At 60.7% G+C, this 109208-nt stretch carries 127 protein-coding genes, 1 tRNA gene and 1 pseudogene (1 of these 129 only partly in view); 64 read left to right on the top strand and 65 right to left on the bottom strand.

Annotation, left to right across the window (positions count from 1 at the left end):
- The 7 genes from BM364_RS06200 to coaD form a co-directional block, all read right to left on the bottom strand.
- A protein-coding gene (locus BM364_RS06200; RefSeq protein ID WP_175528482.1) for an exopolysaccharide biosynthesis protein crosses the window boundary here: on the bottom strand, positions 1-371 show its 5' portion. Its footprint begins 253 nt before the window's first position; the window shows 371 of its 624 coding nt (coding positions 1-371); it begins with the start codon at positions 369-371; the stop codon falls past the left edge of the window.
- Positions 368-1450, bottom strand: coding sequence for a tRNA preQ1(34) S-adenosylmethionine ribosyltransferase-isomerase QueA (gene queA, locus BM364_RS06195; RefSeq protein WP_092422306.1), 1083 nt, complete (start codon positions 1448-1450; stop codon positions 368-370). The genes BM364_RS06200 and queA overlap by 4 nt, the downstream gene beginning before the upstream one ends.
- Positions 1451-1524: 74 nt before the next feature.
- Positions 1525-1965, bottom strand: coding sequence for a DMT family transporter (locus BM364_RS06190; RefSeq protein ID WP_175528542.1), 441 nt, complete (start codon positions 1963-1965; stop codon positions 1525-1527).
- A gap of 102 nt (positions 1966-2067) precedes the next feature.
- A complete protein-coding gene (locus BM364_RS06185; RefSeq protein WP_092422300.1) occupies positions 2068-2439 on the bottom strand; it encodes a hypothetical protein in 372 nt (123 codons plus the stop codon).
- A gap of 4 nt (positions 2440-2443) precedes the next feature.
- The gene (locus BM364_RS06180; RefSeq protein WP_092422297.1) at positions 2444-2956 is read right to left on the bottom strand and encodes a peptidylprolyl isomerase; all 513 of its coding nucleotides are present in this window, start codon (positions 2954-2956) and stop codon (positions 2444-2446) included.
- Between the two features lie 109 nt (positions 2957-3065).
- Positions 3066-3650, bottom strand: coding sequence for a peptidylprolyl isomerase (locus BM364_RS06175; protein ID WP_092422294.1), 585 nt, complete (start codon positions 3648-3650; stop codon positions 3066-3068).
- Entirely contained in the window at positions 3650-4144 is a 495-nt protein-coding gene (coaD, locus tag BM364_RS06170; protein WP_092422291.1) for a pantetheine-phosphate adenylyltransferase, read from the bottom strand. Before coaD ends, BM364_RS06175 begins: the two co-directional genes overlap by 1 nt.
- Positions 4145-4265: 121 nt before the next feature.
- On the opposite strand from coaD, the gene BM364_RS06165 reads away from it, so the two are divergent.
- Complete coding sequence (locus BM364_RS06165) at positions 4266-4925, top strand: DUF998 domain-containing protein (protein WP_092422288.1); 660 nt, start codon at positions 4266-4268, stop codon at positions 4923-4925.
- Positions 4926-4963: 38 nt separating this feature from the next.
- Here BM364_RS06165 and BM364_RS06160 read toward each other — a convergent pair whose 3' ends face one another.
- The 7 genes from BM364_RS06160 to BM364_RS06130 form a co-directional block, all read right to left on the bottom strand.
- Complete coding sequence (locus BM364_RS06160) at positions 4964-5281, bottom strand: hypothetical protein (RefSeq protein WP_092422285.1); 318 nt, start codon at positions 5279-5281, stop codon at positions 4964-4966.
- 132 nt (positions 5282-5413) lie between these two features.
- On the bottom strand, positions 5414-6898 hold the full coding sequence (gene gatA / locus BM364_RS06155) for an Asp-tRNA(Asn)/Glu-tRNA(Gln) amidotransferase subunit GatA (protein WP_092422282.1): 1485 nt from the start codon (positions 6896-6898) through the stop codon (positions 5414-5416).
- Positions 6891-7358 (bottom strand): PDDEXK family nuclease, encoded by a 468-nt coding sequence (locus BM364_RS06150; RefSeq protein ID WP_139232499.1) that lies wholly within the window; start codon positions 7356-7358, stop codon positions 6891-6893. Before BM364_RS06150 ends, gatA begins: the two co-directional genes overlap by 8 nt.
- Positions 7355-7837 carry a GNAT family N-acetyltransferase gene (locus BM364_RS06145; protein WP_092423939.1) on the bottom strand — a complete coding sequence of 161 codons (483 nt, stop codon included), beginning with the start codon at positions 7835-7837 and terminating at the stop codon, positions 7355-7357. The genes BM364_RS06150 and BM364_RS06145 overlap by 4 nt, the downstream gene beginning before the upstream one ends.
- Positions 7837-8124: an Asp-tRNA(Asn)/Glu-tRNA(Gln) amidotransferase subunit GatC gene (gatC, locus tag BM364_RS06140; protein WP_092422277.1), complete on the bottom strand. Its 288-nt coding sequence runs from the start codon at positions 8122-8124 to the stop codon at positions 7837-7839. The genes BM364_RS06145 and gatC overlap by 1 nt, the downstream gene beginning before the upstream one ends.
- 85 nt (positions 8125-8209) lie before the next feature.
- Positions 8210-8728, bottom strand: a complete 519-nt coding sequence (locus BM364_RS06135) for a hypothetical protein (RefSeq protein WP_092422274.1) — start codon at positions 8726-8728, stop codon at positions 8210-8212.
- A gap of 54 nt (positions 8729-8782) precedes the next feature.
- On the bottom strand, positions 8783-8998 hold the full coding sequence (locus BM364_RS06130) for a hypervirulence associated TUDOR domain-containing protein (RefSeq protein ID WP_175528481.1): 216 nt from the start codon (positions 8996-8998) through the stop codon (positions 8783-8785).
- A gap of 108 nt (positions 8999-9106) precedes the next feature.
- On the opposite strand from BM364_RS06130, the gene ruvX reads away from it, so the two are divergent.
- Positions 9107-9556: a Holliday junction resolvase RuvX gene (gene ruvX, locus BM364_RS06125; RefSeq protein WP_244542787.1), complete on the top strand. Its 450-nt coding sequence runs from the start codon at positions 9107-9109 to the stop codon at positions 9554-9556.
- Here the strand turns inward: ruvX and BM364_RS18165 are convergent.
- Positions 9553-9828: a hypothetical protein gene (locus BM364_RS18165; RefSeq protein ID WP_139232498.1), complete on the bottom strand. Its 276-nt coding sequence runs from the start codon at positions 9826-9828 to the stop codon at positions 9553-9555. The genes ruvX and BM364_RS18165 overlap by 4 nt on opposite strands.
- Before the next feature lie 597 nt (positions 9829-10425).
- Here BM364_RS18165 and BM364_RS06115 point away from each other — a divergent pair.
- The 5 genes from BM364_RS06115 (at position 10426) to BM364_RS06095 (ending at position 16446) form a co-directional block, all read left to right on the top strand.
- Positions 10426-11388 carry an aspartate carbamoyltransferase catalytic subunit gene (locus BM364_RS06115; protein WP_244542786.1) on the top strand — a complete coding sequence of 321 codons (963 nt, stop codon included), beginning with the start codon at positions 10426-10428 and terminating at the stop codon, positions 11386-11388.
- The gene (pyrC, locus tag BM364_RS06110) at positions 11385-12677 is read left to right on the top strand and encodes a dihydroorotase (RefSeq protein WP_092422263.1); all 1293 of its coding nucleotides are present in this window, start codon (positions 11385-11387) and stop codon (positions 12675-12677) included. Before BM364_RS06115 ends, pyrC begins: the two co-directional genes overlap by 4 nt.
- Before the next feature lie 133 nt (positions 12678-12810).
- The gene (plsY, locus tag BM364_RS06105; RefSeq protein WP_092422261.1) at positions 12811-13419 is read left to right on the top strand and encodes a glycerol-3-phosphate 1-O-acyltransferase PlsY; all 609 of its coding nucleotides are present in this window, start codon (positions 12811-12813) and stop codon (positions 13417-13419) included.
- A gap of 15 nt (positions 13420-13434) precedes the next feature.
- Positions 13435-14547, top strand: a complete 1113-nt coding sequence (gene dprA / locus BM364_RS06100) for a DNA-processing protein DprA (RefSeq protein ID WP_244542785.1) — start codon at positions 13435-13437, stop codon at positions 14545-14547.
- Between the two features lie 105 nt (positions 14548-14652).
- The gene (locus BM364_RS06095; RefSeq protein WP_139232497.1) at positions 14653-16446 is read left to right on the top strand and encodes a hypothetical protein; all 1794 of its coding nucleotides are present in this window, start codon (positions 14653-14655) and stop codon (positions 16444-16446) included.
- A gap of 39 nt (positions 16447-16485) precedes the next feature.
- Here BM364_RS06095 and BM364_RS06090 read toward each other — a convergent pair whose 3' ends face one another.
- The 6 genes from BM364_RS06090 to BM364_RS06065 form a co-directional block, all read right to left on the bottom strand.
- Entirely contained in the window at positions 16486-17862 is a 1377-nt protein-coding gene (locus tag BM364_RS06090; protein ID WP_092422252.1) for a phosphohexomutase domain-containing protein, read from the bottom strand.
- 30 nt (positions 17863-17892) lie between these two features.
- Positions 17893-18324: an alternative ribosome rescue aminoacyl-tRNA hydrolase ArfB gene (gene arfB, locus BM364_RS06085; RefSeq protein ID WP_092422249.1), complete on the bottom strand. Its 432-nt coding sequence runs from the start codon at positions 18322-18324 to the stop codon at positions 17893-17895.
- A gap of 108 nt (positions 18325-18432) precedes the next feature.
- The gene (locus BM364_RS06080) at positions 18433-18657 is read right to left on the bottom strand and encodes a hypothetical protein (RefSeq protein ID WP_092422246.1); all 225 of its coding nucleotides are present in this window, start codon (positions 18655-18657) and stop codon (positions 18433-18435) included.
- The gene (gene thrS, locus BM364_RS06075; RefSeq protein ID WP_092422243.1) at positions 18657-20621 is read right to left on the bottom strand and encodes a threonine--tRNA ligase; all 1965 of its coding nucleotides are present in this window, start codon (positions 20619-20621) and stop codon (positions 18657-18659) included. The genes BM364_RS06080 and thrS overlap by 1 nt, the downstream gene beginning before the upstream one ends.
- 116 nt (positions 20622-20737) lie before the next feature.
- Positions 20738-20983: a membrane protein insertion efficiency factor YidD gene (yidD, locus tag BM364_RS06070; protein ID WP_210186416.1), complete on the bottom strand. Its 246-nt coding sequence runs from the start codon at positions 20981-20983 to the stop codon at positions 20738-20740.
- 65 nt (positions 20984-21048) lie between these two features.
- The gene (locus BM364_RS06065) at positions 21049-21501 is read right to left on the bottom strand and encodes an iron-sulfur cluster assembly scaffold protein (protein WP_092422237.1); all 453 of its coding nucleotides are present in this window, start codon (positions 21499-21501) and stop codon (positions 21049-21051) included.
- 145 nt (positions 21502-21646) lie between these two features.
- On the opposite strand from BM364_RS06065, the gene folE reads away from it, so the two are divergent.
- Complete coding sequence (gene folE / locus BM364_RS06060) at positions 21647-22270, top strand: GTP cyclohydrolase I FolE (protein WP_244542784.1); 624 nt, start codon at positions 21647-21649, stop codon at positions 22268-22270.
- Positions 22271-22276: 6 nt separating this feature from the next.
- Complete coding sequence (gene hisI / locus BM364_RS06055; protein ID WP_092422231.1) at positions 22277-22723, top strand: phosphoribosyl-AMP cyclohydrolase; 447 nt, start codon at positions 22277-22279, stop codon at positions 22721-22723.
- On the opposite strand, the gene BM364_RS06050 is transcribed toward hisI, so the two are convergent.
- Entirely contained in the window at positions 22720-23454 is a 735-nt protein-coding gene (locus BM364_RS06050) for a rhomboid family intramembrane serine protease (RefSeq protein WP_092422228.1), read from the bottom strand. The two genes, hisI and BM364_RS06050, sit on opposite strands and share 4 nt — an antisense overlap.
- A gap of 182 nt (positions 23455-23636) precedes the next feature.
- On the opposite strand from BM364_RS06050, the gene BM364_RS06045 reads away from it, so the two are divergent.
- From BM364_RS06045 to BM364_RS06035, 3 genes are all read left to right on the top strand, one after another.
- Positions 23637-24290, top strand: a complete 654-nt coding sequence (locus BM364_RS06045) for a PAS domain-containing protein (protein ID WP_175528480.1) — start codon at positions 23637-23639, stop codon at positions 24288-24290.
- Between the two features lie 70 nt (positions 24291-24360).
- The gene (locus BM364_RS06040) at positions 24361-24990 is read left to right on the top strand and encodes a PilZ domain-containing protein (protein ID WP_244542783.1); all 630 of its coding nucleotides are present in this window, start codon (positions 24361-24363) and stop codon (positions 24988-24990) included.
- Between the two features lie 125 nt (positions 24991-25115).
- Complete coding sequence (locus BM364_RS06035; protein ID WP_092422222.1) at positions 25116-25739, top strand: transglutaminase-like cysteine peptidase; 624 nt, start codon at positions 25116-25118, stop codon at positions 25737-25739.
- Between the two features lie 61 nt (positions 25740-25800).
- Here the strand turns inward: BM364_RS06035 and BM364_RS06030 are convergent, their stop codons facing one another.
- A complete protein-coding gene (locus tag BM364_RS06030) occupies positions 25801-26121 on the bottom strand; it encodes a DUF6949 family protein (protein ID WP_092422219.1) in 321 nt (106 codons plus the stop codon).
- Between the two features lie 102 nt (positions 26122-26223).
- Between BM364_RS06030 and BM364_RS06025 the strand changes: the two genes are divergently transcribed.
- The gene (locus BM364_RS06025; protein ID WP_139232496.1) at positions 26224-26895 is read left to right on the top strand and encodes a hypothetical protein; all 672 of its coding nucleotides are present in this window, start codon (positions 26224-26226) and stop codon (positions 26893-26895) included.
- Between the two features lie 47 nt (positions 26896-26942).
- Here BM364_RS06025 and BM364_RS06020 read toward each other — a convergent pair whose 3' ends face one another.
- The 3 genes from BM364_RS06020 to BM364_RS06010 form a co-directional block, all read right to left on the bottom strand.
- Positions 26943-27161: a DUF3126 family protein gene (locus BM364_RS06020; RefSeq protein ID WP_092422213.1), complete on the bottom strand. Its 219-nt coding sequence runs from the start codon at positions 27159-27161 to the stop codon at positions 26943-26945.
- Between the two features lie 113 nt (positions 27162-27274).
- Complete coding sequence (gene cysE / locus BM364_RS06015) at positions 27275-28099, bottom strand: serine O-acetyltransferase (protein ID WP_092422211.1); 825 nt, start codon at positions 28097-28099, stop codon at positions 27275-27277.
- Positions 28100-28180: 81 nt separating this feature from the next.
- Positions 28181-28951 carry an alpha/beta fold hydrolase gene (locus BM364_RS06010; RefSeq protein WP_092422208.1) on the bottom strand — a complete coding sequence of 257 codons (771 nt, stop codon included), beginning with the start codon at positions 28949-28951 and terminating at the stop codon, positions 28181-28183.
- 159 nt (positions 28952-29110) lie between these two features.
- Here BM364_RS06010 and BM364_RS06005 point away from each other — a divergent pair, with 159 nt between their 5' ends.
- From BM364_RS06005 to BM364_RS05990, 4 genes are all read left to right on the top strand, one after another.
- Positions 29111-29356 carry a zinc-finger domain-containing protein gene (locus BM364_RS06005; protein ID WP_092422206.1) on the top strand — a complete coding sequence of 82 codons (246 nt, stop codon included), beginning with the start codon at positions 29111-29113 and terminating at the stop codon, positions 29354-29356.
- A gap of 8 nt (positions 29357-29364) precedes the next feature.
- Complete coding sequence (locus BM364_RS06000) at positions 29365-30543, top strand: FAD-dependent monooxygenase (protein ID WP_092422203.1); 1179 nt, start codon at positions 29365-29367, stop codon at positions 30541-30543.
- Between the two features lie 82 nt (positions 30544-30625).
- Positions 30626-31957 (top strand): TCR/Tet family MFS transporter, encoded by a 1332-nt coding sequence (locus BM364_RS05995; RefSeq protein ID WP_092422200.1) that lies wholly within the window; start codon positions 30626-30628, stop codon positions 31955-31957.
- A complete protein-coding gene (locus BM364_RS05990) occupies positions 31935-32420 on the top strand; it encodes a GNAT family N-acetyltransferase (RefSeq protein ID WP_092422197.1) in 486 nt (161 codons plus the stop codon). Before BM364_RS05995 ends, BM364_RS05990 begins: the two co-directional genes overlap by 23 nt.
- An 82-nt stretch (positions 32421-32502) precedes the next feature.
- Here the strand turns inward: BM364_RS05990 and gndA are convergent, their stop codons facing one another.
- A complete protein-coding gene (gene gndA, locus BM364_RS05985) occupies positions 32503-33921 on the bottom strand; it encodes an NADP-dependent phosphogluconate dehydrogenase (protein ID WP_092422194.1) in 1419 nt (472 codons plus the stop codon).
- 211 nt (positions 33922-34132) lie between these two features.
- Between gndA and BM364_RS05980 the strand changes: the two genes are divergently transcribed.
- On the top strand, positions 34133-34903 hold the full coding sequence (locus tag BM364_RS05980; protein ID WP_092422191.1) for a glucose 1-dehydrogenase: 771 nt from the start codon (positions 34133-34135) through the stop codon (positions 34901-34903).
- Positions 34872-35438 carry a gluconokinase gene (locus BM364_RS05975; protein WP_092422188.1) on the top strand — a complete coding sequence of 189 codons (567 nt, stop codon included), beginning with the start codon at positions 34872-34874 and terminating at the stop codon, positions 35436-35438. Before BM364_RS05980 ends, BM364_RS05975 begins: the two co-directional genes overlap by 32 nt.
- Before the next feature lie 47 nt (positions 35439-35485).
- Here the strand turns inward: BM364_RS05975 and BM364_RS05970 are convergent, their stop codons facing one another.
- The 3 genes from BM364_RS05970 to BM364_RS05960 all read right to left on the bottom strand — a co-directional run bounded on the left by BM364_RS05970 (position 35486) and on the right by BM364_RS05960 (position 37685).
- Complete coding sequence (locus tag BM364_RS05970) at positions 35486-36241, bottom strand: SDR family NAD(P)-dependent oxidoreductase (protein WP_092422185.1); 756 nt, start codon at positions 36239-36241, stop codon at positions 35486-35488.
- Positions 36242-36327: 86 nt separating this feature from the next.
- Complete coding sequence (locus BM364_RS05965; protein WP_092422182.1) at positions 36328-36801, bottom strand: CYTH domain-containing protein; 474 nt, start codon at positions 36799-36801, stop codon at positions 36328-36330.
- Complete coding sequence (locus tag BM364_RS05960) at positions 36801-37685, bottom strand: CHAD domain-containing protein (RefSeq protein WP_175528479.1); 885 nt, start codon at positions 37683-37685, stop codon at positions 36801-36803. The genes BM364_RS05965 and BM364_RS05960 overlap by 1 nt, the downstream gene beginning before the upstream one ends.
- Positions 37686-37876: 191 nt before the next feature.
- On the opposite strand from BM364_RS05960, the gene BM364_RS05955 reads away from it, so the two are divergent.
- Positions 37877-38548: an RluA family pseudouridine synthase gene (locus tag BM364_RS05955; protein WP_092422176.1), complete on the top strand. Its 672-nt coding sequence runs from the start codon at positions 37877-37879 to the stop codon at positions 38546-38548.
- A 39-nt stretch (positions 38549-38587) separates the two neighbouring features.
- Here the strand turns inward: BM364_RS05955 and BM364_RS05950 are convergent, their stop codons facing one another.
- Positions 38588-38869: an ASCH domain-containing protein gene (locus BM364_RS05950; protein ID WP_092422173.1), complete on the bottom strand. Its 282-nt coding sequence runs from the start codon at positions 38867-38869 to the stop codon at positions 38588-38590.
- Positions 38869-39249 carry a RidA family protein gene (locus BM364_RS05945; RefSeq protein WP_092422170.1) on the bottom strand — a complete coding sequence of 127 codons (381 nt, stop codon included), beginning with the start codon at positions 39247-39249 and terminating at the stop codon, positions 38869-38871. The genes BM364_RS05950 and BM364_RS05945 overlap by 1 nt, the downstream gene beginning before the upstream one ends.
- A 78-nt stretch (positions 39250-39327) precedes the next feature.
- Here BM364_RS05945 and BM364_RS05940 point away from each other — a divergent pair.
- Both BM364_RS05940 and BM364_RS05935 read left to right on the top strand, forming a co-directional pair.
- Positions 39328-39411: transfer RNA gene (locus BM364_RS05940), tRNA-Leu, on the top strand.
- 47 nt (positions 39412-39458) lie between these two features.
- Entirely contained in the window at positions 39459-40136 is a 678-nt protein-coding gene (locus tag BM364_RS05935; protein WP_092422167.1) for a spermidine synthase, read from the top strand.
- Between the two features lie 68 nt (positions 40137-40204).
- Here the strand turns inward: BM364_RS05935 and gpt are convergent, their stop codons facing one another.
- Both gpt and BM364_RS05925 read right to left on the bottom strand, forming a co-directional pair.
- Positions 40205-40711, bottom strand: a complete 507-nt coding sequence (gene gpt, locus BM364_RS05930; RefSeq protein ID WP_092422164.1) for a xanthine phosphoribosyltransferase — start codon at positions 40709-40711, stop codon at positions 40205-40207.
- 74 nt (positions 40712-40785) lie between these two features.
- On the bottom strand, positions 40786-41556 hold the full coding sequence (locus BM364_RS05925) for a competence/damage-inducible protein A (RefSeq protein ID WP_092422161.1): 771 nt from the start codon (positions 41554-41556) through the stop codon (positions 40786-40788).
- Between the two features lie 128 nt (positions 41557-41684).
- On the opposite strand from BM364_RS05925, the gene map reads away from it, so the two are divergent.
- Both map and radC read left to right on the top strand, forming a co-directional pair.
- Complete coding sequence (gene map, locus BM364_RS05920) at positions 41685-42518, top strand: type I methionyl aminopeptidase (protein WP_092423933.1); 834 nt, start codon at positions 41685-41687, stop codon at positions 42516-42518.
- A gap of 44 nt (positions 42519-42562) precedes the next feature.
- A complete protein-coding gene (radC, locus tag BM364_RS05915) occupies positions 42563-43240 on the top strand; it encodes a RadC family protein (RefSeq protein WP_092423931.1) in 678 nt (225 codons plus the stop codon).
- Here radC and BM364_RS05910 read toward each other — a convergent pair.
- The 3 genes from BM364_RS05910 to BM364_RS05900 form a co-directional block, all read right to left on the bottom strand.
- Positions 43232-44473, bottom strand: a complete 1242-nt coding sequence (locus BM364_RS05910) for a GNAT family N-acetyltransferase (RefSeq protein WP_175528478.1) — start codon at positions 44471-44473, stop codon at positions 43232-43234. The two genes, radC and BM364_RS05910, sit on opposite strands and share 9 nt — an antisense overlap.
- Before the next feature lie 121 nt (positions 44474-44594).
- Positions 44595-45317 (bottom strand): cytochrome c biogenesis CcdA family protein, encoded by a 723-nt coding sequence (locus tag BM364_RS05905; protein WP_244542782.1) that lies wholly within the window; start codon positions 45315-45317, stop codon positions 44595-44597.
- Positions 45318-45795: 478 nt separating this feature from the next.
- Positions 45796-46209, bottom strand: a complete 414-nt coding sequence (locus BM364_RS05900; RefSeq protein WP_092422153.1) for a hypothetical protein — start codon at positions 46207-46209, stop codon at positions 45796-45798.
- Between the two features lie 119 nt (positions 46210-46328).
- Here BM364_RS05900 and rpe point away from each other — a divergent pair, with 119 nt between their 5' ends.
- Genes rpe through BM364_RS05885 form a run of 3 tightly spaced genes read left to right on the top strand, consistent with a single transcriptional unit; the run spans position 46329 to position 48916 of the window.
- Positions 46329-47009: a ribulose-phosphate 3-epimerase gene (gene rpe, locus BM364_RS05895; RefSeq protein WP_092422150.1), complete on the top strand. Its 681-nt coding sequence runs from the start codon at positions 46329-46331 to the stop codon at positions 47007-47009.
- A gap of 30 nt (positions 47010-47039) precedes the next feature.
- Entirely contained in the window at positions 47040-48371 is a 1332-nt protein-coding gene (gene purB / locus BM364_RS05890; protein ID WP_092422147.1) for an adenylosuccinate lyase, read from the top strand.
- A complete protein-coding gene (locus BM364_RS05885; RefSeq protein ID WP_092422145.1) occupies positions 48368-48916 on the top strand; it encodes an RBBP9/YdeN family alpha/beta hydrolase in 549 nt (182 codons plus the stop codon). Before purB ends, BM364_RS05885 begins: the two co-directional genes overlap by 4 nt.
- A gap of 52 nt (positions 48917-48968) precedes the next feature.
- Here the strand turns inward: BM364_RS05885 and BM364_RS05880 are convergent, their stop codons facing one another.
- Positions 48969-49292 carry a DUF1476 domain-containing protein gene (locus tag BM364_RS05880; protein WP_092422142.1) on the bottom strand — a complete coding sequence of 108 codons (324 nt, stop codon included), beginning with the start codon at positions 49290-49292 and terminating at the stop codon, positions 48969-48971.
- Positions 49293-49513: 221 nt separating this feature from the next.
- On the opposite strand from BM364_RS05880, the gene purC reads away from it, so the two are divergent.
- The 13 genes from purC (at position 49514) to grxD (ending at position 58918) form a co-directional block, all read left to right on the top strand.
- Entirely contained in the window at positions 49514-50278 is a 765-nt protein-coding gene (gene purC / locus BM364_RS05875; protein WP_092422139.1) for a phosphoribosylaminoimidazolesuccinocarboxamide synthase, read from the top strand.
- Positions 50279-50294: 16 nt separating this feature from the next.
- Complete coding sequence (gene purS / locus BM364_RS05870) at positions 50295-50537, top strand: phosphoribosylformylglycinamidine synthase subunit PurS (protein ID WP_092422136.1); 243 nt, start codon at positions 50295-50297, stop codon at positions 50535-50537.
- 258 nt (positions 50538-50795) lie between these two features.
- On the top strand, positions 50796-51869 hold the full coding sequence (locus tag BM364_RS05865) for an acyltransferase family protein (RefSeq protein WP_092423929.1): 1074 nt from the start codon (positions 50796-50798) through the stop codon (positions 51867-51869).
- Between the two features lie 59 nt (positions 51870-51928).
- Entirely contained in the window at positions 51929-52447 is a 519-nt protein-coding gene (locus BM364_RS05860; RefSeq protein WP_139232495.1) for a hypothetical protein, read from the top strand.
- Between the two features lie 4 nt (positions 52448-52451).
- The gene (gene purQ, locus BM364_RS05855) at positions 52452-53120 is read left to right on the top strand and encodes a phosphoribosylformylglycinamidine synthase subunit PurQ (RefSeq protein ID WP_092422130.1); all 669 of its coding nucleotides are present in this window, start codon (positions 52452-52454) and stop codon (positions 53118-53120) included.
- A 24-nt stretch (positions 53121-53144) separates the two neighbouring features.
- Positions 53145-53756 (top strand): DJ-1/PfpI family protein, encoded by a 612-nt coding sequence (locus tag BM364_RS05850; protein ID WP_092422127.1) that lies wholly within the window; start codon positions 53145-53147, stop codon positions 53754-53756.
- Entirely contained in the window at positions 53753-55978 is a 2226-nt protein-coding gene (gene purL, locus BM364_RS05845; protein ID WP_092422124.1) for a phosphoribosylformylglycinamidine synthase subunit PurL, read from the top strand. Before BM364_RS05850 ends, purL begins: the two co-directional genes overlap by 4 nt.
- A gap of 90 nt (positions 55979-56068) precedes the next feature.
- The gene (locus BM364_RS05840) at positions 56069-56659 is read left to right on the top strand and encodes a hypothetical protein (protein ID WP_092422121.1); all 591 of its coding nucleotides are present in this window, start codon (positions 56069-56071) and stop codon (positions 56657-56659) included.
- 85 nt (positions 56660-56744) lie between these two features.
- Positions 56745-56978: a BolA/IbaG family iron-sulfur metabolism protein gene (locus tag BM364_RS05835; protein ID WP_092422118.1), complete on the top strand. Its 234-nt coding sequence runs from the start codon at positions 56745-56747 to the stop codon at positions 56976-56978.
- A 2-nt stretch (positions 56979-56980) separates the two neighbouring features.
- The gene (locus tag BM364_RS05830) at positions 56981-57295 is read left to right on the top strand and encodes a DUF6665 family protein (RefSeq protein ID WP_244542781.1); all 315 of its coding nucleotides are present in this window, start codon (positions 56981-56983) and stop codon (positions 57293-57295) included.
- 7 nt (positions 57296-57302) lie between these two features.
- Entirely contained in the window at positions 57303-57932 is a 630-nt protein-coding gene (locus BM364_RS05825) for an HAD family hydrolase (protein WP_092422115.1), read from the top strand.
- Positions 57929-58474: a hypothetical protein gene (locus tag BM364_RS05820; RefSeq protein ID WP_092422113.1), complete on the top strand. Its 546-nt coding sequence runs from the start codon at positions 57929-57931 to the stop codon at positions 58472-58474. Before BM364_RS05825 ends, BM364_RS05820 begins: the two co-directional genes overlap by 4 nt.
- A 108-nt stretch (positions 58475-58582) precedes the next feature.
- Positions 58583-58918, top strand: a complete 336-nt coding sequence (gene grxD, locus BM364_RS05815; protein ID WP_092422110.1) for a Grx4 family monothiol glutaredoxin — start codon at positions 58583-58585, stop codon at positions 58916-58918.
- A gap of 35 nt (positions 58919-58953) precedes the next feature.
- On the opposite strand, the gene BM364_RS05810 is transcribed toward grxD, so the two are convergent.
- Positions 58954-59265: a Dabb family protein gene (locus BM364_RS05810; RefSeq protein WP_092422107.1), complete on the bottom strand. Its 312-nt coding sequence runs from the start codon at positions 59263-59265 to the stop codon at positions 58954-58956.
- A gap of 143 nt (positions 59266-59408) precedes the next feature.
- On the opposite strand from BM364_RS05810, the gene BM364_RS05805 reads away from it, so the two are divergent.
- Both BM364_RS05805 and BM364_RS05800 read left to right on the top strand, forming a co-directional pair.
- Positions 59409-60626: an MFS transporter gene (locus tag BM364_RS05805; protein ID WP_092422104.1), complete on the top strand. Its 1218-nt coding sequence runs from the start codon at positions 59409-59411 to the stop codon at positions 60624-60626.
- A gap of 127 nt (positions 60627-60753) precedes the next feature.
- Positions 60754-62010 carry a multidrug effflux MFS transporter gene (locus BM364_RS05800; protein ID WP_092422101.1) on the top strand — a complete coding sequence of 419 codons (1257 nt, stop codon included), beginning with the start codon at positions 60754-60756 and terminating at the stop codon, positions 62008-62010.
- Between the two features lie 144 nt (positions 62011-62154).
- Here BM364_RS05800 and BM364_RS05795 read toward each other — a convergent pair whose 3' ends face one another.
- Positions 62155-62967, bottom strand: a complete 813-nt coding sequence (locus BM364_RS05795) for an inositol monophosphatase family protein (RefSeq protein WP_092422098.1) — start codon at positions 62965-62967, stop codon at positions 62155-62157.
- Complete coding sequence (ttcA, locus tag BM364_RS05790; protein ID WP_175528541.1) at positions 62964-63827, bottom strand: tRNA 2-thiocytidine(32) synthetase TtcA; 864 nt, start codon at positions 63825-63827, stop codon at positions 62964-62966. Before ttcA ends, BM364_RS05795 begins: the two co-directional genes overlap by 4 nt.
- 178 nt (positions 63828-64005) lie before the next feature.
- Between ttcA and BM364_RS05785 the strand changes: the two genes are divergently transcribed.
- Positions 64006-65394 (top strand): SbmA/BacA-like family transporter, encoded by a 1389-nt coding sequence (locus tag BM364_RS05785; protein ID WP_092422092.1) that lies wholly within the window; start codon positions 64006-64008, stop codon positions 65392-65394.
- Between the two features lie 230 nt (positions 65395-65624).
- Here BM364_RS05785 and rpsD read toward each other — a convergent pair whose 3' ends face one another.
- The 4 genes from rpsD to BM364_RS05765 form a co-directional block, all read right to left on the bottom strand.
- Positions 65625-66242 carry a 30S ribosomal protein S4 gene (gene rpsD / locus BM364_RS05780; protein WP_092422089.1) on the bottom strand — a complete coding sequence of 206 codons (618 nt, stop codon included), beginning with the start codon at positions 66240-66242 and terminating at the stop codon, positions 65625-65627.
- A gap of 190 nt (positions 66243-66432) precedes the next feature.
- A complete protein-coding gene (locus BM364_RS05775) occupies positions 66433-67242 on the bottom strand; it encodes an RNA methyltransferase (protein WP_092422086.1) in 810 nt (269 codons plus the stop codon).
- A gap of 56 nt (positions 67243-67298) precedes the next feature.
- Positions 67299-67907 (bottom strand): GNAT family N-acetyltransferase, encoded by a 609-nt coding sequence (locus tag BM364_RS05770; protein ID WP_092422083.1) that lies wholly within the window; start codon positions 67905-67907, stop codon positions 67299-67301.
- Positions 67908-68088: 181 nt separating this feature from the next.
- Positions 68089-68649: a GNAT family N-acetyltransferase gene (locus tag BM364_RS05765; RefSeq protein ID WP_092423925.1), complete on the bottom strand. Its 561-nt coding sequence runs from the start codon at positions 68647-68649 to the stop codon at positions 68089-68091.
- An 87-nt stretch (positions 68650-68736) separates the two neighbouring features.
- On the opposite strand from BM364_RS05765, the gene BM364_RS18860 reads away from it, so the two are divergent.
- The 4 genes from BM364_RS18860 (at position 68737) to BM364_RS05745 (ending at position 71867) form a co-directional block, all read left to right on the top strand.
- A complete protein-coding gene (locus tag BM364_RS18860; protein WP_092422080.1) occupies positions 68737-69180 on the top strand; it encodes a GFA family protein in 444 nt (147 codons plus the stop codon).
- Positions 69177-69512 carry a TfoX/Sxy family protein gene (locus tag BM364_RS18390; RefSeq protein WP_092422077.1) on the top strand — a complete coding sequence of 112 codons (336 nt, stop codon included), beginning with the start codon at positions 69177-69179 and terminating at the stop codon, positions 69510-69512. The genes BM364_RS18860 and BM364_RS18390 overlap by 4 nt, the downstream gene beginning before the upstream one ends.
- Before the next feature lie 118 nt (positions 69513-69630).
- Positions 69631-70842 carry an NADP-dependent isocitrate dehydrogenase gene (locus BM364_RS05750; protein WP_092422074.1) on the top strand — a complete coding sequence of 404 codons (1212 nt, stop codon included), beginning with the start codon at positions 69631-69633 and terminating at the stop codon, positions 70840-70842.
- Between the two features lie 140 nt (positions 70843-70982).
- Positions 70983-71867 carry a DMT family transporter gene (locus BM364_RS05745; protein WP_175528476.1) on the top strand — a complete coding sequence of 295 codons (885 nt, stop codon included), beginning with the start codon at positions 70983-70985 and terminating at the stop codon, positions 71865-71867.
- A 60-nt stretch (positions 71868-71927) separates the two neighbouring features.
- Here the strand turns inward: BM364_RS05745 and alaS are convergent, their stop codons facing one another.
- The 5 genes and pseudogenes from alaS to BM364_RS05715 form a co-directional block, all read right to left on the bottom strand.
- Positions 71928-74567 (bottom strand): alanine--tRNA ligase, encoded by a 2640-nt coding sequence (gene alaS / locus BM364_RS05740; protein WP_092422068.1) that lies wholly within the window; start codon positions 74565-74567, stop codon positions 71928-71930.
- A gap of 209 nt (positions 74568-74776) precedes the next feature.
- The gene (recA, locus tag BM364_RS05730) at positions 74777-75850 is read right to left on the bottom strand and encodes a recombinase RecA (RefSeq protein ID WP_092422062.1); all 1074 of its coding nucleotides are present in this window, start codon (positions 75848-75850) and stop codon (positions 74777-74779) included.
- Positions 75851-76124: 274 nt separating this feature from the next.
- A pseudogene (locus BM364_RS05725) lies at positions 76125-76459 on the bottom strand (Atu4866 domain-containing protein).
- The gene (locus BM364_RS05720) at positions 76369-76875 is read right to left on the bottom strand and encodes a nuclear transport factor 2 family protein (RefSeq protein WP_092422059.1); all 507 of its coding nucleotides are present in this window, start codon (positions 76873-76875) and stop codon (positions 76369-76371) included. Before BM364_RS05720 ends, BM364_RS05725 begins: the two are co-directional and overlap by 91 nt.
- A gap of 51 nt (positions 76876-76926) precedes the next feature.
- Complete coding sequence (locus BM364_RS05715) at positions 76927-77661, bottom strand: SDR family oxidoreductase (protein WP_092422056.1); 735 nt, start codon at positions 77659-77661, stop codon at positions 76927-76929.
- A 93-nt stretch (positions 77662-77754) separates the two neighbouring features.
- Between BM364_RS05715 and BM364_RS05710 the strand changes: the two genes are divergently transcribed.
- The 3 genes from BM364_RS05710 (at position 77755) to BM364_RS05700 (ending at position 80862) form a co-directional block, all read left to right on the top strand.
- Complete coding sequence (locus tag BM364_RS05710; RefSeq protein WP_092422053.1) at positions 77755-78645, top strand: LysR family transcriptional regulator; 891 nt, start codon at positions 77755-77757, stop codon at positions 78643-78645.
- 131 nt (positions 78646-78776) lie between these two features.
- On the top strand, positions 78777-79772 hold the full coding sequence (araD1, locus tag BM364_RS05705; protein ID WP_092422050.1) for an AraD1 family protein: 996 nt from the start codon (positions 78777-78779) through the stop codon (positions 79770-79772).
- 70 nt (positions 79773-79842) lie between these two features.
- Positions 79843-80862 carry an aldo/keto reductase gene (locus BM364_RS05700; protein WP_092422047.1) on the top strand — a complete coding sequence of 340 codons (1020 nt, stop codon included), beginning with the start codon at positions 79843-79845 and terminating at the stop codon, positions 80860-80862.
- 27 nt (positions 80863-80889) lie between these two features.
- Here BM364_RS05700 and BM364_RS05695 read toward each other — a convergent pair whose 3' ends face one another.
- From BM364_RS05695 to flgB, 8 genes are all read right to left on the bottom strand, one after another.
- Positions 80890-81285 carry a DUF2237 family protein gene (locus BM364_RS05695; protein WP_244542780.1) on the bottom strand — a complete coding sequence of 132 codons (396 nt, stop codon included), beginning with the start codon at positions 81283-81285 and terminating at the stop codon, positions 80890-80892.
- Between the two features lie 21 nt (positions 81286-81306).
- Positions 81307-83877, bottom strand: a complete 2571-nt coding sequence (gene cckA / locus BM364_RS05690) for a cell cycle histidine kinase CckA (protein WP_092422044.1) — start codon at positions 83875-83877, stop codon at positions 81307-81309.
- A 155-nt stretch (positions 83878-84032) separates the two neighbouring features.
- Entirely contained in the window at positions 84033-85118 is a 1086-nt protein-coding gene (gene flhB / locus BM364_RS05685; RefSeq protein ID WP_092422041.1) for a flagellar biosynthesis protein FlhB, read from the bottom strand.
- 3 nt (positions 85119-85121) lie between these two features.
- The gene (gene fliR / locus BM364_RS05680; protein ID WP_244542779.1) at positions 85122-85892 is read right to left on the bottom strand and encodes a flagellar biosynthetic protein FliR; all 771 of its coding nucleotides are present in this window, start codon (positions 85890-85892) and stop codon (positions 85122-85124) included.
- On the bottom strand, positions 85892-86158 hold the full coding sequence (fliQ, locus tag BM364_RS05675) for a flagellar biosynthesis protein FliQ (protein WP_092422038.1): 267 nt from the start codon (positions 86156-86158) through the stop codon (positions 85892-85894). Before fliQ ends, fliR begins: the two co-directional genes overlap by 1 nt.
- Positions 86159-86387: 229 nt before the next feature.
- A complete protein-coding gene (gene fliE / locus BM364_RS05670) occupies positions 86388-86879 on the bottom strand; it encodes a flagellar hook-basal body complex protein FliE (protein ID WP_244542778.1) in 492 nt (163 codons plus the stop codon).
- A 19-nt stretch (positions 86880-86898) separates the two neighbouring features.
- Positions 86899-87309: a flagellar basal body rod protein FlgC gene (flgC, locus tag BM364_RS05665; protein WP_092422035.1), complete on the bottom strand. Its 411-nt coding sequence runs from the start codon at positions 87307-87309 to the stop codon at positions 86899-86901.
- Positions 87310-87324: 15 nt separating this feature from the next.
- Positions 87325-87732, bottom strand: coding sequence for a flagellar basal body rod protein FlgB (flgB, locus tag BM364_RS05660; protein WP_092422032.1), 408 nt, complete (start codon positions 87730-87732; stop codon positions 87325-87327).
- Between the two features lie 175 nt (positions 87733-87907).
- Here flgB and BM364_RS05655 point away from each other — a divergent pair, with 175 nt between their 5' ends.
- Positions 87908-88552 (top strand): flagellar biosynthetic protein FliO, encoded by a 645-nt coding sequence (locus BM364_RS05655; protein ID WP_175528475.1) that lies wholly within the window; start codon positions 87908-87910, stop codon positions 88550-88552.
- Entirely contained in the window at positions 88542-89309 is a 768-nt protein-coding gene (fliP, locus tag BM364_RS05650) for a flagellar type III secretion system pore protein FliP (RefSeq protein ID WP_425284877.1), read from the top strand. The genes BM364_RS05655 and fliP overlap by 11 nt, the downstream gene beginning before the upstream one ends.
- A 114-nt stretch (positions 89310-89423) precedes the next feature.
- Here fliP and BM364_RS05645 read toward each other — a convergent pair whose 3' ends face one another.
- The 5 genes from BM364_RS05645 to BM364_RS05625 form a co-directional block, all read right to left on the bottom strand.
- Positions 89424-92783, bottom strand: coding sequence for a hypothetical protein (locus tag BM364_RS05645; RefSeq protein WP_139232491.1), 3360 nt, complete (start codon positions 92781-92783; stop codon positions 89424-89426).
- 193 nt (positions 92784-92976) lie between these two features.
- Entirely contained in the window at positions 92977-93975 is a 999-nt protein-coding gene (locus BM364_RS05640; RefSeq protein WP_092422022.1) for a MotE family protein, read from the bottom strand.
- A complete protein-coding gene (locus tag BM364_RS05635; protein WP_092422018.1) occupies positions 93972-94433 on the bottom strand; it encodes a DUF6468 domain-containing protein in 462 nt (153 codons plus the stop codon). The genes BM364_RS05640 and BM364_RS05635 overlap by 4 nt, the downstream gene beginning before the upstream one ends.
- On the bottom strand, positions 94433-95596 hold the full coding sequence (gene fliM, locus BM364_RS05630) for a flagellar motor switch protein FliM (protein ID WP_092422015.1): 1164 nt from the start codon (positions 95594-95596) through the stop codon (positions 94433-94435). Before fliM ends, BM364_RS05635 begins: the two co-directional genes overlap by 1 nt.
- Positions 95596-96117: a flagellar basal body-associated FliL family protein gene (locus BM364_RS05625; RefSeq protein WP_092422012.1), complete on the bottom strand. Its 522-nt coding sequence runs from the start codon at positions 96115-96117 to the stop codon at positions 95596-95598. Before BM364_RS05625 ends, fliM begins: the two co-directional genes overlap by 1 nt.
- 289 nt (positions 96118-96406) lie before the next feature.
- On the opposite strand from BM364_RS05625, the gene flgF reads away from it, so the two are divergent.
- From flgF to flgH, 4 genes are read left to right on the top strand one after another with little or no spacing between them, the layout of a single operon-like run.
- Positions 96407-97144 carry a flagellar basal-body rod protein FlgF gene (gene flgF / locus BM364_RS05620; protein WP_092423917.1) on the top strand — a complete coding sequence of 246 codons (738 nt, stop codon included), beginning with the start codon at positions 96407-96409 and terminating at the stop codon, positions 97142-97144.
- A gap of 15 nt (positions 97145-97159) precedes the next feature.
- Entirely contained in the window at positions 97160-97945 is a 786-nt protein-coding gene (flgG, locus tag BM364_RS05615) for a flagellar basal-body rod protein FlgG (protein ID WP_092422009.1), read from the top strand.
- Positions 97946-97957: 12 nt separating this feature from the next.
- A complete protein-coding gene (gene flgA, locus BM364_RS05610; protein WP_139232490.1) occupies positions 97958-98905 on the top strand; it encodes a flagellar basal body P-ring formation chaperone FlgA in 948 nt (315 codons plus the stop codon).
- Between the two features lie 15 nt (positions 98906-98920).
- Complete coding sequence (flgH, locus tag BM364_RS05605; protein WP_092422003.1) at positions 98921-99658, top strand: flagellar basal body L-ring protein FlgH; 738 nt, start codon at positions 98921-98923, stop codon at positions 99656-99658.
- A gap of 466 nt (positions 99659-100124) precedes the next feature.
- Here the strand turns inward: flgH and BM364_RS05600 are convergent, their stop codons facing one another.
- Positions 100125-101495 (bottom strand): PleD family two-component system response regulator, encoded by a 1371-nt coding sequence (locus BM364_RS05600; protein WP_092422000.1) that lies wholly within the window; start codon positions 101493-101495, stop codon positions 100125-100127.
- Positions 101496-101564: 69 nt separating this feature from the next.
- The gene (locus BM364_RS05595; RefSeq protein WP_092421997.1) at positions 101565-101936 is read right to left on the bottom strand and encodes a response regulator; all 372 of its coding nucleotides are present in this window, start codon (positions 101934-101936) and stop codon (positions 101565-101567) included.
- Positions 101937-102060: 124 nt separating this feature from the next.
- Between BM364_RS05595 and BM364_RS18385 the strand changes: the two genes are divergently transcribed.
- The 8 genes from BM364_RS18385 to lexA all read left to right on the top strand — a co-directional run bounded on the left by BM364_RS18385 (position 102061) and on the right by lexA (position 108882).
- Positions 102061-102339: a DUF3572 family protein gene (locus BM364_RS18385; RefSeq protein ID WP_175528474.1), complete on the top strand. Its 279-nt coding sequence runs from the start codon at positions 102061-102063 to the stop codon at positions 102337-102339.
- A 9-nt stretch (positions 102340-102348) separates the two neighbouring features.
- Positions 102349-103677, top strand: a complete 1329-nt coding sequence (locus tag BM364_RS05585; protein WP_092421991.1) for a DNA polymerase IV — start codon at positions 102349-102351, stop codon at positions 103675-103677.
- Positions 103674-104132 carry a RidA family protein gene (locus tag BM364_RS05580; RefSeq protein WP_092421988.1) on the top strand — a complete coding sequence of 153 codons (459 nt, stop codon included), beginning with the start codon at positions 103674-103676 and terminating at the stop codon, positions 104130-104132. The genes BM364_RS05585 and BM364_RS05580 overlap by 4 nt, the downstream gene beginning before the upstream one ends.
- A 207-nt stretch (positions 104133-104339) precedes the next feature.
- Entirely contained in the window at positions 104340-105098 is a 759-nt protein-coding gene (locus BM364_RS05575) for a glycerophosphodiester phosphodiesterase family protein (protein ID WP_092421985.1), read from the top strand.
- A 125-nt stretch (positions 105099-105223) separates the two neighbouring features.
- On the top strand, positions 105224-106402 hold the full coding sequence (locus BM364_RS05570; protein WP_092421982.1) for a GNAT family N-acetyltransferase: 1179 nt from the start codon (positions 105224-105226) through the stop codon (positions 106400-106402).
- A gap of 56 nt (positions 106403-106458) precedes the next feature.
- Positions 106459-107586 (top strand): hypothetical protein, encoded by a 1128-nt coding sequence (locus BM364_RS05565; RefSeq protein WP_092421979.1) that lies wholly within the window; start codon positions 106459-106461, stop codon positions 107584-107586.
- A 12-nt stretch (positions 107587-107598) separates the two neighbouring features.
- Complete coding sequence (locus tag BM364_RS05560) at positions 107599-108030, top strand: HIT family protein (RefSeq protein ID WP_092421976.1); 432 nt, start codon at positions 107599-107601, stop codon at positions 108028-108030.
- A gap of 138 nt (positions 108031-108168) precedes the next feature.
- Complete coding sequence (lexA, locus tag BM364_RS05555) at positions 108169-108882, top strand: transcriptional repressor LexA (RefSeq protein WP_092421973.1); 714 nt, start codon at positions 108169-108171, stop codon at positions 108880-108882.
- Positions 108883-109208: the final 326 nt, after the last annotated feature.

Genomic DNA, 109208 nt, shown 5'->3' with positions numbered 1-109208 from the left:
AACCAGCGCATGCGCGGTTTGGAGAATCGCGCGATCAGCCCCGTGACCCAGACCACCTGCTCGCTTGCCTTCAGCAGAAGCCCCAGTGGCAGCTTGCGATCCCCGATAATTCTGGGAAGTCGGACGCTGCGCCCAAGAACCATGGCCAGAGCGACTGCGAAAGTTGTCCAGGCGATTACGCCACCGAATCCCGGGGGACCAGGGATCATGTTAAGGAGCGTCAACATCAGGATCAGGAGCCGATGCGCGCCCGAACCCATAGTCTCGATCAGGCGCGCAAAGGTGAGCTTCTCCTTGCTTCGAGCAACCGACCGAAGCCCGGTGACGATCCGATTGGTGTAGCGGACGATTGGTGGCGTCCTTGATCTCACGCCGTGTCGTCCTCGTCGCCCGGAGCACGGAACAAGAGTGAGGAATCGCCATAGGAATAGAACCGGTAACCATTGGCGATCGCGTGCGCGTATGCTCCTTTCATGGTGTCGAGGCCAGAAAAGGCGCTGACGAGCATGAACAGCGTCGATTTCGGCAGGTGGAAATTCGTCATCAGAATGTCCACCGTACGAAACCGGAAGCCGGGAGTGATGAAGATATCGGTGTCGCCCATAAAAGGCTGCAACGCGCCTGTGGCGCGCGACGCCGTTTCCAGCAGCCGCAGGCTTGTAGTGCCGACTGCGACAACTCGCCCGCCCAGCTCGCGCTTGGCGTTGATGCGTTCGACTGTTGCCTGGTCGATCTCGCCCCACTCCGAATGCATCACGTGATCGTCGGTATCGTCCGCCTTCATCGGCAGAAATGTACCGGCGCCGACATGCAACGTAACCCGCTCCATCGTGACGCCGCGATCGCTCAGCTGCTGCAGCAGTTTTTCGGTGAAATGCAGCCCAGCCGTAGGCGCAGCAACGGCACCGTCTTCGGCTGCGTAAACTGTCTGATAGTCGACCTTGTCGCGTTCCTCGACAGCACGCTTTGCGCCGATATAGGGGGGCAGCGGCATGGCCCCGTGCGATCTGATCGCTTCGTCAAGTTGGGCCCCACCGAGTTCGAACTCAAGCGTAATTTCACCGGTATCGCCCTTGCCGGCAACGCGCGCCCGCAGGACATCGGCGCTGCCATTGCCTAGTTCGAGCTCGTCGAGCAGCGCCAGCTTCTTTGCCGGACGAGCAAAGGCCCGCCAAGTATGCGCATCAACACGCTTGTGCAAGTTGAACGAAACATTGGCTCGTATGTCGCCGCGTCTGCGCGTGCCACGCAGTTCTGCTGGCAGCACGCGGGTATCGTTGACCACCAGAACATCGCCCGGCTTGAGGATATCCAGCAGATCGGGGATATGCCGATCCCGAAACGCCTCGCCCGGCACCACTTGCAAGAGTCGCGCGGAGTCACGCGGCTCTGCCGGATGAAGAGCGATAAGGTTTTCAGGAAGCTCGAAGTCGAATTCGGAAACACGCATGGCGGCTCGTTAGCATGGCTTTATAGCGGCGGAAACGGTGAATGCTGACGACGAGTTGCCGGGTTGAGAGCTCCCTAAAGGAAGCGGATCATCACCGCCCCAGCCACGAGCAAGATGGCTCCGGCAACCCGCCCGACCGAAATTTCCCTTACGGCCATGCCCATGAACCCGACCTTGTCAAGCATCAGGCCAGCAAGAAGCTGCCCAGCAACAGACAGCGCCATGACGGCCGCGGCGCCGATCATGGGCGTCAAAGTGATGTTGGAGAACACGTAAAAGGCGCCGAGCAGGCCACCGGCAATCAGAGTCCATCTCTCGGGCGCAGCGAAGTTAATCGGAGTGGACGTCACATGGCTATAAAGGAAGGCCAGTGCCCAAAGCACCACGCCGCCAGCGAGGAACGAAACAGCAGCCGCGGCGACCGGCACCTGCAGCGCCTTGCCCAAACTGGCATTGATCGGCGCCTGCACCGCGATACAGGCGCCGGCGAAAACACCCATAAGCGCCCAAAGCATCGTGTCCATCTTCAACTTCTATGATCCTGGAACAATCGAATGGATTGGAAGGCAGCCGTCATTGAATCTGCGTGCTGAACCTGCTCGTGCGGTCACCGGATCTCACCCGGCGACGCAGGATACCTCGACACGATCGACTTCGTTGTAGAGAGTACCGGACCACTGCTGGTCGGTCGCATCCCATTGCACACGCAAGCTGACGAGAATTTCGACAACGTCGGGATCGACAAAGTCAATCATCAGGTTGTCGCCCTCGGCGAAATCCTGCCCAACGACGAACGGCGTTCCCTTGCCGCGCTCCGGACCCGTCGAGTAGGTCACACCGCCAATTTCGGCCGTTGCGCCCAACACGTTGAGGACCACGAGGCGGCCCATGTTGATGGCAACATGGCCGCCTGCGCCTTCGCAATACATCTCGGCCGTTGCTGCAGCCGGCAACGAGAGCGCGAGGCTGGCGGCCGCAGCCGCCAGCAAGCTTTTAGGCGATATCAGCTGCAACCTTGACCGAAACCATCTTGTCGGGGTTGATGACCGGCTCGCCACGCTTGATCTGGTCGACATTGTCCATGCCTTCCACGACCTGCCCCCAAACGGTGTACTGACGGTCCAGGAAACGGGCATCGCCGAAGCAAATGAAGAACTGCGAGTTGGCACTGTTCGGATCCTGCGCGCGAGCCATCGACGCGGTGCCGCGAACGTGCGGCTCGGCGCTGAATTCCTGCTTGATGTTCGGATACTGCGAGCCACCCGTGCCGGTGCGCGAAGGGTTGAAATCCGGCGAGTTGGAATTGCCAAACTTCACGTCACCCGTTTGCGCCATGAACCCTTCAATAACGCGGTGAAACACGACGCCATCATAGGCCCCTTCGCGAGCGAGCTTCTTGATGTGCTCGACATGACCCGGCGCCAGGTCGGGGCGCATCGCGATGACGACATTGCCCTTGGTCGTTTCGATAACGAGGGTGTTTTCGGGATCGGCGTAATCGGCCATGACTATTGCTTTCTTGAAAACTGAAGTGGCCCGGATTTAGGGCTATTGGGGACAGAGTGCAAGGCTGAGACGCCTGCCTCGAAGGGGCAAGACCGTTGCGTCGCCTCGCTTACTTGTACTCGATTGTGGCGTCGACGATCTTGTCAGGGTTGGAAACGGCCCCATTGGCGCTTTGCGGGCCCTTCTCCAGCGCATCGACGAATTCCATGCCTGAGGCGACCTTGCCGAAGACGGTATATTGCCCGTCAAGAAAGCTTGCATCGGCATAGGTGATAAAAAACTGGGAGTTGAAAGAGTTCAAATCCTGCGAGCGGGCTGCGCCGACAATGCCGCGCTGGAAGCTTTCGGCATTGAATTCCGCCTCGACATTCGGCAGCTCCGAGCCGCCGGTGCCGGCACGGGCCAGATTGAAGTTCGGCGCGTCGGACTTTCCATATTGCACGTCACCCGTCTGAGCCATAAAGCCGTCGATCACGCGATGAAAAACCACGCCATCATAGGCACCCTGCTCGGTCAGCGCGATCACGCGCTCGACATGCTTGGGCGCAAGATCAGGCAGGAGTTCGATATCCACCGTGCCACCTTCCAGCGTCAGCATAAGGTGAGGCGAACCCTCCTGCGCAAAGACGGGTGCGGCGGACACGGCAAGAGCGGCAAGGGCAAGGCCACCGAAAAGGCGACGGGAGATGGTCATCATGATGCTTTCAAAGCCTTGAGAACTATGGGTGGTACGAAGGCGGAGATATCTCCGCCCATCTCGGCGATCTGCCGCACCAATGTGGCCGAGATATGCCGCACTGGCGGGCTGGATGGCAGGAAGACGGTCTGCAGGTCTGGCGCCATCTGGGCGTTCATGCCGACCATCTGCATCTCGTAGTTATAGTCCGTCGTGTCGCGCAGGCCCCGGATGATCAGCTTGGCGCCATTCTCCCGCGCGGCATTGACCATCAACCCTGAAAAGTCGACAATCCTGAACTCGGTCTGTGTCCGCAGCCCAATCGAGGGCAGCACCTGTTCAAGAATGGCGATTCTGTTTTCGTGAGAGAATAATGGGTTTTTCTTTGTGGCGCTGACTCCAACCGCGACAACCAGCGTATCAACGAGCTTGCACGCACGCTCAATGACATCGAGGTGCCCGTTGGTCAAAGGATCGAATGAACCTGGATAGAAACCGACAAGGCCGTTCATTTTCTCTCCCCTTATTTTGCCCAAGGTTTGTCATGAGCAGAACGAGGTGGCAAGGGCAGTGGCTTGCCTGTGGATGTGTTCCGGGTTTCGGACTACCTGGCGAGAAGTGGGGGAATAGCGGATGACGAATCGAAGACGCCCTGGAGCGCTCTTATGGCTACTGACGGTGCAGTTCTTCATTGCTCAGGCTGTGGCTCAGTCAGCGATGAACGAGTACGACCTCATCCGATTCGATATCAGTCTGCTGGGCATCACCGAGTGCGGCATTTTCTACGATGCGACCTCGGGTAGCGACAACCTCATCTGCGCGCCACTTCATGCCGTATTCAACTTTGGCATCATCGCCCACGGGATTTTGGCGATCTGCGGGCTCTTGCTCGCTCAGGATTTGTGGCGGGCTTCAAGGAAAACGCGGCTCGCCGCATGGTGCCTCATCCTTGGCAACATCGGTGCTATCATCGTCGGCTTTTTTCCGCTTAACGAGGCGCTCGGCCCCCATATCCTCGGCGCGGTACTGGCGCTCACGCTACCAGGGCTCGGACTGATCCTCTTTGGCTCGGCCTGGCGAAACCATCATCCCTATTTTGCACTCTTCAGCATCATTCTGGGCGCAACCATTCTCGCTGGCGCAATCTGTCATGCTTTCGGTGGTCCGGTCTTGGGGCGCGGTACTGTGGAGCGCCTCGCAGCATGGCCGCAGACCATATGGTACATGGTCATCGGAACTGCCATGCTCATCGAAAGCAAGCAGAAGCGCCCTGCGCTAGGCCAGACCGGCTAAGCGCAGCAGTGCCGCGCTTCACGCACGCGCGGCTACATTTAGTGCCTGGTCACTTCGCTCAGCGCGGCCGCGATATGTTCCCATTCCTGGGAAACGCTGGCCGTAGCGCGGCGCTTTCCGGCCCGGCGATACCAGTAGTCTGCATTGCCCATATCGGCCTCGATCCAGTGCATGAGGGCATGGACCCAATCAAAGGCCTGAACACCTTCCATGGCTTGCACGATGTTGTGCGCCCTCTCCCACTCTGGACCTACGCGCAGTTCACCCTTTTTGAGCCACCAGAGTGCCTGCAATGGCTTGCTCATGTCCTTGGGGGGCTCAGACCAATCCAGTGTCATGAAAATATCAGCGGCCATCGGCGAAATTCCTGTTGGCCCGGACGCAGCAACGGGGCGCGTCACAACCAGTTTCAACTTGTGCATGGGGCGGAAATAGTGCGGAACGGCGGCGCGATCAAGCGCCACCGGTGCATGCGAGCTCTTCGGCCACTACCACCAGCGGGTCGGCGCGAACCGAGTGCCGGTGCTCTTTTCGATGACACGGGCCGCAGCAAAGAGCGTCTCCTCATCGAACGGCTTGCCGATCAATTGCAGGCCAAGCGGAAGGCCCTTGCCATCGCGGCCGGCCGGTACGGCGATACCAGGAAGACCGGCCATGTTTACTGTTACGGTGAAAACGTCATTCAGATACATGGCCACGGGATCGCTCGCCAGGGCTTCATCGCCAATGGCGAATGCAGCCGAGGGCGTCGCAGGCGTGAGGATCGTGTCGACCCCTGCATTGAAGGCGTCTTCGAAGTCCTTCTTGATCAATGTGCGCAGCTTTTGCGCCTTGACATAGTAGGCGTCGAAGTAGCCGGCCGAAAGGACATAGGTGCCGATCATGATGCGGCGCTTCACCTCGCGGCCGAACCCGGCAGCTCGGGTCAGCTCATACATGTCGGTGATGTCCTTGCCCGAAACGCGGAGGCCATATTTGACACCGTCATAACGCGCGAGGTTGGACGACGCTTCAGCGGGAGCGACAATGTAGTAGGCCGGCAAAGCGTACTTCGTGTGCGGCAGCGAGATATCCTTAACGGTAGCGCCTTCGGCCTTTAGCCATTCGAGGCCCTGATTCCAGAGCGCTTCGATCTCCGCCGGCATCCCGTCCATGCGATATTCGCGCGGCACGCCGATGGTCAGCCCTTTGACGCCCCGCTCGACGGCCGCTGCGAAATCGGGCACTGCCAGATCAACGCTGGTGGAATCCTTGGGATCGAATCCGGACATGGACTGCAGCATCAGTGCAGCATCTTCCACCGTCCGCGCGATCGGGCCAGCTTGATCAAGCGAAGATGCGAAGGCAACAGTGCCCCAACGCGAGCAGCGACCATAGGTGGGTTTGATGCCCACAGTGCCGGTAAAGGCGGCAGGCTGGCGGATCGAACCGCCGGTATCCGTCGCTGTCGCACCCGCACACATCCATGCAGCGACCGCAGCAGCCGAACCGCCCGATGAGCCCCCCGGTACAAGATTGGCATTGCTGCCTTCGGCGCGGTAGGGGTTGACGACAGAGCCGTAGTAGCTCGTCTCATTGGACGAGCCCATGGCGAACTCGTCCATGTTGAGCTTGCCAAGCATGACCGCGCCATCGCGCCAGAGATTGGCGGTAACGGTGGATTCGTATTCAGGCTTGAACCCGTCGAGAATGTGGCTTGCTGCCTGGGTATGGACACCCTTGGTTGCAAAGAGGTCCTTTACGCCGAGCGGAATGCCTTCGAGAAGCCCCGCTTCGCCTTTGGAGAGCTTGGCATCGCTTGCCTTGGCCATGTCCCGCGCCTGCTCGGGGGTCGTCGCCACATAGGCATTGATCTTGTCATTGCCGGCATCGATCGCGCCGAGATAGGCGTCAGTCAGTTCCAGCGCGGTGAAGCTCTTGTCCTTGAGTCCCTTGCGGGCGTCGGCGAGGCTCAGCTTGGTCAGTTCAGTCAACGGTAATCTCGCTCAGATTGTCGCAGCGCGTGTAGATGGTCGTGCCTGTTGGCACCATTGTGTCAACCATTTCCGCGTCTTCCAGCTCAAGACGCGTCGCCCAGGCTATGTCAGCGGAAGATGCCACCTGCACCTCGGTCTCCGAATAAGGGGTTACGGCCAAGATGTCAGGGTAAATCTCGCCCGGGATTTCGCAGATCGCATCGATAAAGAGATGCGCAGACCCTTCGCGGCTTTTGACATCGAAGAAGTTGCAGTGGAACTCCATCGACTCGATCCCTTTGGTGAAATCGAGAACGAGGAAATCCAGATCCATGAAGGCGTCGATACCCTTCTCCTCGATCAGACCGCAAGCCTCGGCATTGCTGACGTGGATCTTGGTCTGGTCGATGCGCAGGTCCTCCTGCGCCAGAACGGGTGAAGTCAAGGCAAGTAGGCTGCAAAGGGCGAAGCGCATCACGCTGCCTGCTCCGCATCCAGCCGAAGCTCGAAAAATGCTGACCAGGCGCTATCCGGATAATCCAGGAACGGCCCGCGCGGCACAAAACCGTAGCGCGTATAGAGCCTGTGCGCTTCCGCCATGCCGTCACCAGTGCCGGTTTCCAGCATCACCGTTGCCATCTGGCGCTGCCTTGCCAATGCGACGATCGCGTCCAGCAACTGACGGCCGACACGCTGGCCCCGCACCTCGGGGACAGTATACATGCGCTTGACTTCGCCAAGCTCTGGTCCATGCGCCTTTAGTGCGCCCATGCCCACTGCCCGTCCCTCATCATCACGGGCGACGAAAAGCGTTGTATCGCTATCCGCCATCTGCTCCACGGTCATCTTGAACTGGAATTCCAGCGGGGAGAGGGGCAGAAGGTGATCGTTTAGCTGCGCAACCAGCGCGCGCACATCGTCCTGCAGTGGTGTCTCGACAGCGATAGATATCGCCATCATTCGACGACCTTGGGGACCATAAAGAAATTGTCTTCTGTGAGCGGCGCATTCTTGACGATCTGCTCTGCATAATTGCCGTCGGTGACGACATCATCGCGGCGCCGCAAGTGCATCGGAGTAACCGAGGTCATCGGCTCGACGCCCTCGACATCCACTTCGCTCAGCTGCTCGACAAAGCCGAGAATGGCGTTGAGCTCGGCCTGGTAACCTTCCACTTCCGCTTCCTCGATGCGGATGCGCGCGAGGCGCCCGATGCGCTTGACGGTGGCGGCGTCGACAGACATTTGAAACTCCAGCGAATAGGCTTCTCTGCATTTCCCTTAGCAACGCCCGGGCGGAAATGACAATGAAAATGGCTTATGCGGCCAATCAGACTTCCACAGCCAATGCGCGCTCGAGCGCCACAAGACCCGTGCCATCAAGAAGCGGGGGCAGAACCCCAAACGCAGCCTCCACCTCCGCATCGCTTCCGGCGAGCGCCAAGAGGCGTGGAGCGTGACGGAGCAGCAACGATTCGCCGCGCCTGGCAAGATTTGTTCCGACCATCGCAACAACAGACTGCCCAACCCACCGGCCGCTCAGCTCGACCTCTCTTTTCAGGAGAATCAGAGGCGCCTCACCATCCGCATCGACCGCCAGCGCCCCATTACCGATCTGGACGACATCGGGAGCGCGAAGCCCCTCTCCTGCTTCAAGCATCTTGAGAGGTGCGCGAGGTTTCCAGCCAGCAGGCACAGTTGGAGCCGCGTCAAAAGCGAAGACATGATCGGCGCCGCTGACAAGCTCCGAGTGATCGACACCTGCAAGTCTGTCCTTGCCTTCCACGACAATCATCGAGCCCGCTGCGTGAATGCGGAATGTGTCACTGCCAAACCAGGTGAGCTTCATGCGCTTTGATCCACTAAAGATGACGCCGCAGATGGGTCATGTGGACCGGCACGGTCAAGAGCGCGGTTTCAGCTCGCTTCGGCTCTTGAGTACCTTGTCGCCATCTTCCTGCTCGATCAGGTAGGCTGGCTCTTTCTGGCTAGCCTCGCGCGTCACCTCGCTGCCCTTGATCGTCCGCGTCACCTTGGAGGTGAACCGCTCCACAATCTTTCCCTCGGCCGTATGCGCCCCCCAAGCCCAGCTCACCTTGGAACCCTTGCGAAAAGCCATGATCATCTCCGTTTCCCGGAAAATGAGAGACCCGGCCAAACCGTTCCCGTACAGCCCGCAACATGATAGAGCGGCTCGATACGTCTACGAAATAGCTTGGACAGCTTTGTGACCGAAGGTCTCGACACCATACCCCCGGCAGGGAAAATCCTCGGATTGGACTTGGGCACGAAAACCATCGGCGTCGCTGTGTCCGATGGCATGCGCTACTCCGCAACCCCACTAGAAACGATCAAGCGAACCAAGTTCACCCAGGATGCGGAGCGGATCATCGAGTTAGTGCAAGGCCATCAGGCCGTTGCGCTGATTCTGGGTTTGCCGCTCAACATGGACGGAAGCGAAGGGCCACGGGTACAATCGACACGCGCCTTCGCCCGCAATCTGTCTCAGAAGCTTGCTCTGCCAATCGGCTTCTGGGACGAGCGCCTATCGACCTCTGCGGTGACCCGAATGATGATCGAAGCTGACCTGCGGCGAGACCGGCGCGCCGAAGTGGTCGACAAACTCGCCGCCAGCTACATCCTCCAAGGCGCCCTTGATCGGCTGCGTAAAAATTAGAGGGCGAAGCGATCACGCAAGAACTGCATGGCAATTGCGACCACTCTTGGGATCGGCTCACCACCCCTGTAACTGGTGATCGCCCGGCGCGATAAGCCTAATAAAGAGCCCACTGCCTCACTGGTCATGTTCAGATCCGCCATGATGCTCCGGAATTCAGATGCATCCATCTCGGTGTGTGGGAGCTTGGCTATAGCATTGGCACTTAACGACGAACCATCGTCCCAGAGCAGTCGCGCCCCATCTGAAGAGATTTTCAGCGACGAGAACACTGTGTCCTCCTTTCTCACTCTTCCAAAGGCTCGATGATTCAAGAGCAGAGGTGAGATGTCTTTGTTCTCTGATACTCCATCAGACCAGGTGATTCGAACTACTCTGCCGGCCAGTGGAAGAGCATTCTTGATCCTACCGCTTCTTTCCTGAACGAGAACGACGTTTTGCATATGCATCAACTTGCAGCCTCTTTCCTCCGTCCAGGCCGACAACCATGCGAAGACGAACCGTGCAACTCCGGCACCTTCGCTGGCGTATCGAATGATCTTCGGAGGTAATGCATGTAATGGCTCGCATACCCTCGTTGATCCACCTGCGGAAACTACGCTTGAGAAATGCTAGAAATACGGCGAGTGAGCACATAGGGGCACCTCTCATGAGCAGCAAGCGCCCACAACTAAGCGCCCTAAACCTCTCTTGAGGCAAACCCGTGCTTTTACTTACCCCTGAGTTTGTTCACATATGTTCTTCTTATGTTCCGATATATTGTTGTCGTCAAGGTGCTTATTGTGCCTGTCGAATGTATTGCCGACACGGACCGGTTGAACCCTGCCCTGCCCTCGGATAGACCGCAGCAAATCTGAAGGGTTTCGAGCATGGCCGATATGCCCGCCAGCACCTCTGGCGACTTTCCTCCGTTCCGTCAAAGACACCTCATTTCCATCGCCGATCTCAAGCAGCCCGAAATCATCGAACTGCTTGATCGGGCTGAGCGCATGGTTCCGGTCAGCCGACAGGAGCGCAAGTCATTGCCCACGCTTTCGGGCAAGACGCAGATCAACCTGTTTTTCGAGCCCTCGACGCGCACACAATCCTCCTTCGAGATCGCCGGCAAGCGTCTTGGCGCGCTCGTGGTCAACATGTCCGTCAAAAGCTCTTCGGTCAGCAAGGGCGAGACGTTGATCGACACGGCGGCAACACTGAACGCCATGCGCCCCGATGTGCTTGTTGTTCGTCACTCGGCCGCCGGCGCGGTGGAACTGTTGTCCCAAAAAGTAGGCTGCTCGGTCGTCAATGCCGGCGACGGCGCACATGAGCACCCGACCCAGGCCCTCCTCGATGCTCTCACCATCCGGCGGCACAAGGGGCGGATCAACGGACTGACTGTTGCCATCTGCGGAGACATCGCCAATTCCCGGGTTGCTCGATCCAACCTGCTGCTGCTCGGCGCGCTTCATGTGCGCACGAGGGTGATCGCGCCACGCAACCTGTTGCCCGCCGGCATCGAACACCTCGCAACCGAGGTTTTTACAGACATGGAAGCGGGTCTGAAGGACGTGGACGTGGTGATGATGCTCCGCCTGCAGCACGAGCGAGCCAGCGGCAAGATGATCCCGTCGGTACGCGAATACTACCGTTTCTATGGGCTCGACGCTGAAAGGCTCGCCCACGCAAAGCCCGATGCGATCGTCATGCATCCAGGGCCGATGAACCGCGGCGTAGAAATAGATCCTGCCATTGCCGACAGTGCAAGATCCGTCATTACCGATCAGGTCGAGATGGGCGTGGCTGTGCGTATGGCAGTTCTCGATGCCCTGCTGTCCGGAGAGCAAGCATGACCAGGCCACTGCTCATCGAAAACGCCCGTGTTCTGGATCCTGCCTCCGGCACCGACCAGAAGGGAGCAATTCTTATCGAGAATGGTCGCATCAGCGACATCGCACTGGGCGGTCCCGTCGGGGTTCCGGACGGCGCCGAGGTCGTGAATGCGGGAGGGCTGGCTCTCGCGCCTGGCCTGGTCGACATGCGCGTGTTCACCGGCGAACCGGGTTGGGAATATCGCGAAACGCTTGCCTCTGCTGGCCAAGCGGCTGCAGCGGGCGGCATCACATCCTTTGTTATGATGCCCGACACCATGCCGGCGGTCGACGACGGCGCCGTGGTTGATTTCCTTGTTCGTCGCGCCAAAGCTACGGCCAAGGTGAACGTCTTGCCGGCGGGGGGCATTACCAAGGGTCTGGCCGGCAAGGATCTGACCGAATTTGGGCTCATGCGGGAAGCAGGCGCAGTGTGCCTCACCGATGGACGCAACTCCATTCAATCGACTGCCCTGTTGCGCACGGCGATGTCCTATGCCGCCAATTACGATATGACTATCGTTCATCACGTCGCCGATGCAGGTTTGATCGGCGAAGGCGTTATGAATGAAGGGTTGTTCGCCACTGTATTGGGGTTGAAGGGCGTTCCGCGCGAAGCCGAAACCATTCCGCTGGCCCGCGACCTGCAGCTCGCCGCCCTGACCGGAGTGCGGTACCACGCAGCGCAAATCTCGACTGAAGGGTCAGTGGAGATTGTCGCCAGCGCCAAGAAACGCAATCCGCGCATTACGGCTGGCGTGTCGATCAACAATCTCTGTCTCAACGAGAACGACATCGGCCGATACCGCACTTATTTCAAGCTGGGCACCCCCTTGCGCACGGAAGCGGATCGGCAGGCGATTATCGAAGGATTGCGGGCAGGCGCGATCGACACCATCCACTCCGATCACGACCCACAGGATAGCGAAGTCAAGCGTCAGCCCTTTGCAGAGGCCTCAAACGGCGCCATCGGTCTCGAAACGCTTCTAGCCGCTGCATTGCGGCTGGTTCATTCCGGCGATGTGCCACTTCTGAGCGTGCTGAAGGCCATGACGTACCGGCCCGCGCAGATCCTGGGGCTTGAGTCCGGTCGGATTGCCAAGGGTGCACCGGCGGACCTGATCCTAGTCGATCTCGACTATCCCTGGCAGGTGAACGAGAACCAGCTGAGGTCGCGCTCGCGCAACACCAGCTTCGAAGGAGCACGCCTTGCTGGCAAGGTGATGCGGACGATCGTCGGCGGCGAAACGGTGTTCCTCCACGAGGATTGACCGGGGCACGAAGCAGAACAGGCGCAGCGCGCCTCAGCCTGGAAAAGCGGCAGCATGATGTGGTCTTGTACCGTCGTGGCCCTTGCTCCAAGACCTGCCGGGCGCTACTGCTCTGAAGATAAAGGGGGCAATCATGACGATTGATATCATGCCACTCGTTCTGGCACTGGTGCTCGGATATCTTGCCGGTTCCATTCCCTTTGGCTTGATCCTGACCCACGCCGCCGGCCTTGGCGATATTCGCAAGATTGGTTCAGGCAATATCGGTGCGACCAATGTGCTGCGTACCGGTAACAAGAAGGTTGCGGCCGCAACTCTCGTCCTGGACGCGCTCAAGGCAGCCGTTCCGGTGGTTGTTGCACGTTATTTCTGGGGCGAGGAAGCGGCCATGCTGGCGGCAGTCGGCGCTTTCTTTGGTCATTGCTTTCCGGTCTGGCTCGGCTTCAAGGGCGGCAAGGGTGTGGCGGTCATGATCGGCTCTCTTCTTGCGCTTGCCTGGCCTGTGGGGCTCATCTTCTGCACGGTGTGGCTGTTGATTGCCCTAACCCGTAAAATTTCTTCTCTTTCCGCGCTGACCGCCGCAGCGACCGCCCCGATCTTTGCCTATCTCTTCGGATCGGAGTGGCTTTCGATGACGGTGCTCGTTCTGGCGCTGCTGCTGTTCTTCCAGCATCGCGAAAACATCGCGCGTCTCCTGTCGGGTACAGAGCCGCGCATCGGCAGCCAGAAGAAGGCGAGCTGATCCATGGTGGCCCGCGTGACGCATACGCTCACGCCGGCCCAGCGCATTGATTGGCTACGCTTGGCGCGGAGCGGCAATGTCGGCCCCGTCACCTTCCGCCAACTGGTCAACCGGTTTGGCACGGTGGAAGCTGCGCTGGACGCCCTTCCCGGCCTGATGCGCAATTCAGGCAGGCCCATCCAAATCGCTTCCCACATGTCGGCTGAAGACGAAATCGCCGCAACCGAAAGGCTCGGAGGCCGGATCGTCACCATGGTCGATCCTGACTATCCCGGGCATCTCCATCACATCCCGGCCGCTCCTCCGGTTCTTACCATGGCCGGTGGCGAGCGGCTCGATTGGCAACGCACTGTCGGGGTGGTCGGAGCACGCAATGCCTCGGCAGCGGGCATCAAGATGACACACATGCTGGTGGGTGATTTGGGGGCCGGTGGCTATACGATCATATCAGGCCTTGCCCGTGGCATAGACACCGCGGCGCACCGGGCGAGCCTGGAAACGGGCACCGTGGCAGTGCTCGCTGGCGGGCTCGACTGCATATATCCCGACGAAAACAGGCCGCTAGCGGACCAGATCCTTCAATCTGGCGGAGCGCTTCTGAGCGAGATGCCGATCGGTTGGGAACCCCGGGCTCGAGACTTCCCACGTCGCAATCGGCTTGTGTCTGGCCTTTCGCTCGGCATTGTGGTGGTCGAGGCGGCGAAGCGCTCAGGCTCTCTCATCACTGCGAGGCTGGCGCTTGAGCAAAATCGAGATGTTTTCGCCGTTCCCGGATCTCCGCTCGATCCGCGTGCCGAGGGTGGAAACAGCCTGATCCAGCAGGGCGCCAAGCTGGTAATGTCTGCCGCTGACATACTCGACACAATCGGCAGCGCTGATCCTTCCCGCCAGGCTTTCTTAGATCGAGAATGGGAATTGCCGCTTGATCTGCCTGCTGTCGAACCCCCAGGCGAGGACGAACGCTCCCGCCTCTTGACCGCGCTGTCGCCTACGCCGATGGCGGTGGACGACATTTTGGTAGCAACTGGCCTACCGCCGCAATCTTTGCAGATCCTGCTGCTGGAGTTGGATCTGGACCAACAGATCGAATGGTCGAGTGGCCAGCTTGTGGCGCTGCGCAGCCGCTAAGCGCCGGTCCGTCACGGCACTTGCATTTGCCCCTCCTACAAATGGCCGCTATCTGTTGTCACAGATCGGCGGAGGTGCACAGTCCGCCAGAACCGGGAGAACTCTATGACATCGAACGTTATTTCCAGACGTGGCCTTGCCAGCATAGCCGCAGCCTGTCTGGTCAGCGTCGCACTGCCGGCCATTCCAGCCATGGCGCAAAAGGTCAAGACTAGGACCCCGACCCAAGAGGCCGTTGCTGCAGCGCCCGCCTTTTCGATCTCCATCCCCACCGTGGATGCAGTTGATTCCAGCGTCGATGAAGAAACCATTCGTGCAATCATCAGCGGCGATCTCGTTGACAATGCTGAGGCACTTGCAACGCTTGATGCGTCCAGCATCACCGTGCCCGAGATACGGGTGACCATCACCACAACGATCGACGGGGCCCCCGAGGAAAGCACCCTGGTCTTCAACAATCTAGTCCTCGAAAACGTCAGCAAGGGCGTTGCATCATCGGTCAGCCTCGATGGCTCGAGCTTTACGGCGCCCGATGGCTCCGCCGAAATGGGCGCAATGTCGGCCGCCAACTTCAATATGGCTGGCGTGCTCGATATATATGGTCTTGTCGACGATCCTGGCTGGACCAGTATGGAGACACTCTATTCGGACTTCGTGCTCGAAGGTGGGAGTTTCGAAGCCGAGGACGCTTCGTGCCAGCTGGGCTCGATCAGCACGGCCGAGGTGCGCGCTCGGCCGCTGGATACCTCCCTTATCGAGTTCGCTGCTGTGATGCAGCAGCTCGAAGACAATCCCGACGACCCATCGCCGGAAACCCTGGGCAAGGTGTTCCGCATCTATGCCGACTTCCTTACCGCCTTCGAAACGGAGGAGTTCGTCGTCGACGGTCTTTCCTGCGACGGCGTCGATGACGAAGGTCGCAGCCTCACGATCGCCGTCGCCGGCATGACAATGGGCGGCATGTCGCCCGGCATTTACCCCTCGATCGCCATGGATGGGTTTGCTCTCGATATGGGAGACGAGGGCACCATTGCGCTGGGTAATGTCACGATCAAGCGATCCGATTTCACTTCCGCCATCGCAACGCTCGAGTCTGCGCCCGAGCGGATCGATGACGGCTGGCTTGCAGAAAATGTCCGGTCCATGATCCCTGCCTTTGAGGGATTTGCTCTTTCCGATCTATCCGTTGATATCCCTGATCCCGATGTCGATGGCGAGCGGATCGTCGCCGATGTCGACGCGTTTGATCTGACCCTTGGAGGTTATATCAACGGCATCCCCAGTGTGCTCGATACCTCGGCAACCGGCATACGCGTCCAGTTGCCTGAAGATGGTGGGGACGAGCAACTCCAGCAGTTGGTCAGCCTCGGCATCACCGATATCGACGCCGGTTTCCGCGTGGCTGCGTCATGGAACGCAGGCACCAGCAGCATCGATGTGGAAGAAATCTCGCTCAGCGGGGTCGATCTGGCGACCGTCGTTCTTTCAGGCACGCTCGCCAATGCCACCGAGGCACTGTTCTCGTCCGACGAGAACGAGGCCATGATGGCCGGACTTGCGCTGGCGGTGAAAACCTTGAACCTCGACATCACCGATGCCGGACTGTCCGATATCATCCTGGCCATCGCTGCGGCCGAACAGGGCGCAGATCCCGCCACGTTGCGCCCGGTCTTTGCGGGGCTCGCCGAAGGCACGATCATCGGAGTCATGGCAGGCGCAGCAGACGCGGCGAACCTGGGTTCGGCTATCAATCGCTTCGTCAGCGGGGCGGCAAAATCGCTCAGCATCGGCATCGAGGCGAAGAACGATCCGGGCCTCAGCATGATCGATTTCGCTGCGGCCGAAGAAGACCCCACCGTGCTGATCGATAAGGTGAACATCACCGCGACAGCCGAATAGATAGCTGAGGGCGGCCACCCGCCGCCCTTTTCATTTCAGCTACCGGACCGCCTTTTCAAGCGCTCTCATTGACCAGACCAGCAATTCGCTTGCCCGTTCCGCCGTGGCAGCCTCGACATAGGAGCGCAGTTCGGGCGCATTGCCCGACGCGCGAAAATGCACGGTCTCTCCACCCGTCAGGTGGAACTGCAGACCATCGATCGCATTGACGCGCTCGATCGTGTGTGGCGCGAAAACTTCGCTCGCATAGTTCTCATCGGCGCCAAGACGGGCAAGGAACTCACCGCTCCGGTCGCTAGGCACGTTCTGCAGCCGATCGGCCACGGCGACTTGCAGTGGCAGACGCAAAACCAGGTCTGCGACGGTGATACCTTCGCGAGCCGCAAGCGCCAGCGTCGCAATCACGGGCAAAATCGCGTCGCGAGTCGGCAGCGGCGGCAGGCTCAAGCCCCTGCCCACAAATGTGCCGCCATTGGCTTCAAAACCAACTACGCTCGTCGCCTTCTCCATCTCGGCCACCACAAAAGGCGATCCGACACGGGTTCGGACGACCTCGCTAAAGAACCCCGTACGTTCGATTGCCGAGTTGGAGGTGACGGGGGTGACGACGGCTTTCGCTTCGAGAAAGCGCGCCGCAAGGAGGCCAAGCGCATCACCGCGGACAAACTGACCTTTGCCGTCCACCAGAAGTGGCCGGTCGGCATCTCCGTCAGCTGAAATCAGGGCGTCAAGATCATGGTCGCGCACCCAACCGGCAAGCGGCTGAAACAAGGCATCGGAAAAAGCTTCGGTGTCCACCGGCACGAAAACGTCGCTGCGGCCGAACGACACTGTTTTCGCCCCGAGCGCCCGCACCACTTCGCCCATCAGGTCGCGCGAGACCGTCGAATGCTCGAAGATGCCGATCGTCCAACCCGCCAGAGCGCCTTCTGGCAAGAGGCTTACACATCGGTCGAAATAGGCGCTGAGGGTAACCTCATGTTCGTCTGCAGCGCTATAGGAAGCATCGGGCACGGGGCTCTCGCCGAGGGAGCCAACGATTCCCGCCTCGTCGTCTTTGCTCACCTCACCCGTCGGCGTGTAGAATTTAAGACCGTTGCGATCGGCGGGAATATGACTGCCCGTAATCATAACGGCCGCACTGCCGGTATCGAGCGCCCTAAGAGCCAGCGCCGGAGTGGGAACCGCACCGCAGTCAACTGGTTCGAACCCTGAGGCGGCGACGGCATTGAGGCAGTCGACTGCTATGTCGGGGCTCGAGGGGCGCAGATCGTATCCGACAAGTACGCGTCCGCCTTGCATCTGTCCGGAGGACTGAAGGTGCCGAAGAAACGCGGCGACATAGCGCCTGGCCGGCTGTCCCTCCAAATCCGCCACAAGACCGCGAACGCCGCTTGTTCCGAACTTCAAGCTCATAGATCCATCCAGTTTGGCAAAGGGAGCATGCTAATCGTCGACACGAGGCCGGCCACGTCCGGCCTTGATGCCCGAGCGATTGGTTTTGGCATCGAGACGCCGTTTTTTGCTGGCAAGGGTCGGGCGGGTCGCGATCCGGGGCTTTGGCACGAAGGCACCCGCCTTGAGCAAGGCGACCAGCCGCTCGAGAGCCTCCGCACGGTTCAGCGGCTGGTCCCGATGGCTGTTTGCAGTGATGACGATTACACCATCCTTGGTTAGCCGGCTGCCGGCGAGTGTCGCAACGCGCCGCTTCATCGGCTCGGGGATGCCAGGAGAATTCACAAGATCAAAGCGCAACTGCACCGCGCTTGCCACCTTGTTGACATTCTGCCCGCCCGGACCCGCGCCACGCACAAATGTTTCTTCGATCTCGCTGGGATCGATGAAGACTGAGCGGGTGATCTGTATCGGATCAGGCATCGGAATCCCAGCTTGCCTCGTCATTTCGCCGGACACAGGGACAGTCATCTCTCGCAGATCGTCGCCGGTGAAGAATGGGCGGCGGAACAAGGATGCTCCGCCGCACGACTAACGCTTCCAGCGCCCGGTGAAATACACTTCCTCGTCGTGGATGATGCGGCCCTTTTCAGTTGTCCGGTATTTGCCCGGCCCGGCCTCTTCCACCCACTTCTTCTTGAGCATGCCGGCAAAGGTCTTTTCACCGATATCCTTGAAGTCATCGGGGCCAAGCACGTTGGCCTCGCCCAGATGATAAAGCGCCTTCATCTCGCGATTGGATGGCCGTTGCGGCATCAGGCAGCCTCGGCCTTCGCCTTGAGATCGGGTGGGGTCGCTTCGGCAATAAGAGTGACTATGGCTTCCATCGACGGCATGACCATCTGACCCTCGGCACCGAGGCGACGCACGGATACCGTGCCTTCATCGGCCTCGCGCTTGCCGACCACGAACATCAGCGGCACCTTCTGCACCGAATGCTCGCGCACCTTGTAGTTGATCTTCTCGTTGCGCGCATCGAGCTCGGCGCGAATGCCGGCCCCCCGCAACTGGCTCACTAGCTTTTCGGCATACTCGTCCGCTTCCGAAACGATGGTAGCGACGACAACCTGCCGCGGTGCGAGCCAGAACGGCAGCTTGCCCGAGCTGTTCTCGATCAGAATGCCGATGAATCTCTCGAAGCTCCCCAGCACGGCCCGGTGCAGCATGATCGGGCGGTGCTTGGCGCCATCGGCTCCCACATATTCCGCATCCAGCCGCTCGGGCAGGTTCGGATCCACCTGGAGTGTGCCGCACTGCCAGTCACGACCGATGGCGTCGGTCAAAACGAATTCGAGCTTGGGCCCATAGAATGCACCCTCACCGGGAAAGACGGTGAAGTCATACCCAGCCGCCTTGCAGGCATTGCCCAGGGCAGCTTCGGCACGATCCCAGCTTTCTTCCGAACCGATCCGCTTTTCCGGGCGCGTCGAAAGCTTGATGCGCCAGTCGGTGAAGCCCAGATCGGCGTAGATTCCGGCCAAAAAGTCGATGAACTTCTTCGTCTCGGCCTCGATCTGCTCCTCGGTGCAGAAGATATGCGCGTCGTCCTGGGTGAAGCCGCGCACGCGCATGATTCCATGCAGTGCCCCTGAAGGCTCGTAGCGATTGCACGATCCGAACTCGGCCATGCGGAGCGGCAAGTCGCGATAGGATTTCAGGCCATGGTTGAACACCTGCACATGGCAGGGGCAATTCATCGGCTTGAGCGCATTGACGGTTTTGGTTTTGGCGTGCTCCTCGTCGACCTCGACGATGAACATGTTTTCCTGATAATTGTCCCAGTGGCCTGAGGCTTCCCAGAGCTTGCGGCTTACCACTTGCGGCGTGTTCACCTCGACATAGCCGTCGGCGCGTTGCTTGCGGCGCATGTAGTCCTGCAGGCCCACATAGATGTTCCAGCCGTTCGGGTGCCAGAACACCTGCCCCGGCGCCTCTTCCTGCATGTGGAAGAGATCCATTTCGCGGCCGAGCTTGCGGTGGTCGCGCTTTTCAGCCTCTTCGAGCATGGTGATGTGGGCGTCGAGCTCTTCCTTGGTTGGGAAAGCAGTGCCGTAGATGCGCGAGAGCACCTCGCGATTGCTGTCCCCACGCCAATAAGCACCGGCCACCTTGGTCAGCTTGAACGCCTGGCCGACATCCTTCACCGTCCGCATATGCGGGCCGCGGCAAAGGTCCTTCCACTGGCCCTGCGCATACATCTTGATCGACTGGTCCGCCGGAATGGCATCCACCAGCTCAACCTTGAAGGCTTCGCCTTTGGCTTCGAACCAGGCCTTGGCCTCGTCGCGGCTCCAGACCTCCTTGGTGAAGGCCGCGCCACGATCGATGATCTCGCTCATCTTCTTTTCGATGGTGCGCAACTCATCTTCGGTGAACGGACCTGCCGGACGATAGAAGTCGTAGTAAAAGCCATTCTCGATCACAGGACCGATGGTCACCTGCGTATCGGGCCAAAGCTCCTGCACGGCTTCCGCGAGCACGTGCGCAGCATCGTGCCGGATCAGTTCCAGCACATCCTTGGAGCCGCTATCGCGCGTCACGAACTCGATCTTGCCGTCGGCATCGAGCGGATCCGAAAGATCCGAGAGAACGCCGTTCCAGCGCATTGCCACGGTCTTCTTGGCCAGTGACTTGGAGATGCCCTCGACCACGGTGGTGCCGGTGGTGCCGCGCGGGAACTCGCGAGATGCACCATCGGGGAACGTCACCATGATCGACATTGTAGATCTCCAGAAATAGGGATTGGTGCAACGGACCTTCCGCTGCAAGGCGGCCTGAATAGCATGCTTTTGCCATCCTGCCAGCCCTCTGCTGGGGCTGCGCTGCTATCGGCGGGTCACTTCCATCGCCCATAGGTCCACGGCAGATACCAGTGTGCATCGGTCGGGATTGCATCTGGCACAGGATCATAGCCATGCGTGCCGCCCGGCCGGCACCGCACGAACCGCGACAGCCCCATCCAGCCACCGGGCCAAAAGCCGAATCTCCAGATAGCGTCTCTTGTATATTCCGAGCAGGTCGGCAGATGACGACATGTCCGGCCGGCGAAGGCAGAGAGCGTGTACCGGTAAAGCGTGATCATAAAGATCGCCGCGAGCTTAAGGGGAAAGTCGACAGCTCTACCCAGACCATGGATAAAGTCGCGCATCAAACTTTGCTTGCAAGATGCTGGTCGGATTCCAGCTTTTCGATCGCTTCAATGACAGCATCGAACACGAGCATGGTTGAAGCGTGCCGCGCAGGGAACTCGCGCGCAGGCTGGAGAAAACCAAGGTCCGACCATTTACCCTCGGGCGGCGCTCCATTGTCGCGGAGCATTGCGAGCATCCTGCGCGAGACCTCCGTGAATTCGGCGACCGAAGTGCCTACAATTGCCTTGGCGACAATGGCAGCACTCGTCTGGCCCAGTGCGCAGGCGGAGACCTCGTGTCCATAGGCAGTGATGACCCCGTCCGACAGCGTGATATCCACCTCGATCATGGAACCACAGACACGACTGACCTTGCGCGCCGAGGCAGCGGGATCGGGCAAACGTCCGGGTTGCACGGCATTGCCAGCAATTTCTAGAATACGGTCTGAATAGAGCTCGCTCAGCGCCATGGGAAAACTGGCTTCTTGTTCGCGTCTTGTACGCCTTCTATATAGAGCGAACGACAGGGACTGCCAGGGATATCGCGTGCCGGGTGGTCCAATTTGCGGGCGACCGCGTAAAATCACAGAGATCGCCGATTTCAGGAGTAGTCCCGTGGACGCGTCCGTCAAGCATGCTTTTTCTGCGCCTGCCAGCGCAACTGCCCTGCCCCGTCCGACGCGGGAAGAAGCCGAAGCCGCAGTCCGCACACTGATTGCCTGGGCGGGAGACGACCCGAGGCGCGAAGGGCTTCTGGAAACCCCGGCGCGTGTCGCCAAGGCCTATGAAGAGCTCTTCGCCGGCTACGGTCAGGACGCACGCGAAGTGCTCTCGAAGATGTTCCGCGAAGTGGGCGGCTACGATGACATCGTCTTTGTGCGCGACATTCCCTTCTATGCCCACTGCGAGCACCATATGGTTCCCTTCTTCGGCAAGGCACACATCGCCTATCTGCCGCATGACGGAGTGGTTGGCCTCTCGAAACTGGCCCGGCTCGTGGAAGTTTTCGCGCGTCGCCTGCAGACACAGGAAACCATGACCGCCCAGATCATCGACGCTATCAATGAGAATCTCGGCCCCCGCGGCGCAGCTGTGATGCTGGAGGCCGAGCATATGTGCATGACCATGCGCGGCGTCCGGGCGCATGACGTCAAGACGATCACCCACCGGTTTACCGGAGTGTTCGCCGAAGACCGAATCGAGCAGGACCGCTTCTTCGCCATGATTTCGAGACGCTGACTTCTCATGACCTTTGCCGATCCCCAGTCCCTCTCCCACGCTGAACTGGAAGAGGCCGCCGTTTTCGCCCCGCGCTTCGATGCGCAGGGCCTCGTCACAGTAGTTGCCATCGAAGAGGGTAGTCAGGACGTGCTGATGGTGGCGCATATGAATGCGGAAACCTTGCAGCTGACCATAGATACGGGCATCGCCCACTACTGGTCCCGGTCTCGTCAGAGCATCTGGAAAAAAGGCGAGACCTCCGGCGAGCTGCAGGAGGTCGTGGAAATTCGCACCGACTGTGATCAGGACTGTCTGATCATGACTGTTCGCCAGACTGGACGGGGTGCAGCGTGCCACACCGGGCGCAAGACCTGTTTCTATCGCCGCGTGGTCACGATCGAGGGCAGAGTTCAGCTGCAGGACACCGGCTTGGAACCGCTATTCGATCCCAAGGCCGTGTACCGCACTTAACTGCGTCGCTCGAATGCTCCCACGACCAGCAATCCTGCCAGGAAGCCGCCGAGGTGGGCTTGCCACGCTACGCCCAGGCTCGAGCCCATGAGCAATGGCGCGAGTGGCACCGCCGCGTTTAGCGCGAGCCAGATCAGCGTGAAGAATCGCGAACGCGGATTAGCGAAGGTTTCGCCAAGGCTCGCAAGCCGCCGTCCGAGGACGATCGGCTGCCCCGTTTCGGGATCCTTGGCGTAGAGCACCGGCTGAAAGATGAATCGCACCGCAGCCCCCGTGAGTCCGGCAACTCCCCCCGAAGCTCCGATCAGATAAGCGCCCGAATAGAGCGATGTCGCAGCAAAAGCGACCGCACCAGCTGCTGCTGAAACGAGAAAGATGGCGAGCATCGGCCCAGCCCCATAGCGCCGCACCACCGGGCTCGCAAAGATCACGAGCCAGGCGACATTGACCAGCAGGTGTTCCCAGCCTCCATGGAGAAATGCGTGCGAAAACGGCGTCCAGAGCAGCGGCAGGCCAAACGAAAGATCTTCGGGGGCCAGCACGATCCGCAGCGGCTGGAAGGCAAACCAGAAATAAAACTGGGTGAGGCCATCCTCGTTAAGCACGATGGTTGACGCCAGGTGAATGACCGCAAGGATAGCAACTAGCGCAGTAACCGCCGCCGGAAGCAAAAATATGGGTTCGCGCCCCGGATTTTCCGTGGTCACAGGCTGCTGTTGGTATTCACTCAAGTCTCAACTCCTCAAAGCAGCGAGATCGCTGGCCTTAGCGAACCTTTTCCACATTGGCACAGTTGCGTTAACCTTACTTAATGTTTAAGCGGGCAATCGCCCCGCCAATTTGCCATGTTCGCAAATGCGGCGCGGCTCTCTGTGAGTCAGGAACGCCGGCCAAAGACAAGCGGATCCGAACGATGCAGATGCCGAGCTCCAATACGCTCTATACCTACTGGAACACGATTCGCGGGGCCCGCAGCGCGCCCGATCGCAAGGACATCGATCCGACCCGTATCCGCGAGGCGCTGGCTAACACATTCATTCTCGAGCTGAGCGAGGATGATAAGTTCTCGTTTCGCCTTGCCGGCTCGCATCTGTGCACCAGCTATTGCCGAGAGTTGAAGGGCCGCTCCTTCTCAGGTCTGTGGCACGAGCGCGATCAGGACGCGATGGACACCCTCATCCGCGCTGTCACCGAAGATCACGCTGTTGCTCTGGTCACCTTCCAGGGCACCACTGCACTTCATACCAAGACGACATTCGAGTTGATTCTCATGCCGCTGCGCCACAATGGCTCGAGCCACACGCGTATTTTGGGCGGCATGACGGCGGTCGAAGAGCCCTACTGGCTCGGCGTCCAGCCCATTGTCGAGCAGCGCATCGTCGGTCTTCGCCTGATCTGGCCGGACGACATGCCGCAGGAAAGCAGCGTCCGCGAAGTGGCGACCAACGTAGTCAACGACGTCTCTTACGGCGCTCCGGCAGCAGCAATGGCCATGACCACCACTGTTTACGGTCGAAGCGCCCGCCGCTATGCGCATCTTGCCGTCATCGATGGCGGGCGCTCCTGACACAACCATGCGTTAACCTAAATTCGGTAACCTGCTTGCACTTCCAGTATGGGCAGGGCCGGGTGAGCGCATGCTTAGCGACGACTTCAATTCCGCACGCGTGATGACACCGTCCCGAGCAACCGAAGGACGGTTTCAGCGTGTGAAAGTGTCGATTCTTGGCCGCTATATGCTGGCCGACCGGCGCGAATTCCCATGCCAGGTTCTGGAAATGTCGCCCGGCGACGCCGTGGTCATCGCGCCCGTCGCAGGCATCGAGGGCGAGCGCATCATCGCCTATCTCGATCACATCGGGCGTGTGGAAGGCACGATCCTCAAGCAGGTGGATGGCGGATTCCTCATGGACATCTCCGCTACGGACCGTAAGCGCGACAAGATGGCGGCTCAGTTGACCTGGCTCGCCAACAAAGACTTGCTCAACCTGCCCGAAGACCGCCGGCACGAGCGCGTTGTTCCCGATATTCGTCACTCCAACGTCGTGCTGGACGATGGCCGGCGCTACAACTGCAAGATCATCGACATCTCGCTCTCTGGCGCCGCCATCGAGCTTGACGTTCGCCCGGCAATGGGCACGCCTATCACGCTCGGCCGCATGCGCGCTCGCGTCGTTCGGCACTTCCAGAACGGGGTTGCCGTCGAATTCGCTGCCGCGCAGGAAATGCTCAACGTCGTGCAGCAGAACTTGCGCGTCATGAACTGACGCGTGCCCCTAGGGTAAACCAGACCCTACCATCCTATCTAAAACACGCATAAAAACTCCCCGGCAGTTTTCGGTTCAGCGCAAGCCGCAGACCCTAGCGTGGTCTCCAACAAGGAGATCACGTCATGCATATTCGAAAGCTGCGCCACCTGCCGGCCATCCTGGCGCTTTCGAGCATTGCCGCCTTGGCTCAGCCCAGCCTTGCCGTTGATTTCACCAACCCTGCTTTCATTCAGGTCGCCAGCGTCAACACATCCATCCCCGTTGGCCATCTCGAGTTCTGCCAGGCTCGTCCGCATGAATGCCAGCCGCATGGTCAGGTGACAGCCGCCGTTGCGCTTGACGAGACCAAATGGAACGAACTCGTCTCCATCAATGCCCACGTCAACCAGACCATCATCCCGGCGACGGATATGGAGCTATATCAGGTTGAGGAGTTCTGGACTTATCCGACCAGCGGCTATGGCGACTGCGAGGATATCGCTCTCGCCAAGCGCCTAGCGCTTATCGAAGCCGGCTGGCCTGCAAGCGCGCTCCTGATGACCGTGGTTCGTCAGGCCGATGGCAGCGGCCATGCGGTGCTGACCGTCAGAACCGATCGCGGCGATCTGATTCTCGACAATCAAGAGGCCACGATCAACCTCTGGCACGAAACGCCCTATCAGTTTCTCAAGCGCCAGTCGCAGGCGCACGCGGGCAAGTGGGTCGACATGTACGACGACCGGATGACCATGGTCGCGAACCGCTGATCACCGCGATCTGATCGGGCTAGACAGGAAGTCGGTGCAGTAACGCGCGCCGGCCTCGGCCTTAGCGCAGCATGGCCACGTAGAGGCTCATAAAAAACAGCCCTGTCACGAAGGCCCATCCAAAGGCCACCAGAGCTCCGAGCAGGGCCCAGGTCATGGACATGGTGCCATCGTCTTCCTGCTGCCAACCCATATGCAACATGATGTAGGGGCCGCAGACCACACTCATCGCCAGATGCCCGATTGCGGTGCTCAGATTCCGGCCGTCGATGCGCAGCACGGCCTGCTGGCGAGCCAGCGCTTGATAAAGGTGCGTGCCGGCCCCAGCCACGCAAAGTCCCAACCCCATGATAAAGACGGCAAGCAAGAGTTCGCGCGCCATTCCAGCCCTCCAGCCACATGAACGCCATTTAAGACTTTGGTAACCATATTGCGACTCTAGTGCGATGTCATCTCACCGCGTGAAAATTGGTTAACGCCGGTCATGCCTGCAAAACCGCACTCTGCCGCCTCCGATACCACTCACGTGATGCACAACCTTGCAGGCATCGCTTTAACCGTAATGATGGTGGCACTCGGCTTTGCCTACCTGGTCGATCAAACGAGCAAGCGCCCCTCGGGTCATGCTCCCGCTCTGCACGATCAGGACATGGTCGCCCAGACCGTGGCAGGTCGCGAATTATCGATTCCCAGGAATTGGCTGCGCTTCGGCGAACAGATGCAACCCGGCTTTGTCAGCCAGGTGGACCTTTCAATACAGCTTGCGCTAGCGGCTGACGATGCAACGATGCGGGTAGACGTGACCATCCTGCCGCGCTCTCGAGCGCGTGCCAGCAGTGAACTGCTCGACAGCGTCTACGTCCATCAATTCGGCAGCGATACCTTGAGCGGTGTGCCCGGGCTGGTAGGCAAGCATCTCGAAAGTGATCGACGCAATCTGGAAGAGACCGTCTGGTATGACGCTCTGGCGTCAAAACCGTTCGTCGCCAAATGCATGGCGCCGATCGATCAAGCAGGATCCGACAAGTGCATCCGTACGGTTCAGTTGCCGACCGGCCTGGCCGCGATCTTCAGCTTCGATTCAGGCGCCCTGCCCGCCTGGCGATCATTCGACTCTGAAGCGGCTCAGTGGCTGGAGCGCATTGGCGCCCTCTAAGCCACGAGCGCATTGCCACGGCAATGCGCTCGTTTACGTCGACGCGATCAGTTGAGGTCTTCGAGATCGATATCGAGGATCGACATCGAGAACATATAGGACTTGTCGCCGTCTTCATCGTCCACGTGGATCAAGCCGATGGACTCCTCGCCGATAAATACCTCGACGGAATCGTTGAGCTTGGCGCGTGGGCGAACGTCGATATTGCGGTTGTTGAACGTGCGCTGAAGGAATTTCTGCAGCTTAATGATCTCGGGATGGTTCACTTCAATCGTCCTGTTCTTGGAATTGGGCGCAATCTAGTGACTGGCCTGCCGGAGACAACCCCCGAACGGGTCATTTTAGCGGTAACAAACCGAGGCCGAGGCTTGCCCGGCGCTCAGCCGTTATCGTGGACAAGCACCATTTGATCCATCACCAGCGCCGGCTGCGCGCAGCCTGCTTCGCCAATCACCTTGGCGGGTACACCGGCAACGGTGGTGCGCGGCGGCACTTCCTTGAGCACGACGGAGCCGGCGCCGATCCGCGAGCAGTCGCCAACCCGGATGTTTCCCAATACCTTGGCTCCGGCCCCGATCAATACACCGTTGCCAATCTTGGGATGACGATCCTGGTCTGATTTTCCTGTGCCGCCGAGTGTGACGTTCTGCAGCATCGAAACATTGTCGCCCACGATAGCCGTTTCCCCGATCACAAGCCCCGTGCCGTGATCGAGCATGATACCCTTGCCCATAACTACAGCCGGATTGATGTCCACCTGGAACACCTGACTCGCCCGGCTCTGCAGATAAAGGGCGAAGTCGCGACGGCCTGCCTTGAGCATGGCATGGGCAAAACGGTGCGTCTGGATCGCCTGATATCCCTTGAAATAGAGCAAGGGCTCTATTGCGCGGTGACATGCCGGATCGCGTTCGAGCGTCGCAGCAAGGTCTGCCCGCGCCGCCTGGCCGATGGCCGGATTATCGCGCAGGGTTTCAGCAAAGGTCTGTCGGATGATGTCTGCCGAGACGTCCTCATGATCAAGGCGCGATGCAAGGCGGTGCGCCAGCGCTTGTTCAAACGTCTCGTGATTGAGCACAGTCGTCAGCGCCATCTTACCCAGTGAAGGCTCCGAATCGAGAACTTCGCGCGCGCCGATCCGCACCGCTTCCCACACCGGGTCCACAGACTTGATCTGCGCTGATTTCTGGACATTGCCGCTCATGGCGTCAAACTCCGCTTTATCGATAAGTACCGATATAAGGCATTTGGTTATCCGATACAAAGCCTGCGCAGCACCAATGGTTCACGCTTTGCCAAATGTGGGGAAAGTTCTTCCCAGAAACTCAAGCGCAGCAGCCTTGAACTTGGTGTCGCCTGTCGCCCGCATGTGATCCCGGCGCGGGATCACGAAAGCCTCACCGTGCGGCAAAAGCTCGGCCAGCGGTTGGGGTGGACCAGCCATCTCGTCCGCTTCACCCACTGCCACAAGCACCGGTACTTCTATGCGGCGCACATCGGCACGCGCCATGGGCTGGCGGGACGTTTCCATGCAGGCCGCCAGCGCTTCGCGGTCCGAACCAGTATGATCCGCAAAAATCCTGAACTGCCGTGCCGTTGGATGCGTCAGGTCTGAAAGGCGCGGCGCTCGCAGCCCTGCGATGATGTCATTGCCATCCGTAAGACCATTGACAAGGTTCATTCCCATTCCACCGAAGATCGCGGCAGCAACGCGTTCTGGATAGTGGAACGACAAGAAAGCCGCGACCCTGGCACCCATGGAATAGCCGAGCACGGCGACCCGTTCCTCCCCCAGATGATCGAGAAGAGCGATGCAATCCTCCATCATCCGCTCGGGATAATAAGCGTCCGGCTCATGCGGTTTGTCGGACTGGCCATGCCCCCGGTGGTCGAACGTGACAGCGCGATAGCCGGCACCGACCAGAGCTTCGACCCATCCCGTCTCGATCCAGTTCACCTTGCCGCTTGATGCAAAGCCGTGAATGCAAAGGACGACCGGTCCCTCTCCTGCGCTTTCATAAGCGAGCGAGTATCCAGCAGATTGGAACATAGGCATGGCGTTTCCTTCTATCGACCACGTCTTTACCGTCACAAACTGCTTCTATCCAGTGTCGCGGACCCAGCCACAGCGTCATCGCCTGACGACACAACTCTTTCCTTCGCGCCCCCACTTGGCTATTGTCCGTCGCAAAATACCGACCCCACAGGTTTGACTATGGCACACGGCTCCACGCCCCATTTCCACAACACTGAAGGCCTCCGCAGCATCGAGGTTGGCTCCAAGGAATTTCAGTGCGTCGGCGCCTTGCCCCCGTTTGATCATCCGCATATCTTCATCGATATGGGCAAGGATAGCGAAGCTGTCTGCCCCTACTGCTCGACGCTCTATGTCTATAATGGCGAATTGGGCGACGGGAACGCCAAGCCCGCCAGCGCCATCTTCAAGGCACGTGCTGCCTGAGTAGCACCATGCCCGCCACGGGCCAGACCTATATCATCGCAGGAGCCGGCATCTCCGGCCTTACACTGTCGCTGACGCTTGCAAAGTTCGGCGCCACCGTCGTCGTGCTCGAGCGCAACGAGACGGTGCAGGAAGCGGGAGCTGGACTACAGATCAGCCCAAATGCACGTCGTGTTCTGGACCGGCTCGGTCTCTCCCTGCCAGTCGAACAGTTCGCGCTTGAGCCGCGCGCACTCGATACCTATCGGCGTGATGAAGCCACACCGTTCTTCTCCATGGAGTTCGGGCCGATCATGGAAGAGCGCTTCGGGGCACCCTATGCGGTCATGCACCGCGCCGATCTTGCCGACGCGCTCTACAAGGCCAGCCGGCGCTTCGCAAATATCGACATCATGTTTGGCGTCCGCCGCTGGGATGTTGTCTCTCACGCACGCGGCGTCACCGTTTCCATTGACGAAGCGAACGGGCAGGCACGCACCACGCGTGCCAATGCCTTTATCGGTGCCGATGGCGTACACTCACAAACACGGCGCGAAGCGCTTGGCGGGGCTGATGCTCATTTCGAAGGGCGAGTCGCATGGCGAACCCTTGTTCCCGCTGATTCCGTTGCCGGCCACATAGCCAGTGACAGCGTCTCGGTTTTCTTCGGCGCTGGCCACCATCTGGTCGCCTATCCGCTACCCCACCGTCGGCAGGTCAATCTGGCCCTGTTTCTTCCGGGAGGGCCGGATCCTGACCCTGCTCGCCCGAGCCTTCAAGGCAAAGGTGCACTGGGTGCGATCCTCGCCGCCGCCGGTTCGAGCTGGACGCCTTGGCCGCTCTACACTGTCCAGACCAAGACCTGGCACCGCGGCAATATCGGCCTTGTCGGCGATGCCGCGCATGCCATGGTGCCGTTCCAGGCGCAGGGCGCAGCCATGGGCATAGAGGATGCCGCGGTTCTCGGGCCACTGTTGATCGAAGGCGGCGAACCCGAATCGGCTTTTGCGCGTTACGCGGCCATGCGACAGGATCGTGTGGAGCGTGTCGCGAAGCTTTCGGCCAGCAATGGCCGCATTTTCCATATGAGGTGGCCCATGTCGCTCGCGCGGGATAGGGTCATGCAGTTTCAGGGACCCCGAGCCCATCTTGACCGGCTCGGCTGGATCTACGGCCACGACGCCGGTCTGGGAGACTTCGTGCAATAGGTCATCGGCCTTGCTTTGCGGCAGCAGCCCGTGTCAATTGCGCGAACAAGGGCCAAGTCGTTGAAAGGGAACGGATTACCGCATGCAAGCAGCGACACGCTCCCGACTGACCCTTGCCTGCATCCTGCTTACCATTCTGATCGACATGATCGGCGTTGGCATCATCGTACCTGTCCTGCCGGAGCTGCTCGAGGAGTTGACCGGGGGCAGTGTCGCCAACGCTGCGGTTATCGGCGGCTATCTGGTTTTCGCCTATGCCTTGATGCAGTTTGTGTTTTCGCCCGTGCTAGGCAATCTGTCGGACCGCTTCGGCAGGCGACCCGTTCTCCTGGCCTCGCTCCTTGGGCTGACCTTCGACTACCTGATGATGTCGATCGCCCCCTTTGTCTGGTATCTCTTCATCGGCCGCATCATCGCCGGGATCGCCGGTGCGGCTCTGGCCACAGCGACCGCCTATATGGCCGATATTACTCCGCCCCATAAGCGCACACATCGCTTTGGACTCATCGGCGCCGCTTTCGGCCTTGGCTTCATCATCGGACCCGTGATTGGCGGCGAACTGGGCGAGATTGGGCCTCGGGTGCCGTTTTACGCGGCCGCAGGCTTGGCCTTTGCCAATTTCCTTTTCGGCCTCCTTGTCTTGCCCGAGAGCCTGCCCAAGGCCAACCGCCGCAAGTTCAACATCAAGCGCGCTAATCCGCTGGGCGCCGTGATGGCGCTGCGGCAATATCCGTCCGTGCTCTGGCTACTGGCCGTGCTGTTCTTCCTCCAGCTCGCTACCCAGGCCCTGCCGACGATCTTCAGCTATTTCACGGTGGAGGTGTTCAATTTCACGTCCTCGACGATCGGACGTACTCTGGGCGCCTTCGGCATCGGCTTCGCCTTCAGCCAGGCAGTTCTGGCCGGGCCCTTCTCAAAAGGCATGGGCGAGCCAGCCGTCGGCATCATCGGCCTCTTGGCCGCAGCAGCGGCTTTTGCCGGCATAGCTTTCTCCGCTGATATCTATCAGCTCTATCTCTTTATTGCGATTGGCACCGTAAGCGGCCTCGCCCCGCCGGCAATCAACGGTGTTCTTTCCCGTCAGGTCCCCGACAACAGCCAGGGTGAATTGCAAGGTGCAGTCAATGCAGCCAGCTCGCTCGCGACCATCATCGGTCCGCTCGCTGCGACCCAGATTTTTTCCTATTACACCGCTGCGCCCGAAACTGGTCACTACTTTCCCGGCGCCCCGTTCATTGCCTGCAGCATCGCAGTGGCGGTCGCGCTGCTTCTCTTCGGCATAGCGGCCTGGCGCTTCGAGCTGTCGCACCGGCCAAGCGTTGCCGACCATCCCCATGTGCCGGATCTGCCGCCGCCGGGACAGTTGCGTGTCGCCCCCATCGAGGACGAAAATGGCAATCAGACCCGCAGGTGAGTTGGACAAGCCTGCAATTCTCCCCATCATCGCGCCAGTCCTGAGCGCTGGGGAAACTTACGCCGTAGAAACCGATCTCACCGAAGCGGAAATGCTCGGCTACTGGTTCATGCCTGCACACGAGGTCTTCGTGTTTGAAGCCGAAGGCGAGGTGCTAGGCACCTACTATTTGATGGCCAATCAAGGCGGAAACGGCGCCCATGTTAGCAACTGCGGCTACATGGTCTCAGCCACTGCCCAAGGTCGTGGCGTAGCGGCCGCTATGTGCGAGCACTCGCAAACGCGCGCTCGGGAACGCGGCTTCCGTGCCATGCAGTTCAACCACGTCGTTTCAACCAACACGCGCGCCGTAGCACTCTGGCAGAAACTCGGCTTCGACATCGTTGGCACACTGCCGAAAGCATTCCGGCATCCACTTCATGGATTCGTCGACAGCTACGTGATGTTCAAGTCTCTTACCTAGCTCGCGCCTGCCGTCGCGCGCCACCGACCGCCAGCAAAAAGCCCCGCCGAAGCGGGGCTTTTCAAATTCTATGCGACTGCTCTCACTTGCCCAGCGTCGACGGCCAGGTGCCATGCAAATCCGAGCCACGCCCTTCGATCTCGAAGCCATGAGCGCCGAAGAAATCGCGCTGACCCTGGATCAGGTTCGCCGTGCCCTGGCCCTGACGATAGCTGTCGAAATAGCTCAGCGCAGCCGAAAGGCAGATCATCGGGAATTCGCCCGTGGCAGCGGCAGCCACCACTTTGCGTAGGCTCAGATGGCTGTCCTTCATGATCGCGACGAAATCAGGCACAACCAGAAGGTTGACGGCTTCGCCCTTTTCATAGGCGCTCGACATCTGGTCGAGGAAGCGCGAGCGGATGATGCAGCCAGCGCGCCAGATCTTGGCGATCGTGGCGAGCGGCAGGGCCCAGCCGTTCTCTTCGGACGCCTTGGCGATCACCGCAAAGCCCTGCGCATAGGAAACGATCTTGCCGGCCAGAAGAGCCTTTTCGAGATCTTCCAGTGTCACGTCGGTCTTGGCGCGGTTGGGCTTGCCATAGATCGCTTCGGCTGCGACCCGTTCGTCTTTACGCGATGAGATCGACCGCGCTGCTACGGCGCCTTCGATTGCCGTTGCCGGCACACCCATTTGCTGCGCCACAATAGCCGACCAGACGCCAGTGCCCTTCTGCCCGGCCTTGTCGAGGATCAGCTCGACCAGAGGCTTGCCGGTCTGATCATCGACGGCATCCAGCACGTGGCCGGTAATCTCGATCAGATAGGAATTGAGCGGACCCTGGTTCCACTTCTTGAAGACCTCGGCACATTCCTTGGCAGACATGCCAAGGCCATCGCGCATCACGCCATAAACCTCGGCGATCATCTGCATGTCGCCATATTCGATGCCGTTGTGGATGGTCTTGACGAAGTGCCCTGCCCCGCCTTCCCCGAGATAGGCGCAGCAGCTTTCACCGTTGAACTGAGCTGCGATGGCGGTCAGCACCGCCTCGGCATTATGCCACTGGTCCTTGGAACCGCCGACCATGATCGAGGGGCCATGACGCGCGCCTTCCTCACCACCGGATACACCGACGCCGAGATAACCGATATTCTTAGGCTTGAGATAATCGAAGCGGCGCTGCGTGTCGGTGAAAAGCGAATTGCCGCATTCGATGATGGCATCGCCTGGCTCGAGGTGCGGCAGCAACTGCTCGATCATGTCGTCGACTGGCTTGCCAGCCTTGACCATGATGATAATCGAGCGCGGCGCTTTCACCGTTTGCACGAAGTCGGCAAGATCATATTTGGGGATCGTGTTCTGCTCGAGCCCCTGCGCCTTGGCTTCAGCAGTGAATTCATCGATACGGCTGGCCGAACGATTATGAACGGCAACGGTATAGCCCTTTTCCGCAATGTTCAGCGCAAGGTTCGAACCCATCACCGCAAGGCCGATAAGGCCGATATCCGCTGTTGCCATCAAGCTGTCCTTCCAAGGTCTTCATCGCCATTAGCGCAATTTCCGCCATGCGCAGGGTGCATAGCATTCGGCGGCGAGAATGACCACAAAGCGGAATGTGATGAAAGGGCGGATCGTGCAAATTTCGACCATTTCACCATTCTTGTATGGAAGTTTGGCGCTTCGGCTTACACTCTGTTGATCATCCCACCCGCGTCACGAGGACTCGCACATGCCAGATTTGTCTTCCTTCGATCTTACCGGGAAACGCGCCCTCGTCACCGGCTCAAGCCGAGGCCTCGGCTTTGCCATGGCTAAAGCGCTTGCGCAGGCCGGTGCGTCCCTCGTTCTTAACGGCCGGGACCCGGTGGCTCTCGGCTCAGCAGCGGCAGACATTGCGGAGATCGGTAACGAAGTCTCTGCGCTGGCCTTCGACGTCACGAGCCACGACTCCGTCGTTGAAGCGGTCGAGCACTGCGAAACAGCAATCGGGCCGCTCGACATTCTCGTCAACAATGCGGGCATGCAGATCCGCGGACCTCTTGAGACTTTCGATCACGAGCATTTCGAAAAGATCATGTCCACTCATGTCACAGCGACCTTTTCCGTCAGCCAGGCGGTTGCGCAAGCGATGATCGCCCGCAGGCGCGGCAAGATCATCAATATTTGCTCCATCCTGACAGATGTGGCGCGGCCCACCGCAGCCCCCTATGGCGCCGCCAAGGCAGCTATAGCCAACCTGACCCGCGGCATGGCCGCAGATTGGGCGTCCAAGGGGCTCCACATCAACGCCATCGCTCCCGGTTATTTCCGGACCGACCTCAATACCACCCTGATGACCGATCCGGATTTCAATAGCTGGGTCGAGAAGAGGACCCCGATGGGCCGCTGGGGCGAGGTTGAGGAACTGGGCCCTGCTGCAGTATTTCTGGCCTCAGACGCATCCAGTTTTGTTAACGGACACATTCTCTATGTCGATGGCGCCTTCACAGCAGTTGTTTGAACCCGCCCGTATCATCATCGTCATGGGCGTCAGCTCTTCGGGAAAGTCGACGGTGGGAGCCGCACTCGGCCGCGCGCTTCACGCGCCATTTCTCGACGGCGACCGGTACCATCCGGAAGCCAATGTCGAAAAGATGCGCGCTGGCATCCCGCTCACGGACGAGGACCGTTGGCCCTGGCTCGAAGCCTTAACAGGTGCGCTCAAGGAAGCCGCTGATAAAAAGAAGGGCGTTGCAGTCGGTGCATGTTCGGCGCTCAGGAAATCCTATCGCGATTTCATCACCGAAACGGCGGGAGAACCAGTGCTGTTCGTTTATCTCGACGGCAGCCGCGAGGTGATCGGCGCGCGCATGGCTGCGCGTCGCCACGAATACATGCCCACAAGTCTCCTCGACAGCCAGTTCGCAACGCTCGAAGTGCCCGATCCGCACACAGAGAACGTGCTGGTGGTGCCAGTCACCGATGCCGTCAATCGCATCGTCACGACTGTCACGGCTTCGCTATCGCATCTCAAGAGCTTCAAGCGCTGGCAGTGAGAACTCAAGGAAGATGGCAGAGAGTTGCCCCCCTGCCCTGAAATTCATTACTGGGCAGCGTATCCGCCATCCACGAGATGGTAGGAGCCGGTGATGAAAGACGCAGCATCGGAAAGGAGGAACAGCGTCAGTGCCGCCACCTCGTCGGATTTCCCGAGGCGTCCCACTGGATGCAGGCTGCGCAGCCCGTTCAGCGTCTCTTCCGGGGTTGCAGTGCTAAGCAGCGGCGTCTCGATGAAGCCCGGGCCCACGGCGGTTACGCGGATGCGATCCTTGGCGTAGTCGATGGCTGCAGCTTTGGTGAGCCCCACGACCCCGTGCTTGGCGCTCACATAAGCTGGTGCATTGGCGAAGCCGTTCGTGCCGAGAATGGAGGCCATGTTGACGATGGCACCACCGCCCGCCTTTAGCATAGCGGCGATCTCGTACTTCATGGAGTAGAAGACGGAATTGAGATTGACGTCGATGACCTTGTGCCAATCCTCGAAGGAGTAGTCACCGGCCTTCGCGGCCTTCCCGCCAATGCCTGCATTGTTGACGGCCAGATGCAGTGCGCCAAAGGTGTCTGTGGTGAACTGGACGGCCTTCTCGACCTCTTCCATCTTGGAAACATCGACGGCCACCGCTGCGGCTTCCCCGCCATCGCTCTTGATTGCGTCCACGACCTTCTGCGCGGCATCAAGCTTGAGGTCGGCCACAACGACCTTGGCACCGCGCGCAGCCAACTGCCGCACGACGGCTTCGCCGATGCCCGAAGCCCCACCGGTCACGAAGGCAACCTTGCCTGCAAAGTCTTGTGTCATCGCTTTTCTCCTTTATCTCCATTCGAGATATGCCCCCGCGGACAGGAAACAACCATGACCCAGGTCAATTCGCCTGAACGCAGTGTTCACATCTCAGGCGGAATGCCGGGATTGCGCGACAGCGAGGCATTGGCATAGCGGTCATCTGCGGTCACCTCCCGCCCCAGCCATGTGGGTAGGACGACCTCGTCCTCCGCTGTTTCCATCTCCACCTCTGCGATCACCAGCCCGTCGTGGAGGCCTTCGAAGACGTCTACTTCCCACACGTGATTTCCATGTGGTACGCGGTGACGTCGCTTCTCCACCGTGTTCGGGTCTGCCATCTGCATGAGCGCGCGGGCATCCTCGAGCGGCACCTCATATTCGAACTCAGCGCGCACGAGCCCGGTGGCTGGACCTTTCAGCGTCAGTACGGCTCGCTTGTCATCGAAGATTCGGATGCGCACGGTGGCTTTGGCACTCGTCGACAGATAGCCCTGCTGCAGGCGCGCCGAGCTTTGAACAGCATTCTGCCAGTCCTCGTTGGCGACAAGGAATTTGCGCTCGATTTCCTGGCCCATCAGTCTTTCTCCGGCAGCAGTTGCCAGAAGTGCCGCAACCGCGTTGTCAATTGCTCAGCGGTCTCAACGTTCAATTGCTGTCCAAGAACCAAGGCGCGATCGCCCAGCGCCTCCTGCTCAGCCCGTAGTCCATCAAGGATCGGCGGCGCAGCATTCGGTACAAGCCGATCGATGGTTTCCAGCAGCACGTGGAGATTGTGGTGATCGCCCAGCAGTTCTCCGAGCGTATCGAGATTGCTGCGCCGTCCGCCAAGCACATCCGGCGCACTTTCCCGCAGCAGGCTGATGTGAAACCAGTGGTATTTGCTGTCCTTGCGCCAATCGTGGAAGTCTTCGGGTCTTCCGGACTTCCGCGCCGTCTTCATCCTCTTGCGCATCCGGTCATAGGTGGCCGAAAGGCCCGGCTCGATGAGATCAAAATCATCGCCCTTGAGCGACCAGTCCTCTATCCGAGGCAACACCTCTTCCATTGCCCCGGCAAAGTCGGCGAGCACCTGAGCGCGATTGAGACCTGCCGCGACGGAGGCTGCATTCTTTTCCAGCGCTTCTGCGAGCCGCGCCTTGTCTGCATCGGCGATGGGAGAAGCCCAGCTCTGGCTCATGGCCTCCCTTAATGTTTCCACCATCACCGCCGCGTCACGCGCCGGCGAAAGTGCTGCAGCGGCATTGCGAAAGTGTGCATTTTCACGATCGAACTCGCTGAACCTGGGGCGAACGATGCGCAAAAGCCCGCGCACCTTCTTGCAACGGCGCCGCAGGTCATGAACTGTCTTGTCGAAGTCTCCTCCCGCCCTTGCGAGCGCGAGGCCGCTTTCGACCTGATCCCGTGCGATCTTGCGAACCTGTTTCGCCGCATTGCCCCGGCGTTCGAAGCTATAGGCCATGGAAATCCTTAGAACGAGAACTGCATTTGTCCTGGGGCCGCTCCCAGGGTGAAGATTTGCAACGCCAGCATGACGCCCTTGGTTGCCGCCCCACTCGGCGCCGATCATCATGGCATCCTAAGCCTGTCGCCGCTCCGCTCCAAGACAGCGAAGGCTTGGTGAATGCGGTCAGTCTCTGCTAGAGGGCGTGCATGCCCGGACCGATGCCCACTCTCCTCAACTATTCTCCCCCGATGGACCCATATCTCGACGTTTTGCACGTCGATGAGGACATCCTTGTGGTCAACAAGCAGAGCGGGCTCCTGAGCGTTCCTGGCAAAGATCCGAGTCTCTGGGACTGCATCGAGTATCGCGCACACCAAACCTGGCCCACCGCGGGCATGTGCCATCGCCTCGACAAGGATACGTCCGGGGTCATGGTTATGGCGCTCAACAAGCGCGCGCATGGCCGGATCGGCAGTCAGTTCGAGCATCGACAGACCACGAAAAGCTATATCGCACGCGTTTCGGGTTTGGTCGCGGACGACCGGGGCACCATCGATCTTCCGCTCGCAACCGACTGGGAAAACAAGCCGCGGCAACGCGTCGATTACGAGAACGGCCGTCATGCCCTGACTGATTGGGAAGTGATCGAGCGGGAGGCGTATGCTACCAGGGTCAAGCTCGTGCCGCGCACCGGCCGCACCCATCAGTTACGCGTTCACATGAAGGCGCTTGGCCATGTCATCCTGGGTGACGCTTTCTACGCTGAAGGTGCGGATCTGGTGGCTGCCGACCGTCTACAGCTTCACGCCGCTGAACTTGGCTTCACCCATCCCACAAGCGGCGAATTCATGACCTTCGTCGCTCCAACTCCATTTTGAGCTTGTCCCCTGGTCCATCTGACCAGTGTGGAAAGACGATTATTCGTCTTCGAAACGCACCTCGATTCGCTGGAAGATGCTGCCTTCCTTCATCGTATCGAGCCATCGCCAGAATGCCGCGACATCGGCAAAGCCCGCCCGCTGGGCGTCAAACTCGGTAACATCATCCGGCGTCATATCGGTGACGGAAATGATCGAGAGCTGACCCAGCTTGGTCTTGAGCGTGCCGCCTGATTTCACGGTCGGCCGGTTCCACCTGCGGAAAACCACATCGACCTTGCCCGCCTTTATCTCCTCGAGAAGCGAAAGCTTGAGCAGCATCAGTCGAGCACCGCAGTCGCCGTCATCTCGATGCGCAGCCCGTTGGCCAGCAATTCCTTGACGACCACAGTGGCGCGAACCGGAAAAGGTTGCGCGGTGAAGAACTCGCGGTAGACCGCGTTCATGCCCGGCGCGTCGGCACTATCCACCAGAAAGATCTGCACCATCGCAAGGTTGGCGAGCGTACCACCCGCCGCTTTGACGCCGATCTCAAGGTTCTGGATACACCGGCGCGTCTGCGCTTCGATACCACCGTCGACGATCTCGCCAGTACGAGGGTCTTCCGCGATCGCCACCAGCCAGACATGCTTGCCTGCACGCACGGCGTCATTGATGGGTGCGGAGGATGGCGCAATGCCCGTTTCAATTCGTTCGATCATTTGTCCTCCAGAACGAGAATCGCAGCAGCACAATTGTCATGCGCATCGCCTTGTGACAAACACGGGCAGCCGAGCCAAGCGGGCGTGGTGAAACTGGTAGACACAAGGGACTTAAAATCCCTCGGCTATGCCGTACGGGTTCGATTCCCGTCGCCCGCACCAGCATCTTCAATCCAGCGGCCACTCAACACCCGCAGTTCGAGAGCGTCATGAAACCCTGGGTCCAACTTGATAGCGCCACTGTTCCCGGCGATACGACGCAGTTGCGGCTGATGCAGCGGGATCAGGAATTTTCCATCATGCTTGGCACGAACGAGCTGATGAACAGCCGGCTCAGCGGCTCGGAAGAAGCACTGGCAACCTTGACTGCCGAACGGATCGGCGCGCGTAAGAAAGCGCGTATACTGATCGGCGGGCTGGGGATGGGCTTCACCCTGCGCGCTGCGCTCAAGTGCTTTGCGGCCGACGCCGAGATCGTCGTGGCTGAACTCGTGCCCGAGGTCATCGCCTGGGCCCGTGGCCCTCTTGCCCCTGTGTTCGGCAGCAGTCTACATGATCCGCGCGTCAGCCTTTTGAACGCCGACGTAGGGAAGGTCATCTCCGATGCGCGCCAGGAGTTCGACGCCATTCTTCTAGATGTCGACAATGGACCGGACGGTGTGAGCCGCGAGCAAAATGATGCGCTCTACGGGCTCGAGGCGCTGCGGCGTTCTTGGTCGGGGCTCAAGGCAGGAGGGGTGCTGTCAGTCTGGTCGGCCCATCCGAGCGCACAATTCACCAAGCGGTTGGCAGGCGCCGGCTTCAAACCAGAAGAAATCGGCGTCCGTGCTCGCGCGGGAGGCCGTGGTGCCCGGCACACCACCTGGGTGGCAACGAAGCGCGCCTGAACTGGCCAGATCGGAAGCTCATCCGGCCGCTGCCTCCGCCAGTAGCGGAAGCAGCTTAAGCAAAAGGCTCAGTCGGTGCCGCCCGAAATGGGAGCGACATAGGCGACGTCGAGATCCCATGGGAAGAAAATCCATGTGTCCTGGCTGACCTCGGTAATGAACGTATCCACCATTTCCCGCCCCTTGGGCTTGGCGTAGACGGTAGCAAAATGCGCACCCGGCAGCATCTCGCGGACAACGCGCGCGGTATTGCCGGTATCCACCAGATCGTCGACGATCAGGATCTTGCCGCCCTGCTTCGCCAGTTCGAAAACAGGCTGACTGATCTCCTTGAGGATTTTGATACCGCTCTGATTCTGGTGGTCATAGCTCTTGGCCGCCACCGTTTCCACGGTACGGATATTGAGTTCGCGGGCCACAATGGCTGCGGGTACGAGCCCACCGCGCGCGATCGCGACCACCGCATCGAACGGGCCGAGGCTGGCAAGGCGCCACGCCAGCGCGCGGCTGTCGCGATGAAACTGATCCCAAGTGACGGGAAACGACTTCTGATTGGGATTGCTCAACGCTTGCATCTCCGGAATTGGCGCCCAGCGCCTCTCGATCTCGATTTGCCACCGTCCTTAGCAAAGTAGGACGCATCCGCCAATCATTCCCCGTCAGGTGGCGTCACGCCGGCCTTTTGATGTGCTGCCGCAACGAGATGACGGAGCTTTTCCGCAGCCTCTGCGAGCCTGGATTCATCTGATGATCGCAACACCAGTTCGGTCATCACGCGATCTTTGCCCATCTGGGGATAAGATCCCATTTTGACGTCAGGGTATTCGGCCTGCAACTGTGCGAGCGGCCCGCCTAGAGTGCCTTCGCCCACCGCGGCCTTGACCACAACCGATTGCACCCTTTTGCTGCCCTTCAGGGTCGGTGCCAACGCCTCGAGCATGGCGCGCATGATCACTGGCACACCCGCCATAACATGCACATTGCCAATGCGGAAACCTGGTGCCGCGCTGACTGAATTGACGATAAGATCGGCGCCGACGGGAATGCGCGCCATGCGCAACCGCGCCTCGTTCACTTCGGTCCCGGTCTCCTTCCAGCGCGCCTCGAGCATGGCGCGTGCCTGGTCGTTGATGGGCAGCGCCACGCCAAAAGCCCTCGCCACGGCATCTGCGGTGATGTCGTCATGCGTCGGTCCGATGCCGCCCGTGGTGAAGACATAGGTATAGCGCTGGCGCAGTGCGTTGATGGCGTCGATGATCGATTCTTCGACATCGCTGACCACGCGCACTTCGGTCAGGTCGATCCCGAGATCGGTGCAAAAATCGGCGACCGCGCCGATATTGACGTCCTTGGTCCGGCCGGAGAGAATTTCGTCACCGATCACCAGGAGACCGGCAGTCACGCGCGTTTCGGTTGTCATAGGGGCTTTCCGCTGCTTTCGGCACACAGCAATGCAACCGCCCTTCCCCCGCGTCAAGCAGCGCTGCAAGGCTCTTTCATTCAGGCCGGCAACTGACTAGGTTTACCACTGGTTCGGAGTTCTCAATGATTACCTATGTCGAAGCACAGCCCAAGTCTCGTCGCACCCCGGGCGTCATTCCGCTCCACGGGGCGGAAGGCTTTGAAGGCATGCGCAAGGCCAGTGCGCTGACCGCGCAAGCGCTCGATATTCTCTTCGACTTCGTCGAACCCGGCGTCCCCACGGCCAAGCTCGACCAGATCGCTTACGAATTTGCCCGTGACAACGGCGCCGTACCGGCGACGCTCTTCTACAAGGGCTATCGGCACTCGATCTGTACATCGATCAATCATGTTGTCTGCCACGGCATTCCCGACGACCGCGGTCTGCGCGAGGGCGACATCGTCAATGTCGACCTCACCTTGATCCTTGATGGCTGGTATGGCGACTCGAGCCGCATGTATCCGGTGGGCGAAATCTCGCGCAAGGCCGAACGCCTGATCGAAGTGACCTATGCAAGCCTCGAAGCGGGCCTTGCGGCCGCGCGGCCCGGCAACACCACGGGCGATATCGGCGCCGCGATCCAGGCGGTTGCCGAGGGCGAACGGATGAGTGTCGTCCGCGACTTCGTGGGCCACGGCGTTGGGCGGCTGTTTCACGACGAGCCGAATATCCTTCATTTCGGCACGCCCGGCACCGGCGTGCCGCTCAAGCCGGGCATGATCTTCACCATCGAGCCGATGATTAATCTCGGCAAGCCGCACGTGAAGATCCTTTCCGATGGCTGGACGGCTGTTACGCGGGACCGGACCCTCTCGGCTCAGTGCGAGCACTCGATCGGCATCACTGAAACCGGTAACGAGGTCTTCACCGTTTCTCCCGGCAGCCTTTTCAATCCACTCGAAGCGCGGAAATCCAGGTGAGCGACGGGGCAGACGACAAACCCAAGGGTCTGGCGGAAGCCCCCATGAAGCCGCATTATCTGGGCCACCGCGAACGCGCGCGCGAACGTTTCAACACGGTTGGCGGAGAGGCGCTCGCCGACTACGAGTTGCTCGAGCTGCTGCTCCACATCATTCTGCCGCAACGCGACACCAAGGCTCTCGCCAAGGACCTTCTTGCACATTTTGGATCGATCTCGGAAGTCCTTGGCGCATCACCGCGTCGCCTCGCCGCGATCAAGGGGCTCGGAGACACATCGGTTACCCATCTCAAGGTTATGCAAGCCGTGGCCCAGCGCTATGGCCGCGATCAGATCGATGTCGAAAAGCCCATTCTCTCGTCCTGGTCACAACTGCTCGACTACTGCAAGTCGGCTATGGCCTACGAAAATGTCGAACAGTTCCGCATCCTCTTTCTCGACAAGAAAAATCGCCTGATTGCAGATGAAGTGCAGCAGGTCGGCACAGTCGACCACACGCCGGTCTATCCGCGCGAGGTCATCAGGCGATCGCTCGAACTCTCCGCTTCCGCCTTGATTCTCCTGCACAACCACCCATCGGGCGACCCGACACCATCGGCCGCGGATGTGCGGATGACGCGCGAAATTGCAGACATCGCTCGGCCCATGGGCATCATTCTGCACGATCACATCGTGATCGGGCGCGACGGACATGCCTCGCTCAAGGGCCTCAAACTATTCTGATGGCGTGGCGCGAGCGCTGAACCGGTCGCCGAGCTGGCGCAGATGGCGCAATCCGCGGCGGATCGTTTCGTTGGCCTTGGCCTGCGCGCGAAGCCGTTGGAACTGCTGGTGCAGCGACACCGCGATTTGCCCCCGCAGCGTGCAGCCCACATAGTGCTGGCGCACCGGAATTTGCACATTGCACCAGTGCCGCTTCTCGTCGGTGAAACCCGAACCCATATCGAAGACCCCAATGCCCGCATCGAACACGGTTTGCATTACCCGCAAGAGGCACTGTTTCCCCGGCGAACCAGCCTGAATGGCGGGGTCGGCGCTCATCGAGGAGATCAGGCAAAACATGCGGTGGCCCTCGACGACATTATAGCGCACTGCAACGATCTCCCCATCGAGCCGAAGCACATGCAGCCGGACATCGATACCGGAAGTGGGGCACATCGCCGTTTTGTAGAACTCTATCAGGCGGTCTTCGACAAACGTGTCGCGAATGCCCTGCGCCTTGAACCGCGCCGAACGCTGCCGGAACATGACGTCGATCGCGGCCAGCCCCTGCTCCCGATCGGTGACGAGTTCGAATTCGACTTTGCCTAGCGCATCCAGCCGGTCTCCCTGCTGTCGATCATGCTTGCGCCGGCTGCGGCTGCGCTGGAGCTTGTCGCACTCCTCCCAGGAATTGAACTCGGCACGATAGAGCGTTTCAACTGCCAGAGCCTTGCCCAACTCGGAAAAAAGCGCGCCGTAGCCGGCGATCTCTTCGGGCACAGTGCGCAGATATACCGCATCGGCGTCGCTCAACTGTCCGATCATCGTCGACCAAAGAGAGGCGCGCCCCTCGGGTCCGAGTTCCGAAAGCTTTCGGTAGTCCGAAACCGGCGCATAGGCGCCAACCTGCGAACGCGGAAACCAGGTATAGACGCTGAACCCGAAATAGCGGTGGCAATGAAGCGGCAGAAGCGCGACCGGCTGGCCATCAACCTCGCCAACCACGAAAGCCTTGTTCGCGTGCTCGACGCCGCGATCGGCAATCCAGAGGCGAATGAAATTGTAGCTCTGTCCGGGCGATTCCATTGGCCCAACAGAAAGTATCCGCCAAACCTCCTCAACATCGTCGATGTCGCGGCTCATCCGAGCCGAGAACACATGGCGCGTCTGCGCGATGCCACGATCGGGCGCACCAGTCAGCGCGTCCTCACCGGCAATATCCCGCAATAACGGCTGGCTTTGTGCGTCCGCCAAACCCATTTTCCCTGCCCATTTCCCAGCCAGTGTTGTCCAGGCGGGTAAATTGCGCCTGAAGATCGCAGATCAATTCTCGAGCAAGCTGCGGAAAAGTTAGCAGGGTTAAGAAAGCTCTAGCTCAGCCGAAATTGGCCAGCGCCGGAAAAGTCTCCAAGAACCAGAAGGATATACGCGTGAAATTGCCGGAGATGAACAGCAGACCCGTGATTACGAGGATACCGCCCATTATCTTCTCGACCGTGTGCAGATGCTTCTTGAAGGAATGGAAGAAGGTCAGGAATGGCCCGATGGCAATGCCGGCGAGGAAGAACGGCACCCCCAGCCCGAGCGAATAGAGGCCGAGCAGCGACGCTCCTTCCCAGGCCGTGTCCCGGCTCGCTGCAACCGAAAGGATAGCGGCAAGGACCGGGCCTATACACGGCGTCCAGCCAATCGCAAAGGCAAGCCCCAGGAGGAACGCACCCAAGGGCCCTGAGGCCACGCCGGGCCCGTTATGGCGTATCTGGCGATCGAGAAAGGCAAAGCGATAGACGCCGAGGAAATGCAGCCCCATGCCGATGATCACGACGCCGGCGACGGGCGTAAGGATCGGGAGTAATTGTCGGAATGTCTGGCCGAAGGCGGTTGCAGTGGCGCCGAGTGCCACGAACACCACCGAAAATCCAAGAATAAAGAAAATGGATGTGAAGGCAGCCTTCAGCGTCAGCGTGCCTGGCCCATCCGCCTCCGCCCGCAACTGATCGAAACTCGCCCCGCTCATATAGGTCAAATAGGGCGGGACCAGCGGCAGGACGCATGGGCTGAGAAAGCTCAGGATCCCGGCGCCGATAACCAGAGGCAAGGAAAATTCCACAACAGACGCTCCGTTTGGACCCTGTTTACCGCGCTGGGTGGCGAAGGCAATGTGCCATCCCGTCGCTTCGCGTCCTTGTGAGCCCGATTGAGCGTGACTTCGCCGCAACCCGGGCGTAAGGTCTGCGTGGTCGCTGCCCTTTCCGTGGCTTCAGCGACACAGTCAAATGCCCCTATCAAGAGGTCAAGCTGCGCCACGACACAGAGAGTAGTGTCATGAGTCTGCAAACGCTTTCGACTTTGACTTGTCTTCATTGCGGTACGATCAACACCGTAACCACGTCGGAACTGCCCTTGGGCACCCTGATCGGCTGCTCGCATTGCCGACGCGATTTGGGCCAGTGGTGCGGAGCACAGCTGGGCTTCCAACCTTCCCTGCCCATACCTGCGGCGGTGGTTTCTCAGGCCAAGGGCGACACTGAATTGTCATTCTAGCGACAAGCCGAAGCGGGCTTGAGCAGCCGGCGTCACCGGCCGCCGGCTCTATCTTCCATGATCGCTTTGAGAGTCTGCAAGTCCTTGTTTACAGCCTCGGCGTCGCGTTCGAACGCAGCGTCGTCGAGATCCGGCGTCTGCAGCAGCAGGAAAGAAACCTCGGCCCCATCACCATTGGGCATCACGCGCAACGGCACGTGAACGATCCGGCCATCGACGAAAACGTCATGGTCCAGAACGCCGAACTCGTTGCGCTGGGTGAAACGGATACGAACGGCGGTCCCACCAGCCCCATGCGCTTTCCACTCCAGGCCCTCCCCCTCGAAGCCCGCGCCGAGCCCTGCTGCCCAATGCACCATATTGGCCGGCTCGGCGGCATAAGAATAAACGTCTCGCCAGTTCCGATTGATTGTGACACTTAATGTCCGGCTTTTGAACGTGCTCATATGCATCCTTGCTCAGCATGCGAAGAAGGTCATGTGGAGAGCTATTGCTTGCTCCTTCGGCCTGACTTGCCTATAGCAGCCATGCCCAACTCATAGTCGCACGGCAGAGGTGTTCCTGCATGTCCACGCGCCCCTTTCGCATCGCGCCATCCATCCTGTCCGCAGATTTCTCTAGGCTGGGTGATGAGGTTACTGCGATCGTGGACGCTGGTGCGGACTATATCCATATTGACGTCATGGATGGCCACTTCGTTCCCAATATCAGTTTCGGCGCCCCTGTGATGAAGGCCATCCGGAGCGTGACGGAAAAGATCTTCGACGTCCACCTGATGATCGCGCCGACCGACGCGTACCTAGCCGATTTTGCCAAGGCCGGCGCGGATATCATTACCGTTCATGCCGAGGCCGGACCGCATCTCCACCGTTCGCTCCAAGCTATCCGTGCGCTGGGGAAAAAAGCCGGCGTCGCGCTCAATCCCGCAACGCCTGTTTCAACGATCCAGCATGTCATCGACGATGTCGACCTCGTGCTCGTGATGAGCGTCAATCCTGGCTTCGGTGGACAGAGCTTTATTCCCGATGCTCTCACCAAGATCGCACAGGCGAAGGCCCTTATCGGCCGCCGCGATATCGATCTTGAAGTCGATGGCGGGGTGACCGCCAGCAATGCCCGCGCCATTGTCGATGCGGGCGCAAATGTGCTCGTCGCCGGTTCCGCTGTTTATGGCGGCAACGATCCGAGCACCTATGCCGGCCGCATCGCGGCTATTCGCGATGCCGCTACGCAGCGCATCGCCTGATTCATTCTCCGAACTCTTGAGGCTAAGCTCATGATTCCGCGCTATTCCCGACCTGAAATGGTTGCCAACTGGTCGGCCGAAACCCGCTTTGCCATCTGGTTCGAGATCGAAGCGCATGCAACCAGCAAGCTCGCCGAACTGGGCGTCGTTCCCAAGGAAAGCGCCGACAAGATCTGGGAAGTGATGAACGCGCGCAAGGCCGAGCGAGGCGATTACGGTTTCGATGTCGATCGCATCGACGAGATCGAGCGCACCACCAAGCACGACGTCATCGCCTTCCTGACTCACCTATCCGAGATCGTCGGCCCCGAAGCCCGCTTCGTCCATCAGGGCATGACCTCTTCGGACATTCTCGACACGACGCTTTCGGTTCAGCTCAAGCGTGCGGCCGACCTGCTGCTCGCGGATATCGATGCATTGCTGGCGGCATTGAAACGCCGCGCCCTCGAGCACAAGAACACCATCACCATCGGCCGCAGCCATGGTATCCATGCCGAGCCGACGACCTTTGGCGTCAAGCTCGCCGAGGCCTATGCCGAATTCTCTCGCAATCGCGCCCGCCTCGTGGCTGCACGCGATGAGATTGCCACCTGCGCAATTTCAGGCGCCATCGGCACCTTTGCCAATATCGATCCACAGGTCGAACACCATGTCGCCGAAAAGCTCGGCCTCAGCGTCGAACCTGTCTCGACCCAGGTGATCCCGCGCGATCGTCACGCCATGTTCTTTGCCACACTGGGCGTCATCGCATCATCGATCGAGCGTGTGGCCGTTGAAATCCGTCACCTCCAGCGCACTGAAGTGCTGGAAGCGGAGGAGTATTTCTCGCCTGGCCAGAAGGGCTCGTCGGCCATGCCGCACAAGCGTAACCCGGTGCTGACGGAAAACCTGACGGGCCTTGCCCGCCTGGTTCGCGGCATGGTCACGCCGGCGCTTGAAAACGTCGCGCTTTGGCACGAGCGCGACATCTCGCACTCCTCCGTAGAACGCATGATCGGCCCGGACGCGACTGTTACACTAGATTTCGCGCTGGCTCGCCTGACCGACGTCATCGACAAGCTTGTGGTCTATCCCGAAAACATGCGGAAAAATCTCGACCTGCTCGGTGGCCTCCACAATTCGCAACGCGTCCTCCTGGCCCTGACTCAGGCTGGCTACAGCCGCGAAGACTCCTATGCCGCGGTGCAGCGCAACGCCATGAAGGTGTGGGAACATCGCGGCGATCGGACGGGCCTTTTCGCCCAGAACCTCAAGGACGACGAGGCCGTTACCCTTGATGATGCCCAGATCGACGATATGTTCGACGACGGCTATCACCTCAAGCATGTCGACACGATTTTCTCACGGGTGTTCGGCGAATGAGGATCGCCGAAGCAGATATCCTCATTCTGCCCGGTCTCGGCGGCATCAAGCCGGGCCACTGGCAGACTCGCTGGGCCGAAAAAATGGCGACAGCTGCTATCGTCGAGCAGGCCGAGTGGTGGGAGCCCAATGCCGATGACTGGGTCGACACGATCGATCAGGCCTGCCGGCTGACGATACGGCCGGTCGTGCTGATCGCGCATTCGACTGCGGTTGCGGCGGTTGCGCAGGCGGCGCCGCGCTTGCCGGACAATGTCCGCGGGGCATTTCTCGTCGCACCGACCGATGTGGAACTGAGTGCCGAGGCTCCCGAGGCAACGCACGTCTTCCGTCCAATTGCGCGTGATCCCCTGCCCTTTCCGTCCCTCCTCGTCGCCTCGAGCAACGACCCCTATGTGAGCCTGGAACGGGCTGTCGAATTCGCCAATTGCTGGGGCTCGGATTTTCATCAGGCAGGGGAAGCGGGACACATCAATGTCGAATCCGGGCACGGACCTTGGCCGGAGGGCCTTCTTATGTTCACTCGACTGATGCAGCGGCTATAAAAATGAAGCCGGCGCTTGGCCGGCTTCGAAACGCCTGGATATTCAAGCCGGCTCAGCCTTCGGCTGCGACCTGTTCGTTGGCGACGGCGACAAGCTGGTCCATCTTCTGGCGGATCGCGGCTTCATCGATCGCGACGCCCTTGGCCTTGAGATCGGCCGAGACCTTTTCGAACACATCGCTGTCGCCGGGACGCGCAAAGTCCGCAGCCACCACATCGGCGGCATAGGCATTGGCTTCGTCCCCGCTCAGCCCCAGAAGCTCGGCAGCCCAGATCCCCAACAGCTTGTTGCGTCGGGCTTCTGCCTTGAATTTCTTTTCCGCATCGAAAGCGAACTTGGCTTCCTGGCCCTTCTGCCGGTCTTCGAACTGGCCCATTGAACTCTCCCATTAGCCTTGGTGTCTGCCGCCATTTCGGCGTCCACCCAAGGACATAGGAGCTTAGCCGGCTCAAATCAACGCCGGGGCAATCGATGCGACCTTATGCACGCCAGGATGGTCCAGCATGCTGGAGCGGATGCGAAAAGGCTTGCATTTTGGCTCTGTTCTGGCGCATGAAGCGGCCAAATTATCTCCCCCCAAACGCTCCGGATTCGTGAATGAACCGTCGTCGCAAAATCTATGAGGGCAAGGCCAAGATCCTTTTCGAAGGTCCCGAGCCCGGCACACTGGTTCAGTACTTCAAGGACGATGCCACCGCCGGCAACGGCGCCAAGCATGAAGTGATCGACGGCAAGGGCGTGCTGAACAACCGGATTTCCGAATTCGTGTTCAGCAAGCTCAATTCCATGGGCATTCCGACCCACTTCCTGCGCCGCATCAACATGCGCGAACAGCTGATCAAGGAAGTCGAGATCATCCCGCTCGAAGTGGTTGTGCGCAACTACGCAGCGGGGTCGCTATGCAAGCGCCTCGGCCTCGAGGCCGGAACTCAGCTCCCCCGCTCAATCATCGAGTTCTACTACAAGGACGATGCGCTCAACGACCCCATGGTGTCGGAAGAGCATATCACCGCCTTCGGCTGGGCCACCCCTGCAGAGCTCGACGACATCATGAGCCTTGCCATCCGCGTCAACGACTTCCTGACCGGCCTCTTCATGGGCGTCGGCATCCAGCTCGTCGACTTCAAGATCGAATGTGGGCGCCTTTACGAAGGCGACCTGATGCGCATCGTGCTTGCTGACGAAATCAGCCCCGACAATTGCCGCCTTTGGGACATCAAGACGCGCAACAAGCTCGACAAGGATCGTTTCCGCGAAGATCTCGGCGGTCTCGTCGAAAGCTATCGCGAAGTGGCCCAGCGCCTTGGCATCCTTGTTGAAAATGACAATGCGCTGACCACCGGTCCGCGTCTCGTTCAGTAGTTTGCGGGAAGACACCATGAAGGCGCGCGTTACCGTCACCCTCAAGAATGGCGTTCTTGACCCCCAGGGCCAGGCCATCGAAGGCTCACTGGCCTCTCTTGGCTTTGGCGGCGTCAAGGGCGTGCGTCAGGGCAAGGTTTTCGATCTGGTTCTCGATGGCTCCGATGAGGAAGCTGCGCGGACCCAGCTGACCGGCATGTGTGAAAAGCTGCTTGCCAATACCGTGATCGAAAACTACCAGATCGAAATCTCCAATTAACGCTTTATTGCGATAACTGCTGTCGCGCCGCGTTTGGCGCAGGATCGTGCCATTATGCGTAAGACCCAGATTGCTCTCTCGGTGCTGTTTTTCGCGTCTATCGGTCTGCTGTTCGCAGCCTATGCCTCGGTTCCCGTCTGAGGGGCCTTAGGGCATTCCTTACCAATCCGCCATTTGCTTGCAAGCTGACCCATTGCCTTAACCGGCTGGTGTGCCGCCTGCTCTAGCGTGCTCTCCATCGATCTTGGGGAGCGTGAAATGGCTGCGGCAAAGAACCGGCTAGAGTGGGTGGATATAGCCAAGGGCCTGTCCATTTTCCTCGTGGTGATCATGTATTGCGCGTCAAGCGTCGGGGAGGATACGGGCCAGACCGGTTTCCTTCACTGGTCGCTAGCCTTTGCCATGCCCTTCCGCATGCCCGAATTCTTTCTCCTGTCAGGCCTCTTTCTGGCGCAGGTGATCGATCGACCCTGGCGGACCTTCGCTGACCGGCGGGTCGTGCATTATCTCTATTTCTATGTGCTGTGGGCGATCATCCACATCGTGTTCAAGGTCGCGCTTGTCGGCCGCGACCCCGGTGGAGCATTGAGCTATCTCGCCTGGGCAGTGGTCGAGCCCTATGGGGTGTTGTGGTTCATCTACATGCTTGCGGTCGTGGGCCTTGTCAGCAAGCTGCTCTATCAGGCGAAGGTGCCGCACTGGGTCGTGCTCGTTGCCAGCGCCGGGTTGCAGATGGCCTCCGTGCACACGGGCAGCTATCTCGTCGATCAGTTCTGCGCCTATTTCGTTTATTTCTACGCCGGTTACGTTTTCGCGCCGACGATTTTCCGCCTTGCCGACTGGGCTGGGGACAATGCCGGGCTGGCGATCGTCGCGCTGGCCGGCTGGGCGGTGATCAATGCGGTGCTGGTTTTTACCCCCGGCTTCCGGCTCGATCCTGTTCATATCGAGATGGGTTGGGCAGCCCTGCCCGGTGTACATCTGCTCGCGGCCATGGCCGGTGCGCTGGCGATCTGCGTGGCGTCTGCGCTACTCGTGCGCCTGCCCTGGATGAACTGGCTGCGCTGGATGGGCACCAAGTCGCTGGTGGTCTATGTCGCCTTTGTCTTGCCCATGGGAATTGCACGCACGCTGTTGCTGGCGCTTGGCATCGAGGAGCCCAACACGGTCAGTTTGGTCATCATGGCCGTCGCTATCGTTTCCCCGCTGGTGCTGTGGTGGCTGACCGAGAAGATCGGGTTCGGCAAGTTCCTGTTCGAGCGTCCGGGCTGGGCGCACCTGCCCGGCACGTCGCCTGCACCCAAGGCGCCTCGGGTAGTGGCTGCAGAATAGGTCATGAAGCGGTCAAAAGGCTTGGCTAGGTCAGCAGGACGTGTGACGGAGTTTTGCCGATGCGACACCGCTTCCTAGCCTTTCTTGCCGCTCTATTGTTTATCCCTGCCGCAGCGCAAGCTGAGTATCTCGAGCCGACCTTCGAGGATTTGACGATCGAGGGCGTTGCGGCTCCAGACTGGATCACGGGCATTCGCGACGGTGGCTTTATCGGTATGTGTGCCGAGTGTCCCGGTGGCCTGATGCTGATCGAGGTCAAGGTGCACAATGACGATGGCACGGGCGATCGCGTTCGCTCGGGCGAAACGACGGCCGAGCGATATACCGAAATCGGCGAGGCTAATGCTGCTAGCCTGGGTGGCGAATCGGCTTATTTCGGCACCGAAGGTCTGGAATTCGCCTCGGCCGTTGGCTTCAGGACCAAGGCCAGAACCGCGATAGGCCAGTACTCCTCGACCCATCAATTGTGGAGTGACGGCAAACAATTGCTGGTCAGGGTTTACGGGAACGATCAAAGCATGGTGGACAACATCGCCGAGAAGGCCTATTCCGCCGCTGCACCCCAGACCTTCAGGTGACCTGATGAAAGCTGCCGTCCTCGTCTTCCCCGGACTTAATCGTGACCGCGACATGATCGCGGCGCTGACCGAGATCGGAGGCGCGGAGCCGGCCGTCGTCTGGCACCAGGACGCCGATATCCCGGATGTCGATCTCATCGTCATCCCAGGCGGCTTCTCGTATGGCGATTATCTACGCTGCGGTGCCATCGCGGCGCGCTCGCCTATGATGGACACGGTGCGCGAACGCGCGGCGCACGGCGTCAAGGTTCTTGGCGTCTGCAACGGGTTCCAGATCCTGATCGAGGCCGGCTTGCTGCCTGGCGCGCTGATGCGCAATACCTCGCTTAAATTCGTGTGCCGCGAGGTCAAGCTCGAGGTCACCAACACCGACAACGCGTTTACCGCGGGCTACACCAAGGGCCAGATCATTCGCTGCCCAGTGGCGCATCACGATGGCAACTACTTCGCGGATGCCGAAACGCTTGCCCGGCTCGAAGGCGAGGGCCGCGTCGCGTTCCGCTATGCCGAGGGGACCAATCCCAACGGCTCGATCAACAATATCGCGGGCATTCTGAGCGCCGAAAAAAACGTGCTCGGCCTCATGCCGCATCCGGAAAACCTGATCGAATCTGCCCATGGGGGCACTGACGGACGAGCCCTCTTTGCTGCCCTGCTCGCCAAGGCAGCTTGATCGGCGCATCCGGGGGAGTTCAGCATGGTTGACGCCAGCCACCCGCTCAATGTGGGTATCGTGGTCTTTCCCGATGTCGAGGAACTCGATTTCGTCGGCCCCTGGGAAGTCTTCACCATGGCGGCCCAGCTCGATTCTCCGATCAACACCTTCACTGTCGCCTGGGGCGACAAGGCCCTGCGCTGCGCAAAGGGGCTTCGCATCGAGGCGGACCACGACTTCTCCGATGCGCCCAAAGCTGATCTCGTGATCGTTCCCGGCGGTCGCGGCACGCGCACGGTCATCATGGATGATGCGTTCATCGATACGCTGCGCGATTATCTCGCTGCAGCGACCTGGCAAGCCTCGGTCTGTACCGGCGCAGCCCTTTTGGGGCAGACCGGCTTTCTCGATGGCAAACGCGCGACCACCAATCACGTCGCCATCGACTGGGTGCGCAGCATGGCGCGAAAAGCCTATTTTACCACCGAAGAGCGCTATGTGCGCCATGGCAGCGTCGTCACGAGCGGCGGTGTGTCTGCCGGCATCGACATGTCGCTGTGGTTCGTGGGCCATCTTTTCGGCCACGACACGGCGCGCGAAACCCAGCGCCTCATGGAATACTACCCCGAGCCCCCCTACGGAACGACCCGATGACCATTGCCAACGACATCGCAATTACCCCGCAGCTGGTCGCCGACCACGGGCTCAAGCCGGACGAATATCAGAAGATTCTCGACCTTATCGGGCGCGAGCCGACCTATACCGAACTCGGCATCTTCTCGGCGATGTGGAACGAGCACTGCTCGTACAAGAGCTCGAAAAAATGGCTGCGCACGCTGCCGACCACGGGGCCGCGCGTCATCCAGGGGCCCGGCGAGAATGCGGGCGTCGTTGACATCGGCGATGGGCAGGCCGTGGTCTTCAAGATGGAATCGCATAACCACCCAAGCTTCATCGAGCCCTATCAGGGAGCGGCAACCGGTGTCGGCGGGATCCTGCGCGACGTCTTTACCATGGGTGCGCGACCCGTGGCGGCGATGAATGCCTTACGCTTCGGCGCGCCGGAGCATGAAAAGACCCGTCATCTGGTGTCCGGCGTCGTCGCCGGGGTGGGTGGTTATGGCAATGCCTTTGGCGTGCCGACCGTGGCCGGCGAAGTCGAGTTCGACGCCCGTTATAATGGCAACAACCTCGTCAATGCCTTTGCCGCAGGCCTCGCCGATACCGACAAGATCTTTTACTCCAAGGCCGAGGGCGTCGGCCTGCCGGTGGTTTATCTCGGGGCCAAGACGGGCCGTGATGGTGTCGGGGGCGCCACCATGGCCTCGGCAGAATTCGGCGACGATATCGAAGAAAAGCGCCCGACCGTGCAGGTCGGCGACCCGTTCACCGAAAAGCGGCTGCTGGAAGCCTGTCTCGAGCTGATGCAGACTGGCGCCGTCATTGCCATTCAGGACATGGGTGCGGCTGGGCTCACCTGCTCGGCTGTCGAAATGGGCGCCAAGGGCGACCTCGGCATCGAGCTCAATCTCGACAAGGTGCCGGTGCGCGAAGAGCGCATGACGGCCTATGAGATGATGCTGTCCGAAAGCCAGGAGCGCATGCTCATGGTGCTCCATCCGGAAAAGGAAGGCGCGGCGCGCGCGGTCTTTGAAAAGTGGGAGCTCGATTTTGCGACAGTGGGCAAGACCACGGACGATTTGCGCTTCCGCGTGCTCTGGCAGGGCGAAGAAGTCGCCAATCTGCCGATCAAGGAACTCGGTGACGAGGCGCCTGAATATGACCGCCCCTGGACCGAGCCGCAGATTCCCGCTGCGCTGGCGCTCAATGACGTGCCGCAGATGGATGTGGCGGATGCCCTCCTCAAGCTCGTCGGCGGGCACCAGTGCTCCTCGCGCCGCTGGGTCTATGAGCAGTACGACACGATGATCCAAGGCAACAGCATCCAGCGCCCCGGCGGCGATGCTGGCGTGATCCGCGTGCTGGGTCACGACAAAAAGGGGCTCGCCTTCACCTCCGACGTCAATCCGCGCTACTGCGAGGCTAACCCCTTCGAGGGCGGCAAGCAGGCCGTTGCCGAATGCTGGCGTAACCTGACGGCTACCGGTGCCGAGCCGCTGGCGGCCACCGACAATCTCAATTTCGGCAATCCCGAGCGCCCCGAGATCATGGGGCAGCTGGTGAAGGCCGTCGAGGGTATCGGCGAGGCCTGTCGGGCGCTCGATTTCCCGATCGTTTCGGGCAATGTATCGCTTTATAACGAAACCAATGGCCGCGGCATACTGCCGACGCCGACCATTGGTGGCGTTGGTCTCCTGCCCGAATGGCAAAAAAGCATCCGCATCGGTTTTGCCGCCGAAAATCAGCCGATCCTGCTCATCGGCGGGCCGGCCGAGCGCGGCACTCATTTGGGTCAGTCGATTTATCTCCGCGATCTTTTCGATCGCCGCGATGGCGATGCGCCCCATGTCGATCTTGCCGCCGAGCGCAAGACGGGCGACTTCGTGCGCAAGCTGATCCGTTCGGGCGTGGTTACGGCATGTCACGATCTTTCCGATGGTGGCCTTGGTGTCGGCCTTGCGGAAATGGCGATTGCCGGCGGCATGGGCGCAACCGTCACCGATATCGATGGCCATGATCCCATCCTTCAGTTCTTTGGAGAAGATCAGGGGCGCTACCTCGTCACGCTCGATCTCGATCCTCAGGGCGACGAAATCGCCGCCATCTGGGCCGAAGCCGAGGCGCTGGGCATCCATGCCCCTTGGATCGGCACCACTGGCGGCACGAGCCTGACCCTTGGCCGCGCCCGCGCCGTGCCCGTCGCGGCTCTTACCGAAGCACACGAAAGCTGGTTCCCCAGCTATATGTCGGCCTGATCGGCATTTTGCCGGCAACCGCCTTATGATCGCCGCTCTTTGAGCCGCTTAGCTGCCAGAGAGCGGCGTTTGCATTTTGGAGTTTGGAAGATGGCACATCGGCTGGCAGCAATCGTGGTGGCAGCGGGAGCAGCGATCGTTCCTGTCGCAGCCTCTGCCCAGAGCATGAACGTCACGCGCTCCATCTTTGCCGATCAGCCCTATACGCTCATCTACCCCGAAGCGATGGTGGCGGTCGGCGGTGCAGGCGAACCGCTGACCATCAATCACCCAAATGCACCGCTGCAATGCGATCTCTCCGTAGTTGCGGTGGAAGACACCAGCTGGACGCCGGAAGATGCCCTGTCTTCGCTCGATCCCGAGGCGCTGGCCGAAGCCTGGTCCGAGACATTTCCGGGCTTCACCCTGGGCGAGTCGGGCACGACCCGGTATCAGGAAGACACGGCCCTGATCTACGAGGGCTCGAGCACCGGCTCCCCCATGGGCATGCCGATCACTCTGGTTCACACCGAAACCGTCAAGAACGCCCGCGGCTATTCTCTCGATTGCATCTACGCGACCGAAGTCGCCGAACAGGTGCGTCCCGCTGTCGATTTCATCATCGCCAATTTCGCGACACGCTCGGACGCCGAGTGCTGCGTCGGTGCGACGCCGGAAGCCGAAGCGACACCCGCGCAATAAGCCGCCATTGTATTGAAGCACTTGCCATCGCATGCCATATCAGAAGCATGCGCCGGAAACGGCTTTTCGAGCACGGAGATGAGACATGCCAATGGACGCCCACGAGATCGAGCGCCGCATCAAGGCCGCCCTGCCCGATGCCGAAATCGAGATTCGCGACCTGGCCGGTGACGGCGATCATTGGGCCGCCATGGTGAAATCCGAAAGCTTCCGCGGCAAGACGCGCGTGCAGCAGCACAAACTCGTTTACGATAGCCTGCAGGGCGATATGGGCGAGGCCCTTCACGCCTTGGCGCTGCAAACGGTCGTCCCCGAATAGCGATGTCCTCGCTGCGCGAATCCCTCGACCTGATCCGCATGGTGCGGCCCGAGGCGGGTACCGCAGCCATTGAGCACGAGATCGCGCAGGAGCGGGCAAGCTCGCTCGGCGCAGCCGAAGCGAATGTGATCAAAGCCCTCGCACGGCTCGCCTCGGCCACCGATGATCGCTCCGCTGCACTCACCACTGCTCAAAAGGCGGTCTGGGCATATTTCGTGCAGCGCGAACTTATCGGCTTCCGCAAGCATGCCGATGTGATCCGGGACCTCGCTATTCCGGGCGATGTTCTTGCTGGCCTGGGAGCCACCTCCAAGTGATGCCAGCGTGACCCGCGCCCTTGTCTTCGATGTCGATGGCGTTCTCGTACACGGCTACCACGCACGACCGGAACTGCAGCGGCGCTGGGACCAAAATCTTCTTGCCGACCTTGGGGTCGATCCTGATCGCTTCCGCGACGAGTTCATCTTCGACATCTTTGTCAAAAAGGTCGTCATCGGCCAAACGGCGCTCATCTCAGCGCTGGATCGTCGCCTGCCATCCCTCGGCTTCAAGGGCTCGTCAATGGAGTTTGCCAATTACTGGCTCAGCCACGACAGCCAACTCAACGAGCCGCTGCTCGAGAATCTGAGACGCCTCAAGGCCGATGCGGATATCAGGCTCTTCATCGCCACCAATCAGGATCACATGCGCGCCCAGTGGCTGTGGCAAACTCTAGGCCTCGGCACCATTTTCGAGGACATCTTCTATTCTGCGCGGGCGGGCGTCAAAAAGCCGAACAAGGCCTTTTTCGATTTCGCCGCATCTCGCATGCCCGGTGTTGAAGGCATGCCCCTCTTTTTCGACGATACGCCACGCGTCATCGAAGGCGCTCGTGCCTATGGCTGGGAAAGCGTGCTATTTGTCGACAACGACGACTTCACCAATCATCCCTGGATCGCTGAGAGACTCAAGTGAAACGCCTGATTGTTCTGACCACATTGGTGCTTGGCACCGCCGGTGCCGCTTTCGGACAGGAGGCGCAGTGCTTCCAGAACGATCATTACCTCGTCATCGAACAACCCCGCTTTGAAGAGGTCGGCTCCGAGTTTATCGTGCGCCCGCCTGCCCGCGGAAAGATCGCCTGCTCTTTCGAGACATCAGATGGCGATATCCGCATCGGTGAGATCGATGACCCGATCCATTACCTTGGCCTCGCTGGTCCCTATCTGGTGCTCGAGCGCTCGACCGGCCCCGACGGCAATCTCGTCGTCTACGATCTCGATGCCGGCGCCTTCGAGCCGATCATCGATGTGCCTGTCGATGATGAAATTCTGGTGGACGATGAGACGATTGCCTACTGGGAGCGCACCGACGTCGGCACTGCTGAAAACTGCAAGGAATATGCCGAGCATCGCAGCTACGGCTTCGGCTCGGTCATTTCCGAAGAGCGCACTTTCGATATTGCCTCCGGCACCCTCAGCGCCAGCGGCGACTGGCGCTGCTCGAGCACCCAGTAACAATCCCCGGCGCCCTGCGCAGGCCGACCTCGACACCGCCGCAGTCCTGTCCTATCTAATGCGCGAGTTCGCCGGCCCTTGACCCCGGTTCACAGAAAGGCTCCTCCCATGACCGACATCAACGCTTTTATCGACGAGAAGGTGAAGAACAACGACGTGTTTCTCTTCATGAAGGGCACGCCCGATTTTCCCCAGTGTGGCTTTTCCGGCCAGGTCGTCCAGATCCTGAGCTATCTCGGCGTCGACTATGACAGCGCCAACGTGCTCGACAGCATGGAACTGCGCGATGGCGTCAAGGCCTATTCCAATTGGCCGACCATTCCCCAGCTTTACGTGAAGGGTGAGTTCATCGGCGGCGCCGACATCACTCGCGAAATGTTCCAGTCCGGTGAATTGCAGCAGCACCTGCAGCAGGCCGGCATTGCGGTCAAGCAGACCGCCTGATCCCTTTCGCGGAATCGTTTGGTGAAGGTCCTGCCCTAAGTGGCGGGGCCTTCTCTGCTTTCCGGAACAACGATGTCTGCCGCATAGCGCAGGTCGCGCAAGGGCCGCACCCTCCGCGTCGCCTCGTCATAGTTCGGATGCGCCTTGTAGGCATCGAGTGCCGCCTGATCGGCGAACTCGCCATAGACCACCACATCGACCTCGTTGCCGTAGAGATCGACCCGGCTATTGCGTGTCACCTCAAATTTGATGCTATGCGGGATCTGGGCGAGGAGAGCCAGTCCCTCGCAGATTGCATCGATCTTGTCTGGTGATTTGGCGGTAAAGAATACGATGTGTCGGATCATCGGCGAGCCCTGTTTGGCGCTCTCTCGCCCTGATTGACGCAAAGGTCAACCCATCAACGCCACGAATGGGTATCATTCAGGAATATCGCTTTGCGTGATGATGTCGCAGGCGTAGGCTGATCCGGCTTTTCCGAGACTCCGCCATGACAACTGCCACCGCTCGCCCCGCTCTTCCTCTGCCCGTGATCATCGTCGCCGGCTGCATCATCGCGGCAATTGGCTTCGGCACACGCGGCGCGTTCGGCCTTTTCACCCTGCCCGCCAGCGAGGACCTTGGCCTCACCCGCGAGCAATGGGGCATGGCCATGGCCATTCAGAATCTGGTCTGGGGCATTGCCCAGCCGTTCGCCGGCGGCTTTGCCGATCGTTACGGCTCTGCGCGCGTTCTTGCCTTCGGCGGTCTCATCTATGCGCTGGGCGTCTTTGGCATGGCCTTTTCACCCGATGTGCTCAGCCTCACCCTGACGGCAGGTCTCGTCACCGGCGTCGGCATAGCCGTCGCATCCTTTGGTGTCGTCATGGCCGCTTTTGGCCGCGTCGTTCCCGCAGAAAAGCGCAGCCTTGTCTTTGGCGTTGCCACCGCCGCCTCCTCGGCCGGCCAGTTTATCTTCGCCCCGCTTGGTCAGGGTTTCATCGGCGCCTTCGGCTGGCAGATGGCGCTCGTCTGGATCGCTGTCATCCTGCTGCTCATTATACCGCTGTCTGCCGCCCTGCGCGGGCGCACAGAAAACACCCCGGGCCAGGCCGATCTCCCTTTCATGCAAGCCATCGCACAAGCCTGGGGTCACGGCTCCTATCGTCTTCTGGTGATAGGCTTCTTCGTCTGCGGCTTCCACCTCGCCTTCATCAATGTGCACATGCCCGCCTATCTCGTGCAGTGCGGCCTTTCGCCCGAAGTGGGCAGTTGGACGATCGCTGTGATCGGGCTCTTCAACATCGCCGGCTCGCTCCTGTCCGGCTGGCTCGGCAGCCGTCTCCCCAAGCAGATGCTCCTGGCGACCATCTATTTCCTGCGCGCCATAGCCATCGCGGCTTTCCTCCTTGTGCCTGTCACCGAAGTCACCGCCTATGCCTTCGCTGCCGCCATGGGACTGTTGTGGCTCTCAACCGTCCCGCTGACGGCTGGTCTCGTCACGCTGTTTTTTGGCCCGCGCTATATGGGCATGCTTTATGGCCTCGCTTTTTTCAGCCACCAGGTCGGTTCATTCGTCGGCGTCTGGCTCGGCGGTGTTGTTTATGACCAGACCGGCTCCTATAGTCTCGTCTGGTACCTCGGCATCATTCTGGGCCTCGCCTCCGCGGCGATCCACCTGCCGATCAACGAGCGCAGCGTCTCTGGTTTTGCGCTCAAATCTGCCTGATTAAACCCATGTTATCATCCATCGGTTTCTACCGATAAAGACTTGCCATCGAGGCCGCACGGGTTCATGGTCCGGCCAATATTCGCGCCGCCCCATACTGGGCGACCTCCCTTATCGAGCAATTATCATGTCCGACCACTTTACTCGGGTGCTCTCGCGCCCCGAATTCATTGCCCTTATGGCCGCCCTGATGGCGCTGAATGCGCTTGCCATCGACGTCATGCTGCCGGCCCTGCCCTATATGGGCGAAGCCTTGGGCATCGCGAGCGAAAACGAGCGGCAGTTCGTGGTTTCCTCCTACATGCTGGGCATGGGTATCGCCGTGCTCGCCTTTGGTCCGCTTTCGGATCGCTTTGGCCGCCGCGCGCCCCTGTTGGCCGGCATGGGCATCTATATCGCCGCAGCCATTGCAGCGGTATGGGCGCCTGATTTCAGCACGCTTCTTGCGCTGCGTTTCATCCAGGGCATGGGCGCCGCGAGCGTGCGTGTGATCGCCATGTCCGTTGTGCGCGATCGCTATTCTGGCCGTGAGATGGCAGAGGTCATGTCGCTGACCTTCATGGTCTTCATGGCCATTCCGATCATCGCGCCTGGCATCGGCCAGGTGCTCCTGCTGACCGGCCCCTGGCAGACCATCTTCCTGTTCATGGGTGGGCTTGCCGTCGCCTTTGCGCTCTGGACCTATTTCCGCCTGCCCGAGACCCTGCCGCTCGACAAACGCCGTCCGCTCAGTGTTTCAGGCCTTGCCTCGAGTTTTAAGCTGGTCTTCACCAACCGTCCGGCGCTGTTCTACGGCCTCGCAGGGATGTTTCTGTTCGGCGCGCTTTTCGGCTTCATCAGCTCGAGCCAGCAGATCTATGTCGATATCTATGGCCTTGGCGTCTACTTCCCCGTCGCCTTCGCTGCCATGGCGGGCTTGATGGCCATTTCGTCCTTCACCAATTCGCGCATCGTCCGTCGCTTTGGCATGCGCCGCCTATCTCATGGCGCTATCCTTGCGTTCACCGGCTTCAGCGCCATCTGGCTGGCCTTCGCGCTCGCAGGTTTCCTGCCGCTCTGGCTCTTCTTTTCGCTTTTGGCCGTCATCATGTTCAGCTTCGGTTGGGCCTCGTCCAACCTCAATTCGCTGTCTATGGAGCCCTTGGGCAATGTCGCGGGTACGGCCTCGTCCGTCTTCGGCTTCATCCAGACCGTAGGCGGCGCGTTGATCGGCTCCTATACCGGTCAGCATTTCGATGGCACCACGGTGCCCGCAGCCACGGGCTATCTGGCAACCGGCGCCTTGGCCCTTGTCTGCATTCTCATTGCCGAACGCGGCCGGCTCTTCGGCGTGGGTGAACAATATGCCCATGGGGAAGCCGAGCCGGTGATGGAAGCCCACTGAATGCGGAAAGAGCCACCCCTAGGGTGGCTCTTTGTTCTTGCCAGTGTCTTATTCGCAAGCTGCCGCGAAAGCCCGTCGCGCAACCAGCCCCACCGCTCAGAACAATTGGGGGCCGGCTTCAAACCGCGCGCCGCCCGCTATCCCTCAGACGGTGAAAACCGCGTGGCGCAACTCGTCCCAGCTCTCCTGGTCCGGTGCCACCAGCAATCCCCCCCCAGTATGGCTCGGCTTGTACTCGGACCCATCGAAACGCGCGACATGGGCACCCGCCTCGCGCATCATCAGCGCACCAGCGACATGATCCCAGGGCATGAGCTTGTTGTACATCAGGAAATGCACATGCCCGCCGGCAGCCATCCGGTATTCATGTCCCGCGCAGCGATAATTAGCGAACATCTTGACCTTGGCGAGGTTGCCCAGCACCTGGCTGCGCACCGCATCCGGCAGGTAGGACACTGAGGCGAGCCCTCCCATCTGCTCAATCGGCGCCGCCTCGGCAAAGCGCTGGCGCACACGCCGGCCATCGGGAAAAACCTGCCAGGTTCCACACCCGCGTTCGGTCATCAGGAAATCGTCCCCTAAGGGATCGTAGATCACCCCAGCCACCGACTCCCCATTCTCAACCACCGCCGCCATCACGGCAAAGAGCGGCAGGCCGGCTGCGAAGTTGTACGTTCCGTCGACTGGATCGACATAGATCACCGTCCGGTCTTCATACTGCCCGTCGAGCAGCCCAGGCCGCGCGGCCACGGCCTCCTCGCCGATCACGACCGTATTCGGCGAGTGTGCATTGATCGCGGCGGTAATAACCCGCTCGGCATTTTCGTCCGCTTCTGTCACGAGATCGAACGCATTGGTCTTCGAGCGAATATCCCCATCGTCGAGCCGGCGAAAACGCGGCATGATCTCGTCCTTCGCCGCCTGGCGAAGTATCCCGGCGAGGCGTTCGATATTCATGCGTCCTGATCCCTATGCTTGAGCGCCAATCCAGCGAAATCGAAAAGGCGCGGATCCAGCATATGGCTCGGATTAATATTGCCCAGCGCCCGGATCATCACGTCCTTGCGGCCCGGCATCGCCTTTTCCATGTCGGTGAGCATGGCCTTGGTGACATTGCGCTGCAAGCCGTCCTGGCTTCCGCAAAGATCGCACGGAATGATCGGAAACTGCATCGCATCTGAGAACCGCTGCAGATCCTCCTCAGCGCAATAGATCAGCGGCCGCAGAACTTCGAGGTCGCCTTCGTCATTGACCAGCTTGGCGGGCATGGCCGCCAGCTTCCCGCCATGAAACAGGTTCATGAAAAACGTCTCGAGGCTGTCGTCGCGATGGTGACCGAGAACCAGGGCCGTACAGCCTTCCTCGCGTGCGATGCGATAAAGATTGCCGCGCCTTAGTCGCGAGCACAGCGAGCAATAGGTCGCTCCCGCCGGCAGCTTGTCCGTCACGATCGAATAGGTGTCCTGGTATTCGATCCGGTGCGCGATCCCGAGCCCGGACAGGAAGTCAGGCAGGATATGCTTGGGAAAATTTGGCTGGCCCTGGTCGAGATTGCACGCCAGCAGTTCGACCGGCAGCAAACCGCGCCATTTGAGATCGAGCAGCAGCGCCAGCAGGCCATAGCTATCCTTGCCGCCGGAGAGCGCGATCAGCCATTTCTCGCCCGGCCTGACCATGCCGAACTTGTCGAGCGCTTCGCGGACATTGCGGATCAGGCGCTTGCGTAGTTTGTTGAACTCGACCGAGCGCGGCGCCTTGGCATAGATCGGATGCGCGCCGGCATCGCTGTCGTCGCCCGGTGCGGCGGGGGCTTCCATCACCTCGGTCATGGCAAAACTCTCTTGTTCAATTCGAGCTAGCTGATAACCCCAGATGAAGCAGAGGGGAAGCGAAAGCGGCAGGGGCAAACCTTACCAAAGCTTAACTTCCCGTCCTTGTTTTATGCCCAATGCCACAGTTAGATGACGCATCTTTCCGACACCTTGGAGTCTCCCGGTGTTCCGCTCGTTCTTTCCTGTACCAAAGCTGTTCTTCTCCTCAGCTGCCCTCTGGCTCCTTGCCGCGGTGCTGATCTGGTTTGCCGTGGGCGAGCCTATGCGCGCCGTGATCAGCATAGATCGCTTCACGCACTCCACTGTCTCGGCTCCCCTTGCCGACCAGCCGACCACCGCCGATGATCCCGCCACTGCGGACCCGGCCGCTGGCGCGCCTCAAACAAATCCAAACGCCCCGGCGAGCACCGAGAGCGAAGCGCCTGCCGCCCCCAACCCCACGGCTGCAGCCGCAGCGGGTTCCAGCCTCAATTTCCTCACCGCCGAGCGCGTCTGGCTCTATCAGTACGTGATCATGATCGCGGCGGCTTTCTGCCTCTTCTGGTACTTTTACAAGCGCAACGAGTGGTATTGGTGGTCGGTGGTTTCCTCCACCGTCATCCTGCTGATCATCTATTTCCAGGTGCAGGTACAGGCCTTCGTCAACGAGTGGTCCGGCTCTTTCTTCAACACCATTCAGCTGGCGCTGACCCAGCCCGGATCGGTGACCCCGGATCAGCTCTATGGTTTGACCTGGACCATCGTCCTCGTCACGATCCCCTCCGTTCTGGTTTCGGTGGCGCTCGCCTTCTACACCTCGCACTACGTCTTCCGGTGGCGCAAGGCGATGAACTTCTACTACATGGCCTACTGGCCCCAGATCAGGCACACCGAAGGCGCTGCACAGCGCGTTCAGGAAGATACGATGCGTTTTGCCTCGATCATGGAAGATCTGGGCACCGCCTTCTTTGACTCGCTCATTACTCTCGTGGTGTTCCTGCCGCTTCTTTGGCAGTTGTCAGCCAATATCAGCGAACTGCCTCTCTTCGGCTCCGCCCCCGGCGGCCTCGTCTGGGTGGCTCTTTTGGGCGCAGCGGCGGGCACGGCGCTGCTCGCTGTGGTCGGCATCAAGCTGCCCGGCCTCAACTTCGCCAATCAGCGCGTGGAAGCCGCCTATCGTAAGGAACTCGTCCTGGGCGAAGATTACGAGGATCGGGCTCAGCCGCCCACCATCAAGGAACTCTTCGCCGGCGTGCAGAAAAACTACTTTCGGCTCTACTTCCACTACACCTACTTCAATCTCGCTCGTTACGGCTACACCAACATGGTGGGCTATGTGCCGCTCCTTGTCATGGCGCCGTCGATCCTTGCCGGCACGCTCACCATGGGCCTGTACCAGCAGATCCAGATCGCCTTCGGCCAGGTCTTCGGCTCGTTCCAGTTCTTCGCCCGCGCCTGGACAGTCATTGTCGAGCTGCAGTCGGTCATCATGCGTCTTCGCAAGTTCGAGAGCTACATCCCGCTCGATCAGGAGCCCATCAAGGCCAGCGTCAGCGACGCCGCGGCAAGCTGACAAACCCAAAGGCCGCTCTCCGGAGCGGCCTTTCGCACATGACATGGGTTGCGAACCCATCGGTGTCAGCCATCGAACTGCGATGTTCCAAGGCGCCGCGGAATACATCACTGATCAAGCGGTGCGGCCCGAGTTGACCTGGTCCTGAGCGATCGCCGCAAGTTCACTGAGCAAAAAATAAAAGGGCCGCTCCGGAGAGCGGCCCTTTCGGTTCGATACGTCGGTTTCGCTTAACGCGAATAGAATTCGACGACGAGGTTCGGTTCCATCTGGACCGGGTATGGCACGTCCGACAGCGCGGGGACGCGGGCATAGGTGGCAACCATCTTGTTGTGGTCGACTTCCACATAGTCCGGCACATCGCGTTCGGCGAGCTGGACGGCTTCGAGAACGACGGTGAGCTGCTTGGAGCGTTCCTTGATCTCGATCTTGTCGCCGACCTTGACCTGGTAGGACGGAATGTTCACGCGCTGGCCGTTGACGGTTACGTGGCCATGGGACACGAACTGACGGGCGGCGAAGACGGTGGACACGAACTTTGCACGGTAGACGATGGCATCGAGGCGCGACTCGAGCAGGCCGATCAGGTTCTCGCCGGTGTCGCCCTTGCGGCGCGACGCTTCGTCATAAAGACGACGGAAAGCCTTTTCGGTGATCGAGCCATAATAGCCCTTCAGCTTCTGCTTGGCGCGCAGCTGCAGACCATAGTCCGAGAGCTTGCCCTTGCGACGCTGACCGTGCTGGCCGGGGCCATAGGCACGGGTGTTCAAGGGGGACTTCGGACGGCCCCAGATGTTCTCGCCAAGACGGCGGTCAATCTTGTACTTTACAGAATGACGCTTCGACATCGCGTATCCCTTTCTAAGTTAGAATGGATCGCGCCCTCCTTTGCCTCTCGGGGGAGAGGCCGACAGATTCCTAAACTTCAGGAGATCTCGGGTGCGCCTATAGGCCCTTGCGAGCCGAATAGGTGGCCGGGTCATAGAGGGCGAGGCCATCGAAGTCAAGCGCGCGGGCCGCTTCTGCCAGGCTTTCCCCTTAATCGGCAGGGTTATCCTTGCCTGGCTTCTGCCGGTTGGGATTTGGCCGCTCGTGGCGCCGGTCTATCGAGGAAATGACCCCGCGCAGCGTCCGAATCTCCTGCGAGGTAAATCGGCCGCGCGTCAGGGCCGTGCGAAGATTGTTGACCATGCTCGGCTTCTTGTCTGGCGTCGTGAAAAAGCCGCTCTGGTCGAGAACGCCTTCCAGATGTTCAAACAAGCCTACCAGTTCCTGCTTGGGCGCCGCTTCGTCAAGCCCGTCTCCAAAGGGGAGCGCCTTGCCTGGTCCCCCGTGCCGACGCCACTCATATGCCATCAGCAACACCGCCTGTGCAATGTTGAGCGAGGCAAAGGCAGGCTCGACGGGCAGCGTCACGATGGCATCGGCCAGCGCAACCTCCTCGTTGAGCAGCCCCCAGCGTTCGCGTCCAAACAAGAGGCCTGCCCCCTGCCCGGCATCGATATGCTCAGCCATATTGATGGAAGCTTCCTCTGGTCCGAGCACTTCCTTCTGCATGTCCCGCGAGCGCGCCGTCGTGGCATAGACGATCTTGAGATCGGCGATCGCCTCCTCGAGGGTTTCGAAAACCCGCACCCGCTCGAGCACATGGTCGGCGCGCGACGCCGCGGCGACCGCCTTCTCGTTTGGCCAGCCGTCCCGCGGACGCACGAGGCGCATGTCCCACAGCCCGAAATTGGCCATGGCGCGCGCCGCTGTGCCGATATTCTCGCCCAGTTGCGGTTCGCACAAAATAATCGCTGGCCCGGGGGCCAGCGTTATCGGAAGAGAAGTATCGGTACCTGCCATAGCCGCCATCCAGTCAAACTGGCGGCGACATAGCGCAATTGCGTGCAGCCCGCAAATCAGGCGACGCGTTCATGCAGCCGGTCGCGCGGCAACATAGGGCGAACCTTGTTCGAAGCCTGCCATTCGCGATCGAGAATCGCAAAGTGCATCTCTTCGTCCCACTCACCCTGAAACAGGGCATGTTCGCGATAATGTGCCTCGAGGCGCATGCCGAGCTTCTGCATCAGCTTGGCGCTGTGATGATTGCGCCCGTCGCAGCGCACGAACACGCGATGAATGCGGAAATGGTCGAACGCAAGATCCAGCATGGCGGACAGCGCTTCGGTCAAAAACCCATTGCCGGAATGGGCGGGATCGATCACGAAGCGCAACTCGCCCTGCCCGGCCGTCGCGTCGGACCAGTGCAGCGACACATGGCCCAAAAGCGCATTGTCGCTCTTGCGCTGCATGGCGAGGGTCAAGGTGTCGCCCGGCCGCTGCAGCCCGATTTGGTTGCGCATGATATCGACACAGGCATTCACGTCTTCATTATACCGGCTCGGCCGTGCCAGATAGCGCTGCACGCCTGGAAGCAGATGATAGCGGGAAACCAGCGCCACGTCTGAACGATCAAAGGGACGAAGCGCCAGTCGCTTCGTGGAGATTGGAAATTTCAAGCCAGACATAATGCACACCGCCCCTTAGTTAACGTCGTCGAAACGCTCGGCGTCACAACGGCGTGGGGCTATGGAAGTTCCTGCAACAATTACAAGAATTTACATCAGCTAATGAAAGGGCGCAAAAAGCCTCGTCGAGCGATTTGCATCGGCCGTGAAAGGGACGCTTGAGGTGAAACGCGCAGGGCTCTTATTCAGTTCGCCACTCGCGGTGAAGCAGAGCATAGATGAACTCCTCGTCCCATTCCCCCTTGAAAAGTGCGTGCTCGCGGAAATGTGCTTCCCGCCGCATTCCGAGCCGCTCCATCAGGCGCCAGGATGATGTGTTCCTCGCGTCGCACCGGGCAAAGATCCGGTGCAGTCCTGCGCCTTCGAACCCCAGGGCGAGAAGGGCGCGGGCTGCCTCGGTCGCATAGCCTCGCCCTTGATGCATCGGGTGAAATATCCAGCCGATCTCGCCTTGCCGGGCATCGGCAGACCGCCACACAAGCGACATTTCGCCGACGAGCCTAGCGCGTTCCACCTCTTCGACGGCCAGCACGATCTTGTCGCCCTCCTGGTGAAACTCGGTCTGCAGCACGCGCTGATGAATGGCGAGGGCGCACTCCTCCCGGCTCAGCGGCGGATCGAAGAGGTAAAGCGCCACGTCTTCGCGACACCGATACTCGTGAACGGCATCCACATCGCCACGCGTAAACGGCCGCAGCCGCAGCCGTGGCGTGACGATCGGATAATCGGGAAGGTAACTCATGTTGTGCCTCGCGGGCGCACTTTCGATCAAGCTATCCCGTCTGGCAAGGCGCTTGCCGGCTGCCAAAGGGCGTGCGAGCTTTCGCCGATGAGTGAAGCACGGACAACCCTCGAAAACACGTTAGGCCGTTGTGATTGTGGTGCCGTCACCGTTAGCGTCACCGGTCGTGTTGTTTCCATGTTCCAGTGCGCCTGCGAGAACTGCCAGCGCAGCTCGGGCGGCGGACACTCTTCCGTCGCCCTTTTCGAGACCAGTGCCGTCCACCTATTGGGCCCGACGAATAGCTACAAAAGATCAGCCGCTTCAGGAGCGACGTTCACTCGGCACTTCTGTCCGCGATGCGGCACCACGGTCTGGGCCCTGAGCTCCCGCGCCCCCGGTCTCATCATCCTGCCCATCGGCATTTTCGCTGGCGCCAATACCTGGTTCACGCCCAACCAGTTGATCTTTTCGCGCGATCATCGCCCCTGGGACCTCATCGAAACGCACCTTCCCCGTCACGAAACCTATCGTGGAGCGTCAGGCGCATGAGCATGGCATCCGAAGAACTCAGCGACCGGGTACGAGCCCTTCTGCCGCCTCATGCCGCCATTCGCGAGCAAAAAATGTTCGGCGCCCGCGCCTTCATGCTCAATGGCAATATGCTTGTCGCCCCCACCAAGGACGGCAGCCTCCTGGTGCGCGTGGGCAAGGACGGTATGGATGAAGCGCTCGCTCAACCCGGCGCGGCCGTCATGGACATGGGCGGCCGCAGCATGAGCGGTTTCATCCTCGTTTCCGGCGACGCGCTCGAGGATGACGACCAGCTTGCCGGCTGGATCGGTCGCGCCCAGCGCTTCGTTCTCACCCTTCCCGCAAAATAGTTTCCGCCGGCCGGCATGGCCCCTTGCCCAGCTCGCCTTTGCGCTTTTTGCTCATGATGCTATAGGGGCACCGCAGCTGGCCGAGGGGCCGGACAACGACATTCCAGGGAGTTATCTGATGAGCAAGATCAAGGTTGCCAATCCGGTTGTGGATCTCGACGGCGACGAAATGACCCGCATCATCTGGCAGGCGATCAAGGACAAGCTCATCCATCCCTATCTCGATCTGCCGATCGAATACTACGATCTCTCCGTGGAAAACCGCGACGCCACCGACGACCAGGTGACGATCGATTCCGCCAATGCGATCAAGAAGCATGGCGTCGGCATCAAGTGCGCGACCATCACTCCGGACGAAGCGCGCGTCGAGGAATTCAAGCTCAAGAAGATGTGGAAGTCGCCCAACGGCACCATCCGCAACATTCTTGGCGGCGTGATCTTCCGCGAACCGATCATCTGCAAGAACGTGCCGCGCCTTGTTCCGGGCTGGACCCAGCCGATCATCGTTGGCCGCCACGCATTCGGCGACCAGTACCGCGCCACCGACTTCAAGTTCCCCGGCAAGGGCAAGCTGACGATGAAGTTCGTGGGCGAAGACGGCACTACCATCGAGCATGACGTGTTCGATGCGCCTGGCGCCGGCATTGCCATGGGCATGTACAACCTCGATGACTCCATCACCGATTTTGCCCGGGCGTCCATGAACTACGCGCTCAATCGCGGCGTTCCCTGCTATCTCTCGACCAAGAACACCATCCTCAAGACCTATGATGGACGCTTCAAGGATATCTTCCAGGAAATTTACGAGAAGGAATTCAAGGAGCAGTTCGAAGCCAAGAAGATCTGGTACGAACACCGCCTTATCGACGATATGGTCGCCGCCGCGCTCAAGTGGTCCGGTGGATATGTCTGGGCTTGTAAGAACTATGATGGCGACGTGCAGTCCGATACCGTCGCCCAGGGTTTTGGCTCGCTCGGCCTGATGACCTCGGTTCTGATGACGCCCGATGGCAAGACCGTCGAGGCAGAAGCCGCCCACGGCACCGTCACCCGTCACTACCGCCAGCACCAGCAGGGCAAGGAGACCTCGACCAACTCAACCGCGTCGATCTTTGCCTGGACCCGGGGCCTGGCACACCGCGCCAAGCTTGACGACAATGCCGAACTCGCCAAGTTCGCCGCGACTCTCGAGAGGGTAACTGTCGACACGATCGAGGAAGGCAAGATGACCAAGGACCTCTCGTTGCTCGTCGGCCCTGATCAACCCTGGCTCTCGACCATCGGCTTCCTCGATGCGATCGATCAGAACCTGCAAAAGGCCATGGCGTAAACCACAATCGCCTGAAACAACGAAGGCCGGGTGTTGGACCCGGCCTTTTCTTTGCGCTACTCGTCCACCCGAGATCGGACAGGTGCAATCTTGTATGCTAGATGAGCCCGGTTGATTCATCTCTTTCCGTGGTGCGCAAGATGCCCGTTGGCGTCATTCTGGCCTTCATCGCCTATGCCAGTTTCTCGATCTCCGATGCGCTGATCAAGGCGACCGGCCCGGCGCTATCCGTTTTCGAGATCGCGTTCTTCACGACCACCTTCTCAATCATCCCCACCATGCTCACCAAGCGCGGCGAGCGCTGGCGCGACATCTACCGGCTTCACCACCCCTATCTGGTGCATCTGCGCTGCGCGACCGCCATTACCGGCACGGCCTGCGTGATGTACGCCTTCACCCACATTCCCTTTGCCGATGTTTATGCCATCGGCTTCACCACTCCCTTGTTCGTCACCCTCCTGTCCGTGCTCGTGCTCCGCGAAGTCGTCGCCGTGCAGCGCTGGGTTTTGTTGTTCGTCAGCTTCCTCGGCGTCATTCTGGTGATCCGTCCGGGTCTGCGCGAGCTCGAACTGGGCCACTACGTGATTATGGCCGGCGCCTGTCTTGGCGCGGTGACCACCACCATTCTGCGCCACGTTGCCCCGAAGGAGCGCCGCGTCAGCTTGATTGGCCTGCAGGTTCTTTACTCCGGCATCTTCAACGGCATTCTGATGATCCCAAGCTTCGTGCTACCCACGCTCGAGCAGCTCGCCTTGCTTCTCGGCATCGGCCTCCTTGGCGGTGTCGGTGGACTCCTGTTGATACAGGCCAGTAAGCAGACCCCCGCAAGCCTGATCGCGCCGGTTCAGTATAGCCAGCTGATCTGGGCCATTCTTTTCGGCGCCATGTTTTTTGGCGAATACCCCGACTGGGTTTCGATCCTGGGCATGCTGATCGTGGTGGGCGCAGGCCTTCTTAACGTTCTCAGCGAACGCCGCCCCATCCGCTGGAAGCCCCGTGTCTTCTTCTTCCGCATCGGCGAATGACAGCGAGGCACAAAAAAGCCGCGGTAGAACCGCGGCCTTTACCTTCCGGATCCGAAGAGATCAGATCAACGAGCGGATCGCCGAAACGGCGTCTTCAGCCTTGGAGCCATCGGGACCCCCGCCCTGAGCCATGTCCGGGCGCCCGCCGCCGCCCTGCCCGCCAAGTGCTGCGGTAGCTGACTTGATCAGCGTACCGGCCGAATATTTGCCGGTGAGGTCCTCGGTCACTCCGATCGCAACAGTACCCTTGCCGTCTTCGCCCTTAAGCACAATGACAACGACGCCAGAGCCGATCCGCTTCTTTTCGGCATCGACCACGGTCTTGATGTCCTTGGCCGCGACACCCTCGACTACACGCCCGACAAAGGTCACGCCATTGACAGTTTCCGTCGCGCCGCCGCCTTCGCCGCTGCCGCCCAGTGCCAGTTTTTGGCGGGCATCGCTCAGCGCCTTTTCCGCGCTCTTGAGCTGGTTCTGCAGCGCCTCGATCCGGTCGAGCACGTCATGCGTGCCCGAACGCAGGAGCCCAGCCGCCGACGACACGATGTTCACATTCGTATTGCCGCGGTGGCGCGCTGCCTTGCCGGTCAGCGCTTCGATCCGGCGGACACCGGCCGCGACCGCGCCTTCGGAAACCACCGACACAAGGCCGATATCGCCGGTTCGGCGCACATGCGTGCCGCCGCACAATTCGACCGACCAGCCGAGACCGTTGCCGGTCGGCTCGCCCATCGAGACGACACGCACCTCGTCACCATACTTTTCGCCGAAAAGCGCACGCGCACCGGATTCCTTGGCTTCCTCGACGCCCATCAATCGCGTTTCGACCGGAGTATTCTGAAGAATGATCTCATTGGCAATGTCTTCGACCTCCGCCATCTCCTGCGGGGTCATGGGCTTGGTATGAACGAAGTCGAAGCGCAGCCGATCGGCAGAAACCATCGAGCCTTTCTGTGCGACGTGATCACCCAGAACAAGACGAAGCGCCTCGTGCAGCAGGTGCGTCGCCGAGTGATTGGCACGGATCGAGGACCGGCGTTCATGATCGACAACCAGCTCGACCGCCTGCCCGACCTTCAACGTGCCTTCACTCACCTTCACCTTGTGGCTGAAGACACCGTGATGCTTGCCGGTATCCAGCACCTCGGCACTGAACCCTTCACCCCTGACAAGACCGGTATCGCCGACCTGCCCGCCACTTTCCCCATAGAAAGGGGTCTGGTTGACAATGACGACGCCCTCTTGGCCTGCCGTGATCGACTGCACCTCTGCGCCATCGACCAGCAGCGCCTTGATCTCGCCTTCAGCGCGCTCCGTTTCATAGCCCAAAAACTCGGTGGGACCGATTTTGTCGGCAAGGCCATACCAGACCATGTCGGTCGCTGCCTCGCCCGAGCCGGCCCAGTTCTTGCGCGCCTCGGCCTTTTGCTGGGCCATTGCCGCGTCGAACCCGGCCTGATCGACCGTGATATTGCGGTTGCGTAGCGCATCCTCGGTCAGATCGAGCGGGAAGCCATAAGTATCATAGAGCTTGAAGGCCGTGGCGCCGTCGAGCACTGCGCCTTCGCCCAGTTCCGCCGTCTCCGCTTCGAGGATCTGCAGCCCCCGTCCAAGCGTCTTGAGAAAGCGTCCTTCTTCGAGCCGGACGGTTTCAGCGATCATCGCCTCGCCACGGCTCAACTCGGGATAGGCCTGACCCATTTCCCGAACCAAAGTCGGCACGAGCTTATGGATGGTTGGCTCGCTCGCGCCCAGAAGCGTTGCATGACGCATGGCGCGCCGCATGATCCGGCGCAGCACATAGCCGCGCCCCTCGTTGGAAGGGAGCACGCCCTCGGCGATCAGGAAGCTCATGGACCGCAAATGATCCGCGATCACGCGCAGGCTGCGATTGCCTGGGCCGTTTACATCTGCATTGCTGGCCTGAGCTGCCGCGCCGATCAGCGCCTTGAACAGATCGATGTCGTAATTGTCGTGCACACCCTGCATCACGGCGGCGACGCGTTCGAGCCCCATGCCGGTATCGATCGAGGGGCGCGGCAAGCCGCTGCGCGACCCATCGGCATGCTGCTCGAACTGCATGAAAACAAGATTCCAGATCTCAATCCAGCGATCGCCGTCTTCTTCCGTAGAGCCCGGCGGGCCGCCCCAAACCTTGTCGCCATGGTCATAGAAGACCTCCGAACACGGCCCGCAAGGGCCAGTATCGCCCATCTGCCAGAAGTTGGACTTGGCGCCGAGACGAACGATCCGGTCTTCGGACAATCCGGCAATCTTCTTCCACAGCTCAAGCGCTTCGTCGTCGTCCTCGTAGACGGTGACCATCAGCTTGTCGCGCGGCAGGCCCCAATCCTTGGTGAGGAGCGTCCATGCCAGCTCAATGGCGCGATCCTTGAAATAGTCACCAAACGAAAAATTGCCCAGCATTTCGAAGAAGGTGTGGTGCCGCGCTGTGAATCCGACATTGTCGAGATCGTTGTGCTTGCCGCCGGCGCGAACGCATTTCTGCGCTGTCGTCGCTGTCGAATAGGGGCGCTTTTCGACGCCTGTGAACACGTTCTTGAACTGCACCATGCCCGCATTGGTGAACATCAGCGTCGGGTCGTTCCGCGGCACGAGCGGGCTCGAGGCAACGGCTTCATGGCCATTGCGGGCAAAGTAATCGACAAAGCTCGAACGGAGGTCGTTAACGCTGGTCATCAACTAGCTTTCATGCGGGGTGGACTGTCATGTCCAAGGAAACGTGGCTTTCTATCGTGCAAGACGCCGGCCTGTCCAGCATTGCGGCAAGATTGGGGAGGGACAACATCTTGACCGTGTCCCCTGCCTGATCGGGTAACTGAATACCCAAAAAAAGACCCCCGCACGTGGCGAGGGTCAAGGCATGCATGGGAGCGGTCACGCGCCGGTCAGTCGTCGCCCGAGGCGTCGTCTTCTCCGCCGGCAACCAGCAGGACTTCACCCAGCAGACCCGAACTTTCGCGCACGCCCTGCTCGATGGTTGCAGCGATCTGCGGATTGTCCTTGAGGAACTGGCGCGAATTCTCTCGGCCTTGTCCGAGACGCTGGCTATCCCAGGAGAACCAGGCACCCGACTTTTCGACAATGCCGGATTTGACGCCGAGATCGAGCAATTCGCCGGTCTTGGAGATGCCTTCGCCATACATGATGTCGAATTCGACCTGGCGGAAGGGCGGAGCAAGCTTGTTCTTGACGACCTTGACGCGTGTCTGGTTGCCGACGATTTCCTCGCGATCCTTGAGTGCGCCGATGCGGCGGATATCGAGGCGAACCGAAGCATAGAACTTGAGCGCGTTGCCGCCCGTCGTCGTTTCGGGCGAACCGTACATGACGCCGATCTTCATGCGGATCTGGTTGATGAAGATGACCAGACACTTGGATTTGGAAATCGAGGAGGTCAGCTTGCGCATCGCCTGGCTCATCAGGCGCGCCTGCTGGCCGGGAAGGCTATCGCCCATTTCCCCTTCGAGTTCGGCCCTTGGAGTGAGCGCTGCAACCGAATCGACCACCAGCACATCAATGGCGCCGGAGCGCACCAGCGTATCGGTGATTTCCAGCGCCTGTTCGCCGGCGTCCGGCTGGGAGATCAGGAGATCATCCACATTGACACCGAGCTTGCGGGCATAAACCGGATCAAGGGCGTGCTCGGCGTCCACAAAGGCGCAGATCCCGCCCTTGCGCTGCGCTTCGGCAATCACATGCAGGGCCAGCGTCGTCTTGCCAGAACTTTCCGGCCCAAAAATTTCAACGATACGGCCCTTGGGCAGACCACCGATACCAAGCGCAATGTCGAGCCCCAGCGACCCCGTCGAGATCGCCTCCACCTCGATGGCAGAATTTTCGCCCAGGCGCATGATCGAGCCCTTGCCGAAATTCCGCTCAATCTGGCTCAGCGCCGCCGCTAGAGCCTTGTCCTTATCCATCGATCCACCCTCAACAACGCGAAGCGGCGAGCTAGCCATGATTTCTCTCCTTATTTCACGCTCTCGAGCACCACGCAACGCGCGGGCACCGGAGATCGATTTGCATAGTCCGTGCGCAAACTGTTCTCATTTTGTTTCGTTCATGTCAAGGGACAAAACGAGAACAACATCGCGCATCGTCACGTGCTGATTCTCTGGATCTCGGTTATGCAAACCGCTGCTTAGAGAACCATCAACTCTGCTCGGGTGCTTTGCAACGTGCCCGGCTCCGCCTTTGCTCCCATTTTAGGTTGCGCTGCCTCCCTTGCCCCCATCACCCCTCGCGAAAAAAGATCATGCCGCCATGGTGCAGTTCGTTTTCGGAAACCAACTCGCCATCGGCTTCAAAGCCGGTATCGTCCCAATAGTAGATACTGGTGCCGGTAACCTCGTATCGGCCTTGGTAGGCGCTTCGCCACGTGCCGCGCGCTTCGTCATAGCGGCCATCCGGCAAAGCTCTTGGCGCACATGTCCGTCCTTGGTCACCCACATGCCGATAAAGGGATGCTGTTGCATGGTCATTTTCCTGTCTCGAGGCTCTCCAGTTTTTGCGGCTTGTGCCGCGCAAGGAGTTCTTCTGCCTCTGCGGCCGTGATGGTCCGGCCCGATGTGTGTTCGCGCACGATCTTCCAGTCGCCGCTCGAACGCGTGAAAACATGCGAGGTGCGGCAAAGGACGCCGCTCGCCATCCCATGGCCACGTTGCAGTCGCGCACAAAATCCGAATGCGCTCGCGGCAATGTCGCCACAAACGAGAACATCAGGCTCGGCGATCACCGCGTGCAAGGCACTGTGCATGCGGTTGAAGGAGGCTTCGAAGGCTTCGGCCCACTCGCCCGGACTGCGTGCAAGACGCAGTTCGGGATCGAAACTGTCAAAGAGCGCCACGTCCTTTGAGGCCCAGTCGTAGAATTGGCCCGCTTTGTCCTTGAACACAAAGCGTTCGCCGGGACTCTTCTCCCAGCCTTCGAGGATCCAGCGCCGCTGCAGCTCGGCTACAGCAAGGGCTTCTTTTTCGCTGTCCATGATCTACCCTCTCTGTCGGTGGCAAAAGGATTTGCTTGCGGAGAAGTTCGTTCACACCATGCCGCCATTGGCGCGAATGGTCTGCCCGTTGATCCAGCCGCCATCGGGCCCCACGAGGAACGCCACGGCCGCGGAGATATCGTCCGGTGAGCCGAGCCGCTCGAGCGGGTTCATCTTGGCCATTCTGTCGACCAGCTCGTCCGGCTTGCCCTTGAGAAAGAGTTCGGTGGCGGTAGGCCCGGGAGCAACGGCATTGACGGTGATCTCGCGGCCTCGCAACTCCTTGGCCAGAATACTCGTCAGTGTCTCTACAGCGGCCTTGGTTGCTGCGTAAACGCCATAGGTCTCAAGCTTTAGCCCTACCACGCATGTCGAGAGATTGACGACTCGCCCGCCATTCCGCAGCCGTCGAGCGGCTTCTCGGAGCGTGTTGAACGTGCCTTTGAGGTTGACTGCGATCTGCCGATCGAACAAGTCCTCGCTGCTTTCGCCGATCGGCGACAGCATCATGATCCCGGCACTGTTGACGAGCACGTCGATGCCGCCAAAGGCCTTCTCGCACTCCTGGAAGAGACGCGCTACAGCGTCGGCATCGGAGACGTCGGCCTGATATGCTGCCGCTTGTCCACCGCCTTCGGTGATGGTGCGCACGACTGCTTCGGCCTCGTCCGCGCTGCCGGCGTAATTGACCACAACACTGAACCCATCCTGGGCCAGCCGGCGGGAGATGCCCGCGCCAATTCCCCGCGAACCGCCGGTTACGATAGCCGTTCTTGTCTTTGTCATGTCGAGTTCCTCTTTCGCTGGCAGAGATGTACAGTCTGGTGGAGGACGGATAATCATGCGAAATCCGTCATCACCATCCGAGCGTCAGGAACAATGGACCGGTTCGATTGCATGCGCGTTTTCGCCCGGGTACTGGAGCGGCGCAGCTTTACCGCCGCAGCCGAAGACATGAAATTGCCGCGCTCGACCGTGACCGACGCGGTCAAGCAACTCGAGGCCCGCCTCGGTGTTCGTCTTCTCCAGCGCACCACGCGCACGGTCACACCCACCCTCGATGGCGAGGCCTATTACCGAAGCTGCCTGTCGATTCTCGCGGAAATTGAGGCGGCGGAATCGACGTTTCTGGGATCCAGACCCAAGGGCCTCTTGCGCGTAGATGTCCACGGCACGCTGGCTCGGCATTTCGTCCTGCCCCACCTGCCAGAGTTTCTCCGAACCTATCCTGAAATCGAACTCTTCTTGAGCGAGGGGGATCGGCTCGTCGATCTCGTGCGCGAGGGTATCGATTGTGTGCTGCGCGTCGGCATTCCTCAGGATAGCGAGATGATTGCCCGGCGGATTGTAACCTTGCCGGAGGTCACACTCGCATCGCCCGGCTATCTTGAAGCGTTCGGCACGCCCGAAACGCTTGAGGATCTTGTAGCCCACCGCATGATCGGCTTCCGATCCAGCGCGACTGGCGGTGTGCTGCCGCTGGTGTTCGCGGTCAACGGCAAGATGAGGGAAACGAGCTTGCCCATGGCGCTCTCCGTCAGTGCGGCGGAGAGTTACTATGCTGCATGCCTGCACGGCCTGGGGCTGATCCAGATCCCCCGCTATCATGCCGAGCCTGCCCTAGGTTCGGGTGAACTCGTCGAAGTCCTTCCTGGTTTCAAGCCGCCCAGTTCACCCGTTTCGGTGCTCTATCCGCGCGATCGCCAACTCGCCCCCCGCGTTCGCGTTTTCATCGATTGGCTGGTCCACATCTTTGCAGACGCGCGCTAGCGGAGTGCCAACCGTGATTTCCGCCGCTTGAACGACAGACAAGCAGCAAAAGTATGATTTTTGACTGGACAGCATCCGGTCCGTTGCGTTTTATGCCCGCAAGCCGTTGAAGGCCGCAGGAGGCAACAAGCATGCACCTTATCCAGTATATCGACGAGCGGGGCGCCCGCGCCGTTGCCGTAACGGAAAACGGAACTACCCGCCGCGTCGAGGGCGTGGGCAGCGTTTACGAGCTGGCGCAGATGGCCCTCAAGGGCATTGGCGGGATCGGTGCGGCAGTGGCCGCTCAGGGTCTCGGCGACACGCTCGACAAGTCAGCCTTGCTCGCCGAAGGTCGTCTCCTCGCGCCCATCGACCACCCGGACGCTGCGCACCTGCATGTCACCGGCACCGGCCTCACCCATCTCGGCTCTGCTGCAACGCGCGATGCCATGCACAAGGCCAATGGCGAAAAGCCGGCCGGCGAACTGACCGACAGCATGAAAATGTTCCGCATGGGGCTTGAAAACGGCAAGCCCAAGCCGGGCGAGACCGGCGTTCAGCCCGAGTGGTTCTACAAGGGCAATGGCCATATCGTTGCCCATCCCGGCCAGCCGATCCCCTCACCCGCCTTTGCGCTCGATGCCGGCGAAGAGCCCGAGATCGCAGGCATCTACCTGATCGATGCCGAGGGCCAGCCGCGCCGCCTCGGCTTTGCGCTTGCCAATGAATTTTCCGATCATGTGACCGAACGCATCAATTACCTTTATCTTGCCCATTCCAAGCTGCGGGCCTGCGCCTTCGGGCCGGAACTGCGCGTGGGCGATCTGCCCAGCCATATCGAAGGTATGTCGCGCATCCGCCGCGGCGGCGAAGTGCTGTGGGAAAAGCCGTTCCTCTCGGGCGAGGACAATATGAGCCACACCATCGCCAATCTCGAATATCACCACTTCAAATACGATCTCTTCCGCCAGCCTGGCGATGTGCATGTGCACATGTTCGGCACCGCCACGCTCAGCTTTGCCGATGGGATTTCCACCAAGCCTGACGACATCTTCGAAATCGAAGAGAGCCAGTTCGGCCTGCCCCTGCGCAATCCAGTGCAAATCCAGGCTGAAAAGAAGGTTTCGGTCACCGGCCTCTATTGAGCCGCATGCGGGCCTGCTTTACTGACCACACTAACATGTCAGTTAGTGCGCCACGTTCAGGAGGCCCCGCATGACCGCTCGCACGTTCGAGACGCGCCGCATCGGCGAAACCGCTCTGGAAGTTACGACCCTTGGCCTTGGCTGCGCCTCTCTCGCGGGCATCTTCAGCGCCGTGCCTGCAGCCCAGGCCCGGGCTACGGTCGCGCACGCTCTTGATGTTGGCATCACCTATGTCGACACCGCCCCCCAATATGGTCTTGGCCGCTCCGAACATCTGGTGGGCGACGTCGTGCGCGAAGCCGCGACCCGGCCCACCCTCTCGACCAAGGTCGGGCGGCTCCTGCGGCCGGTCGATCCTGCCCGGCAGGACAAGGGCAACTGGATCGATCCCCTGCCCTTCGACCAGCAATACGACTATTCCTACGATGGGGTGATGCGCTCCTTCGAGGACAGCCGCCAGCGGCTCGGCCTCGAAAAAGTGGATATCCTTTATGTCCACGATATCGGCGCCGCCACCCATGGCGTCGAAGCCAACAAGCCGCTTTGGGCCCAGCTGGCCGGCGGCGGCTATCGTGCCCTCCGCGAATTGCGCGATGCCGGCGTTGTCAAGGCAATCGGCCTCGGCGTCAATGAATGGGAAGTCCTGATGGACGCCTTCGCCCTCGGCGACTGGGACATGTTCCTCCTTGCCGGCCGCTACACGCTCCTTGAGCAGACTGCCCTTTACCCTTTCATGAGCACATGCCTCGAACGCAAGGCCTCGGTCGTTGTCGGTGGTCCGTTCAATTCGGGAATCCTCGTGGGCGGCGACAAGTTCAACTATGCCAAGGCGCCAGACGACGTGATCACCCGTGTCCGCGCCATCGAGGCGGTGTGCCGTGAGTTCGATGTGCCCCTGCCCGCCGCAGCCCTTCAGTTCCCGCTGACGCATCCGGCCGTGTGCAATGTTCTGCCCGGTCCCCGCTCGCCAGAGGAACTCGACGGCATTCTCGCCTGGTGGGATGCCGACATTCCCGACGCGCTCTGGACGACCCTGGCCGAAAAGGGCCTCCTTGCACCCGGCACGCCTGTCCCCGGCGGCACGGCCTGACAGAATCGTTTCATGGACCTGAACGCCTCAGTTCAGGTCCAGCGCATAGGATCGCAGAACGTCCATCGGCACGAGGCCCAGCGCCTTGCGATTGGTCGCACGGAGATAGACGCGCGGCGCCATCCCCGCTTCATGCGCCTGCAACCAGCGCGCCGCCACGAGGCACCACCGGTTTCCCGGCACCAGCCCCGCAAAACCGAATTCGGGTCTCGGTGTCGACAGGTCATTGCCGACCGATCGCGAGTAATGGAGAAATTCTGCCGTCACCGCGATGCAGATCAGGTGCACCGCCGCATTTTCCGGCCCGGCGGCGCAATAGCCTGTGCGAAAAAATCCGGTCAACGGATCGTCCGAACAGGGCTGCAGAGCCTCCCCGAGCACATTGAGTTCTGTGGGTCCCTCGATCCGCGGATGTGCCGTCACGAAATCCCATGCTCCACAACATCAAGCATCGGACTTGTCCAGCCGCTGCAGCACTTCCTTGACCTTGGTATTGATCTGGTCGAGCGAATAGGGTTTGGGCAGGAAGTCGACGCTCTGGTCGTCCTCGATATCCCGGCGCACGCTTTCCTCGGCATAGCCTGAAACGAAGATGATCTTGAGATTGGTCATTTTCGGCCGGATAGCCTTGAGCATGGTGGGGCCGTCCATTTCGGGCATCACCACGTCGGAAATGATCAGGTCGACCTTGTAGTCGAGGTCTTCGAGCACAAACAGCGCTTCCTCACCGCTATCGGCCTCGAACACTTCATAGCCCGTGGCGCGCAAGGCGCGGGCGGAGAAGGCACGCACGCTTTCCTCGTCCTCGACCAGCAGGATGCGTTCGTGCCCGGTCAGGTCCTTGGCCGGCGCCGCGGCAGCGGCAACCTTTGCAGCCGCTTCCTCGGCTGTCGGGACATAGCGCGGCAGGAAAATCTTGAATGTCGTGCCCACGCCCACAGTCGAAACCGGATAGATGAAGCCCTCGGTCTGCTTGACGATGCCATAGACGGTCGAGAGCCCCAGGCCCGTGCCCTTGCCGAGTTCCTTGGTGGTGAAGAACGGCTCGAAGATCTTGGCCATCACTTCGGGCGACATGCCGGTGCCGGTGTCTTCCACATCGATCAGCACATAATCGGCCGCCGCCATGCCCTCGAACCGGAGACTACGAGCCTCGTCCTCGGTGATATTGCTCGTGCGCAGGGTGATCGAGCCGCCATCGGGCATGGCGTCGCGCGCATTGACCACGAGATTGATGATCACCTGCTCAAGCTGCACGACATCGGCCCGCACAGGCCAGATATTGCGCCCATGCTCGACCGACAACTGGTTCTTTTCCCCGATCATGCGCTTGAGCAGCACGGTCAGGTCATCGACGATCAGCGGCAGTTCCAGCACTTGAGGCCGCAGCGTCTGCCGACGCGAAAACGCCAGGAGCTGCCGGGTCAAACCCGCCGCCCGATTAGCATTCTGCTTGATCTGCATCAGCTCGTTGAACGAGGGATCGCCCGGCTTGTGCTTGAGCAGCAAAAGATCGGAAAAGCCGATAATGGCCGTCAGCAGGTTGTTGAAGTCGTGCGCCACCCCACCGGCAAGCTGGCCCACTGCCTGCATCTTCTGGCTTTGGGCGAACTGGGCCTCGAGCTTGCGCTGCTCGGTCATGTCGAGCGCATAGACGTTGACCTGTTCAGGCGAGCCGGCGCTCACCTCCGAGGCCGAGATATAGAGCCGCACCGCATGGTCGCCCTCGACGCTCAGCAGGGCATCGACCGGCTCGACCTCGCTGCGCTGCGCCTGCGCGTCCGACAGCGCCCGGCTCAGCTTTTCCCGGCTCGCCTCCCCGATCAGTTCCTGGATCGGCTGCATCTCGAGGCTCTTTTCCTCGCCCGACCAGCGGAAAATCCGGCCGAATGGCGCATTGGTCCGCACGATGCGACCCGCAGCATCGAGCGTGGCTATGGCAAAGGGCGTATCGTTGAAAAAGCGCGAGAAGCGCACTTCGGCCGCGCGCAGTTCTTCCTCGGTTTCGGGTGCGCTCGAGCGATCGAGCACGAGCGTCCGCGTTTCTCCCAGCTCGCCATCGGCCAGTCGCGCGGCCCGATGCAGCAGCCGTACCGGCAGGGCGGTGCCATTGCGCCGCACCAGGTCGATATCGATGATTTCTGTGCGGATTTCCCCGTCGCCGCGCCCGCGCATCAGCAAGGTTGCGCCATCTCCGCGCACCACGTCGCCCAGGCTCAGCTGGCCGGCATTGAACTCGGCAAGATCATAGCCCAGCCAGTCAGCCAGCGTTGAGTTGAGATATTGGATCCGCCCCTGATCGTCCGCCGAAAAGAAGCCGGCCGGCGAGTGATCGAGATAGTCGATGGCGCGTTGCAGGTCGAGAAAGGCCGTTTCGTTGCGCTCGCGGTCACGCGTGATGTCCTCGACCGTCCAGGCCACCATGGGCTTGCTGGTATCGTCGGTTTCCGGCAGCGGCCGCACCGAGGCGCGGTACCAGAAGGCGCGCAGCGTCTCGGTCTGCGAGCCGCCTAGGCCACCCACGATCCGGATATCCTCGATGGCACTGCGGCCATCCTTGGCAGCGCGCGTCAGCCGGTAGATCGCTTCGCCGGCATCCGCCTGGCCGGAAAACAGCCGCGCTATGCTCACCGGCACGCCGTTGTTGAGCGCCCCCGGAAACGAGCCATATTGCGCATTTGCATAGGCGATCTTGCCGTCGCGATCCGCCACCACGATCCCGCGATTGACCGTATCCACAAGCGCACGGGCGATGGTGCGCCGCTCATCGGTCGAGGCAAAGCGGAAAAGCCCCGCGGCAAGCCCGAACAAAAAGAACACCCCGGCAACCGCCAGCAGACCCACAAACAGGATCACCAGTTCCGAGGGCATCCTGTCCCCGAGGAGAGCAAAGCCGGCAGCAGCCCCGATCAGCGCCACGGCAAGCGCCGCGACGCGCCAAAGCCCTGCACCGCCGCGAGAGGAGGAGACCAGAGGATCGGGATAGTTGTCCTCGCCGAGCGGCGTCGTTGCCATAGGTCGAATGCTCCAGCGCGCGAAAGTTGGCCCGATTCGGGACAGTTTCTACAGGTCTAGCAAATGGACCGCCAGCATGGGAGGCCGTAGGCGGTTTTTCCCGTCGTCAAGCCACGCCAAAGCGCAGCCCTGTTGCTCGGACAAGGCGAGCGTCTCTAATTTCGGGCCTTCCAGCCCTGCCCATGCTTGAGCCGCATGACGAAGCCGATGATCTCGGCCACCGCCTTATAGTGCTCGCCGGGAATGTCGTCGTCTACCTCGACCGAAGCAAAAAGCGCGCGCGCCAGCGGCGGATTCTCGATGATCGGCACATCCGCTTCCTTGGCAACGGCGCGGATGCGCAGGGCCACGGCGTCGGCGCCCTTGGCGACGCATTTGGGCGCAGCCATATTCTTTTCGTATTTGAGCGCCACCGCATAGTGGGTCGGGTTGGTCACCACCACGGTTGCATCCGGCACAGCCGCCATCATGCGCTTGCGCGCCTTTTCCTGCCGCAGCTGGCGGATGCGCCCCTTCACATGAGGGTCGCCTTCCATCTGCTTGTATTCGTCGCGCGTCTCCTGCACGGTCATCATCTGCTTCTTCCACCATTTGTGGCGCATATAGAAGTAGTCCGCAGCGGCGATGAATGTGACGACCACAAGCACGGCGGTGATGATCTTGACCGCGATTTCCTGAACGTCCGCCAGGATGATGATCGGGTCCGCCGTCATCATCGTGTCGAGCCGGTCGCGCTCCGGCCAGATCACGAGAACGACGACGACACCAACCACCGTGATCTTGACCAGCCCCTTGCCGAAATTGACCAGCGCATCCGCCGAGAACAGGCGCTTCGCGCCAGCGAGCGGAGAAACCTTGGAGAATTTCGGCTTGATCGGCTCGGCGGAAAACAGCGGCTGGTGTTGGATCAGATTGGCCACCACGCCGCAGATGTAGAGCACACCGAGCGGGGCGAGAACCGCCCCGATCATGGCAAAGGCGAGCCCGTTGAAGAAGGCGCCGAACCCTGACCCTTCGACATTGAACTGATCGGCATTCATCATGATCAGCTGCAGCGGCTGGCTGATCTGCTGTGCGGTCCAGGGTGCCATGGTGGCGCAAATGATCGCCACGCCCACCAGCATGAACCAGGTGGTCACTTCCTGGCTCTTGGCTACATCGCCCTTTTTATGCGCTTCCTCGAGTTTTCGCTGGGAAGGATCTTCGGTTTTGCTGTCCTGCTCGGGCGCTTCGCTCGACATCGGCTACCCCCGCCACATCGCCAGATGATTTTCGAAGGCGGTCAGATACCAGCCCATCATCATCATCAGCAACAGCGCGAACAAAATCAGCCCGGCCAGGATATTGGCCGGCATCAGGATGAAATAGACCTGCAGCGCCGGCATCAGCCGCGCCAGAATACCCGCTCCGAAATTGAAGACGAGCCCGAAAACGATAAACGGCGCAGACATCTGCACCCCGACCGAGAAGGCACCGGAAACCGTCCGCACCGCCAGCTGCATCGCATCTTCGGAGATGATCGGCATGGTCGGCGAAAACACCGCATAGCTGTCGAAAATCGCCGCGAGCGCCATATGGTGCAGATCGGTGGCAAAGATCAGCGTGATGCCGAGAAACGAGAGAAAACTCGCAAAGACCGCGCTCTGCATGCCCTGTTGCGTCGGATCGGACGCCATGGCGCCGGAAAGCCCGGTCTGGAAGGCAACGATCGCCCCGGCCACTTGCGTCGCCATCACCGTGATGCGGATGATCCCGCCGATGATCAACCCGACAGCGACCTCGTGAAAGAGCAGCCCCACGACCCCGGCTGTCGTCGCTGGCATATCCGGCAGCACATCGGCCAGCACCGGATAAAGCACGAACGTGAAAAGCAGCGCGAAGGACAGCCGCATCCGCGCCGGGATCGTCTGCTCCCCCAGTGCGGGCAGGAGCATCAGCATGGCGCCAATGCGCGCAAACAGGATCAGATAGGTGAAAGCCGCTGCGGGCGCCCAATCAAGGGCCAGATCGAGCATCAGCCACCGACGATGATCATGTCCACCACCCGGTTCATGTACTGCGCCATGGTCGCGCCGAGAAAGGGCAGGGTCAGCAGCATGGTCACGAAGATGGCGATGATCTTGGGCACGAAGACCAGGGTCATTTCCTGGATTTGCGTCAGCGCCTGAAACAGCGCGATCACAACGCCCACCACCAGCCCCACGAGCATCATCGGCAGCGACACGATGATCAGGGTCCAGATGCCCTGGCTGGCAATGTCGAGTACTTCGGCGCCGGTCACGACAGCGATCCTTATCCAGTCACGCCGCCGATGGTAGCTGATTCCCGAATCCGGAGCGAATGATTGCCGAAGTGTTAACGGCGCCCCACCATTGATGGCTGTGGGCATCACTCCGGACAAAGGTCCATTGCCCGCGAGACCATAACCCCAGTCCCCTCGCCGCTATGGGGAGAGGGTCAAGGGTGAGGGGTAAATGCCTGTCAGTCGGCCCCTGCCCCACCAATCAACCTTAGATCGGCATGCTCATGATCTGCTCGTAAGACTGGATCACCCGGTCCCTGATCGTCACAATGCTTTCAATCGCGAATTCGGTCTGACTCAGGGCCGTCACCATGTCGACCACATTGGCCTTGCCGTTGACCATGTCGATGGCCATCCGGTCCGCGGCACGGCCATTATCGACCACGCCCTGCACCGATTGCGCCAGAATCTGGGCGAAATCGCCACCCGGCTGCCCGGTTGCCGAGCCCAGTTGCGCGCCTGGCTGGGCGGCCTGCGAAAGCATGCGGCTCGCCGCATCGCCGAGCGAAGCCATGGCGGAGGGGTCGGCGGCCCGCGTCTCGACGACGCCCTGCACCGATTGAGCCAGCATCTGAGCAAAGTTCGGACCCGATGCGACGCCTGCGATTGCGGTTTCGGCTTCGGGACGGAAAGGCTGGGTCGCAAGGCGGCTGGCATTGCCATAGGCCGTCGCGGCGATGTTGAACGGCGTCGAGGCCATCGGGGTGAACTCCTAAGGATCAGCCGCGCAGGATGTCGAGCGTCTGCCCGAGCATCTGGCGAGAAATGGAAACCACATTGAGGTTGGCCTCATAGCTGCGCTGGGCCTCGCGCATGTCCATCGTCTCGATCAGCGTGTTGACGTTGGGATATTGGACATAGCCGTTCTGGTCGGCTGCCGGATGACCCGGTTCATAGCGGTTGTTGAAGTCGGACTGGTCGAGGGCCAGCTTGCCCATTGTCACGACGCGCCCGCCAAGCTCCTGGTTCATCACCGTTTCAAAGGTCGGAACGCGACGGCGATAGGGCTCGCCCCCGGCCGTCGTTGCGGTGGAATCGGCGTTGGCGATGTTTTCGGCGATGATCCGCATGCGGGCGGACTGGGCGTGCAGGCCTGTCGCAGCAATGCCGATAGAGGTATTGAAATCCATGCTCCAGGTCCTTCCTTAAGCTGTCTTGCCGAGCGCGGTGCGCAGGATCTTCACCGACTTCTGGTAAAGCGAGGTCGCGGCCTGGTAATCCATCATATTGGTGGTCACCTTCATCATCTCGTCCTCGAGCGTGATGCCGTTACCCTTTGGCGTCACTTCGAAATTCACCATTCTCTGGTCAGCAAAGCTGGTATTGCCGCCGATCGAGGTGGAATAGTGCTTGGGCTGGGTCACCCGGGTCGACACCGGCTGGCTCGTCACCACGGTGAACCGGTCCTCGAAGCTGTACTGCTTGAGGTCCCTGCCCTTGAAGCCGGGATTGTCGGCATTGGCGACGTTCTCGGCCAAGACGCCTTGCCGGGCCTGATGCCAGCGCATCTTGTCCGTCAATGCCGCAAACACCGGCATGTCCATCAGCCCCATTCTCGCCACCCCTTGAGTCCAGCTATCTGGGCAAATCCTGCCCATTTGTGGTTAAAGAAGCGTTAATCGAGCAGTCATACTGTCCTAATATGCCTCGCATAATGCAGTCCGGCCGGTTTGACTGGGCAGAAAATGCCCGCCAGAATCACCCAAGTCTTCTGTGGAGTTAGAATCAGTGAACTTTCTCACCAGCCTGTTCGGCGGCACCGAAAATGCGCTTCTCACCGCATTGTTCGCCCTCGGGATCGTGCTCGTCCTCATCGTCCTGGGCGTCTGGCTGCTCAAGCTGGTGTTCCGCGTGTCCAGCAATGGCGTGCGCGGGCGCAATCGGCGCCTCGGCATTGTTGATAGCCTGGTTCTGGATCAGAAGCGGCAATTGCTGATGGTGCGCCGCGACGATGTGGAACATCTGATTCTGGTCGGCGGCCCGCAGGATGTGGTGATCGAAAGCGGCATCGTTCCGCCCGAAGAGACCGCTACCCAGCCCACGCGCCGCCAGATGCCTATCGCTAATGGACGCCGCCCATCGCAGACAAGCGAGCCCAAGGTCGCCATCCCCCCGGCAAGCGCGGCAGCCGGTCATGGCGCCGCCATCGATCGGGCGCGCGAAGCCAATCGCACCAGGGAACCCGCGCCCCGTTCGCTCCGCCACACGGGCCTCCTGCGTCCGGTCGGCAATCCCGATGCTGCTCCAGCAGTGCATAGCGCCGACATTTCGCCCGCGCACTACGCCGACTCAGTTAATGAGGAAACAACAAAGCTGGCCAATGAAGGCGCAGGGCGTGACCACGATACCCCAAGCGAAGCCAATCGAAACTGACGCGAAGCCCAGGCGCCTCGGCAAAGGCGCCATAGCCGGGCTCTGCCTCGCCGTTGGCCTCAGCCTTCTCGCGACCGGCCTTGCGCATGCGCAGGATCTCTCGATCGGCTTTGGCGACGATACGGCGATTACCGAGCGCGCCATTCAGCTTATCGGCCTCATCACCGTCCTGTCGCTGGCCCCGTCGATCCTCGTCATGGTCACGAGCTTCACGCGCATCGTGGTCGTGCTCTCGCTTCTGCGCACGGCCATCGGTCTGCAGACCGCCCCGCCCAATTCGGTGATGATCTCGCTGGCGCTGTTTCTGACCTTCTTCATCATGCAGCCCACGCTGCAGCAAAGCTACGACAACGGCATCGCGCCGGTGCTTGCGGGCGAACTCGAAATTTCCGAGGCCTTTGAACCGACCACCGCGCCGCTCCACGCCTTCATGCGCGCCAATGTCCGCGAGCAGGACCTGCAGCTTTTCTACGATCTCACCGAAGCCGATATTCCGGCCACGCCCGAAGCCATCCCGCTCCAGCTGCTGATCCCGGCCTTCCTCATTTCCGAGCTGCGCCGCGCCTTCGAAATCGGCTTCCTGCTGTTTCTGCCCTTTGTCATCATCGACATGGTGGTGGCCTCGGTCCTGATGAGCATGGGCATGATGATGCTTCCGCCCGTGGTCATCTCCCTGCCGTTCAAGCTGATCTTCTTCGTCCTCGTGGACGGCTGGTATCTTGTCGTCGGCTCACTGGTCCGAAGTTTCACGGCTTAGCCCACTGTCACCGTCATCGTCCCCTTCGCCGCCGTCACCACCCGGCCTGTCCGGGTGGTCCATGCCGCCAACGATCTCGGGTCGCCACAGAGGGGGCAAAGACGTAGCGCCACCCTACTCAGTCAGCGCCGCAACATCGCCCGGGGCCTCGTCGCCGGCCGAAACCGGCGTCAGCGCCCCCTGCCCCTCATAGGTTTCCCGATAAGCCGCAAGAAAGGTCTCGAGCCCGTCGACCGAAGCGATCTGCGCCGCAACCTGGCGGAACTCGGTGCTGTTGGCCTGCACCGGACCGGTGATGTAGTCGAACATCGGCCATTCCGGGGAAGCCACCATGGCATCGGCATATTTGCTGCGCAGGCGCGCCAGTCCGCTTGGGTCATTGGTCATCACATAGCCGACCCCGGCCTGCAGCAGGGCCATGCGCGCGGGCTTTGCAAGCGGAACGCCCGCTGGCGAACTGCCATAAAGCGCTTCGATCATCTGCCCTGCCTGCGCATAGCGCTTGGCGCTCCAATGCGCGTCGATGCGCATCAGCTCAACATCCTGCCCGCTCATGTCGCGCAGAAGATCAAGCGCCAGCTGGTCGCGGCCACCGTCGAGCATCGCGCGTGCTTCAAGAATTCGCCTCTGGCGCGTCAGCGATTCCGGCAGATCCGGCAGCCTCGTGTCGATCAGCACGCGCATGGCTTCGGCCGGCTTGTGCTCGGCCAGATAGATCACCGCAAGATCCGAGGCGACCTGGGTGCGCGCCACTCCGCGCAGGCGGTTATCGAGCTGATACTGCAACAGTTCTGCAGCCTGCGGCAGCAAATCTACCCGCACCAGCCGGCGCGCCAGATTGCGGATCATTTCGTCGCCGCGGGCGCCCGGCGGCGTCAGCTGCTGGAAATCGTAGTAGATGCTCAGCGCCTCGACCGGGCCGACGGAATCGGCCAGTCCGTTGAGGAACAGGTCGTTGAACATGCCCTGCGCACGGTCGCTCAGTGCCTGAACCTGGTTGCTCTCGGGATCGCTGGCTACCGCCGCCATCACCGATTCGAAACCCTGCCGATACTGCCCCTGTCGGAAATAGAGATCGGCCAGCATGCCCTGCATCGAGGCTTCCAGCGCATCGCCCCGCCAGAGCAGCGCTTCGGCCGCAAGGGTCTGCGCCCCGCGCGCCACATCGAGCCGCCCTTCCTGATCGAGAATTTGCAGGGTCCGGTACACCGCCTCGGCCCGCCACTGGCGCTGTTCCGAGGCGATCACCTGCCCATAGGTGTCGACCGCTGATTGCAGACGCCCTTCGGCCTCCGCGATGCGCCCCGAAAGCAGGTTGAATTCGGCAACCTGGTTCTCCGAAAGCGAAGCAAAGACCACGTCGCCGATCATCTCCCGCGCCTGATCCGCATAGTGCTCCTCGACGGCAGCACGGGTTGCCGCGAGAAGAAACATCTCGCGCGCCCAGGGCGCATAAGTGTCGATGATCGAATAGGCCTGGATCGCGTCGGCCCGTGCACCGCGGAAGTCGCCGTTGTGCGATCGGGCAATCGCCCGCCAGAACAGCGCATCGATATCCTGATCCAGCGCCGCCTGATCAAGATGCACGAGCGCGTCGCGCGGCCGTCCGGCGACGATGCTGGCGACAGCTCCGCTGAGATGCACCTTGTTGAGCAGGTCCTCGTTGCGCACCGTGCTTTCCATTACCCGCAGGATGCCGATGGCCTCATGCGCAAGTCCATTGGCGGTCAGGTAATTGGCGAGATCGAGCCGGGCGGCGTCGCGGGCCCGCCCCTCGCTTGCCGCAGCCGCCGTCTCCAGCTTTCCGCGCTCGGCGCTGAAGAGACCCGGATTGGGCTGCACCAGCGGATCGAAATCGATGAAGCTGGCGCGCTGGCTCGGCACCATGGAGGAGAGGTCCTGCCGCAGGGTGTCGGTCGAAGACACCTGCAACCCATCGTGAACCGAAATCACCGCCTCGGCATTGTCGAGCGCTACCTCAAGATGCTCGGCCTTGGGCCGCACCACCAGACCATGCACACTCTGCATGGCGGTGAAATCGACATAGTCGAGCGATCGGGTGATGCCGCGCGCAGGCGGATAGGCCGTCACGACCTTGAGCGTATCGCCCACCAGTGGATCCTGAAAATCATGGACCCGGCCGGGTCGCACCACATCGGCGACCATCTCGAATTCGCCGCGCATGTCGCGACGGCGGTTGAGCGCCATGGGCTCGGTCGGCGCCATCATTACATCGCCCAGCGACAGCACCCAGGCTTGGCCTTCCGAGCCGAGCGTGGCGAGACGATCCTGCGCCAGATCGATCCGCACCACCTGCGTATTGCCCGAAGTGTTGGCGACAAACTCGCGCGAAATCACCGAGAGATCCTTGAGATCGTCGGGAACGCGGATGCCGCTGAGCGTGTCGAACACCATCCACACCGAGTCGCCCCGCCGGAACACGGCTGCCGGGGTATCCTGCTCGAAGGGGAACACTACGCGCACCGTGCTGCCGAGCATGGTGACGAATGGCGTGATTTCCGAGGGCGCAACCGCATCGAGCGGCGCTAGGGCACGGGCAGCGCTTGTAACCTCTCCCCCCTCGTTGTGGGACACCGCAGGCAGCCCTGCAGCGAGCGATGCCGCTGCGATCTGTGGCAGTTCTCGACCCTCGAGATCGATATCGAGCACATATTGCCCGGGCCCTGTTGCGAAAAAGCGCGGCGTCACGCCCTTGGCAAAGCGCAGGCCTACTTCGCTCCCATCGGCCGTAACCGTGTTCTTCACCGACACAATTTCGGCCGGCAGCGCCGTTTCGAGTTCGCGCAGGTCGATATCTACGGGCCACTCGAAGTCGAGCGCACCCTGTTCGCCAGTCTGCTCGAATACGCCTGCAGTGGGGATGGTCCAGTCGAACTGAAGGCGCAGGAAGGTTGGATTATGCCCGATGCGCAGGCTCGCCCTTGGGTTTTCTTCGGCCACCACGCGCGCCTTGCGCGCCTGGTCCGCACGCAGGGCCACCCGTGCCCGCTTTTGCTCCATCTCCGCAATCACGTCCGGCGGCAGCGCCGGCGGCGGCCCCTGCCAGTCCGGCGGCAGCAGGTCGATAAACAGCTTGGTGCCGGCTTCGGTGCGATTGAAGTTGAGGGTCGTGCGCAATCCCATGCGCAGCCCCGTCCCATTGGGATCGATCCGCGCCACCGAAAGATATTCGGGCATGATGGCCGTGACATCGGGCAGCACCATCGACACCGGCTCGGCAAAGTCGAGCGACAACACGCCATTGCTCATGCGCATGGCATATTCGGGCATCTCGTCAAGATCGGGAAAACTCACCACCACCCGGCCGAAGCCGTCTTCCTGTGTGGCAAAAAACTGGGCCTGCTCCTGCGCGGCCGCCATAGCCACCGAGAGCGACAACACGCTCGCCGAGAGAAAGGCGGCGGCCAGACGGTTCCGAGGCCGGAGCCAACCCTTGTTGAACGTGACTTTCACGGCTTCACCTGCCCGACGCAAACCGCATTTCCCCTAGAACCCTTCTGGGTTCGAAATGACGGTGACTAGAACTGACCCCAGCCTAGTCGGGCATGCTTAACACCCGATTACAGGCGGGCGCCCTGCGCGGTGAATTCGGCAAGGAGAAAAGAAAAAGGCCCGCAGTTTCAACGCTGCGGGCCTGTTTGTTGACTCACTGCCCGACGATCTGGGGCAGCGCTGCAAGATCGGCCGCGCCCATCCTTTCCGGATTCTCGCTGGTCTCTGCTGCGAGTCGCACCGTCAGCTCCTGCGCCCGCGCCGTGCTCATGGCCGCTAGGATCGGCGCCATCTTGCGCGGCGGCATCATCTTGGCCACTCGAACCAGCACATCGATCTCGAGCGCGTCGAAAATGCTGGCGGCATCCTTGGGCTTCATCGTCTGATACATCGACACAATCGAGGTGAACTGCTCCTCTTCGAGCCGCTTGCGCTCTTCCACGAGCGTTGCGATCTGCGCTTCGAGCGCTGCCAGCGTCGAGGTCCGCTCGTCGACCCGCTTTTCCGCGGCATCGATCAGCGAGGCCCGCATTGCCAGTTCCTGCTCGTAGGATTCGAGTTCGCCGCGGCGCGCGGCCAGGCGATCGAGCAGCACCTGCTCGGTCAGCGTAGGGTCGCTCGCCCCGATCTCGACATTGCCGGCCGGCGTTGCCATCTGCGGACGCGCATCGAGCAGCGGCGGACAATCCCCCGCCATCACCGTCAGCTGCCCGGCTTCACTGCCCTCACCCACCGGACGCGGCGCACAGGCATTGAATTCGGCGACCGGATTGCTGCCGCCATGCCCGCCACCATGTTCAGGCGCATCGTGTCCGGCTTCCGCAGCTTCTTCACCATCCCCCGCATCCGCGGGCGCACCATGCCCGCCGCTAGCCGGCGCCCCGTGGCCACCATCTGCCGCCTGTTCCCCGAGCGTTGGGGTCGTATTGGCAAGCGTCGGCGCGGCATCGGAAAGGGTCGGCTGCTGCAGCGTCGTCGTGGCCGAGGGCTGGGCCGCTTCGCCATGCCCGCCACCGCCGCCACCTCCGGCCGCCAGAGCCTGGCTAGGGCCGGAGAGCACATAGTGACCCTGCGTCACGAGGCCGAACACCTTGAGCACCAGAAGTGCCCCGATCAGCAGAATGACGACGGGAAGCAGGCGAACGCGAGTCACGCGGCAACTCCACGGCTACGCACATGGGCGGAAAGCTGTTCGAGCGCCGCACGCACCTTGTTCGGCTCGCGCACCAGCGTATCGGTCGTATTGGCGGCCGAGATCATCGGCTGACCGGCCGGTGCCTGGCGCGCCGCATTGGTCACGCGTACGATCCGCTGCATCAGCGTCGTGCCGGCATTGACGTGATTGGCAAGCTCCACCCCGAAACGCTCGGCCTCTTCGAGCCGCACGCTCAGTGTCATGTCCGCCTCGATGGCGGTGGCCTTGAGTTCCTTGATCGCCTGATTGGCAAGATTGGTGGCGGTGACGAGGTCGCCCACCATCAGCCGCAGCGCTTCCCGATCGGCATGCAGGCGCGCCAGACGCCGGTTCAGGATCACGCAATATCCCAGGGTCAGCGCCATGAGAACGGCGACTGCGCCCTCAATGAACAATCCCATCGACAAACCAAACATCAACGACCTTCCATGGATTCATCAATTGCCTCGAAGGCCGCCATCGTGACCTTGGGAGGATTCAGCGGGCGCTCGACCCGCACAGATACGTAATTTCCGATATGGCCCATCGTGGCCTCGGTCAGATCGACATCGCCGCAGCGCAAGAGGATCGGATCGCTCGGCGAACGTTCGAACATCACGGTATCACCCGGCTTGAGCGCCAGGAGACGCGACAGCGGCAATTCCTGCTCGTGCAACACCGCCTCGATCTGCACGTCGGCCTGGTAGATCTCGGTGGCCAGATGCCCTTCCCAGATGGGATCGCGACCGAATTTTTCACCCATGAACATCTGCAGCAGCAGTTCACGGATCGGCTCGATGGTGGCGTAGGGCAAGAGAATTTCGATCTTGCCGCCGCGATCGTCCATCTCGATGCGCAGCTCGATCAGGATCGCCGCATTGTTAGGCCGCGAGATCGCGGCGAAGCGCGGATTGGTTTCCATGCGCTCGAGCTTGAAATTGACTGTGGTCACCGGCTCGAAGGCACGCTGGGTGTCTTCGAGGATGACCTCGATCAGGCGCTGCGCCAGCGCCAGCTCGATCGTCGTATACGGGCGGCCTTCGACCCGCACATTGACACCCGAGCGGCGGCCGCCGAGCAGCACGTCGATCATCGAATAGATCAGGTTGCTGTCGACGGTGAGAAGTCCATAATTCTCCCATTCCTCGGCCTTGATGACCGAGAGAATGGCCGGCAGCGGAATGGAATTAAGATAGTCGCCAAACCGCACCGAGGAGATGGAGTCGAGCGAGACTTCCACATTGTCGGAGGTGAAATTGCGCAGCGAGGTCGTGGCAAGGCGCACCAGGCGGTCGAAGACGATCTCGAGCATCGGCAGACGCTCGTAGCTGACCAGCGCAGAATTGATCAGCGCCTGCACGCCGCTCAGTTCCACCCCACCTGCCGCCGTCTCATCGAACCCGAAGAGATTGTCGATTTCATTCTGGTTCAGCACGCGGTCTGCCCCGCCATCGGCGGCGGCATCCTGGCTGGCCTTGAGCATTGCAGCCCAGTCTTCCTCGCCATCTCCATCCGGGATGTTGAAGGAGGATCCGGCGGCATCGAGATCGTCGAGGCCCCAGTCTTCCGAAAGCTTGTCTTGATCGGTCGGTCCGGCCATCACTGCACCAGGATTTCCTTGAAGAGAATGCTTTCGATCCGGGCGGGATAGACGGCCAGGTTCACGCGGCGCAGCAATTCTTCCTTGAGCCGGTATACCCCGGCAGAGCCTTCGAGGTCGGATTTGCGCAGTTCGCGCATATAGACCTGAAAGGCATCGACAACCTTGGCCAGCCTGGGCTGGATTTCAGTCATCATGTGTTCGTCGGCAACTTCCAGCGCCACGGTCAGCTTCATGTAGTTCTGCTGGCCGTTCTCGCTGTTGAGGTTCACCATCATCGGCTCGAGATTGAAGATGAACGTGTCGGCAACCGGCCCGGCGCCGTGTTCGCCGCCATGCTCAGCCGCTGCGCCATGCGCTTCGGTGGCAGCCGGCTGGGCGCCGCCCGAAGAGGACATGAAGAAGAACAGGGCGCCACCGCCAAGCAGGACCACTGCGGCTGCGGCACCACCGATGATAAAGAGCTTTTTGGAGCCCTTCTTGGCTGGCGCCTCGCCACCAATTTCTGCTTCCGTCGCCATGCGAACCCCACCAGATGCACGTATCGCGACCAGACGATTCCGGCCGCGTGTCCACCTAATGCCATCTTGGTTAATGCTTGGTTACTTTTGACCCCAACCCGGCAACTTCTGCCGGGCAGCATTTGCCGCAGAACCAAAATGGCATTCGGCGAATTCCGCCGAGCCTCGCAGCTAACCCGTTGAATTTGCAAGCTCCATGCATCTGGCACGGTTTCTGCAATTTGGGAGGCGAGGCGGCAGGCTTGGGGAAGTCAGCCATCTCGGGGATACCAAACCGGGGATCGCAATGATCGAAAATGCACAACTGATCGGCCTGTCGCGCCAGATGGCCTTGCAGCGTCAAATGGACATGGTGGCGAACAACATCGCCAACATCAACACCACCGGCTTCAAGGCTGAGCAACTGCTGTTCGAAGAGTACAAGATGCCCGTGGCAAGCCACGGCGACTTTTCAGGTGAAGACCGCGCTCTCTCCTATGTGCAGGACTGGGCAAGCGTTCAGGATTTCACCGATGGCGCCATGGTCCAGACCGATGCGCCCCTCGATGTTGCGATCGCAGGTGAAGGCTTCTTTGTCGTTCAGACCGCGGGCGGCGAACGCTGGACCCGCGCCGGCGCCTTTCAGCTGAACAACGAAGGCACCCTCGTCGATCTCTCCGGCAATCCGGTCCTCGGCGAAGGTGGACCAATCCAGTTCGGCCCCGAAGAAACCGATATCCGCATTTCCGCCGATGGCGCGATTTCCTCCAACGAAGGCGCCAAGGGTCGCCTGCGCGTGGTCGAGTTCGCCGAGCCTCAGGCTTTGGTGCGCGAGGGCAACAATCTGTTCTCCGGCGGCACCCCTGCCCCGGCTACCAATTCGCGCGTGCTTCAGGGCTTCACCGAGCGCTCCAATGTCTCGGGCGTTGCCGAGATGGCCGAAATGATCCGCGTCACCCGCGCCTACGAATCGATCGCCTCGCTGGGCCAGAAGCAGGACGACATGCGTCGCGATGCCATCAAGCGCCTCGGCTCCATGAACGCCTGACATTGAGGACCAGCCATGAAAGCTCTCTATATCGCATCGACTGGCATGAGCGCGCAGGAACGCAATGTCGAAGTCATCTCCAACAATATCGCCAACATGCGCACGCCCGGCTTCAAGCGCCAGCGTGCCGAGTTTGAAGACCTTCTTTATCAGCAGATCTCCCGCGCCGGCTCCCAGACTTCGGATCAGGGCACCCTGGTGCCTGCCGGTCTTGAGATCGGCTCGGGCGTGCGCACCGTCGCAACCCCGCGCGTCATGAGCCAGGGCGCTGCCAACGTCACCGAGCGCGAACTCGACGTCGCCATCCGTGGCGAAGGCTTCTTCATGATCGACCTGCCCGATGGCCGCACCGCCTATACGCGTGACGGCTCCTTCGAGCGCAGCGCCGATGGCATGCTGGTCAACTCGAGCGGCTTTGAAGTCTCGGGCGGCATCGCCATTCCGGGCGACGCCAAATCCATCTCCATCTCGCCCGATGGCACTGTGGAAGCCTTTATCGGCAACGACACCGAACCCACCCAGGTCGGCCAGCTTCAGTTGGCCCGCTTTGTCAACAAGTCAGGCCTTGAATCGATGGGAGACAATCTCTTCCTTGAAACGCCGGCCAGCGGCCCTGCCCAGGTGGGCGTGCCCAACACCGATGGCACCGGCAACCTGCTGCAGAACTATCTGGAAATGGCCAACGTCAACTCGGTGACCGAAATTGCCGATCTGATCGCCGCCCAGCGCGCCTACGAGATGAACGCCCGCGTGATCTCTGGCGCCGACCAGATGATGCAGGCCACGAGCCAGCTCCGCTGATAGGAGGCGCAGGTGACCCTCTTTCACAAACTCGCAATGGTCAGCGCATTTGCGCTCACCGCAGCCGGCGCCGAGGCAGCCCCGGTCCTGCGCGGCGACATCACCGTGCTCAACACGGTTGTCACCGTTGCCGATATGTTCGACGAGGCCGGTGCATTGGCTGAAAAGCCGATCTTCTCAGCCCCCGCTCCTGGCACCACGGGCACGGTCGATCTCGCCAGCATCCGCGCCGCCGCTGCCCGCGTTGGTATCGTTAGCTTCGAAGCCAATGGCCTATCGGCCATCAACGTCACCCGGGCCGGCGCAACCGTCGACGAAAGAACGCTGACCGGCCTGATCCTCTCCGATCTTTCCGGTCGCGGGCTCATGGGTCCGGGCGTCAACGCCACCGTGCGTTTCTCCCGCTTTATCGATCCTGTGCAGGTTGCAACCAGTGGCGTTGCCGTCCGCCTCGACCAGCTGCGCTATGCTTCCGGCGGCCGAGACTTCACGGCCCGCTTCGTCCTGGCCGGTCAGAACCGCGTACTCGATCTCTCCGGCACCATCGACATGACCGTGGACATGCCGCACCTCGCTGCAAATATGCCAGCCGGCACAATCCTCCTGCCCGAGCACGTGGTGATGCGTCCGGTTCCGGCCAGCCAGGCCGATGCCTTTGGCTATGTGCCGCTCGATCAGCTGGTCGGTATGTCGCTCAACCGCCAGAGCCGCGAAGGCATGCTCTTGCGCGCCAGCGACATCAGCCCGCCGCTCGCCGTCTCCAAGAACGAGCTGGTGACCATCATCTACCGGCGCGGCCCCATGACCCTCACCGTCAAGGGTCAGGCCATCACCAGCGCCAGCCGCGGCGCCGGTCTTCAGGTTCTCAATCTCGCTTCCAAGCGCGTCATCACTGCAACGGCAGTAGCGCCGGGCACGGTCGAAGTGACCAGTGGCTCCGTGTCGCTCGCCGGCCTCTAATCGGGAAACCCCGCCATGAACACCTTCAAGATCGCTTCTGTTCTCGTCCTCGCCGCCGCCCTCGCCGGCTGCAACACCATGGATCGCCTCGCCAATGTCGGCAATGCGCCACCGCTGACCCAGATCCAGGATCCGACCACCCTCGCTGGATACCAGCCTGTCCGTATGCCGATGCCGGCTCCGATCGCTGACACCTACCAGGCCAATTCGCTCTACCGCACCTCGGCCAAGGGCTTCTTCAAGGATGAACGCGCCCATCGCGTCGGCGACATCCTCACGGTCAAGGTTACGGTCAGCGACAGCGCCAAGATCAGCAACTCCACCCAGCGGAACCGCGCCTCGTCCAACTCCGCCGGCATGGGCGGCATCTTCGGCGCAGCCGTCACCAATGTCTCGGGTGGCAGCATCGACCCCTCGGCCGCCATCGACTTCACCTCCGGCATCAACGACGCTGGCGCAGGTTCGGTCAACCGCTCCGAAGCGCTCGAAACCTCCGTCGCCGCCGTCATCACCCAGGTCCTGCCCAATGGCAATCTCGTGATCGAAGGCCGCCAGGAAGTCCGCGTTAATTTCGAAGTGCGCGACCTGATCGTCTCCGGCATCGTCCGCCCATCCGATATCCAGGCCAACAACACCATCGCCTCCACCAAGATCGCCGAAGCGCGCATCTCCTATGGCGGCCGCGGCCAGATCACCGATGTGCAGCAGCCGCGTTATGGCCAGCAGGTGCTCGACGCTATCCTGCCCTTCTAAGGCTTGACCCATTCGACGGCGCTCATGTCCCCAAAAGGGCGCCGTCGCTCCCCGGGGCAGATCCAGGAGAGATCGCCCCGGCCGATCGGCAGAAGCCATGCGGCCACCCCACGAGGCGCAGCTCCCCGGCTGCGCCTCTGTCTATTTGGCGACAACTCGGCCGGAATGCTAACCATTAGTTAGCATTTGCGCGTCCAATATTGTCATGTTGATGCAAAGTGGCTGGTCCGGAGCGGTACGTCGAAGAGGCCACTCTCACCGCATCCGGACCAACCGCCCTACGGGACTCAGGAGTTGCGGCGGACCTGAGATAAGCCGTAGGGAGCTCTGAAACTGCATGGGGCCAGGCCCGCACCGTCTGGAATTCAGACTACTCCCAACGGGTTGAAACACAAGAAAATCCAACACCTGCCAGGCGGTAACCGTCTGTTAATCATAACGGATAACCCTAACATCTCGCATTTTACTAAGCGGCGTCCAGGATCACCCTGTTCCGCCCTTCGCGCTTGGCACGATAAAGCGCCACATCGGCCCGCTTGATCAGCGTTTCCGGCGTGTCCGCTTCGATCTCGTTAAACGAAACACCCACCGACACGGTCACGGCCAAAGGCCGCATACCACGGATTTCAAAAGGCTTTTCTGCAATCGCCTGCCGCACTCGCTCCGCCACGAGTTCGGCGCTGTTCACATCGGTGTCGGGCATCAGCACCACGAACTCCTCGCCGCCGAACCGGCAGGCCAGATCCACCCCGCGAATATTACGCTTCACCCGCGCCGAGAACTCTCTGAGCACCACATCGCCCACATCGTGGCCATGCGTATCATTGACCGCCTTGAAGTGGTCGATATCGAGGATCATCACCGCCAGGGCCTTCTCCTGCTCCTGAGCTTTCCCCAGTAACACGTTGAGATGCCTGTCGAAATACCGGCGATTATAGAGCCCGGTCAGATCGTCCGTCACCGCCAGCGCGATCGAATGATTGACGCTTTCCCGCAGCTCCATGGCATAGCGATGCCGCCGGATCTGCGTTCGCACTCGCGCCATCAGCTCGTTGCGCTCGATCGGCCGGGAAATGAAATCATTGACCCCCAGATCCAGCGCTCGAACCACCCGCGGCTTGTCGCCTTCATCAGCCATCAGGATGATCGGCAGGTTGCGCGAATGATCAACGGTCCGGATCTGCGAACACACCCGCAGCGCATCGAAATCTCCAAGCGCCATGCTGACAAGCGCCAGCTCATAGCGTCCGCCTGAAACCTGGAACACCGCATCGGCCGGATCGGTCAGCACATCTATTTTATGCTCCGCTGACAGATAGCCTTGCACGCGCTCGGCATGGCGCCGGTCGCTGTCGATGACCAGCACCGACCCGCCACTCGTCGAAATCGAATCCATCGCCCGCATGGCGTCTTCGATCGCCAGCTGCTGGCCGGTCAGCGCCCTGGCGCGCAACTCATCGGTCAACGACTTGAGCCGCGCCAGGCTCTTGACCCGCGCCATCAGCTGCATGTCGTCGACGGGCTTGGTCAGAAAGTCGTCGGCCCCAGCATCGAGCCCCTTCACCCGGTCAGAAGGCTGGTCGAGCGCCGTTACCATCACCACGGGAATATGATGCGTTCGCGGGTTGGACTTGAGCCTGCGGCAGACTTCAAAACCGTCCATGCCCGGCATCATCACGTCCAGAAGCACGATGTCGATTTCCGCGCCCTGGCAGATGTCGAGCGCTTCGGGGCCCGAGCTGGCAGTCACGACTTCAAAATATTCCGCCGTGAGCCGCGCTTCGAGCAGCCGAACATTCGTCGGAATGTCGTCGACAATCAACACGCGCGCGGTCACGTCACTTCTCCCCGGTCACCCCAACCCGCGCGGAAGCAGCGGGCTCAGCGCAGATCTGCGCTCCAGCCTTCAGGCCGGGCCAATGTAGCGGGCAATGGTTTCCAGAAAGTGAGATACCGAAATTGGTTTGCTGATGTAACCTTCGCACCCGCCTTGCAAAATGCGCTCCTCGTCACCCTTCATGGCGAAGGCTGTGACGGCAATGACAGGGATATGGGCCAGTTGCTCGTCATCCTTGAGCCACTTGGTCACCACTAGCCCCGAAACCTCGGGCAATTGGATATCCATCAGGATCAGGTCGGGCATGTGGGCACGCGCGAGGTCTAGCGCCTCAAGCCCATTGCGCGTCTGGATGACCCGATAGCCGCGGGATTCGAGCAGATCGTTGAAGAGCTTCATGTTCAGCTCGTTGTCTTCCACGATCATCACAGTCTTGGGCATGGGTCCTCACTTGCGTACCCGCTTCAAATGCTGCCAAGCCTTGGCAACATCACCGTGGCATTTCGCTTTGCCGCACTATTGCGGTACCATTGAAACCGTTACAAAACCTCAAATGAGACCTGCCTTGCCCCAAGCCAAGCCCTCCGAGCTGGAACTCTCCCATGTTGCCGATGCCTGCCTCGGCCACCTGGCAGAGAATCCCGACGAACTCCTGGCGTTCATGCAACAGGCTGGCTTCGATCCGCAGTCGCTTCGCGCTTCCCTGGGCACGCGCCGCCTTCAGACTGGTCTTATCGATTACTTTGCAGCGAATGAGCCGCTCCTGCTTGCGCTCTGTGCCAATAGTGGCATGAGCCCGGAAAGCGTCATGCGTCTATGGCATAAACTCAATCCGGGGGGCTGAGGTTCAGTCATGGACTGGCTTTGCCGCGATTGCCTGGCTTCCGGGACTGCTAGCGCCGAACCGCGCCGCTGCCCGAGTTGCGGATCTCCGCGCATTCGCAGCCATGAGGAACTATTCGCCCTTTCGATCGCCCATGTTGATTGCGATGCCTTTTATGCCTCGGTCGAAAAACGCGACGATCCTAGCCTTCGCGACCGGCCGCTGATCATCGGTGGCGGCACGCGCGGCGTGGTTTCCACCTGCTGCTACATCGCCCGCCAGTCCGGCGTCCGCTCCGCGATGCCCATGTTCAAGGCGCGCGACCTGTGCCCCGATGCAGTGATCATCAAGCCGGACATGGCCAAATATGTTGAGGTCAGCCGCCAGATCCGACGCCACATGGATGCGCTGACCCCACTGGTCGAGCCCATATCCATAGACGAGGCGTTCCTCGATCTGACCGGAACGGCAAGGGTGCACAAGGCACATCCAGCCGTCGCACTTGCCCGTTTCGCGCGAACCGTCGAACAGGATATCGGCGTCACCATTTCGGTGGGTCTGAGCCATAACAAGTTTCTCGCCAAGGTCGCATCCGACCTAGACAAGCCGCGGGGATTTGCGGTGATCGGTGCGGCTGAAACCCTTGATTTTCTTGCGCCGAGGCCGATCAGCCTCATCTACGGCGTCGGCAAGGTCTTCTCCGAAACCCTCAAGAAGGATGGCTATCATACGATCGGTCAACTGCAGCAGGAAGACCCGATCCGCCTCATGAGGCTTTACGGGGAATCAGGCGCGCGCCTCGCCCGCCTCTCTCAGGGTCAGGACAGCCGTCGCGTCTCGACTGACGGCGAGATGAAGACCGTGTCATCCGAAACGACATTCAACCGCGACCTGGCTACGCTGGAGGAACTCTCCACCGAGCTCCTCAAATGCTGCGAGCGCCTGTCCGAGAGGCTCAAAGCCAAATCCCTTGTGGGCGACACAGTGACGCTCAAGCTCAAAACTGCCGGATTTCGGTTGCGCACGCGCGCCCGACACCTGATGATGCCGACACAGCTGGCGAACGTCATATACGAGGCCGGACTGAGCCTGTTGCAGCGCGAAGCCGATGGCACACCGTTCCGCCTGATCGGCATCGGCATATCAGGCCTTGAGGCGGCAGACGGCTCCGACCCGATGGACCTGCTGGAGCCGCAAGTGGCGCGCAAGGCCGCTGCGGAACGCGCCATGGATCGCGTTCGCTCCCGTTTCGGGCGCACGGCTGTGGTTCGTGGCAAACTCTATACCAGCCGGCCTGAGTCGCACTCGGCGCCGGCCTCCGAAGAAGAAGCAGAAGACCTGGAAGGCAAGACGAGATGACCGATCCGATCGAAAAGCTCCGCGAATATGGCTATGAACTGCCCGCGCCCAAGGCGCCGGTCGCCAGCTATGTGCCGGTGACCCGCAGCGGCAACCTGATCTATGTGTCCGGCCAGATTTCGAGCAACGAGGCTGGCGTGGTGCAGGGCCGGCTGGGCGAGACCATGAATGTCGTGCAGGGCGGCAATGCCGCAGAACTCTGCGCCGTCAACATCATGGCACAGATCGTCCACTCGGCCGGAATTGCCCTGTCCGACATCAAGCAGGTGCTCAAGCTCACCGTGCTTGTCTGTTCCGATCCGGAATTCACCGAGCAACACCTGGTCGCCAATGGCGCATCGAATCTCTTCGTTACCGTTCTCGGCGACAAGGGCAAACACGCCCGCGCCGCCTTCGGCGTCACCTCCCTGCCCCTCGGCGCTGCGGTGGAAATCGACGCGGTAATTGAAGTGTAGTTTCGGGCCAAAGGAGAAGACCCCTCCCGCCAAGGCGGGGTGCTTTGGACCAGTAGCCGGGACGGTGATAGCCCCCGTTCAGTCTGGTCCCTCGGCCCCTCTGGGGAGTGGGCGAGTGCAAGGGGCGTCTACCGCCCTTACCAACTGTAATCTCTTCGTCACACAGCTGTGCGACCCCCTCGGCTCCAATTCTCGAGCAGCACGCCAATGACCGAACCCCTCTTCCCTCGTCCCGTCGCCCACCGGGGTCTGCACGATCGCGGTAAGGGTGTCGTCGAAAACAGCGCCTCCGCCTTTGCCGCGGCTATCGAGGGCAAGTTCGCGATCGAGTGCGACCTGCAACTGACCCGCGACGGCCATGCGGTCGTCTTCCACGACGACACGCTCGAGCGCCTCACGGGCGAAGCCGGCTTCGTCCGTGACAAGAGCATCGACGAAATGACGGACCTTCCGCTGCTCGACAGCAAGGCCGGAGACCGCCCCCAGACGCTCGATGCCTTTCTCGATCAGATCGCAGGCCGTGCCCTCCTTCAGATCGAACTCAAGCACCAGTCTACTCCGGAGGCTACGCAACGCTTGGCCAAGGTCACCGCTGATGCCCTCGCAAACTACGCCGGTCCCGTTACCATCGAATCCTTCGATCCTCACCTCATCACGCTTGCTCGCGAAAGCGGCTTTTCGGGACCTCGCGGCATCATCACCTATGATTACGAAAGCGCGGACTATCCTCCCGGCATCACGGAAGACGAGCGCTATATCCTCAAACATTTGCTGCACTGGCACGAGACACAGTTCGACTTCATTTCCTGCGCGCATAACGCGCTGACCCTGCCCGCAATCACCTTCTGGCGGGCGCTCGGCAAACCGGTAACCGCCTGGACCATCCGCAGTCAGGCCGACGCCGACAAGGCACTCCTCCATTGCGATCAGATCGTCTTTGAAGGCTTTGATCCCATCACGGCCTAGAAGCGGGTAAAAGGCGTGCGGGGCATCCAGAACAATTCCGTGATACCCCGCACGCACGGCCTTACAAGACCCAACGAACCAGCCTATCTCTAGACACCAGTTGATGTCCCGACCCGTGTCTCGCCTTGCCCGATCAGCCCAGCATCCGCGCCACCATTCATCCCTCGACGGCATCCGTCGGCGAGGCCTGCTGGAACGCCCTCGTGCCCGGCACGGGCGGGGTCTCCGATAATCCCTTTCTCGACTTTGCGTTTTTACGGGCCCTTGAGGAGTCTGGATGCGCCGATGCGCGGACGGGCTGGCAGCCGCAGCATATCCTCCTGACCGACGAAGCCGACAAGCCACTCGGCCTCATGCCTCTCTTCCTCAAATCCCACTCGATGGGCGAATATGTCTTCGATCATGGCTGGGCGCAGGCGCTGGAACGCGCCGGGGGGCACTATTATCCAAAGCTGCAGGGTTCGGTGCCTTTTACGCCTGTGACTGCGCCCAAGCTTCTGGTGCCGTCCCAAAGCCTCGACATCCGTGCGGCGTTGCTTTCGACCGCGGAAGAACTCGCCCGCCAGCGCAACGCCTCCTCCGTGCACCTGACCTTTCTGCCACAGGACGATGCCGCCACGGCCGAAGCCGCAGATTGGCTCGGCCGCGTCGACACGCAGTTCCATTGGCACAACGAGGAATTTCAGAGTTTCGAGTCATTTCTCGAATCTCTTTCGTCCCGCAAGCGCAAGGTCATCCGCCGCGAGCGCCGCGAGGCGTTGGCCGATGGCCTCACCGTCAAATGGCTGCAGGGCAACGACATCCGTGAGCATCACTGGGACGCCTTTTTCGACTTCTACGAAGATACCGGCGCGCGCAAATGGGGCCGGCCTTACCTAAACCGGCAGTTCTTCTCTCTGCTGGGCCAATATATGGCCGATCGCGTGGTGCTGATCTTTGCCTATGATGGCGAGGAGCCCATTGCCGGTGCCATCAATTTTCTTGGCAAGGATCGCCTTTACGGCCGCAATTGGGGCGCGACCCGCGACATCCCCTTCCTCCACTTCGAGATTTGCTATTATCAGGCGATCGAATACGCCATCGCTCACGGTCTCAAGGTGGTAGAAGCCGGCGCCCAGGGCGAACACAAACTGGCGCGCGGCTACCTTCCCGTCACCACCTATTCAGCCCATTGGATTGCACATCCGGGCCTGCGTCACGCCGTTGCCGATTATCTTGAGGCCGAACGCCCGGCGGTGGAGCGCGAGCAGGAGGCGCTGGAAAGCTTTTCTCCTTTTCGCCGCGGCGAACGGCAGGAGCGTTAGCTCCCCTTCTGCAACTGTGCTAGAAGGCCGGAAACCGTCTTGGAGTAGCGCGATCAATGGAATTTTGGGACGTCGTCGTCTTCGGTCTCGAGGCCCTTCTCGTCTTCGTTGTTGCAACGACCCTGTTCGACACTCTCCATTGGCTGCTGCACCGCTGGGAGAATTCGCGCATCCCGCTGCTGCGCACCTTCTCATCGTGGCACTGGGTGCACCACAAGTTCCTCGGCCTCGACATGAAGATCAACCCGGCCTACGCGCGGCAGAATATCTGGCTGCACGTGCTGCCCGAGTATCTTACCTCGATGCTGGCGATCGCCCTGTTTTTGCTGGTCTTTCCCTGGCCGCCAGTCGCCCTCGTTGCGCTTGTACGTACCGTCATGTTCGTCTTGACCCTGCGCGAAGAAGGGCTTGATTACAATCACATGGCAATGGACCGGGTCGGCGGCAAGCAGGGCCTGCTGTGGGTGAACAACAACTACCACGCCATGCACCACGTCTATCCGCACAACTTCTTTTCTTCTTTCGCCAACACGTTCGATCTTCTGGTCGGCACCACATGCCAGATCACCGGCCGCCGCTTCCTCGTTACCGGCGCGGGCGGCGCCTTCGGTTCGGCCATGGTCAAGGCGCTCGAAAAGCGCGGCGCCATCGTGGAAACAGCCAAGTCCGGCGTTGATTTTACGGCCGGCAACTATGCTGGCATGGATGAAAAGTTGGCCCGCGCCGACGTCCTCATTCTCTCCCACGGTGCCAAGACCGACGACTGCTGGAACGCCAATTACGTCACTTTCCGCGATCTCATCGAGCGCTTCGCCGCGCTGGGACAGGAGCGCCTGATGCCCCCCGAAGTCTGGGCGCTCGGCTCAGAAGTCGAGTTTCACGGCGATATGGGGCTCGACGAACTCCGCGACTATTCGAGCTCCAAGCGCGCCTTTGCAGCCCGCGCTCGCCACTATTACCGCTCCGACGACCTCATCTATCGTCACGTCGTGCCCTCCTCCTTCACATCGGCAATGGGCAAAGGCGCCATGAGCGCCGAGACTGCGGTGGGCATAGCTCTCTTTTTTATCACGCGCGGCTTCCGCTATGTTCCCGTAACGCTCACGGGACTTGCCGTGCTTAACTATTTTCGCTTCCGCTACGCCAATAATGCCCGCGACGAAGCGCTGGCCGCAGCAGAATAGACGAGGGACAACATGAGCTACGATCCGACCAACATCTTTGCCAAGATCCTCAAGGGGGAACTGCCTTGTCACCGGGTGTTCGAAGACGAGACTGCCCTTGTGATGATGGATATCTTTCCGCAATCCAAAGGCCACACGCTGGTTATTCCCAAGGCCGCGTCGCGTAACCTTCTTGATGCCGATCCCGCTGTGCTCTCGGCGGTGATGCCTCTCGTGCAGCGGGTTGCGAGATCAGTTCAATCGGCCACTGGCGCTGACGGAATCCGCCTCGCCCAATTCAACGAAGCGCCCGCCGGTCAGACAGTGTTTCACCTCCACTTCCACTTGATCCCGGCTTATGAGGGGCAGAACCTTGGCGCCCACGCAAGCGGCCGCGCTGACGATGCGGAACTCGCGGAGCTAGCGAAAACCATCGCTGACGCACTGGCGGCAAACGCTGCCTGAACGTTGCTCGACAGTTGAGCTGAGCAAATCACGTAGTAGAACTCAACGCCGAATATAAGAACCTTGGGACTCTTGCGGAACATAGGCGGAACACATATAGTCGTTCCGTATACGTTCCGATTCTGGGGTCGACCGGCGATGCTGACGCGCAAACAACACGAATTGCTGATGTTCATCCATGAGAGGATGAAGGAAACCGGCATTCCCCCTTCTTTCGACGAAATGAAGGATGCGCTCGACCTCGCCTCCAAGTCCGGCATTCACCGCCTGATCACGGCGCTTGAGGAGCGCGGTTTTATTCGCCGCCTTCCCAACCGCGCCCGTGCTCTGGAAGTCGTCAAACTTCCTGATTCAATGAACCCGTCGCTGGGTGGTCGTAAGGCGCGTTTCGAGCCGGCCGTGATCGAGGGAAGCCTTGGCAAGGTCAGCACCCCGCCGGCGCGTGGCGTTGCATCCGAAGAATATGCCCGCCCCGTATCTATCCCGGTTATGGGACGGATTGCGGCCGGCACGCCCATTTCGGCCATCGAGCATCATACCCACACCATTCAGGTCCCGCCCGAAATGCTCGGTGCTGGCGACCACTATGCGCTTGAAGTGCGCGGGGACTCTATGGTCGATGCCGGCATTTTCGATGGCGATACCGTTGTCATCAAGAAGCAGGATCAGGCCAGCACGGGCGAGATCGTCGTGGCTCTCGTCGACGATGAAGAAGCCACGCTCAAGCGCCTGCGCCGCAAGGGAAATACGGTGGCGCTGGAAGCCGCCAACCCCGCCTACGAAACCCGCATTTTCCCTCCCGACCGCGTAAAGGTCCAGGGTCGGCTTGTCGGTCTTCTCCGCAAATATTGAGCGCTAAGCGACGACGCTGACATCTTTGCGTGGGCAGCTTGCTTTGATTGCTGAACCAGAGCACGGCTTTGCTCAGGCGAGACTTGAGCCCCCTCTCAGCCCGCCGTGATTAGCCCGCCCCATCCATTCCTCTCCCTCTCGGGAGAGGTGTCTTGGCAAAGCCAACCCGTAGGGTGAACCGGCAGCACGGCTCCCCCATCCCTCGCGTCGATCCATTTTGACGCCACCCAAAGACTGCCCCATAGGATAAGGTCGATAAAGAAAGCGGCGCGCCCTGCCCGTCCAGCCCACCGGACTGCCGCAACGCCTCAGTATGGAACAGCACG

The organism is Devosia crocina, from assembly GCF_900116545.1.
GTDB lineage: Bacteria > Pseudomonadota > Alphaproteobacteria > Rhizobiales > Devosiaceae > Devosia > Devosia crocina.
Note: the sequence above shows the minus strand (reverse complement) of the source record. Positions and strands in the feature narration are given on the sequence as shown.

Excerpts from the sequence above, each read along its gene's own strand:
- queA (WP_092422306.1), bottom strand. The coding sequence starts at position 1,450 with ATGCGTGTTTCCGAATTCGACTTCGAGCTTCCTGAAAACCTTATCGCT.
- BM364_RS06190 (WP_175528542.1), bottom strand. The coding sequence starts at position 1,965 with ATGCTTTGGGCGCTTATGGGTGTTTTCGCCGGCGCCTGTATCGCGGTG.
- BM364_RS06180 (WP_092422297.1), bottom strand. The coding sequence starts at position 2,956 with ATGGCCGATTACGCCGATCCCGAAAACACCCTCGTTATCGAAACGACC.
- BM364_RS06175 (WP_092422294.1), bottom strand. The coding sequence starts at position 3,650 with ATGACCATCTCCCGTCGCCTTTTCGGTGGCCTTGCCCTTGCCGCTCTT.
- coaD (WP_092422291.1), bottom strand. The coding sequence starts at position 4,144 with ATGAACGGCCTTGTCGGTTTCTATCCAGGTTCATTCGATCCTTTGACC.
- BM364_RS06165 (WP_092422288.1), top strand. The coding sequence starts at position 4,266 with ATGACGAATCGAAGACGCCCTGGAGCGCTCTTATGGCTACTGACGGTG.
- BM364_RS06160 (WP_092422285.1), bottom strand. The coding sequence starts at position 5,281 with ATGGCCGCTGATATTTTCATGACACTGGATTGGTCTGAGCCCCCCAAG.
- BM364_RS06145 (WP_092423939.1), bottom strand. The coding sequence starts at position 7,837 with ATGGCGATATCTATCGCTGTCGAGACACCACTGCAGGACGATGTGCGC.
- gatC (WP_092422277.1), bottom strand. The coding sequence starts at position 8,124 with ATGTCTGTCGACGCCGCCACCGTCAAGCGCATCGGGCGCCTCGCGCGC.
- BM364_RS06135 (WP_092422274.1), bottom strand. The coding sequence starts at position 8,728 with ATGAAGCTCACCTGGTTTGGCAGTGACACATTCCGCATTCACGCAGCG.
- BM364_RS06130 (WP_175528481.1), bottom strand. The coding sequence starts at position 8,998 with ATGGCTTTTCGCAAGGGTTCCAAGGTGAGCTGGGCTTGGGGGGCGCAT.
- BM364_RS06115 (WP_244542786.1), top strand. The coding sequence starts at position 10,426 with ATGGCCGATATGCCCGCCAGCACCTCTGGCGACTTTCCTCCGTTCCGT.
- pyrC (WP_092422263.1), top strand. The coding sequence starts at position 11,385 with ATGACCAGGCCACTGCTCATCGAAAACGCCCGTGTTCTGGATCCTGCC.
- plsY (WP_092422261.1), top strand. The coding sequence starts at position 12,811 with ATGACGATTGATATCATGCCACTCGTTCTGGCACTGGTGCTCGGATAT.
- BM364_RS06095 (WP_139232497.1), top strand. The coding sequence starts at position 14,653 with ATGACATCGAACGTTATTTCCAGACGTGGCCTTGCCAGCATAGCCGCA.
- BM364_RS06090 (WP_092422252.1), bottom strand. The coding sequence starts at position 17,862 with ATGAGCTTGAAGTTCGGAACAAGCGGCGTTCGCGGTCTTGTGGCGGAT.
- arfB (WP_092422249.1), bottom strand. The coding sequence starts at position 18,324 with ATGCCTGATCCGATACAGATCACCCGCTCAGTCTTCATCGATCCCAGC.
- BM364_RS06080 (WP_092422246.1), bottom strand. The coding sequence starts at position 18,657 with ATGCCGCAACGGCCATCCAATCGCGAGATGAAGGCGCTTTATCATCTG.
- thrS (WP_092422243.1), bottom strand. The coding sequence starts at position 20,621 with ATGTCGATCATGGTGACGTTCCCCGATGGTGCATCTCGCGAGTTCCCG.
- yidD (WP_210186416.1), bottom strand. The coding sequence starts at position 20,983 with ATGATCACGCTTTACCGGTACACGCTCTCTGCCTTCGCCGGCCGGACA.
- BM364_RS06065 (WP_092422237.1), bottom strand. The coding sequence starts at position 21,501 with ATGGCGCTGAGCGAGCTCTATTCAGACCGTATTCTAGAAATTGCTGGC.
- hisI (WP_092422231.1), top strand. The coding sequence starts at position 22,277 with ATGACCTTTGCCGATCCCCAGTCCCTCTCCCACGCTGAACTGGAAGAG.
- BM364_RS06045 (WP_175528480.1), top strand. The coding sequence starts at position 23,637 with ATGCAGATGCCGAGCTCCAATACGCTCTATACCTACTGGAACACGATT.
- BM364_RS06040 (WP_244542783.1), top strand. The coding sequence starts at position 24,361 with ATGCTTAGCGACGACTTCAATTCCGCACGCGTGATGACACCGTCCCGA.
- BM364_RS06035 (WP_092422222.1), top strand. The coding sequence starts at position 25,116 with ATGCATATTCGAAAGCTGCGCCACCTGCCGGCCATCCTGGCGCTTTCG.
- BM364_RS06030 (WP_092422219.1), bottom strand. The coding sequence starts at position 26,121 with ATGGCGCGCGAACTCTTGCTTGCCGTCTTTATCATGGGGTTGGGACTT.
- BM364_RS06025 (WP_139232496.1), top strand. The coding sequence starts at position 26,224 with ATGCCTGCAAAACCGCACTCTGCCGCCTCCGATACCACTCACGTGATG.
- cysE (WP_092422211.1), bottom strand. The coding sequence starts at position 28,099 with ATGAGCGGCAATGTCCAGAAATCAGCGCAGATCAAGTCTGTGGACCCG.
- BM364_RS06010 (WP_092422208.1), bottom strand. The coding sequence starts at position 28,951 with ATGCCTATGTTCCAATCTGCTGGATACTCGCTCGCTTATGAAAGCGCA.
- BM364_RS06005 (WP_092422206.1), top strand. The coding sequence starts at position 29,111 with ATGGCACACGGCTCCACGCCCCATTTCCACAACACTGAAGGCCTCCGC.
- BM364_RS06000 (WP_092422203.1), top strand. The coding sequence starts at position 29,365 with ATGCCCGCCACGGGCCAGACCTATATCATCGCAGGAGCCGGCATCTCC.
- BM364_RS05995 (WP_092422200.1), top strand. The coding sequence starts at position 30,626 with ATGCAAGCAGCGACACGCTCCCGACTGACCCTTGCCTGCATCCTGCTT.
- BM364_RS05990 (WP_092422197.1), top strand. The coding sequence starts at position 31,935 with ATGGCAATCAGACCCGCAGGTGAGTTGGACAAGCCTGCAATTCTCCCC.
- gndA (WP_092422194.1), bottom strand. The coding sequence starts at position 33,921 with ATGGCAACAGCGGATATCGGCCTTATCGGCCTTGCGGTGATGGGTTCG.
- BM364_RS05980 (WP_092422191.1), top strand. The coding sequence starts at position 34,133 with ATGCCAGATTTGTCTTCCTTCGATCTTACCGGGAAACGCGCCCTCGTC.
- BM364_RS05975 (WP_092422188.1), top strand. The coding sequence starts at position 34,872 with ATGTCGATGGCGCCTTCACAGCAGTTGTTTGAACCCGCCCGTATCATC.
- BM364_RS05970 (WP_092422185.1), bottom strand. The coding sequence starts at position 36,241 with ATGACACAAGACTTTGCAGGCAAGGTTGCCTTCGTGACCGGTGGGGCT.
- BM364_RS05965 (WP_092422182.1), bottom strand. The coding sequence starts at position 36,801 with ATGGGCCAGGAAATCGAGCGCAAATTCCTTGTCGCCAACGAGGACTGG.
- BM364_RS05960 (WP_175528479.1), bottom strand. The coding sequence starts at position 37,685 with ATGGCCTATAGCTTCGAACGCCGGGGCAATGCGGCGAAACAGGTTCGC.
- BM364_RS05955 (WP_092422176.1), top strand. The coding sequence starts at position 37,877 with ATGCCCGGACCGATGCCCACTCTCCTCAACTATTCTCCCCCGATGGAC.
- BM364_RS05950 (WP_092422173.1), bottom strand. The coding sequence starts at position 38,869 with ATGCTGCTCAAGCTTTCGCTTCTCGAGGAGATAAAGGCGGGCAAGGTC.
- BM364_RS05945 (WP_092422170.1), bottom strand. The coding sequence starts at position 39,249 with ATGATCGAACGAATTGAAACGGGCATTGCGCCATCCTCCGCACCCATC.
- BM364_RS05935 (WP_092422167.1), top strand. The coding sequence starts at position 39,459 with ATGAAACCCTGGGTCCAACTTGATAGCGCCACTGTTCCCGGCGATACG.
- gpt (WP_092422164.1), bottom strand. The coding sequence starts at position 40,711 with ATGCAAGCGTTGAGCAATCCCAATCAGAAGTCGTTTCCCGTCACTTGG.
- BM364_RS05925 (WP_092422161.1), bottom strand. The coding sequence starts at position 41,556 with ATGACAACCGAAACGCGCGTGACTGCCGGTCTCCTGGTGATCGGTGAC.
- radC (WP_092423931.1), top strand. The coding sequence starts at position 42,563 with ATGAAGCCGCATTATCTGGGCCACCGCGAACGCGCGCGCGAACGTTTC.
- BM364_RS05900 (WP_092422153.1), bottom strand. The coding sequence starts at position 46,209 with ATGAGCACGTTCAAAAGCCGGACATTAAGTGTCACAATCAATCGGAAC.
- rpe (WP_092422150.1), top strand. The coding sequence starts at position 46,329 with ATGTCCACGCGCCCCTTTCGCATCGCGCCATCCATCCTGTCCGCAGAT.
- purB (WP_092422147.1), top strand. The coding sequence starts at position 47,040 with ATGATTCCGCGCTATTCCCGACCTGAAATGGTTGCCAACTGGTCGGCC.
- BM364_RS05885 (WP_092422145.1), top strand. The coding sequence starts at position 48,368 with ATGAGGATCGCCGAAGCAGATATCCTCATTCTGCCCGGTCTCGGCGGC.
- BM364_RS05880 (WP_092422142.1), bottom strand. The coding sequence starts at position 49,292 with ATGGGCCAGTTCGAAGACCGGCAGAAGGGCCAGGAAGCCAAGTTCGCT.
- purC (WP_092422139.1), top strand. The coding sequence starts at position 49,514 with ATGAACCGTCGTCGCAAAATCTATGAGGGCAAGGCCAAGATCCTTTTC.
- purS (WP_092422136.1), top strand. The coding sequence starts at position 50,295 with ATGAAGGCGCGCGTTACCGTCACCCTCAAGAATGGCGTTCTTGACCCC.
- BM364_RS05865 (WP_092423929.1), top strand. The coding sequence starts at position 50,796 with ATGGCTGCGGCAAAGAACCGGCTAGAGTGGGTGGATATAGCCAAGGGC.
- BM364_RS05860 (WP_139232495.1), top strand. The coding sequence starts at position 51,929 with ATGCGACACCGCTTCCTAGCCTTTCTTGCCGCTCTATTGTTTATCCCT.
- purQ (WP_092422130.1), top strand. The coding sequence starts at position 52,452 with ATGAAAGCTGCCGTCCTCGTCTTCCCCGGACTTAATCGTGACCGCGAC.
- BM364_RS05850 (WP_092422127.1), top strand. The coding sequence starts at position 53,145 with ATGGTTGACGCCAGCCACCCGCTCAATGTGGGTATCGTGGTCTTTCCC.
- purL (WP_092422124.1), top strand. The coding sequence starts at position 53,753 with ATGACCATTGCCAACGACATCGCAATTACCCCGCAGCTGGTCGCCGAC.
- BM364_RS05840 (WP_092422121.1), top strand. The coding sequence starts at position 56,069 with ATGGCACATCGGCTGGCAGCAATCGTGGTGGCAGCGGGAGCAGCGATC.
- BM364_RS05835 (WP_092422118.1), top strand. The coding sequence starts at position 56,745 with ATGCCAATGGACGCCCACGAGATCGAGCGCCGCATCAAGGCCGCCCTG.
- BM364_RS05830 (WP_244542781.1), top strand. The coding sequence starts at position 56,981 with ATGTCCTCGCTGCGCGAATCCCTCGACCTGATCCGCATGGTGCGGCCC.
- grxD (WP_092422110.1), top strand. The coding sequence starts at position 58,583 with ATGACCGACATCAACGCTTTTATCGACGAGAAGGTGAAGAACAACGAC.
- BM364_RS05810 (WP_092422107.1), bottom strand. The coding sequence starts at position 59,265 with ATGATCCGACACATCGTATTCTTTACCGCCAAATCACCAGACAAGATC.
- BM364_RS05805 (WP_092422104.1), top strand. The coding sequence starts at position 59,409 with ATGACAACTGCCACCGCTCGCCCCGCTCTTCCTCTGCCCGTGATCATC.
- BM364_RS05800 (WP_092422101.1), top strand. The coding sequence starts at position 60,754 with ATGTCCGACCACTTTACTCGGGTGCTCTCGCGCCCCGAATTCATTGCC.
- BM364_RS05795 (WP_092422098.1), bottom strand. The coding sequence starts at position 62,967 with ATGAATATCGAACGCCTCGCCGGGATACTTCGCCAGGCGGCGAAGGAC.
- ttcA (WP_175528541.1), bottom strand. The coding sequence starts at position 63,827 with ATGGAAGCCCCCGCCGCACCGGGCGACGACAGCGATGCCGGCGCGCAT.
- rpsD (WP_092422089.1), bottom strand. The coding sequence starts at position 66,242 with ATGTCGAAGCGTCATTCTGTAAAGTACAAGATTGACCGCCGTCTTGGC.
- BM364_RS05775 (WP_092422086.1), bottom strand. The coding sequence starts at position 67,242 with ATGGCAGGTACCGATACTTCTCTTCCGATAACGCTGGCCCCCGGGCCA.
- BM364_RS05770 (WP_092422083.1), bottom strand. The coding sequence starts at position 67,907 with ATGTCTGGCTTGAAATTTCCAATCTCCACGAAGCGACTGGCGCTTCGT.
- BM364_RS05765 (WP_092423925.1), bottom strand. The coding sequence starts at position 68,649 with ATGAGTTACCTTCCCGATTATCCGATCGTCACGCCACGGCTGCGGCTG.
- BM364_RS18860 (WP_092422080.1), top strand. The coding sequence starts at position 68,737 with ATGAGTGAAGCACGGACAACCCTCGAAAACACGTTAGGCCGTTGTGAT.
- BM364_RS18390 (WP_092422077.1), top strand. The coding sequence starts at position 69,177 with ATGAGCATGGCATCCGAAGAACTCAGCGACCGGGTACGAGCCCTTCTG.
- BM364_RS05750 (WP_092422074.1), top strand. The coding sequence starts at position 69,631 with ATGAGCAAGATCAAGGTTGCCAATCCGGTTGTGGATCTCGACGGCGAC.
- BM364_RS05745 (WP_175528476.1), top strand. The coding sequence starts at position 70,983 with ATGCCCGTTGGCGTCATTCTGGCCTTCATCGCCTATGCCAGTTTCTCG.
- alaS (WP_092422068.1), bottom strand. The coding sequence starts at position 74,567 with ATGACCAGCGTTAACGACCTCCGTTCGAGCTTTGTCGATTACTTTGCC.
- recA (WP_092422062.1), bottom strand. The coding sequence starts at position 75,850 with ATGGCTAGCTCGCCGCTTCGCGTTGTTGAGGGTGGATCGATGGATAAG.
- BM364_RS05720 (WP_092422059.1), bottom strand. The coding sequence starts at position 76,875 with ATGGACAGCGAAAAAGAAGCCCTTGCTGTAGCCGAGCTGCAGCGGCGC.
- BM364_RS05715 (WP_092422056.1), bottom strand. The coding sequence starts at position 77,661 with ATGACAAAGACAAGAACGGCTATCGTAACCGGCGGTTCGCGGGGAATT.
- BM364_RS05710 (WP_092422053.1), top strand. The coding sequence starts at position 77,755 with ATGGACCGGTTCGATTGCATGCGCGTTTTCGCCCGGGTACTGGAGCGG.
- araD1 (WP_092422050.1), top strand. The coding sequence starts at position 78,777 with ATGCACCTTATCCAGTATATCGACGAGCGGGGCGCCCGCGCCGTTGCC.
- BM364_RS05700 (WP_092422047.1), top strand. The coding sequence starts at position 79,843 with ATGACCGCTCGCACGTTCGAGACGCGCCGCATCGGCGAAACCGCTCTG.
- cckA (WP_092422044.1), bottom strand. The coding sequence starts at position 83,877 with ATGGCAACGACGCCGCTCGGCGAGGACAACTATCCCGATCCTCTGGTC.
- flhB (WP_092422041.1), bottom strand. The coding sequence starts at position 85,118 with ATGTCGAGCGAAGCGCCCGAGCAGGACAGCAAAACCGAAGATCCTTCC.
- fliR (WP_244542779.1), bottom strand. The coding sequence starts at position 85,892 with ATGCTCGATCTGGCCCTTGATTGGGCGCCCGCAGCGGCTTTCACCTAT.
- fliE (WP_244542778.1), bottom strand. The coding sequence starts at position 86,879 with ATGGCCTCGACGCCGTTCAACATCGCCGCGACGGCCTATGGCAATGCC.
- flgC (WP_092422035.1), bottom strand. The coding sequence starts at position 87,309 with ATGGATTTCAATACCTCTATCGGCATTGCTGCGACAGGCCTGCACGCC.
- flgB (WP_092422032.1), bottom strand. The coding sequence starts at position 87,732 with ATGGGGCTGATGGACATGCCGGTGTTTGCGGCATTGACGGACAAGATG.
- BM364_RS05635 (WP_092422018.1), bottom strand. The coding sequence starts at position 94,433 with ATGTTTGGTTTGTCGATGGGATTGTTCATTGAGGGCGCAGTCGCCGTT.
- fliM (WP_092422015.1), bottom strand. The coding sequence starts at position 95,596 with ATGGCCGGACCGACCGATCAAGACAAGCTTTCGGAAGACTGGGGCCTC.
- BM364_RS05625 (WP_092422012.1), bottom strand. The coding sequence starts at position 96,117 with ATGGCGACGGAAGCAGAAATTGGTGGCGAGGCGCCAGCCAAGAAGGGC.
- flgG (WP_092422009.1), top strand. The coding sequence starts at position 97,160 with ATGAAAGCTCTCTATATCGCATCGACTGGCATGAGCGCGCAGGAACGC.
- flgH (WP_092422003.1), top strand. The coding sequence starts at position 98,921 with ATGAACACCTTCAAGATCGCTTCTGTTCTCGTCCTCGCCGCCGCCCTC.
- BM364_RS05595 (WP_092421997.1), bottom strand. The coding sequence starts at position 101,936 with ATGCCCAAGACTGTGATGATCGTGGAAGACAACGAGCTGAACATGAAG.
- BM364_RS05585 (WP_092421991.1), top strand. The coding sequence starts at position 102,349 with ATGGACTGGCTTTGCCGCGATTGCCTGGCTTCCGGGACTGCTAGCGCC.
- BM364_RS05580 (WP_092421988.1), top strand. The coding sequence starts at position 103,674 with ATGACCGATCCGATCGAAAAGCTCCGCGAATATGGCTATGAACTGCCC.
- BM364_RS05575 (WP_092421985.1), top strand. The coding sequence starts at position 104,340 with ATGACCGAACCCCTCTTCCCTCGTCCCGTCGCCCACCGGGGTCTGCAC.
- BM364_RS05565 (WP_092421979.1), top strand. The coding sequence starts at position 106,459 with ATGGAATTTTGGGACGTCGTCGTCTTCGGTCTCGAGGCCCTTCTCGTC.
- BM364_RS05560 (WP_092421976.1), top strand. The coding sequence starts at position 107,599 with ATGAGCTACGATCCGACCAACATCTTTGCCAAGATCCTCAAGGGGGAA.
- lexA (WP_092421973.1), top strand. The coding sequence starts at position 108,169 with ATGCTGACGCGCAAACAACACGAATTGCTGATGTTCATCCATGAGAGG.